Below are 87,036 nucleotides of genomic sequence, written 5' to 3'. Positions count from 1 at the left end.
CGTAGAACCGGAAGTCCTCGATCGAGATGATCGCCGTCTTCATCACATCGGCGATCTGATCCAGCTTGACGGCCTCGCGGTACTCCTCGTAGAACTGCGCGATCTCCTCGCCGTCGGCGTCCAGAACCCGCGACACCTCCGGCGGCGGCGGCTCCTTCAGCTCCGTGGGTTTGAGGTTCAGCTCGTCGGTGGCCGTAATGACCCCGAAGCCCACTCCGCCGACCGCCGGCAGCGCGATGCCCGCGACGAGTACGCCCGCCGCGGCCCCGATGCCCGCGAGGCGCAAGATCTTCGACCCCAGCCCGGACTGATCCTCTCCCCGTTCTTGCATAAAACCCAGATTATGGGGTTTTCACGGTTCCCTATGCCAGAAAGGACACACGGCCAGGGAACCGTAATCAATTCCTCAGCCACGGTTATGCTCGGCGGCATGCCGAGAGCGACCGTCCGCCCCTCCGCCCGTGTCCTGCTCGTGGACGGCCGGGACCGCCTCCTGCTCTACCGCGGGCTCGGGGTGGGCGCCGGCTCGGGGGCCGCCTGGTTCACGCCCGGCGGCGGGGTCGAGCGCGGGGAGGCCGTCGCCGAGGCCGCGGTGCGGGAGCTGCGCGAGGAGACCGGGCTCGCGGTCGCGCCCGCCGAGCTGGGACCGGTGGTGGCCACCAGCGAGGGCCACTGGCGCAGCCGCCGGGGCAGGCTGTACTACTCCGTGGACTCCTTCTTCTTCGTCCGGGTGCCGGAGTGGGAGGTGGACGAGTCCGGCTGGCAGGAGTACGAGCGGAAGATGATCACCGCGGTCCGGTGGTGGTCGCTGCCCGAGCTGGCCGAGACCTCCGAGCAGGTGATCCCGTGGGAGCTGGTCCCGCTGATGCGGCGGCTGCTCGCGGGCGACATACCCGGCACGCCGGTGGTCCTGCCCTGGCATCACGCCGACCCGGTGTGACTCCGCCGCCGAACCGGGTAGCGAGCCCGCATGGACCCGGGATTGTGGTGCAGCGGCGCGCGGGTGACGGTGGTGGTGGCGACCAGGAACCGGTGGCCGGACCTGGAGCGGTCGCTGCCACGGCACGAGGGGCCCGTGATCCTGGTGGACAACGGCTCCACGGACGGCACGCCGGCGCGCGTGCGCGAGCGGTTCCCGCAGGTCGAGGTGGTCGCGCTGGGCCGCAACCTGGGGGCCACGGCGCGCAACGAGGGGGTGCGGCTGGCCCGCACGCCGTACGTGGCCTTCGCCGATGACGACTCCTGGTGGGCGCCGGGCGCGCTGGAGCGCGCCGCCGGGCTGTTCGACGCCCACCCGCGCCTCGGCCTGCTGGCCGGGCGGGTGCTGACCGGGCCGGACGAGCGGCCCGACCCGATCTGCGCCGCGCTGGCCGCGGCCCCGCTCGGCACCGCGCCCGACCTGCCGGGCCCGAGCGTGCTGGGCTTCCTGGCCTGCGGCGCCGTCGTACGCCGCGACGCCTACCTCGGCGCGGGCGGCTTCGACGAGGTCGTGTTCTTCTTCGGCGAGGAGGAGCGCCTGGCGGCCGATCTCGCCGCGGCGGGCTGGGGGCTGGCGTACGCGCCGCATGTCGTCGCGCACCACCATCCCTCGCCCGCCTCGCGGGACCACGGCGGGCGGCGGGCCCTCGCCGCGCGCAACGCCGTGCTGACCGCGGTGCTGCGCCGCCGGTGGCGCGTGGTGGCGCGGCGGGCGCTGGCGGCTGCGCGCGGCGGCGGGCCGGAGTGGCGCGGGCTGTGGCAGGCGGTACGCCGGCTGCCCCGGGCGGTGGCGCGCAGGCGGGCGCTCCCGGCGGCCGTGGAGGCGGCCTTCACCAGGCTGGAGGGCGCGACGGCGGCGTTTGAAGCCGTCCGCGCCGGTAACGGGGCGAAGTGAGCCGTTACCAGACGCCGAGGAGGCTCACCGTGCTGCTGCTCACGGACAAGGCCGTCGAGGCCATACGGGACCTGATGGTCGGAGAGGATCTCCCTCGCGAGGCGGGGCTGCGCATCGCCGCGAAACCGGGCGACCAGACGGCGCTTGAGCTGTCGCTGGCGAGCACGCCCGACCCGGGCGACCAGGTGATCGAGAAGGAGGACGTGCGGGTGTTCGTGGAGCCCCGGGCCGCGGCGCTGCTCGATGACCGCATGCTGGACGCGGAGGTCTCGCCGAGCGGGCGCAACCCGTCCTTCCACGTGGTCAGGCAGCAGGGACATGGCGCGTAAGGACGAGGCGCTGGTCGAGACGCTGCTCGACCGCTACGGCGGCAAGACGTACGCCGAGGCCGCCGGCATCCGCCTGGCCGACCGGCCGCAGCCGCTGTACCAACTGCTCGTGCTGGCCACGCTGCTGAGCGCGCGCATCTCCGCCGACATCGCGGTGGCGGCGGCCAGGGAGCTGTTCGCCGCCGGTTACCGCTCGCCGGGGGCGATGCTGAAGGCGAGCTGGCAGGACCGCGTGGACGCGCTGGGCCGGGGCCACTACCGCCGCTACGACGAGCGCACCGCCACCATGCTCGGCGACGGGGCGAAGCTGCTGCTGGACCGGTGGCGCGGCGACCTGCGCAGGCTGCGCGACGAGGCGGGCGGCGACCGGGGGCGGCTGGAGGAGCTGCTGATGGAGTTCCCGGGGATCGGGCCCGCGGGCGCGGCCATCTTCCTCCGCGAGGCGCAGGCGGTCTGGCCGCAGGTGGCGCCGTACCTGGATGACCGGGTGCTGGACGGCGCGCGCCGCGTGGGCCTGCCCGACCGCCCCGGTACGCTGGCCGGCCTCGCGGGCTCGGAGCAGCGGCTGGCCCGGCTGTCGGCGGCGCTGATCCGGATGGGGCGCGGCAAGAAGGCGGCGGACGCGGTGAAGTCCGCCGCCCGCCGCTGACCCCCCGTGACGCCGGTCAGGCGTCTTCGCGGTCGGGGTTCTCCAGCCGGAAGAAGTTGCTGTCCTTGCCGCTCTTGAGGTGCTCCTGGTAGATGAAGCGCAGGTTGCGCTGGTCGAAGGTGGTGAACCACTCCTCCCAGGAGATGTGCTTGAGGTCCTGGCCCCCGTAGCCCGGGAAGTCGAAGCGCAGCACGCCCGGCCGTCCCTCGTGCTCGGTGCCCGGCACGGTGGCGGGCTGGGCGTCGCGCGACTCGGCCCACTGCTTGATCACGTCATGGTTCCTGGTGACCAGCGTCTCGCCGGGCCGGTCCTCGTGCTCGGAGGTCGAGTTGATCTCGTGGACCTGGCTCTTGGCCATCGCGTTTCTCCCTTCGTCATCCCTTCCGTCTTCGCCTGCCCACCGCATCCCGCCGATAACTACTTAGACGCCTAAAGACTTGATGGCTGAAGAACAGACGGCTAATGTTCCCGCGTGAGATTCGATCCGAAGGTCTACTACGGCGACGAGGGCCCGATCGAGGAGTGGCCCATCCCCCGCCTGTTCGGCCTGGCCGTGCGCATGGCCACGCTGACCGTCGCGGGCCGCACCGAGGAGACCGGCATGAGCACGGCCGCGTTCATGCTGCTGTCCGTCCTGGAACAGCGCGACGGCGCCAAGGTGAGCGAGGTCGCCGAGTCGCTGATGGTCACCGCGGCCACGGCCACGTCCGTGGCCGACACTCTTGAGCGCGCCGGCCTGGTGGAGCGCCGCCGCGACGACCGCGACCGGCGGGTGGTGCGGCTGCACCTCACCGGCGCGGGCCGGGACCGGCTGGCGGAGACCAAGCTCGCCCGCCGCGACCGCTGGCGGGCCCTGTTCGGCGAGGTCCCGCCCGAGGACGAGCCCGCCGTGCGCCGCTTCCTGCTCGGCGCCATCCACAAGCTGAAGGAGGCGGCCGAATGAGCGCGGCCATCAGGACCGTCGGCCTGCGCAAGACCTACCGCTCGGCCCGGGGCGAGGTGGAGGCGGTGCGCGGGCTCGACCTGGAGGTGGCGCCGGGCGGGTTCTTCGGCCTGCTCGGGCCCAACGGCGCCGGAAAATCCACCACCATCGGGATGCTCACCACGCTGGTCCGTCCCACCGGCGGCCGGGCCTGGGTGGCGGGGGCCGAGGTGAGCCGCGACCCCATCGGGGTCAAGCGGCGCATCGGCGCGGCCACGCAGCGCAGCACGCTGGACCAGGCGCTGGACGTCACCGAGAACCTGGAGTTCCGGGGGCGGTTCTTCGGCATGTCCGGGCGCGACGCCCGCAGCCGCGCCCGGGAGCTGATCGAGCTGTTCGGCCTGGGCGACCGGCGTACGGCGATGCCCCGCGAGCTGTCCGGCGGCCAGGCACGGCGGGTCATGATCGGGCGGGCGCTGATGCACCGGCCCGAGGTGCTGTTCCTGGACGAGCCGACCGCCGCGCTCGACCCGCAGACGCGGGTCGCCCTGTGGGAGATCCTGCGCGCCCTGCACGCCGACGGCCAGACCATCCTGCTGACCACCCACTACCTGGAGGAGGCCGAGGCCCTGTGCGGGCGGATCGCCATCGTGGACCACGGCCGGCTGCTCGCGGAGGGGACGGTGGCGGAGCTGAAGGCGTCGGTGCCGGCGGACGAGCCGCCCAGCCTGGAGGCCGTCTTCCTGACGCTGACCGGAAGGGGGCGCCGAGAATGACGCGCGTCGGCGTGGCGCACACGTTCCTGGCCATGATGGCGCGCGATTTGCGGGTCATGCGGCGCGGCTTCGTCTCCACGTTCCTGCGGGTGTTCATCCAGCCCGCGCTGATCGTGTTCACCTTCGCCTACGTCATGCCGAAGATCGGCACCGCCCCGGCCGTGGCCGGCGCCGCGGGGCCGGCGGCGACGTTCTCCACCGTGCTCGTGCCCGGGATCATCGGCATGTCGATGCTCACCCAGGGCCTGATGGCGGTGACGTTCCCGCTGCTGCGCGAGCTGGGCTGGGAACGCTCGATCGAGGACCGGGTGCTCGCGCCGGCCCCGGTGTGGCTGCTCGGGCTGCAGAAGATCGCGGCGGGCGCGGTGCAGGGCCTGATCGCCGGGCTGCTGGTCTTCCCCGTGGTGACGCTGCTGCACGCCGAGGGGCAGGGCCCGGCCATCGCCTGGGAGCGCTGGCCGCTGTTCCTGGCGATCATGGTCTGCGGGGCGCTGCTCGCGGCGTCGCTGGGCCTGTGGCTGGGCACGGTGATCGACGCGGCGCAGGTGCAGGCGATGATCGCGGTGGTGCTGCTGCCGATCACCATGCTGGGCTGCCTGTACTACCCGTGGGCGGCGCTGTCGGAGGTGCGCTGGGTGCAGGTCGCGGTGCTGGCCAACCCGCTGGTGTACCTGAACGAGGCACTGCGGGCCACGATCACGCCCGGCATCCCGCACATGCCGGTCTGGGCGTTCCTCGGCGTGCTGCTGCTCGGCACCGCCGCGTTGGCCTGGCTGGGCACGCGGTCCTTCACCCGGCGAGTGCTCGCCTGAGCCTCCCACCTGCCGGCATTACCGAGAAATGACCGAATGGGGCGAGAAGATAGGCACCGGCGGAAGTACCGGTAATGCTGGGCGCATGGCGACTTTACCCATCAGCCCCATGTGCTGCTTCATCGCACCCCCCGACCTGCTCGACGCGGTCTTGGAGAGCGGGAACGAGGACGAGCAGGCCGCCGCCCGGCGTACGCGCCAGGCGGCCGAGACCGCCCGCGCGCAGCGGGTGTCCGTCACCGGCGCGCTGCGCCAGCTCGCCCTGACCATCGCCGACGTCGCCCCCGCGCCCGGCAGGGTGCGCACGGTGTACGACGCCGGCAACCGCGGCTACTACGCCCTTCCGGGGCGCCGGGTGCGCGGGGAGGGCGACCCGGCGGTTCCGGACGAGGCGGTCAACGACGCCTACGACGGCTCGGGCCTGACCTACGACTTCTACCGGGAGGTGTTCGGCCGCGACAGCATCGACGGCCGCGGCCTGGAGATCGTCTCCTCGGTGCACTACGAGCGCGACCACGACAACGCGGCCTGGACCGGGTTCCAGATGATCTACGGCGACGGCTCCGGCAGGGTGTTCCGCAAGGGCGCCCTGACCAAGGCGATCGACGTCATCGGGCACGAGCTGACGCACGGCGTCACCCAGTTCACCGCCCAGCTCGTCTACAGCAAGCAGTCGGGGGCGCTGAACGAGTCGTTCTCCGACGTGTTCGGCTCGCTGGTGAAGCAGTACAGCCGGGGCCAGAGCGCCGAGGAGGCCGACTGGCTGATCGGCGAGGGCATCCTGGGCACCGCGCTCCAGGGGGTCGCGCTGCGTTCGATGAAGGCCCCGGGCACCGCGTGGACGACCGCCGCCGGCGGCGGGGACCGCCAGCCCGCGCACATGCGCGACTACGTGGACCTGCCCGACGACGGCGACCCGGCCAACGACAACGGCGGCGTGCACATCAACTCGGGCATCCCCAACCACGCCTTCTACCTGGCCGCGACGGCGATGGGCGGCAACGCCTGGGAGCGGGCCGGGCGGATCTGGTACGTGACGCTGACCGAGCGGCTGCGGGCCAGGTCGGACTTCAGGGAGGCCGCCGAGGCCACGGTCGCGGTCGCGGGCGAGCTGTTCGGCGCCGACGGCACGGAGCACAAGTGCGTGCGCGACGCCTGGCGGCAGGTCGGGGTCCTCGACGGCTGACGGCCTAGGATGAAGTCATGAAGGTGTCGGTCGTACGCGGCGGCGGCTTCGCCGGCCTCGTCACGACCACCACGGCCGACACGGCGTCACTCGATCCGGGTGACGCCGAGGCGCTGCGCGCCAAGGTCGGCCGGGTGGACCTCACCGCCCCGCCCCCCGCCGAGCGGGGAGCGGGCCCGGCCGACGTGCCCGCGTACAAGGTGACGGTCGAGGACGACGGCCGGGTGCAGGAGCTCCGGGTGAGCGAGAGCGGGCTGACCCCCGCCCTGCGCGACCTGATCTCCTACGTCGGCTCGGTGCCGGGCCACGAGGAGCGCGTCGAGTAGCCGGAGCGTCCTGGCGGCTCAGTACGGCAGGGCGTACTTGGCGTACGCGCGCGCCGCGAACGGCGACTTGAACTTCGGGTACGCCACGGTGGTCACATCGCCGTCGGAGGTGTACCGCTTGTCCGGGTTCTGCTTCAGCCAGTCCAGCCACGCGACCGAGCAGAACCGGACGCAGTCGCCCTTCTTCTCGAACGAGCGGATGCGCGGGATGCCCAGCGGGTCGAAGTCCTTGGCGAACGGGCTCGGGGCCGGGGTGTAGCCGGCCAGCATGACGCCGCCGTAGTCGTAGCTCACCCCGCCGCTCGACCCGCGCCTGGCCCAGGACTTGGTGGAGGGCTGGTTGCCGTACGGCACCGCGATGGTGGCGGGCGGGGTCCTGATCACGTCGATGATCAGCCTGTGCCCGGCGACGATTTCCTTGAACACCTCGTTCTTGGGCCTGCCCCGCAGGTTGATGTGGTTGTGGGTGTGGTTGCCGATGTCGAAGCCCTTGTCCTGCAGCCACATCAGGTACTCGGCCCGCTCCTCGGGGGTGTGCCTGCCGAACATGTCGCGCGTGACGTACATGGTGGCGACCGGCCGGAACCCGGGGTGGCGCTTGGCGACGTCGATCAGGATGCCGAGCGCGGTGTTCGGCATCGCGTTGCCCTCGCCGTCCAGGGCGAGCTGGGCGGGCGAGGAGTCGTCGAAGGTGAGCACCACCGGGTGCTTGCCCGCCGGGACGTCGATCCGGCCCGTGACGTACTCGCGGGCGGTGATCGGCACGTACCCCTCCCTGGCCAGCCGTTCCAGCTCCGCGCGGAACTGCTGGTAGGTCAGGTCGTCCGGCGCCTCCACCTTCTCCACCACCCGGTGGTACATCAGCACCGGGATCTGGCCCAGCTCGTTGGCCTTCACCCTGGCCGCCGCGGCGACCTTGGCCTGCTGTGCCGCCGCCTTCTCCGCCGCCAGCGCCTGGGCCTTCACCCCAGGCGCCACCTTCTGCTTCGCGGCGTCATCGTCGTCCCAGGGCATGCAGCCGGCCAGTGCCAGCAGGCCGATCCCCGCGATCCCGATGCGCCAAGCGTCGTCGCGCCCCATGAGTCCCCCCGCTCCGGCCGCTCGATACAGTCTGCTTCTACCCGTCTGACCTGCGGCTCGATACCCGATCGAGGGCAAAGGACTACTCTAGGAACGCGCCGTGTCACGTACTGTCGCGCGACTTTGGTCGTAGTGCCCACCGCCCCTGGACCGATGTCCCGGCGCCCGCCCGGCCCCTACCGTCGGGGCCATGACGCAGACGGTGGCTCCCGTATCGAGGCGCGTCCACGAGATCGACGCGGTGCGCGGTTTCGCGCTGGGCGGCATCCTGGTCGCCAACATCGGCCTGTTCGCCGACCCGGGGTACTCGGCGGGCGGCGGCGTCCTGCCGATCACCGCGGGCCCGGTGGCGCTGGTGATCAACACACTGGTGCTCACCAAGTTCTACGTGATCTTCTCGTTCCTGTTCGGCTACTCCTTCACGCTGCAGATGCGCTCGTGGGGCGAGGCGGTCAGGCCGCGCATGCTCCGCCGCTGCCTGGGCCTGTTCGTCCTGGGGGTGGCGCAGGGGTTCCTGATCTGGGTCGGCGACATCCTCACCCTGTACGCCGCGCTGGGCCTGATCCTGCTGGCGGTGCGCCGCATCCGGCCCCGTACCGCGGTCAAGGCGGGCTGCTGGATCATCGGCGTCTGGTCGGCCCTGTGGCTGGCGCTGGCCGGGCTCACCCTGCTCGACCCCGGCTCCGGCGCCGTCCCGCCCCTGGACACCGCCGCCGCGGCGCGGGCGGAGGCGCTGTTCACCGGCGGCCCGCTGGACGTCCTGCGGTTCCAGGCGGAGACCTATCCGACGATCGCGATGTTCGTGTGGGCCTTCCAGGGGCCGATGGCGATGGCGATGTTCCTGTTCGGCCTGGCGGCCGGCAAGTCGCGGCTGCTGGAGGAGCCGGAGCGGTGGGCCCGGCTCGCGCCGCGCGTCCTGTGGCTCGGCTACGGCGTGGGCCTGCCCGCCGCGGTGTTCTTCACCTGGTCCACGCTGACGGGAGGCTCGGCCCAGCTACTGGGGATGGCGCTGAACAACCTCACCTCGCCGCTGCTGTCGGCCGCGTACGTGGTGACGCTGCTGATGGTGGTCCGGCGGGCGCCCGCGGTGGCCCGTGCGCTGGCGCCCGCCGGACGTGCCTCGGCGTCCAACTACATCGGCCAGTCGGTGCTGGCCTGCCTGATCTTCAGCGGGTACGGCCTGGCGCTGGCGGGCGAGCTGGCGCCGATCGCGGTGATGGGCGTGGTCGCCGTGATGTACGCGACCCTGCTGGCGCTGAGCGCCTGGTGGCTGCGGCGGCACCGTCAGGGCCCGGTGGAGTGGGCCCTGCGGCGCTTCACCCTGCTCGGGGCGTCGCCGCGCTGATCAGACCGTGATCACGATCTTGCCCCGGCCGTGGCCGCGCTCCATGTCGCGGTGGGCGTCGGCGGCGCGGTCGAGCGGGTACGCCGCGCGGAGCAGGAAGCGCAGCTCGCCGGCGGCGTACAGGCGGGCGTACTCGGCGAGCCTGGCGGCGCTGCGCTCGCCGGTGACGATTCGGATGCCCAGCTCGGGGGCCTTGGCGTGCTCGACGATCGTGACGATCCGGTCGCGGTCCTTGACCAGTTCCAGCGTGGCGTCCAGGGCCGCGCCGCCCGCCCCGTCGAGCGCGGCGTCCACACCGCCGGGGGCCAGCGCGCGTACCCGCTCCACCACGCCCCCGTCCTCGTACGCCACCGGCGTCGCGCCGAGCGAGCGCAGGTACTCGTGGTTGTCCTCGCGGGCCACCCCGATCACCCTGGCGCCCCGCCTGCGCGCGATCTGCACCGCCATGCCGCCCACCGATCCGGCCGCGCCCTGGATCAGCACGGTGTCGCCCTCGCCGACGCGCATCCCGTCCAGCGCCAGGTGGGCGGTCTGCACGCCCGCGGTCAGCCCGCCCGCGACCTCCCACGGCACGCCCTCCGGCTTGGGGGTGACCTGGTCCTCGGGCACCACGACGTACTCGGCGTAGCAGCCGAGCCGGGTGAAGCCGAGCACCTCGTCCCCCGGCGCGACCCCGGTCACGCCCTCGCCCACCTCGTCCACGATCCCGGCGAACTCGTTGCCCGGGATGCGCGGGAACGGCGGCAGGCCCGGGAAGTCCCAGCCCGACCTGATCGCGGTGTCGTAGGGCTGCACGCCCGCGGCCTTGACCCGCACGCGCACCTGGCCGGCGCCCGCACGCGGCGTCTCGACCTCCATCACCCGCAGCACCTCCGGCGGCCCGAACTCGGTGAACGCCGCTGCCCTCATCGTCTTTCCCCTTTCGCCGGACTCCAGCCTGCAACCTCAACCGCGGTTGAGGTCAAACCGGAAAACCCGTTGCGGGGACGGGAGCGTCTGCCCCACCATGATGGCCATGTTCCGGCACGCCCTGATCGCCGCGCCCGCCACCGCGGGCGCCGTCCGGCGTGCCCCGATGCCCGCGGCAGCGCCGCTCGACGGCGCGGAGCGCTGACCCTTTCCCGGTCGTCCCTGGTGACCCCGCGGGAAAGGGTCGCCGGTTCGCGCGGGGTCGCCGAGCAGAGGGCATCGATCAGGGAAGGAACATGGGCAAGCAGGCCTACGTGCGGTCCAAGCCGCACCTCAACATCGGCACGATGGGGCACGTCGACCACGGCAAGACCACGCTGACCGCGGCCATCACCAAGGTGCTCAGCGAGCGCGGCGGCGCGAAGTACGTGCCGTTCGCGCGGATCGACCGGGCGCCGGAGGAGGCCGCGCGGGGCATCACCATCAACATCGCGCACGTCGAGTACGAGACGGCCGGGCGGCACTACGCCCACGTGGACATGCCGGGCCACGCCGACTACGTGAAGAACATGATCACGGGGGCGGCGCAGCTCGACGGGGCGATCCTGGTGGTCTCCGCGCAGGACGGGATCATGCCGCAGACGCGCGAGCACGTGCTGCTCGCGCGCCGGGTCGGCGTGGAGCACGTCGTCGTCGCGCTGAACAAGGCCGACGGGGCCGACCCCGAGCTGACCGACCTGGTGGAGCTGGAGCTGCGCGAGCTGCTGGCCGAGCACGGGTACCAGGACGTCGCCATGGTCCGGGTCTCCGGGCTGCGCGCGCTGGAGGGCGACCCGGAGTGGGTCGCCTCGATCGAGGCGCTGCTCCAGGCCGTGGACGACAACATCCCCGTCCCGGAGCGCTACCTGGACGCGCCGTTCCTGATGCCGGTGGAGAACGTGCTCACCGTCACCGGGCGCGGCACGGTCGTCACCGGGGCCATCGAGCGCGGCACGATCCGGGTCGGCGAGACGGTCGAGGTCGTCGGGCACGGCGAGGGCTTCACCGCCGTCGTCACCGGCGTCGAGACCTTCGGCAAGACGATGGAGCGGGGCGAGGCTGGCGACAACGCGGCGCTGCTGCTGCGCGGCGTGCGCCGGGAGCAGGTGCGGCGCGGCCAGGTGCTCGCCGCCCCGGGCACCGCGAGCGCGCACCGGCGCATCGCCGCCCGGATCTACCTGCTCACCGCGGCCGAGGGCGGCCGGAGCACGGCCGTGACGACCGGCTACCGGCCCCAGTTCTACCTGCGCACGACCGACGTGCCGGGCCGGGTGGACCTCGGCGACGCCGCGCTCGCCCTGCCGGGCGAGACCGTCGAGGCCACGGTGGAGCTGGGCCGGCCGGTCGCGGTCGAGACCGGGCTCACCTTCGCCGTGCGCGAGGGCGGCCTGACGGTGGGCGCCGGCACGGTGACCGCCGTCCTGGAGTAGAGGCCGTCCTGGAGTAGCAGAGATGGGCCGGCGCGCCGTGGCGGCGCGCCGGCCCATCTTCTGGTGTACGGACCCCCGCTAGCGCAGCGGCCCGCGGCCGGCGAGGACGGCGCGGGCCATGCCCGGGTCGTCGGAGAAGACGCCGTCGATGCCGAGGTCGTACAGCTTGCCGAGCCAGCCCATCACGTCGCCGTACGCCTGCGCGTACACGGGGCTGGCCGGGTCGCCGCGCCGGAAGTCCACCGGGAGCTGGGAGTTCTCGCCGCGCACGGTCCAGGTGTGCACCAGCAGGCCCCGCCGGTGCGCGTCGCCGACCAGGGTGGTGGGCGCGAGCAGGCGGCCGTCGGGACCGACCGGCACCAGGCGGGAGGTGGCCGCGCCGATGCCGTCGGCGTACGACGCGATGTCCTTCAGCCCGGCCGGGGTGACCATCTGGTCGTAGGTCAGCGGGTCGCCCGCGGCCACCCGGTCGTACGGCGCGCCGCTCCCGTTGATGAGCTGGACGAGCCGCAGCTTGGTCTTGCGGCGCAGGTCGCGCAGGTTGGCCGTCTCGAAGGACTGGATGAACACCGGGTCGCGCCCGCTCCGCCAGCCGTGCGCGGCCAGGCGGTCGAGCAGCGGCTCCTCCATCGACAGCCCGATGGAGTCGAAGTAGGTGGGGTGCTTGGTCTCGGGGTAGATGCCCACGCCGTGCCGCTGGGCCAGTTCGATGACCTCGTCGAAGGTCGGGATCTGGACCTGCCCGTCGAACGCGGTGTTGCGCGGGCGCAGGTCGGGCACCCGCTCCTCGGCCCGCAGCGTACGCAGCTCGGCCAGCGTGAAGTCCTCGGTGAACCACCCGGTCACGGCCACGCCGTCGATCGTCTTGGTGGTGCGCCGGGAGGCGAACTCGGGGTGCTTCTCCACGTCGGTGGTGCCGGAGATCTCGTTCTCGTGACGCGCCACGAGGACGCCGTCCTTGGTGGAGACCAGGTCGGGCTCGATGTAGTCGGCGCCCATCGCGATGGCCGCCTCGTAGGCGAGCAGCGTGTGCTCGGGCCGGTACGCGCTCGCGCCCCGGTGGGCGATCACGATCGGGTCGTCGCGGCGGCCGTCGGCGGTGGCGTTGTCGGGTTGCAGCAGCACGACAGCGACCGTACCGCCCGCGGCGACGGCCAGCGCGGCGGCCAGGATTCTGCGGATCACGCTCATGCGCGGGACCCTAGGAGCGGTACGCGTCGGCGGCGTGACGCCGAGGTGCCCGGCCGACGACGCCCAGCCGACCGCCCGGGGGACCTATCGCAGTGCCTGCTCCAGCGCCTGCTCCAGGGGCTACTCCAGCGCCGAGTCCAGGGTGGGCTCCCCCGAATCGCCGACCCGCAGCGCGATCATGGCGATGTCGTCCTTGCCGTTGCTGGCGAGCTGGGCGAGCAGTTCGTCGCAGAAGGTGTCCAGCGGCTCGCGGGCCAGCTCCCCCGCCAGCCGGCGCAGCCGCTCCAGGCCCTCGTCCAGGTGCTCGCCGGGCAGTTCGACCAGGCCGTCGGTGTAGAGCAGCACGGTGCTGTCGGGGGGCAGCGGCTCGATCGCGCTCGTCCGCGGCACGTCGGCGAGCACGCCGAGCAGCAGGTTGCGCGCGCCGTCCAGGAAGCGGGCCCCGCCCTCGGAGGTGACCAGCAGCGGCGGCGGGTGGCCCGCCACCGAGTAGTGGAACTGCCAGCCCCGGTCCTCGCGCCCCTCGATCCGGGCCAGGATGCACGTCGCGGTGTCCTCCACGCACAGGGCCTCCATGGCGATGTTCAGGCGGCGCAGGATGTCGCCCGGCGGCTCCTGGCGGTCCACCGCGAGCCCGCGCAGCATGTTGCGCAACTGGCTCATGGTGACCGCGGCGGGCAGGTCGTGGCCCACCACGTCGCCGATGGTGAGCACGGGTGCGCCGTCGCGCAGCACGAACGAGTCGTACCAGTCGCCGCCGACCTCGGCCGCCGCCGGGCTGGGCCGGTAGCGGGCCGCGATCCGCAGGCCGGGCACCGCGGGCGCCTCGGCCAGCAGGCTGCGCTGCAGGGCCAGCGCCACCCGCTGCGTGCGGCGGAACTCGATCGCGTGCGCCAGCGGGACGTCCGCGTGCTCCAGCATCCGCGCCATCAGCGCCACGTCGGACGCGCTGATCGGCGCGCGGTCGCCGGTCACCAGCGCGGACAGCACCGCGGCGACGGTGCCATCGACGATCAGCGGCAGCAGCACCACGCTGTTCACCCTGGACTCGATCATCCACCTCTCGGTGCTCCCCGAGACCATGCCGAGGGTGGGCTCCCCCGGGGGAAAGGTGTGGTGCACCGGACGGCGGCGGCGGATGGCCTGGGCGAAGACGCTGTGCGGGGCGAAGCGCACCTGGCGGTGCGCCGCCAGCACCGGCATCCCCTCCCGGGTGGCCGCGGCGACGCGGTCCACGACGTACGGGGTCTCCTCGTCGAGCTCGGGCGCCTCGGGCAGGTCGGGCAGCAGGTAGACGGCGCAGGCGTCGGCGAGCTCGGGCACGATCACGTGACACAGCGCGGCCAGCATGTCCTCAAGGCGGCCGACGCCGGTGGTCGCCGCGGCGGCCCGGTCGAGCAGGGCCTGCCGCCTGGCCTCCTGCACCTGGCGCTCCACGTCGGTGCAGGTGCCGACCCACTCGATCACGACCTCGCCCTCGCGCACCGGCACCGCCCGCACCCGGAAGTGCCGGTACGTGCCGTCGGCCGTGCGCAGCCGGTGGGTGTGCTCCCACAGCGAGGCCGGGCCCGCGACCGCGCGCTTCCACGAGGCCATGGCCTCCTCGCGGTCGTCGGGATGCACGGCCTCCAGCCAGCCGTCGCCGCGGAACTCCTCCCAGGTCTGCCCGGTCACCTTCTCCCAGCTGTCGCTGGCCTCGATGATCCCGCCGTGCGGGTCGGTGACCCAGACGATCTGCGCGCCGACGCGGACCAGGCTCTCGAAGCGCTGGAGGGCCCGGCGGCGTTCCTCCGACATCTCGTTGATCCGCTGCGTGGCGGTCACCTGCTCGGTGACCTCGACCCCCACGGTCAGCACGCCGCGGTCGTGCTCCGGGTCGGGGCCGAAGTCGACGGGCGACAGGCTGAAGGTGAAGATCCTCTTGTCGGGCAGAGACGGGAAGACGCCCACGAGGGGCGCCTCGGTGATCCGCACCGGTTTGCGGGTGGCGTACACCTTGTCGTACGTCCAGGAGAAGTTCGGGTACGAGGACAGCTCGTGGAACGCCCGCAGCAGCGGCTCGCCCAGGGGCCGCCTGCCGAAGATCGCGTCATGGACGGCGTTGGTGTAGACGAGCTTGTGGTCGGGTCCACGGGTGACGGACACGATGACCGGAGCCGGGTCGAACACCTCCAGCCCCAGCCCGCACGGTTGTTCCTCCCGGGCAACTCTCATCGTCGTCCAAACCCCCGCGTGCTCCCCCGTCAGGTTCCTATGCCCCTGCACGCCGGATATATGTGCTCACGCTACCCCTCGACCAGCGACAACGTCTCTGATGAAGTCCGGGGATTCTTGGCACACTTTTCCCCATGAAATGGACAATCACCGACCGGCTCGACGCGTTTCCCGAGCGCGCGGAGGACTTTCTGCGCCGTGATCCGGTGCTCTCCACGGTCCCGCTGACCGTGCTCGCCCGCGCCCGCGCCGGCGTGTGGCCGGAGGTGTTGCTGGCCTGGCTGGAGGACGGCGAGGAGATCCACGGCGTGGCCGTGCAGACGACGGCGTACCCGCTGCTGCTGGCCACCCCGTCCCCCGGCTCGGCCGCCGCCCTGGCCCAGGCCCTCGCCGGGCGCGAGATCCCCGGGGTCAACGGGCCGGTCGCCCAGGCCGAGGAGTTCGCCGCCGCCTGGCCCCGCCCCGAGCACGACCGCATGGCCATGCGCCTGTACGCCCTGGGCACCCTGACCCCGCCGTCCCCGCGGCCCGCCGGGACGGCGCGTCCGGCCGAACTGCGGGACCTGGACCTCTGCGTGGCCTGGTACCGGGCGTTCCTGGCCGAGGCGGAGCCCTCCAACACCGACCCCGACCCCACCGACCAGGTGCGCGCCCGGATCGTCGCCGGCGAGCTGGTCCTGTGGGAGGACGGCGGCGCGCCCGTGTCGCTGGCGTGCTACTCGACCCCCATCGTCGAGATGTCGCGGATCGGCCCGGTCTACACGCCCCCCGAGGCACGCCGCAAGGGCTACGGCGCCGCCGCCACGCACGCCGCCAGCGAGACGGCGCAGCGGGCCGGCGCCACGCGGCTGCTGCTGTTCACGGACCTGTCGAACCCGACGTCCAACTCCATCTACCAGGCCCTCGGCTACCGCCCGGTCATGGACTTCGCCGGCGTCCACTTCGGGTAGCCGACGACGCGTCCTTATCCCGGCTTTCGGTCTCGCTTACGAAGTTTTGCGGCCGTGACTGCTCCCATGGAGTGAGCCCCGGGCGGCGGGATGGTGTGCCCCGCGCCGCCCGGGGTCCTCAGCCGGAACATTCACCGACGGAAGGACGTACGTATGGTACCCAGGTGGAAGATCGCAGCGGGAGCGGCCACTCTGGCCGCCGGCGCGCTTCTCGCCACCGGCGGCGTCGCCCTGGCGGCCGGCGCCCCCACCCCCGCGGAGCCGACCACCCCGGCGCAGCCGTCCACTCCCCCGTCTCCGGAGAGCACGCCTCCGGAGAACCCGTCTCCGGAGAACACCTGGTCACCGGAGGACTGCCCGGAGAAGTCGGGCGCCGCGGAGGACACGACCCCCGCGGCCGTCTAGGGCCCGCGGACCCGCCGGCAGCGTGCCTTCCCCGATCGCGGGGAGGCACGCTGCGTGCTTTTCACAGAGAAAACCGGGAACGTGTGATTGCCACAAGACAGAACGCATTTTACCGTCGCAAGTGATATAGATCACAGCGAGGTGGTTCCATGGCCCTCGACGAGGCGACGACGGCGTTCCTGGCGCAGATGGCCGAGAGCGATGCCAAGCCGCTCCACGAGATGAGCCCGGAGGAGGCGCGCGGGCTGACCGCGATGCTCGCGGGCATGTACGGCCCCGGCCCGGAGATGGCGCGGGTCGAGGACCACGATCTGGGCAGGTTCCGGGTCAGGGTGCTGACGCCGGAGGGCGCGCCCCGGGCGGTGATCGTGTACTACCACGGCGGGGGCTGGGTCATCGGGAACATCGACGAGTACGACACGCTGGGCCGGATTCTCGCCCGGCGCACCGGCGCGGCCGTGGTCATGGCCGACTACCGCAAGGCGCCCGAGCACCGCTTCCCGGCGGCCGTGGAGGACTCCTGGACCGCGCTGCGCTGGGCCGGGGAGCGGGTCGAGGAGATCGCGGGGGCGCGGGTGCCGCTGATCGTGGCCGGCGACAGCGCCGGGGGCAACCTGTCGGCGGTCATGACCCTGCGGGCCCGCGACGCGGGCGGGCCGCGGATCGCGATGCAGGTGCTGGTCTACCCCGTCACCGACCACGACATGGACAACGGCTCGTACAAGGACCCGGCCAACCAGGTCATGCTGACCCGCGAGACCATGGCCTGGTTCTGGGACCACTACGCGCCCGACCCGGCCGACCGGGCGCGGCCCGACGCGTCGCCGCTGCGGGCGGGCGACCTGAGCGGGCTGCCGCCCGCGGTGGTGCTCACCGCCGAGCACGACGTGCTGCGCGACGAGGGCGAGGCGTACGCCGCCCGGCTGCGCGAGGCCGGGGTGAGCGTGGACCTGCGCCGGTTCCCCGGCCAGATGCACGGGTTCTTCAGCATGGTCGGCCTGCTGCCCGGCCACACCGAGGGGCTGGACCACGTCGTACGCGCGATACAGGCCCACCTGGACTCCCCCGAGGGGGTGTGAACGATGCGGCGGGAGTTCGACGCCATCGTGGTCGGAGCCGGGATCGCGGGGCTGTACATGCTGCACCGGCTGCGCGGCCTGGGCCTGAGCGCCAGGGTGTACGAGGCCGGCGACGGCGTCGGCGGCACCTGGTACTGGAACCGCTACCCCGGCGCCCGGTGCGATGTGGAGAGCCTGGACTACTCCTACTCCTTCTCCCCCGAGCTGGAGCAGGAGTGGCAGTGGACCGAGCGCTTCCCGGCGCAGCCGGAGATCCTGCGCTACCTGGAGCACGTGGCCGACCGGTTCGACCTGCGGCGCGACATCACGTTCGGGACCAAGGTGACGCGGGCGGCGTACGACGAGGCGGCGGGGCGGTGGGAGGTGCGCACCGCCACCGGCGAGGAGGCGTCGGCGCGGTTCCTGGTGATGGCGACCGGGTGCCTGTCGGTGTCGAAGCGGCCCGAGGTGCCGGGCCTGGAGCGGTTCCGCGGCGCCTGGTACCACACCGGGCACTGGCCGCACGAGGGCGTGGACTTCACCGGGCAGCGGGTCGGCGTGATCGGCACCGGCTCCTCGGGCATCCAGGCGATCCCGGTCATCGCCGAGCAGGCGGCCTCGCTGACGGTGTTCCAGCGCACGCCCAACTTCAGCCTCCCCGCCCACAACGGGCCGCTGGACCCCGAGACGCAGCGGGCGCGCAAGGCGAACTACCCGGAGTACCGGCGGCGGGCCCGGGAGTCGGGGTTCGGCATCCCGGTCGAGCCCGCCACCGCGTCGGCGCTGGAGACGGACGAGGAGGCACGGCGGCGGGCGTACGAGGAGCGGTGGCGGCGCGGCAGCCTCACCGCCATCCTCACGGCGTACACCGACCTGCTGGTGAACCGGGAGGCCAACGAGACGGCGGCGGAGTTCGTCCGGGGCAAGATCCGCGAGATCGTGCGCGATCCCGAGGTGGCCGAGACCCTCTCGCCACGCGACCACCCGTTCGGCACCAAGCGGCCGTGCCTCGACTCCGGCTACTACGCCACCTTCAACAGGGACACCGTCACGCTGGTGGACCTGCGCAAGACCCCGCTCGTGGAGATCACCGCCGACGGGGTCAGGACCACCGGACGCGAGTACGCCTTCGACAGCATCGTGTTCGCGACCGGGTTCGACGCGATGACCGGCGCGCTGACGGCGATCGACATCCGCGGCCGGGGCGGCGTCTCGCTGCGCGAGGAGTGGGCGCAGGGGCCGCGGACGTACCTGGGGCTGGGGGTGGCGGGCTTCCCCAACCTGTTCACCGTCACCGGGCCGGGCAGCCCGTCGGTGCTGAGCAACATGATGGTCTCGATCGAGCAGCACGTGGACTGGATCGCCGGCTGCCTGGCGTACCTGCGCGAGCGCGGGCTCACCGCGATCGAGCCGACCGCCGAGGCCCAGGACGCGTGGGTCCGGCACGTGCGCGAGGTGGGCGACCTGACGCTGTATCCCATGGCCGACTCGTGGTACATGGGGGCGAACGTGCCCGGCAAGCCGCGCGTCTTCATGCCGTACATCGGAGGAGTTTCGACCTACCGCCAGATATGCGATGACATAGCGGCGAAGGACTACACCGGGTTCACGCTCTCCGCATGACGCACCCGGTCCGCCGCGCCCTATTCCGCTGGGCCTGCGGGCACGCCGATCCAGGTCGCCCGCGCGGCGGCCACGAGCCGGCCGTCGGGGCGGTAGATCGCCGAGGACGAGTACAGCTTGCGGCCGTCGCGGCCCTCGCGCCGCGCCACGACGACGTACGTCTGACCGATGAACACCGTGCGGTGCACGCGCGCGGCCAGCCTGCCGAGCAGCGCGGCCCCGCCGTCGCCCTGCATGTGCGCCCAGCCGCCGACGCAGTCGAGCGCGCCCCACACGTGGGTCAGCGGCAGCGACTCCGACCAGTCGCCGAGCAGCGGGTGCGCGTACCAGGTGGCGGCCACCATCCCCGCGGCCTCGCCCGGCGCCGGGGCCGTCCCCAGGGCCTGCGCGGGCACCGGGCCGGGGTGGATGCGCAGGCCGTCGCCCGGCTCGCGCTCGCCGCAGGCGAAGCAGCCCGGGAACGGGTGCACCGCCGTGCCGGGGAAGTCGCGCTCGGCCTTCTCGGCCACGTCCAGCGGCACGAACGGGGGCGCCTCCGGCTCCGGGCCGCCGGGCCGCGCCTCCACCAGCACCGTGCCGTCCCGGCCGAGCACCACGCCGCCGTCGTCCGTACGCGTGACGCGCAGGCTCTCGCCCAGCGGCGTCGGCGCGCGTAACGTCACCTCCACGACCCCGTTCTGCGGCAGGTGACTGGCCAGCATGCCGGAGATCCAGCCGCCGTTGGCCATCCCCTCCGGGCCGCGGTACCGCTCCGGTACGACCAGCTCTCGCGCTTCCATCCCCATCGCTCCTCATCGACGCCTTCCAGGTGCGATGTCCACAGTGACGGGTCCGGCTTGCAACCGGCTGTCACCCGAAGGTCAGCCGAATGACAGGCCGTACGGGCCCTTCGCATGGGGCAGGGAGAGAGTGAACACGGTGCCGCCCGGCTACCGCGCCCCGGGCGCCCCGGCCGGGCCCCCGCCCCCGGCCGCGTACGGGAGTCGTCGCCGCGGGCGAAGCGGCCGAACACGTGCGGCAGGACGTGCGCGCGAGTCGAAGGTGATCGACTCGCCGGTGGCCGGCCGGTGACCCGCGAAGGCCGGCACACCAGCCAAGCGCCGGCCTCGCCGGCCATGGCCGGGCCGGCCCGGCCGTGCCGGCACACGGCCCAAGCCCAACCCTCCACCGCTTCGTGCACTCCCACCCAGGGGGTATCCGCGTTCGGAGGAGGGGGCGCGAAGGCGACGCACGCGCCGCCTCGCACCCCCCACCCCAGGAAGCGCCCGCGTTCGCACACTCCCACCCCAGGGGGGTGTGTGCGTTCGGAGGAGGCGGCGGGAGGGCAGCGGGTTGGCACGGGGTCCGGCGGGCGTCCCGTCCCACATCCCGGTGGATCCATCGGTGCCGGGACGCTCCCCAACCGCGCGGTGCGACGCGATGCGATGGGCCCGTTACGCGAACGTTACGGGCACGGCCGTGCCGTTTTCTCGCCCGCAACCGCTTGACCTGCGATTTCGCATTCCGGGGTCCATCCACAGGCCCGGCGGGGGATTTCTTCCGGGTTATTGACGAAATTTGCGCGACTTCGGCAGACTCTCCGCATGCGGCTACAGGGCGGCCCTTTCACTCGGCTTCGGCGAGGGCGCAAGGCGCTCGTCCTCGGCCTGTCACGCACGATCGGGACGCTCATCAGGGGCGCGCCCGGCAGGCGCCGATGTGGGAGGACGTGAGTGATGACTGGTTCCGACAACGGGGTGCACCTCGGCCGGCGGTCTCTGCTGGCAGGTGCCGCCGGGTTGCTGGGAGCGGCGGCACTGCCCGCGACCGCCGCGCGCGCCGCGTCCGCCGAAAGTCCCGCGCACGTGGCGCCGGCGGAGAGCGCGGCGAAGCGGCGATACCCGGCGAACTGGCCCGACCTGGAGCCCTACGGCCTCGCCGACACCCGGCCGGACCTGTGGCCTCGTGAGGACAACTCCTTCATCCTCCCGCTCGAACTGCGTCCCCGTGACGAAGGGCTCGGCCGGGTCTGGATGCGCGACACCTACGTCAACTGCTTCGTCGTCGACGGCCGTCCGATCTACGTCGCCACGGGCACCACCCGGGTCCCCGGGCTCGACACCGCCGCGCCCTGGAACGACGGCATCTTCGTGTGGGTGTCCCCGTCGCTGCGGGGGCCGTGGCGGCTGGCCGACACCACCGGCATCCGGCCCGGCGCCGAGAAGGGCAAGGTGTGGTCACCCGAGTTCGCCGGCGAGAACCGGCCCGGACGCACGGTCGTCGCTCCGTGGCAGGAGTACTGGTACGACGACCGGTTCGGCAAGCGGGGCCAGGCGTGGGCCCCGGAGGTGCACTACTTCCGCGGCAAGTGGTACATCGTCGCGTGCATGGGCGACCACTCCCGGAAGGTCGGCTCGTTCATGCTCGTGAGTGAGGGCGGGATCGAGGGCCCGTACCGGCTCGTCGAGGGCAACCTCGGCAAGCCCTTCGGCGACTCCTTCATCGGGGGGCCCAACTTCATCGCGCCCGGCGCCTACCACCACATCGACGGCAGCCTCTACACCGAGGGCGACGACGCGTGGCTGGTGCTGCACAACCACCTGTACGCGAAGTTCCGGGACGACATGGAGGACATCGTCCCGGCGACGAACCTCCCGAGGTTCCAGCAGATGCCCTATGCCCCCGAGCCGTACCTCGAAGGCGCGTACGTGTTCAAGCACGGCGGCAAGTACTTCCTCCTCCACGCCGCGTGGAACCGGTCATCGGCCAACCCCGACGGCAGCACCCGGTACGCCTACGACCCGGCCGGCCCCGGCCGGGTGCAGTACCAGTACGACGCGGTGGTCGCCGTCGCGGACAGTTTCGAGGGGCCGTATTCCAGGCGGTGGACCGCGGGTGTCGGCGCCGGCCACAACAACTTCTTCGTCGATCGCAGCGGCCAGGTGTGGGCGACGTTCTTCCGCAACCCCAACTTCGGCTACTGGTCCGACCCGTCGCGCATCGCCGACGCCGCCGTGCCCGGCGTCGTACGGGTGGAGTGGACCGGACCGGAGGACAATCGCCTGTACGTCCAGCGCCGGAACCACGGGCACGCGATCAAGGACTGACGCCCGGCCTCCGGCTCCGGTGAGATCACTGGTCTGATTCGCGCCGGTGCCGGGACGGGGGCCGCCGCGAGGATTGCCGCATGGACGACATCACGCTGGACATGCGGCTTGACGGCAAGGTGGCCCTGGTCACGGGCGGTTCCCGGGGGATCGGGGCGGCGGTCGCGGTGCGGCTGGCGCGGGAGGGGGCCGATGTGGCCGTCACCTACCAGCGGTCGCAGGAGCAGGCGGCCGAGGTGGTCGCGCGGATCAAGGAAGCAGGGCGGCGCGGGATGGCCGTGCGGGCCGACGCCGGGGACGGCGAGGCGGTGCGCACGGCCGTCCGCGAGGTCGCCGGGGAGTTCGGCCGGCTGGACATCCTGGTGAACAACGCCGGAGCCGGGGTGCTGGGGCCCGTCGAGGGCCTCACGCTCGACGACGTGGACCGGGTGCTCGCCGTCAACGTGCGCGGCGCCTTCGTCGCCGCGCAGGCGGCGCTCGCGTACATGGAGGACGGCGGGCGGATCGTCACGATCGGGAGCTGCCTGGCCGAGCGGGTGGCCTTCCCCGGCGCCACCCTGTACGCCACCAGCAAGAGCGCGCTCACCGGGCTGACCCGCGCCCTCGCCCGGGAGCTCGGCCCCCGGGGCATCACGGCGAACCTGATCAACCCGGGACCCATCGACACCGACATGAACCCGGCCGACGGGCCGGGGGCCGAGGCGCAGGCGGCGCTGACGGCGGTGGGCTCGTACGGGCGGGCCGCCGACATCGCGGCCACCGTCGCGCACCTGGCGGGCGAGTCGGGGCGGTACATCACCGGGGCGGCCATCGCGGTGGACGGCGGCACCAACGCCTGACGGCGCGGTGGCCCCCGGCGCCGCGCGCACCGGAGGCCACCGCATGATCATGGAGACGACGGAAGTGGTGGAAGTCCGCGTCCGTTTCCTGTTGTGATCTTCCGCCGATTCGGCAGGGGGATTCGAGGAAAGGGCATCACCTCGCTCAGCCGGGCGGGGCCGGCGTCATCGACACGCGGTGGTCGGAGAGATGGAGCTCTCCGCCGATCTTGGTTTTGAGCCTGTCGAGCACCTCGCGGGTGGCGAGGGCCGTCCACAGGTTCCCGACCAGGTGCGGGCTGTACTCGGGGGCGGTGTCCATCCAGTCGTCCTTGCCCTTCTGGGTGGCGAAGGTGGACAGGAAGAACTTGCCGATGGAGTTGTCGCAGTATCCGGTGCGCATTTCCGCCGAGTCCACCTGGATCTCGGGCTTGCAGTCGAGCTTGGCGGCGAGCTCTTCGACGGTGGGCGGCGGCCCCGTCTCGGCGGCGGCGACGTTGCCGGCCGCGGGCTGGGCGGGCTGCTCGCCCCCCGTGTTCCCCGCACTACACGCGACCGCGAAAACCATGGTGAGACCAAGGACGGCGGTCGCCTGGACGCGGCTGGCGACTCTGGACTCGCGCGTATATGTCAACACTTACAAGGTACGGCGCGGCGGTGCCGCCGGTTCAACGCCTTTCACTCCCGTCACTTGACCTCTAGCCCACTTGAGGTTGCATCCTCGGAGAAGAGGAGGGGTCGTGGAGATCGGGGTGATCCTGCCGGGCGTCGCGTCCGGCCTGGACGTGCGGGTCGCGGCGAGGCACGCGGAGCAGGCCGGGCTGGACGGCGTGTGGCTGGGCGACCACCTGGCCACGGGCGCGCCGACGCTCGACATCACGGTGGGCCTCGCCACCGCGGCGGCGGTCACCGAGCGGGTGACGATCGGGGCGAGCGTGTTCGTCCCCGCGATCCGCCCGGTGGCGTGGGCGGCCAAACAGGTGGCGAGCCTGCAGTACGTCTCGGGCGGGCGGCTGGTGCTCGGCGTCGGGTCCGGGGGCGGCGAGGAGCAGTGGGCGGCGGCGGGCGTGCCGTACAAGCAGCGCGGACGGCGTACGGACACCGCGCTGGAGCTGCTGCCCCGGCTGCTGGCGGGCGAGGCGGTGCGGCTGGCCGACGAGCCGGGCCGCCCCGTGGTGACCCTGGCCCCGGCCGTGCCGGTGCCGCCGATCTGGGTGGGCAACGCCTCCCCGCCCGCGATCCGGCGCGCGGCCCGCTTCGGCGACGGCTGGTTCCCCTCGCTGATCCCGCCCGGCGAGCTGGCGTCGGGCGCGGCCACGCTCGCCGAACTGGCCGACGGCTACGGCCGCCCGGCACCCGCCATCACCATCGGCGCCACGGGCGCTCTGGGCAAGGCCGCCCCGGGCCGTGAGGAGATCGCGGCGGCGATCGGCGGCTCATACGGCATGGCGCACGAGCGGGCCCTGACCCTCCCGATCACCGGCACCCCCCAGGAGGCGGCCGAACGGCTGGCGGCGTATCGGGAGGCGGGGGCCCGATGCGTGGTGCTCGGATTCGCGGGAGGCGACTGGCGCGAGCAGTGCGACCTACTGGCGGAGGTCCGCGCTCTGCTGCGCTGATCGCCGCGCGCCGAGTCCAGGCGCGGCAGGTCGGGGGGATCGTGGCCCCGCGGGGTCTCTCCCGGCCGCGCAACGGCCGAGATCATACTCGGGGGCGCCCAGCTCGGCCAGTACGGCGAACGCCTCGCGCTTGGCGATCAGGCCGCCGCCGCGCAGGGTGACGGCGGCGCGGGCGAGGGTGAGCAGGCCGGCTCGTCCGGTTCGGTCTCGGGGACGGCGATCAGGTCGAGGTCGCTGCGGCCGGGCCGGTAGTCGCCGAGGGCGAGCGATCCGTGCACCCACATGGCGGTCAGGGGTACGGCTTCGCGGGCCTCGCGGAGGAAGCGGTCCAGCAGTGGGGCCACGGTCTCGTGCACGGGCATGGCCCGATCGTGGGGGGCCGGGTGGGATCGGGGCGACTAGAACGGTATTCTAGGATTTGCTGCGATCCGAGCGAGAGGAGCCCCGCACGTGGAATCAGCTTCGGAGCTGGAGGCGATCGGCGCGGTCTTCGACCATACGGCCGTGGCGGCGCCGCGGATCAGGGATCTGCTGCCGATCTACCGGGACCTGCTCGGCGGGACGTACCTGGGCGGGGGCGACAACACGCGCAGCGGCTACCGCACGTTGCAGCTGGAGTATCCCGGGGGTAACAAGGTCGAGCTGATGGAGCCCCTGGCCGGATCGACCTTCTTCGACTCGTTCTTCGAGCTCACGCGGGGGCGGGGCGGGGTGCACCATCTGAACTTCCACGTGCCCGACATCGACGCCGCCGTGGCGGCGCTGCGGGCGCGCGGGTATCGGCTGCACGGGCTGAACCTGGGCGATCCGCGCTGGCGGGAGGTGTTCCTGCACCCCAAGGAGGCGCACGGGGTGCTGATCCAGCTCGCGCAGCGGGGCTACCCGCATCCCGATCCGGCGCCGTCGCTGGAGGACCTGCTGGCGGGGCACGGGCGGCGCGGCAACGGCGTACCGAGCCCGTAGCGCGAACCGCGTACGCTGATGCCGCCGAGGAAACATCCGGCCGAGAAAGCGACAGACACCCTGCCGAGAGCACCCGGAAGGACGCCCATGGCACGCAATCCCGGCGGCAGAAGCGGCTCCTGGGAGTGGAGCCGCACCGCCCAGACGCGCACCGGCATGCTCCGGGCCGCCCGCGAGGTGTTCGTCGAGCACGGGTTCGCCGAGGCGAGCGTGGCCGACGTGGTCGAGCGGGCCGGGTCGAGCGTCGGCAGCCTGTACCACCACTTCGGCGGCAAGACCGAGCTGTTCCTCACCCTGTGGGAGGAGCACCAGGTGGCGCAGGAGCAGGCGGCGGCGTCCTCGGTGGCCAAGGCCAAGCAGGAGGGCGTGACCTCGCCGGTCGAGCTGTTCATCGCCGGCGCCCGCGCGTTCCTGGAGGGGTCGTGGGAGCGGCGCGACCTGGTCCGGCTGTTCATGGACGGCGACGGCCCGCCCGGCTTCGAGCTGATGCGGCGCACCCGCGGGCGCGAGTGGGTGCGGCAGAACGCGGTCCTGCTCGGCATGGGGGACCAGCCGCTGGACCGGCTGACCGTCGCCGTGCTGACCACGGTGATCGGCGAGGCGGGCCGCGAGGTCGCCACGTGCGAGACCGAGGAGGAGGCGCGGGAGGTCATGGACGCCGCCATCGGCATCATCCGCCGCTTCGACCCGCTGCAGGGCGCCGAGGAGCGGTAACGCTCTTACCACTTGGGCGCTTGACACGCGGTTACCCGCGAGTAAACATCGGCTCACGGCGCCGTCCTCATCTCTCCCGACACTTCACCGGAGGGCGGCCACATGGGCTTACGGGTGCGCGTGAGCGTTGCCACCTTTGCGATCGTGATCCTGTCCGTGTTCGGCGCGGGCGCGCAGCCGGCCGGCGCGGCGACCTCGGGGGACGTGCTGACGGCACAACCGGTCAGCGTCTACCTGGCGCCGGGACGGCTGCTTGAGGTCCCGGTCGACGCCTGGAAGATCCTCTACCGATCCACCTCGGCCACCGGCGCCGCGAACCAGGTCTCCGGCCTGCTCCTGGTGCCGAAGGGGAGCCATCACGGCACCCGTCCGATCATCGCGTACGCGATCGGCACGCACGGCCTGGGCGACCAGTGCGCTCCGTCCCACCAGATGCAGCGGGGCACGGACGCCGAGCTGGCCCTGATCAGCTTGCTGCTCGCGCGCGGCTGGGCGGTCGCGGTGACCGACTACGAGGGGCTGGGCACACCCGGCACGCACACCTACATGGCCGGGATCTCGCAGGGGCACGCCGTGCTGGACTCGATCCGGGCCGCGGCACGGGTGCCGGGCGCGGGCCTGTCGGCGTCGGCCCCGGTCGGGATCGTCGGCTACTCGCAGGGCGGCGCGTCGGCCGCGTGGGCGGCGCAGCTCGCCCCCACGTACGCCCCCGAGCTGCGGATACGCGGCGTCGCGGCGGGCGGTGTGCCCGCCGACCTGCGCCGGGTGGCCGAGAACCTGGACGGCACCGCCGACTTCGGCCTCGCCGCGGCGGCCGGCGTGGGCCTGGACGCGGCCTACCCCGAGCTGAACCTGGCCGGCTACCTGACCCCCGAGGGCCGGACCCTGCTGGACGCCGCCAAGGACGACTGCCTGGAGGACATCAAGCGGGCGCTGGCGGGGCGCAGGCTGGCCGACCTGACCACCGCCGACGTGCTCGCCCTGCCCGCCTGGCAGGCCCGGCTCGCCGAGACCCGCGCCGGCGCCGTCGCGCCCAAGGTGCCGGTGTTCCTCTACCACGCCGACGGCGACGAGATCATCCCGCTCTCGGTCGGACGCACGCTGCGCGCCGACTGGTGCGCCCGGGGCGCGAAGGTGCTGTGGACGTCCCTTCCCGCCCCCAGCCACGTGCTCGGCGCGGTGGCGGGCGCTCCCCTCGCCGTCCAGTGGCTGGACAACCGGATGCGCAACCTCCCCACCCTGACCAACTGCTGACCGCGCGGTCGGTGAGCCGCCGTACCCGTCCTAGGATGTGAGCATCGAGCGATATCAGTCCCACCTTCGCAGCGGCCGATGACCGTCGAGAGCCTGGACGACCTGCTGGCCCGCGCCCGCGCTCTCGCCGAGGGCGGGCGCCGGGCCCTGCTGGGCATCACCGGCAGCCCCGGATCGGGCAAGAGCACGCTCGCGGTGACGCTCACCCGGCTGCTCCGCCAGGCGCCGCCGCCCGGACGCACGGCCGAGTGGGTGGCGTACGTCCCGATGGACGGCTTCCATCTGGCGGACGTCGAGCTGGACCGGCTCGGCCGGCGCGACCGCAAGGGCGCCCCCGACACCTTCGACGCCGCCGGCTACGCCGCCCTGCTGCGCCGCCTGCGCGAGGACGAGGAGGAGATGGTCTACGCGCCGGGGTTCGAGCGCGACCTGGAGCAGCCGATCGCGGGCAGCATCCCGGTGCCCCGGGCCGCGCGCCTGATCATCACCGAGGGCAACTACATCCTGCTCGACGAGGGCGACTGGGCCCGGGTGCGGCCCTGGCTGGACGAGGTCTGGTACTGCGAGCTGGACCCGGCCGAGCGCCTCCAGCGCCTGATCAGACGGCACGTCCGGTTCGGCAAGCCGCAGGAGCTCGCGGTGAGCTGGGTGGAGGAGGTGGACCAGCGCAACGCCGCGCTCATCGCCGCCACCAAACCCCGGGCCGACCTGGTGGTGCCCGACGCCCTCCTGCAGTCGATCGAGCACCCCGGCGGGATGTGACGATCAGTCCGGGTTCAGCGCGGCGCTTTCACAGTGGCGTTCACAGCAGCGCCTTGGCCAGCAGGCGCCACTGCTCGCGGGGCATCGGGCCGCGCAGGTCGCCGGCCGCGACGTGCAGGGCCACGTGGTCGGCGCCGACGGCCAGGTGCTCCCGTGCCCGTGCCACCGCGGCCTGGACGTCGCCGCAGGCGAAGGTGGCCTCGATCAGCCGGTCGCTGCCGCCGTCACGCAGATCGTCCTCGGTGAACCCCAGGCGCAGCAGGTTGTTGACGTAGTTCGGCCGGTCGAGGAACCGGCTCAGGTGGCGGCGGGCGACCGCGCGGGCGGCGTCCCGATCGGGGTCGAGGACCACCTTGACCTCGGGGGCCAGCAGCGGCCCCTCGCCCAGGACCTCCCGGGCGCGCCGGGTGTGCTCGACGCTGACCAGGAACGGATGGCAGCCGGCCGCGCGCTCGGCGGCGAGCCGGAGCATGCGCGGCCCCAGCGCGGCCAGCACCCGGCGCTCCCGCGGCACCGCCGGGTCCAGTTCCTCCAGGTATCGACGCATGGCGCTGTACGGGCGCAGGTAGCCCCGGTCGGCGACGTGCTCGGCGTGGCTGACCCCCAGTCCCAGCAGGAAGCGGCCCGGATGGCGGGCCTCCAGGTCGGCGAACCCCGCGGCGGTGGCCGCGGGCTCGTGCAGCCAGATGTTGAGGATTCCGGTGGCCACCGTCAGCCGGGTGCTCGCCGACAGCGCCGCCCCGGCGTTGACGAAGTCGTCGGCGGCGGCGTGGCCGGGCAGCCAGAGGGCGGAGTAGCCGAGTTCGTCGAGTTCCGCGACGGCGTCCTCGATCTCGCCGCGGTCCCCCGGCCCGGTGACCCGCAGGTAGTGGCTCCAGATGCCGACCTTACCGAGCTTCACGTGATCTCCCAGGTGTGCGGCGGCCAGGGTCGGCCGGGCGCTCAGACTAAATATCAGACTTCCACGCGGTCAAGGCCGAACGGCTGTTGACAGCGAGCGAACGGCGAGTGCCATGATGAAGTCTGAATGTCAGACTTTTCGCCGACATCGGACGAGGAGACGATGTGGCCACGGTTCGCCGGGAGCGCGGGCTGTACTTCGAGGACTTCGAGGTCGGCCGTCGCTTCGACCACCATTGGGGCCGTACGCTCACGGCCCAGGACGGGATCGCGTTCAGCACCGTCACCATGAACTTCAACCCCCTGTACTTCGACGCCGAGTACGCCCGCCGCCTCGGCCATGAGGACGTGGTCATCAACCCGCTGCTGGTGTACGCCGTCGTGCTCGGGCTGTCCGTCGAGGACCTGTCCGAGGCCGGCGGGCCCTTCCTTGGCCTGGACGACCTGTGCTTCCCCGCCGAGGCGCACCCGGGCGACACCATCCGCGCCCGGTCGGTCGTGCTGGACCGGCGCACGTCGAAGTCCCGTCCGGGGTGGGGCGTCGTCGAGTGGCGCACCACCGGTTACGACCAGCGCGGCCGGGTGGTCTGCGAGTACCGCCGCCGCAACCTGTCCCGCCTGCGCCACCACGAGGAGTCACGATGACCGTGCTCAGCCCCGACCATCTCGCCCTGCGGAAGGCCACCCGCGAGTTCGCCGAGAACGAGGTCGCGCCCATCGCCGCCCGGCTGGATCTGCAGGACGAGACCATCCCCGAGGACCTGCTGGCCAAGATGGCCGATCTCGGCCTGTTCGGCGTCACGCTGCCCGCCGAGTACGGCGGCCTCGGGTCCGACATCGTCGCCCTCGGCGTGGTGACCGAGGAGCTCACCCGGGTCAGCCTGTCCGTGGGCAGCCTGATCCAGCGCAACATCGGCTGCGGGCACATCCTCAACCGCTTCGGCACCGAGGAGCAGAAGGCGCGGTATCTGGAGGGCATCGCGACCGGCCGCCTGCTCACCGCCTCGGCGGGGACCGAGCCCGACGCCGGGTCCGACGCCGCCAACATCAAGACCATGGCGGTGCGGGCCAGGGGGATCGACGGCGGCGAGGTCTACCGGGTGACCGGGACCAAGCAGTGGTGCACGTTCGCCGACCGGGCCGACCTGATCTTCACGCTGTGCCGCACCGGCGAGGACAAGCACGGCGGCATCAGCTCGCTGATCGTGGAGAAGCCGGCCGGCGGCTTCGACCCGCCCCGCCTGACCGGGACCCGCATTCCCACGGCCGGGTACCACGGCATGTACTCCTACACCCTGCACTTCGACGAGCTGGAGGTGCCCGCCGCCAACCTGGTCGGCGGCGAGGAGGGCCAGGGGTTCCGGCAGCTCATGGGCGGCTACGAGATCGCCCGGATCGGATTCGCGTTCCGGTGCATCGGGCTGGCGCGCGGCGCGTACGAGGCGGCGCTGGACTACGTACGGCAGCGGCGGCAGTTCGACCGGCCGATCGCGGAGTTCCAGGCGGTGCGGTTCCGGCTGGCCGACATGCGGACCCAGATCGACGCCGCCCGCGCGCTGGCGTACAACGCGGCGGTCAAGGCGTCGCAGGGCGTACGCGCCGACCTGGAGGCGGGCGAGGCCAAGCTGTTCGCCTCGGAGATGGCGCGCAAGGTCGCCTGGGAGGCGCTGTACCTGCACGGCGGCAACGGGTACGCGGTGGACTCGCCGGTCAACCGCTACTGGCGCGACTCGGGACTGCTGCCCATCGGCGAGGGCACCAGCGACATCCAGCGCGAGATCATCGCCCGCCGCATCCTGGCCGACGCGTAGGGGGACGACATGCCGTACACGAGCCCGGACAACTACTTCGAGCACTTCACCGCCGGCGACCGGTACGAGCACGTACGCGGGCGCACGGTCTCCAACGTGGACAACCTCTGGCTGACCCTCACCACGCTCAACACCGCGCAGGGCCACTTCAACCTGGACTACATCCACCGGGCCTCCGGCGGCCTGTTCACCGAGCGGCTGGTGATGGGCGGCGCGACCCTGGCCATCGTCATCGGCCTGACCGCCGAGGACATGAGCGAGAACGCGCTCGCCGACCTGGGGCTCACCGGGGTGCGGCTGCCCGCCCCGGTGTACCGGGGCGACACCCTCTACGCCCACAGCGAGGTCGTGGAGCTGAGCGACGCCGGCGACCGGCCGGACGCCGGGGTCATGACCTACCGCTTCACCGGCCGGAAGGGCGACGGCACGGTGGTCGTCGAGGGCACCCGGCGGGTGCTGCTCAAGCGGTTCTCGCACTGGGCCGAGCGCGACGGCCACGTGGCGGAGCCGGAGGAGACGGCATGACGACCCCGCATGGAACCGAGCACGGAACCGGGCACGGCACCGGGCACGGAACCGGGCACTCGACCGGGCACAGGACCGCGCTGGGCGGCGTCACGGTCATCGACCTGAGCCAGGGCGTGGCCGGGCCGGTGTGCACCAAGAACCTGGCGCAGATGGGCGCGCGGGTCATCAAGATCGAACGGCCGGGCGTCGGCGACCTGATCCGGGGCTGGGACGACATCGTGCACGGGATGTCCTCCGGGCACGCCTGGGTCAACCCCGGCAAGCAGAGCGTGGCCGTGGACCTCTCGACGCCCGCCGGCGCCGAGATCCTGCTCAAGCTGGTCGCCCGCGCGGACGTGCTGGTGGAGAACTTCGTCCCCGGCACGCTGGAGCGCTGGGGGCTGACGCCGGAGCGGCTGCGCGCCGCACGCCCCGACCTGGTGCTGTGCCGGATCTCCGGATTCGGCCAGGAGGGTCCGGACCGCGACCGGATGGCACTGGACCTGATCATCCAGGGCGAGACCGGGCTGATCAACACCAACGGCACCCCCGAGTCCCCGGCCAAGATCTCGCTGTCGGTCGCCGACATCTCGGGCGCGATGTACGCGACCACCGCCGTGCTCCAGGCGCTCTACCACCGCGAGCGCACCGGCGAGGGCGGCGACATCGACGTCGCCCTGTTCGACTCGGTGATGACCTGGACCGGGTACTTCCCCTACCTGTGGTGGTACGCCGGGCGCCGGCCGGGGCGGGTGGGCCTGCACCACCACACGATGTTCCCGTACGGCGTGTACCGCACCGCCGAGGGCCGGGGCGTGATCCTGGCGGCGGGCGCGGGGAGCCGGGTGCACTGGAAGCGGTTCTGCGACGCCATCGACCGGCCCGAGCTGGTGGACGACCCCCGGTACGCCGGCAATGGCCTGCGACTGGCGAACCGGGAGGAGCTTGAGAAGATCGTCAGCGACGCGATCGGCGCCCGCCCGCTGGAGTACTGGCTGGCCAGGTTCCACGAGGCGGGCATCCCGGCCGGGGCGTTCAACGAGTTCGACGAGGGGCTGGCCCACTCGCGGATGCGGTCGCGCGGGCTGGTGAAGGAGGTCTCCAGCGCGGTCGGGCCGGTGAAGGTGTTCGACTACCCGCCCCGGTTCTCCGCCTTCGACAACGTCAACGAGCTGGGCCCGCCGGAGCTGGGCGAGCACACCGAGCAGGTGCTCGCCGAGTTCGGCGTCACGGCGGCGGAGCTGGCCGAATACCGCGCGAGCGGGGCCGTCGGGTGAGCGCCCCCGACCCCTTCCCCACCTCCGTCCGCGCGGTGCGGCTGCGCCGCAGCGTGCTCGCGACGCCGGGCTCGAACCCGGCCATGCTGGCCAAGGCGGCGGCGAGCGCGGCGGACGTCGCGTTGCTGGACCTGGAGGACGGCGTCGCGCCCGACCGCAAGGACGACGCGCGGCGGGCCGTGGCGGAGGCCCTGGCCACGCTGGACTGGAGCGGCAAGACCACCGCCGTCCGGATCAACGCCGTGGACACCGCCGCCGCCCACGCCGACATCCTGGCGGTCCTGCCGGCCCGGCCGGACCTGATCGTCGTGCCGAAGGTCCGGCATCCCCGCGACGTGTGGTTCGTCGAGACGCTGCTCGACGCCCTGGAGGACCCGGCCGGCCAGGCCCCGCCGATCGGGATCGAGGCGCTGATCGAGGACGTGGCGGGCCTGACCCGGGCCGAGGAGGTCGCCCGGTGCAGCCCGCGCCTGGAGGCCCTGATCTTCGGGCCCGGCGACATGGCCGCCTCCCAGGGCGTGCCCCCGTCGGCCGCGCTCGACCCGCGGGTGTGGGCGTACGCGCGGTCCCGGATCGTGGTGGCGGCGCGGGCCGCCGGGATCGAGGCGATCGACGGCCCGTTCCCCGACTACCGGGACGAGGCCGGGCTGCTGCGGGAGGCGGCCGAGGCCGCCGACCAGGGCTACTCCGGCAAGTGGGCGATCCACCCGGGCCAGCTCACGCCGATCAACCGGGTGTTCGCGCCGTCCGCCGAGGACGTGGCGTGGGCCCGGCATCTGGCCGGCGTGCACGAGGAGGCGCTGCGGCGGCGGCAGGGCGCCACCGGCGTGGACGGCCGGATGCTCGACGCCGCCACCCTGCGCGTGGTGCAGGGCATACTCGCCAAGGCCGAGCTCATCGGCCCCGACCAGGAGGGGGACTCGTGCCGAACGACTCCATCGACCCCGCCGAGCGGGGCGGCGTGACCGCCCCGGCCGGCCTGCTGAGCCCGTACTCGGCGGGCCGCCTGTCCCTGCCCAACCGCGTCGCGTTCACCGCGACCATCAACAATCTCGGCCGCAACCGCGACATCACGCCGGAGCAGATCGCCTTCTACGAGGCGCGTGCGCGCGGCGGGGCCGGTCTGATCATCACCGAGGGCCTGTCGGTGCATCCGACCTCGATCCCCGGCTACTCGGTCCCGCTGGCCTACGAGCCGGACAACATCCCGCGGTTCCGCCGGCTCGCCGAGGCGGTGCACCGGCACGGCACGCCGATCCTGGGCCAGCTCTGGCACATCGGCCGCCAGGCGTTGCACACCCCGCTGCTCAAGCCCTGGTCGGCGTCGGGGACCCGCGACCCGTACAGCGGGATGACCCCGCACGCCATGGACGAGGAGGAGATCCACGAGCTGATCGACGGGTTCGCGCGCTCCGCGGCCCACCTGGCCGAGGCCGGTTTCGACGGCGTGGAGATCCACGGCGCGCACGGCTACGTCATCACCCAGTTCCTCTCGCCCTCCAGCAACTTCCGCGACGACCGGTGGGGCGGCAGCACCGAGAACCGCAGCCGGTTCGTGATGGAGGTGCTGCGGGCGATCCGGGACCGCTGCGGCGAGGACTTCGTGGTGGGCCTGAAGATCTCCGCGCACGAGTACGTGGACGGCGGCCTGGACCTGGCGGAGTCGCAGCGCATCGTCGCGCTGCTGGCCCGCGAGGCCCGGCCCGACTTTCTGGCGGTCAGCCAGGCCAACGCCAGCCCGAGCCTGGAGTACCACGTGCCCGACCTCGCGTTCGGCCCGGCGCCGTTCGCGCATCTGGCGGCGGGCGTCCGCGAGGTCGCCGACGGCATCCCGGTGATGGCCCTGGCGAAGGTGCCGGACCTGGAGACCGGGCAGCGGCTGGTGGACGAGGGCGTCGCCGACCTGATCGGCATGTCCCGCGCGTGGCTGGCCGAGCCTGACCTGGTCGCCAAGCGCCGGGCCGGGCAGACCCCGCGCCCCTGCACGTACTGCAACGTGTGCTGGGAGTTCATCCACACCGCGCGGGAGATCGTGTGCATCTACGCGCCCGGTACCGGCCGGGAGGCCGCGCACCGCGAGCCGGTGCGGGCCGCCGTGCCGCGGACGGTGCGGGTGGTCGGCGGCGGGCTGGCCGGGCTGGAGGCCGCGCGCTCGGCCGCGGCCGGTGGTCACACCGTGCACCTGTACGAGCGGGACGAGCGGCTCGGCGGCCGGATCGGCTGGGAGGCCACGGTCACCGGCCGGGAGGAGATGGCGCTGGCGCCCGGCTGGCTGACCGACGAGGTGACCAAGGCGGGGGTGGAGATCCACCTCGGCACCGAGGTGACCGAGGAGGTCGTCGCGGGCTGGCACCCGCACGACGTGGTGGTCCTGGCGACCGGCGCCAGGCCGGTGGTCCAGCAGGTCCCCGGCGTGGCGGCGACCCTGTCCATGGCGGACGCGTGGCGGCTGCGGGCGACCCTGTCGGGCCCCATCGTGGTGGTGGACGACGCGCAGGAGGAGCCGCTGTACGCGCTGACCACGGCCCTGGCCGCCGACGGGCATGAGGTGCACCTGCTCACCTCGGGCGAGATGATCGCGCGCCGCGTCGCCTTCGTGAGCCGGATCGGCGTGCTGCGCCGGCTGGACGAGGCGGGCGTGACCGTGCACACCGGCGTGGTCCCGGTCGGGGTGGTGGACGGCTCGCTGCGGATCGCGCACGTGCTGTCCCGCCGGCTGCGCGAGCTGGGCCCGGTGGCCACGGTGGTGCGCGGTGGCCCGCTGGAGGCGCCGCCGCTGCTGGACACGGGCGGGCGGCAGACCCTGGTGATCGGCGACGCGTCCGCGCCGCGCAGCTACGTCGCCTCGGGCCGGGAGGGGTACGACGCCGGCCTGGCGATCACGGAGCTGCCGTTGCCCGCTTGAAAACACGAGCGTTCGCTCGTATTCTAGAGATGTTTCCCCCGCGAGCCGCGACACCCTGCTCAGGGTGCCGCGGCTCCGCCGTTCCGGGGCCCGGAGAAGGAGCGAGCATGAGATTCGACGGCAAGACGGCCGTGGTGACCGGCGGGGCGAGCGGCATCGGACTGGCGGCGGCGCGCCGATTCGCCGCCGAGGGCGCCCGCGTCGCCATCCTGGACCTCGACGGCACCGGCGGCGACGCCGAGGCCGCGCGGCTCGCCGGCGAGGGCCACGAGGCCCGGTTCTACGCCTGCGACGTGACCGACGGCGCCAGCGTGACCGAGACCTTCGCCCGCGTGGCCGCCGACCTCGGCGGCCTGGACGTCCTGCACGCCAACGCCGGCATCCAGCGGCTCAGCCCGTTCCCCGAGACCACCCGCGAGGAGTGGGACGCGACCCTCGCCGCCAACCTCACCTCGGTGTTCCTGTGCGGGCAGGCCGCCGCCCGCATCATGATCCGGCAGGGGCGCGGCGGGGCGATCGTGACCACCTCCTCGATCGGCGCCCTGCTGTCGGCGGGCGAGAACGCCGCCTACAGCGCGTCCAAGGCGGGCGTCAACGCGCTCACCCGTTCCATGGCGCTGAGCCTGGCGCCCCACGGCATCCGGGTGAACGCCGTCGGCCCCGGCACGACGGTCACCGGGATGACCGGAGGGCTGCTGGAGCACCAGCAGGTGCGGGACTACGTGCTGTCCCGCACGCCCCTGCGGCGGCTGGCCGACCCGGACGACATCGCCGGCGTGGTCCTCTTCCTGGCCGGCGAGGACGCCCGCTACATCACCGCCCAGACCGTCTACGCCGACGGCGGGCGGCTGGCCCTCAACTTCACGGTCTGAGCCCGGGGCCCGGCACGACCGGCGGCCCGGCCCGTGGTACGGGCCGGGCCGCCGGCATGTCACGGCTTGTCACGTGATGTAGGCAAGAGCGGTCAGCCGCCCACCGGCGTCGCGCTCCGGCCGGCGCGCCGCATGAGGCGAGTGAAGATCATCGCACCGGTGAACGCCACGACCGTGTATATCGCCGCCGGGCTCGCCATCTCGGTGTTCCCGAGCAGGTCCGGGCTGATCGCGATGGTGATGGCGAGGGCGGTGTTGTGCACGCTGATCTCCATGGCCGAGGCGATGGCCTGGCGCCGTCCGGCCCTGGCCAGCCGGGGCGCGCCGTAGCCGACGGTGAAGCTGAGCAGACCGAACAGCGCGGTGGCCAGGCCGACCGAGGCCACGTAGTCCAGCAGGTGCTCCCGCTCCTGGAAGATGGCGCCGAGCACCACCAGCAGCAGGAACACCCCGGACACGATCCGGCCCGGCCGGTCCATGCGGTCGGCGAACTCCCGGTACCGGCGGCGGACCAGCATGCCGAGCGCGACCGGGACCAGGACGACGGCGAAGACCTGGGCCAGCTCCCCGAAGCCGAGGCCGATGTCCTCACCCGACCCGATGAAGTGCGCCATCGCGAGGTTGACCACGATCGGCATGGTGAACGGGGCCAGCACCGAGTTGACCGCCGTCAGCGTGATGTTCAGCGCGACGTCGCCGCCGGCCAGATGGCTGTACAGGTTGGCCACCGTCCCGCCGGGCGAGGCGGCCAGCAGCATCATGCCGACCGCCAGCGGCGCCGCCAGGTCGAGCACGGTGACCAGCGCGAAGCACAGCGCCGGCAGGACGAGGATCTGGCAGCCCAGGGCGACCAGGGCCACCCGGGGCTGACGGGTGATACGGGTGAAGTCGGCGGTGGTCAGGCTGAGGCCGAGCCCGAACATGATCAGGGCCAGCGACGACAGCAGCACCGCGTGCAGCAAGGGAGAGTCGTCCACCGTAGGGTCTCCTCTTCGGAATGCCGGGGGATCCGAACGCGCGCTGCGATCGACGGCATGCGCAAAACGCTAAAACTCAGATTTCTACGGTGTCAACGCTCGGAGACGTCCAGGTTTCCAGAATGGTGCGATGACGTCCGCTTCACCGTGGCCTTGAGGACGGATGTCCGAGGATCAGACTTCATTTGACAGGGGTGTGCGGCCGTCCTAGCCTGCAATCATGTCCCCACGCCATCCGGGCCGGCCCGCCGTCCAGCCGCGGCCAGTGCGTCGCGCGTACGAGCAGGTCGCCGACCAGATGCGGCAGTGGATCCTCACTGGCGCGCTCACCGCCGGCGAGCAGCTTCCCGTCGAGGCCGAGCTGGCCGAGCAGTTCGGCACCAGCCGCAGCACGATCCGTGAGGCGCTGCGGCTGCTGGCCGCCGACAACCTCGTCGTCACCAGAGCGGGCGCCGGCGGCGGCACCTCGGTGGCGCGCCCGGTCCCCGACCGGATCTCCCACCTGCTCGACTCGAACCTGTCCCTGCTGGTGTGGTCCGACGAGCTGACCCCCGAGGACGTCATCGCGACCCGCGAGATCCTGGAGATCCCGGTCGCCTCGCTGGCCGCGGCCAACCGCGACGAGGATCAGCTCGACCGGCTGCGCAAGCTGCTGCCCGAACGGCCGGGCGAGATGGACCCCGACGCCCTCCACCAGATCGACCGCGAGTTCCACAACGTCCTGTTCGAGGCGTCGGGCAACCGGCTGCTGCCCCTGCTCTGCGCCCCCCTGTCGGGCGTCCTGGAGCGGGGCTTCCAGCGGTCCCGCATGGCCCCCGACTTCTGGGAGGCCGTGGTGCAGGAGCACCGCGCCATCGCGGCGGCGGTCGAAGCCCGCGACACCGAGGGCGCCGCCGACCGCATGCGCGACCACCTGCGCTCGGTGCGCGAGGGCTACCGCCTGATGGACGTCGCGCACCGCCGCGACCAGCCCACCGGCTGACACGGGCCCGGTCAGCAGGGCCCCTGCCAGGGCCCGGTCAGCCGGCCCGGGTCCCCGCTAGCCGCAGCCCTCGAACTGGGGCACGGTGGTGGTCAGGTTCAGCCCGGTGGGGCCGAACCACTTGTGCAGCAGCTTCTCGGCGGTGCCGTCCTGGTACATCTCGGTGATGGCCTTGTTGACCGCCTCGCAGCCGTCGATGTCGCCCTTCTTGATGCCCACCCCGTAGCGCTCGTCCGTGAACGGCGCGTTGATGATCTTCACCGAGCGGGTCTCCGCGCCCGCGAACCCGGCCAGGATGAGGTCGTCGGTGGAGACCGCGTCCACCTCGCCCGACTTCAGCTTGGCGATGCAGTCGCTGTACGACGGCGCCTCGACCAGGTTGACCGCGACCTTGCGCTCCTCCTTCACCCGGCGCCAGGAGTTGGAGCCGGTCACCTGGCACAGGTTGCGGCCCTTGAGGTCGCGCACGTTGTCGATGACCGCCGCGTCGGACGCCCGGACCAGGGTGTCCTGGTGGGCCACGTAGTACGGGCCGGAGAAGTCCACCTTGGTCTTGCGCTCCGGGGTGATCGAGTACGTGGCGAAGATCAGATCGACCTGGCCCTCCTGGAGCATCTTCTCCCGCTGCGCCGACGGGGCCGGGATGAAGGTGACGTTCTCGAAGCCGAGCTTGCGGGTGACGTACTTGGCGACGTCCACGTCGAAGCCCTCGTACTCGCCGCCCTTCCTCAGGCCGAGGCCCGGCTGGTCCGGTTTGACCCCGACGACCAGGACCTCCTTGTCCAGGATCGACTGCTGGTCGCCGCCGCCGAGCCCGCAGCCCGCCGCGGCCAGGATCAGCGCCGCCCCCGCCACGGCGGCCCTCACGCGCCTTGTTCTCATTGGCACCCCTACCGATACTCGGACAGCCGCGGGACGATGCCGGCGAAGATGAGCAGCGCGGCCAGCACCGCCGCGCCGGGCACGATGACGTTCCAGCCGCCGAGGTCGTCATCGCCGGACCTGATGGCGCCGTCGAACGCGCCGCGGTGCAACGCGATCAGGTCCACCAGCGCCTTGTCGTAGCTCTCGAAGCTCTGCGCCAGGGTCCCCATCCGCAGCGCGATGGCCTGCCGGGCCTGCCCGGCCACGGCCAGCCTGCGCATCTGCCGGTCCTGCTGCTGGAACTTCTCGTACGCCGTGAGCACCGCGCCCACCGCCGGCCGCTGGTCGCGCAGCGTGAGGTTCCTGGCCTCCGCGCCGTGGAAGCCGAGGAAGTCCACCTTCTCCGGCCACTCGCCGACGACCTTGTCCACCCCGGCGTAGTACTTGTCCAGGCTGCCGCCGGGCGTGTAGAGCACCGACTGCGACTTGTCGAGGTAGACCTGCTCGTAGGTGTCGGCGCGCTGCGGGTCGAGCAGGTAGCGGCTCTGGTCGCCGTGCATGGTGTTGCCGATCGCGCGGGCCCGCGACAGCGCCAGCACCGAGTTGAACCCGTCGTCCTTGGCCATCCGCAGGTTCTCGGCCTCGCGGCCGAGCAGCAGCATCCCCGACAGCGTGAACACCGCGATGATCAACGTGGCCAGCAGCAGCGCCGGGTTCAGCACCCGGCGGAACCTGCGCGCGAGGAAGATCTGCAGCCCGATCAGCAGCGCCAGCGTGAGCAGCCCGGCCGCGCCGACCAGGAACCGGCCGGTGAGCACGGCCGCGCTCTCGTCCTCGTACGTTTCGCGCACGATCGTGCCACTGTCCAGGGTCAGGTTGTACGCCTTGGGCAGCAGGTCCAGCCGCATCAGGTCGGTCGCCTGCCGGTACAGCTCGATCACCCGGTCGGGCGGCGGCCCGGCGGCGTGCTGCGACTGCTGGTCGAGCAGGATCGCCTGCGCGGCCAGCCGCTCGTACCGGCCCAGGCCGTCGAGCACCTGGCGTACGGTCTGCTGCTCGGTCGGGTCGCCGAGCGCCAGCTCGGCCGCCTGGAGCACCGCCCGGCTGGCCTCGGCCCGGCGCTGGTCGTAGCGGTCCAGGGCCTGCTGCCTGCCCTTGCCGAGGCTGGTCTCCCTGCCGATCAGCAGCACGTTGGCGACCTGGGCGTCCATGTCGCTCAGCGCGAAGTACAGGTCGGCGGTGGCCACCACCTGCGGGCCGGCGTCATGGCCGATGACCTGAAGGCCCTCCCTGGCGTTGCCGATCGACAGTGCGGTCGCGCCGAACAGCAGCGCCGCGGCCACCAGGCTCGCGCCGGTGAGGGTCCAGATCCGGGCGGGCACCGTGCGGCGGCGTCCGCGCCCGGTGGCCGGCGCGGGCGGCGTGGGCGCCGGGGGCGGGCCCGGCGGCTGCCCCGCGGGAGCGGCGGGCGGGGCCGGCGCCTGCTGGGAGATGGTCATGGGGGTGGTCACGGCGGGTCACCCTTTCCGCAGCGTGATGACGGTCCACGCGCCGAGCTGGATCCGGTCGCCGTCGCCGACCGGCACCGGCACGTTCGGTTCGAGCGGTTCGGACGCGCCGTTCACGGTCGTGCCGTTGGCCGAGCCCGGATCGACGAGCAGCCACGACCCGTCGGGCTGGGCGAGCAGCACCGCGTGCAGATGCGACACGCCCGGGTCCTGAGGCGGCCCGCTGAGGTCGATCTCCGGGGTCAGGCCGCGGGAGCGGCTGGCCCGCCCGATGCGCACCTGCTGGCCCTGCACCGGGAACCGGCGCTCCGGGCAGTACGGCGGGAAGGCGACGCTGGCCGCGTCGGGCCCGCCCTGCGCGATCACGGAGTCGTAGTAGGCGCGGTCGGCGGTCACGATCGCCTCCCACGTGCCCGGCGCGGGCGACGGCACCGGCCCGGTCGGCATCGGCCCGGTCGGCTGCTGGTACGGCGGCTGCGGCGCGTACTGGGGCGAGGAGGGGTACTGGGCGGCCGACGGGTACGTCGCGGTCGGCGGGAGCGTGCCGCCCGGCACCTGGCGCGCCGACATCGAGGAGGCGCCGCTGGTACCCGGGATCGGCCGCGACCACGCGGCGGGCCGCTGCACCTGGGCCGACGCCGACTGCTGCGCGGCCATGCGCACCGCGCCGGAGACCTCGATCGCGAAGTCGTAGCCGCACTCCTCGCAGAAGCGGCCGGTGCGCGGCGCCTGGCAGTCGGGGCAGCTCGTACGCCCCTCACCGCCGGTTCCCGGGCCGGAGGAGGGCGCCGAGGCGGAGGCGGACGCGGCGGCCGGCGCCGCCGAGCCGGACATCATGGTCCCGCAGACGTCGCAGTAGTCGGTCGCGCCCGACTCGTGCCCATCGGGGCAGGTGGCCATCGCAGCGTTCCTCCTCGCCTTTCCCTGGTGCCGGTGTCGTGCGGCCCGGCTACGCCTCTGATTCCTTGCGCATGCGCACCGTACGCACCGAGCGGGTGTCCAGCGCGATCTCGGCGGCCTTCTCCACGTTGGGCTTGAGCCGGGCGGTGCCGGTCTCGGGGTCGAAGTCGATCACCTTGTCCAGCAGCCTCGCGGTCTCGCCGTTGCCGGCCTGCTCCGCCAGGCCGCGGGCCCGCCCCAGGCGGGCGGTGGCCAGCTCGAGATCGCCCTCCTTGCGGGCCTGGAGGCCGTCCTGGATCAGCGCCGCCAGCTCGGCCTGCCCGGTGTAGTGGGCGACCTTGGGGTTGATCCGGGTGGACTGGGCGTAGTCGTCGCTCCACTGCGCCAGCACGTTGCCCGCCGCGAGCTGCTCGCCGGTCTCCGGCACGACCAGCTTCACCCAGGCGGCGCGCATCTCCTGGCCGACCACCCCCGGCGGCACCTGGACGCAGATGTGGTACTCGCGGGTCTCGCTGCCCCACGAGCCGGTCGGGTAGTCGCGCGCCTGCGGCCCGGACGGGGTGCCGCGCGCGGTCAGGTCCTCCAGCGCGGGCGAGACCTGCTTGATGTAGGTCATGGTGGCGTTCTGCGGGGTCCAGATCCGCAGCGCCACGTCGGCCACCGCCTTGCCCATGGCCGCCTGGGTCATGGCCCGGAAGTCGGCCTCCAGGTCCTTGGGGTCGGCGATGTCCATCACGCTGCCCAGCAGGGTCGAGCCGACCTTGCGCAGTTCGGCCACCACCCAGGCGTCGCCGACGCCGCGGCAGTCGCAGACGAACTTGCCGGTGCAGTAGGCCAGGTCGGCGTCGAACTCCTCGGCGCTCTGGTGCTCGTTCTTGCCGTCGGTGAGCAGGATCGCGTGCTTGATCGCCCCGGGCACGGTCTCGAACAGGTCGGCCGCGAGGCGCAGCCACCGGCCCATGGCGGTGCCGCCGTCGGCCTGGAGCCGGCCGATCGCCTCCTTGGCGGCCTGGCGGGTCTGCGGGTTGGAGGGCAGCAGCCGACGGTCGGGCGGGTAGACCATGTGCGCGTTGGCGGTGCCCGCCACGATCGCGAAGTGCACGCCGTCGCGCAGCGTGTCCACCGCGGCCTGGGCCGCCTTGCGCGCCTCGGCGATCTTGCCGTACGACATCGAGCCCGAGGTGTCCACGATGATCACCTCGGCGGCCTGCGTGGTGGGCGCGGCCACCGCGGGCCCCTTGGCCTCGACCGTGAGGATCGCGTGCACCTCGGTGTGGCCGACGGCGAGGTACTTGTTCTGGTCCACGCTGATCGTGAACTGGGGCTGCTCGGTCACTGGATAGCGCTCCCTCTCCCGTATGGGATCACCAGCACGGTGATGTTGTCGCGTCCTCCCGACTCCAGCGCGTGCCGTACCAGCGCCTGGGCGGTGGCCAGGGGCGCGGTGGCGGCGCCGGGGGCCGCGGCGGCCATCTCCTCGGCGGTCGGCAGGTAGTTCCACAGGCCGTCGCTGCACACCAGCACGACGCCCGGGGTGTCGGGCTCGAAGGTGCTGACCTGCGGGATCACCTCGCCCGCGTCGGCCCCGAGCCAGGCGGTCAGCATGCCGGTCTCGGTGGCGTCGTCGCTGGTCAGCCGTACCGGGCGGGGCCCCAGCCAGTACGCGCGGCTGTCGCCGACCCAGCCGATCGTCACCCGGCCGGGCGCCACGATCGCCGAGACGTACGTGCACGCGGGGGCGTCCTCGTAGGTGCCCAGGGCCGCGATGGCCTCGGCGGCGCGCGCCACGGCCGCCCGGGTGGCCTCGACGTGGCCCGCGCCCGCGCGCAGCTCCTTGACCAGCGTGGCCGCGCCGGTCTCGGCCGCCGCCTGCGACCCGTTGTCGGGCCGGGGCGAGGACGACACCCCGTCGCACACCACGCCCACCGTGACGTACTCGTCCACCTCCATCAACGCCATGGAGTCCTCGTTGCGGCTGTGCCGCAGCCCGCGGTCGCTGACGCCCGCGGCCGAGCCCGTCTCGACCTCCAGGTGGTCCCGCGGCGCGGGCTGGCGCACCCCGCACCGGCCGCAGTAGCCGTCGGCCCCGACCTCGGACGCCCCCGCGCCGCAGCTCGCACACGCGCCGGGGGTGCCCGCGTGGATCGCGCGCCCGCACTCCTCGCAGAAGGTCTCGTCCTGGAGCACCGGATAGGCGCAGTGGGGGCAGGTGGCCGTCATCTCCGCCGTCATCTCAGGCCCACGTCCTCGGTCGCACCTCGTTGGCCTTGTCCACGAACGCGTGCCGGTCGGCCCGCACCTGCGACGCGCGGGCCAGGGCCCGGTAGACGCGCTCCAGCTCGCGGCGCACGCCGCGCTCGGTGAGCGGCTGGCCGAGCAGCGTCGCCGGTCCCGGCGGCCGGCCGCCGGCCTCCATCCACCGCAGCGCCGCCTCCAGCACCTCGGCGGCCAGCCGGTTGCGGCGTACGGCGTCGAGGCCGATGTCGTTGAGCCGCTGCCCGGCCCCGGCCAGCTCCGGCGGGGTCAGCGAGCGCGGGTCGCGCCCGCGCACCGCGATGGCCACCGCGGCCATCTGCGCGGCGACGTAGTGGCTGGCGGTCGTGGGCACCTCGTCCAGCACCCGGGTGGCCCCCACCCGGTCCTCCTCCGCCAGGCGCACCCTGGCCAGGCCGAACGCGGCGCTGACGTAGGACCGGTCGGTACGCCAGATGGTGGCGTACAGGCGTCCCGCCTCGCGCGGGTCGCCCGCGCACTCCTTGCTGAACGCCAGGGCCAGCCGGGGCGCGATCTCGCCCGGCATCCGGAAGTACAGCTCGTCGAAGATCCGCGCGGCGTCGGCGATGTTGCCCCAGGCCAGGTCGCGCAGGCCGTGGTACCACAGCACCCGCCAGTCCCACGGCGTCTCCCTGGCCGCCTGCTCCAGCTCCTCGCCGACGCGCGGGTTGCGCTGCTCGATCAGCGCCCGGATCAGCGCGAGCCGGGTCTCCACGGAGGACACCGGGGCGTCCTCGATCATGCGGACCAGGTCGTCCAGGGTGCGCGCGGTGATGCCGGCCAGGAAGCCCGCCGCCGGGTCGGCCGGATCGACCAGCGGCGTGGGCAGCGCCCCGACCGCCGCCACCGGGTCGAGCGGGACCAGCACCGCCTCCCGCCCCGAGCCGTTCGGCGACGCCGCGGCCCCGTTCGCGCCGTTGACGCTATTGACGCCGTTTGTGCCGTTTGTTCCGTTCGCGCCGCCCGCCGGGAGTGCCGGGAGCGCGGCGGCGAGGTCGGCGGGCACGGAACTCGCCGGAAGCGTGGCGCTGGGCGCGAGCGCCGTGCCGGCCGCGACCCGCTCCGGCCCGAACAGGCCCGACGGCGCGGGGTACGGGATGCCGTCCTCGGCCGCGCGGATCTCGCGCAGCACGCCGGTGAGCTGCTCGGCCATGTCGGCCGCGCTGGGGAACCTGCGCGCCGGGTTGGGGTCGGTCGCCCGGTGCAGGAACCGCAGGAACGACTCGTACCTCGCCAGCAGCGGCACCGCGCTGGGCGAGGGCAGCGGCGTCGGCTGTCCGTTGGTGACCGGGCTGAACGGGAAGCTGAGCACGGCCAGCATCCGCCCGACCGTGTACAGGTCGGAGGCCACCGACGGGCCCTCGGTGGCGATCTCGGGCGCCTGGTAGCCGATGGTGCCGTAGATGGAGCTGTCGTGGTCGTCGGCGTGCCGCACCGCGCCCAGGTCGATCAGCTTGAGCTGGTCCTCGACCTGGATCACGTTCGCCGGCTTGAGGTCGCAGTAGAGCAGGTTGCGGTCGTGCAGGTACTCGAAGGCGCGCAGCACCTCCAGCACGTACGCGATGGCCTGACCGATCGGCAGGGCCTCGCGGTTGTTGCTGGCGCGCAGCCTGGCCCGCAGCATCTCCTGCAGCGGCTGGCCGCCGACGTACTCCATGACGATGTAGCCGACCATCGTCATGGTGGTGGGGTCGGGGTGCTGCACGAAGTTGAAGATCTTGACGATGTTGGCGTGGTCTACGCCGGTCAGGAAGCGGCGCTCGGCCTCGGCCGCCATCAGCGCCTCGGCGTCGCCGGTGTCGAGCAGGCCCTTGAGCACCACCCAGCGGCCGTCCAGGTTGAGGTCCGCGGCGAGGTAGATCCAGCCCAGGCCGCCGTGGGCCAGGCAGCCCTTGACCTCGTACTGCCCGGCGACCAGGTCGCCCGGCTGCAGTTTGGGGGTGAAGGAGAAGCGGGTGCCGCAGTGCGGGCAGAACCCCTCCGAACGGCCGGGACGCCCGCCCTTGGCCCGGCCCACCGGCTTGCCGCAGGAGGCGTTGCTGCAAAAGCGCTTGTCCTCGGGCACCTCGGGGTTGCGCAGCACCACCTCGGCCGGGTCGCGGTACGGCACCGGCGGCACCGACACCAGGCCCGCGCCCAGCAGCGACCGGCGCGAACGGCCGCTGGACGACGTGCGTCCGCTCACCGGCCCGGTGCTCGGCGCCGTGCCGGGATCGGCCGCGACCGGCTGCGCCCGCCACCCGGACACCGGCGCCGACGGGGTCGCCCGCCACGCGGACGGCTGCGACGCCCCCGGCTGCGGCGCGGACGGGTGCGGCGCCGAGGGGTGCGGCGCCGACGGATGCGGCGCCGACGGGTATTGGGCACCGGGCTGCGGCGCCGACGGATGCGGCGGCGCCGGCCGGCCCGGGAAGGCGGGCGCGGACGCGCCGGGCTGCGAGGGATACGCCGGAGCGCCCGGCTGCGAGCCGTACCCGGCCGGCTGGGACGGGTATCCGGCCGGCTGGGACCCGTAGCCGCCCTGCCCCGGGTAGCCGGCGGCGGGCGGGTACGCCGGCGGGGCCGCCGCCGCGGGCGCGGCCGGAGCCGCCGCCGGGGCCAGGCCGCAGGTGTCGCAGTAGCCGTCCTGCACGGTGCCCGTGCAGCCGGGATGGGTGCACTGACTCATCCGCCCGCTCCAGTCTGTGAGATCGCCCGCTGGTAGCCCGCCACCGCGACCGTGGACTGGCGCAGGTCGCACGGGGCCGTCCAGAGCAGATCATGGGCTCGCCGGTACAGGTAGCCGAGCTCGGCGTCCTCCGCCCGGCCCAGGCGCACCGCCTTGGCCTTGAACGCCTCCAGCCGGCCGCGCAGCTCGTCGCGCCGGGCGATCAGGCCGGTCACCGCCTCGGCCGTGGCCCGCGCCTGGGCGAGCGCCTCGTCGGCCGCGCGTTCCAGCTCGGTCATCCGGCGGGCGAGGTCGGTCCAGTCGCCGGCGCCGCGCAGCCCGTCGAGCGCGTCGAGCCGGTCGCGCAGCGTACGCGCCTGGTCGGGCATGGCGGGCAGCACCGGGTTCGCGATCTTGATCAGCACCAGGTCGCGGGCCTCGACCACGGCCAGTTCGGCCCGCTCGACCTCGTCGAGCCGCGCCGCCAGCGCCGCCACCCGCTCCGCGTAGCCCGCCTTGATCCGCACCGCCTGCTCCAGCAGGCCCCGCCGGTCGGCCAGCTCGGCCGCGAACCGGTCCATCTCGGCCAGCTCGCGCGGGTCGCCGGTGGCGTAGGTGAGCGGGTCGGACCTGGCCGCGTCGCGCAGCGCCACCAGCGCCTCGCCGAGGCGCACCAACTCGGGGTCGGGCTCGCCCAGCTCCTCGGCCAGCCTGCGCGCGGAGTCCCACACCGCCTCGGCCGCGTTGACCCGCGGCGCCAGCACCGTCCAGGCGGAATCGACCGCCGCGATGGTCTGGGCGCTCTCGCGGTAGGCGTCGTCCATGCGGCGCAGCACCTGGTCCAGGGTCAGCCACTCGGCGGCGGCGCGCACCAGGGAGCGGCGCTCCACCGGCACGTCCTCGACCTTCATCTCCACCGAGGGCCCGGTGAGCAGCGCGGTCAGCTCGGCCAGCTCGGCGGCGCCCGGCCGCGGGCGGCGCGCCCTGACCTCCTCCGCCTTCTCCAGCGTGCGCCGGAACGCGTCGAACAGCCACCACAGCGTGGCGATGCCGGCCTCGGCCCGCTCCCAGCGGCGCTTGGTCTCGCCGGTCAGCTCCGCGCCCTTGAGCAGCAGGTAGCCGGAGTGGGACTCCAGGTCCAGCAGGTCGCCCGACAGGCGCTCGAACTCCGCCCGCCGCTGCCGGAGGGCATGCTCGACGCCTTCCGCGCTCATCGGCGGCCCGCTCGTGCTCACCACTCCCCCGCCACTGCTTCGACTGCGGCCTGGACCCCGGTCGGTCAAGTCTGCCTATTTACTCAATCTTTGTACATGCCGGCACCGTACGCGCACGTGCGCGCAACCGATTCGACGCCAGGCCGGGCCCGTTGGTTCGGCCGATCGAGCACAAGCGGGAAAAGGGGGAGCCCCCCGGCTCCGTGGGCGGGTGAGGAAGGCGCCGGGGGGCGGTCTGGGGGAACTGTGCGGGGGCTATCCCTCCTCTATGCGCAGCGCCAGGGCCGGGCACATCTCGATCGCCTTACGCGCCTGTGGCAGGAGCGAGTTGGACACGGGAGAGTCGGAGATCACCGGGTAGCCGTGCGCGTCCAGGTTCACCCGGTCGGGGAACAGCTTCGCGCACAGGCCGTGCCCCTGGCAGCGGGTCCAGTCCACCACCAGGCGCAGCTTGGAGTCGTCGTCCGCGGGGATCGGCAGCAGGCCGTACACCGGACGGCCGCAGGTGCCGTTCATCAGATGCTGGGAGATGTCGTCCTTGAAGGTGTCCAGGGCGGACAGCACGAAGCGCGAGGTCCCGTCGGGGTGCGAGCACGCGCCCCGGCCGCGCGTCCCGACGGCGGCCCACCGCACCGCCTCGATCGACCCGTTCCCGTCGGACAGGTCCTTCAGCAGGTACGCCACGTCGGGCAGCCCGAGCCGGCACGGGCCGCACTGACCCGCCGACTGCGCCGCCAGATAGGAGGTCACCCGCACCGTCTCGCCCAGGGGGCAGGTCTCCCCGCCCAGGGGCACGATGATGCCGGCGCCGAGCACGCCGCCGACGTCGGCCAGGCTCTTGCGCGAGACCGGCACCGAGGCCGCGTCCACCGGGGTCAGCCACCGCCCGTGGTAGCCGCCGACCAGCACCCCGTCCCCCACCACCGCGCCGCAGATGTCCAGCACGGTGGCCAGCGGCACGCCGGTCGGCGTCTCCACCACGGCCGGCCGCATCGCCGACCCGCCGATGGTCAGCAGCACGGTCCCGGGCTCGTCCGGCGCCCCGGCCTCGGCGTAGCCGTCCGGCCCGTACTGCGACAGGATGGCGAGCTGGGAGTAGGTCTCGGCATTGGACAACAGGGTCGGCAGGCTGCGCACACCGCTGTCGCTGGTACGCCCGCCGCGCCCGCGCGGCACGGCCTCCCGCCCCATGATCCCGTTCACGACGGAGCCGCCCTCACCGGTCACGAACCGCTCGGGCAACCCGACCACCCGCACGTACCCGTCGAGCTTGCGCTCCTCCACCGCCGCGATGATCGAGTTCTGCGCCATGTGCCCCTCGGCCACCCCGATCACGACCTCCACCGCGTTCAGCGCGTCGGCCGCGATCAGCGCCCCGTCGATGATCAGGTGCGGCTTGCGCAGCAGCAGCATCTTGTCCTTCGTACTGGCCGGCTCCCCCTCCGTACCGTTCACCACCACGACGACCTCGGCGTTCTTCCGCCGAGCCGCCGCCACCACCGCGGAGAACTTCCGCGCGAACGGAAAGGCCGCCCCACCCCGCCCCCGCAGATCCACGGCCTCCGCCATGGCCACGATCTCCTCGACCGTGTGACGCGGCGGCTCAGGGTGGAACTCCCGATGCGTCTCGTAGTCGAGCCGCCGATGCCGATCCAGCCCCGCGGTCAACCGAGCCTCTCCCACATGCCGAACATCAGGCACTTTGTGCAGAATCATGCGCGCTCCGTGCTCATGGCCCGTGCTCCGCACGGGCAGGCTCGGGCGCCCCACAGGGTCATGCCTTCCCTCGTCACTCCGGTCGCTACGCTCCCTGCGCTCCTCAGTCCAGGCACGACCCGCGCCCGAGCCGCCACAACCCGTCGTCGCAATGAAGTCATCGCACCCACCTGGCCACTCACGGTCTCCCACTCACACACGTTGAGATCGCACCCGCCCGCGTCGCCGTCATCGCCCGCCCTCGCCATGCGGGGCCCTCCGCTCATCGCACCCACGCTGTGCCTGCACGCCGTCTGCACCGCTTCACCGGCGCGTCGCCTCTCCCTGCCGGGCCCCGTCCGCCGTCCCGAGGGTGTGTCCCCGTCCGGGAAGAGGTGGGGGAGTGTCCGGGCAACGGTGGATCTTGCGCCCGACGGGATGAGGGTGGATTCCGGAACTTGCGGAAACGCGACACCCTCCGGCCGCCTCCTCCCGAACGGTGACACACTCGGAGGTGGCGCCTTGCGGAAGATCCACCCGGTGCCCGGACACTTCCCGTCCCCCGAAGGGGTGCCCGGGTTCGGGAGGAGGTGGGAGGGCGACACACCTGGGGTTCCCACTCGGGTCGGGTCAGCCGGTCTTGCGGCGTTGGAGGTCGTCCACCGAGCGGAGGGTGAACACGCGGGCCACCGGCTCGGCGGGTCTCTTGGCGACCTCGATCCGCGGTGTCTCCGCGGTCTCGCGGGTGCCGGCCGTGCTGATCAGGCGGATGGCCAGGGCGATGCCGACGGCGACGAGGGAGAGCGCGTAGCACCACACCACCCAGTTGGCGGGGGGCCGTCCGGCGAGCAGGCCGTGCAGGATGGAGACGGGCCAGGCCAGGTAGGCCACGTCGTGAAGGGCCCGCCACACCCAGGGCTTGGTGGAGCGGGCGAACCTGCCGCGGATGATGCCGGTGACGAAGACCAGCAGCATGAGGTCTCCGGCTATCGCGCCGACGCTCGCCCAGAGGCCGACGCCGCCCGCGAACGGGATGACGGCGCCGGCGGCGCCGATGCGCCCGCCGTCCACCTTGAGCAGGATGTGGGTCAGGAGGAAGCCGATGCCCAGGGTCGCGACGGCCCGGTGCACCCGCTGGGCGAGAATCCGATGCTCGATCTTGAGGATCATGCGCTCGGTCGCCGCGACGCCGAGCACGCACGTGAGGGTGAAGCTGACCAGGGCGAAGACGCCGACGTAGAACTCTAGGAAGGCCCGCGCCGAGGCGACGGCCTGGGCGCCCCAGCCCGTGAGCAGGGACACGATGGCGAACGTCAGCGCCCCGGTGAGGATCACCCCCATGGCGATGAGCCACAGGTTCGTATTGGGGCGGCGCTTGTAGCTGGGGGCGCGCCTGCTTTTCATGGACTCTCCTGGTTGGGGGCAGCCCACCGGCGCCCGGACCGCGCTCCGGAGTGCCGGTGGGCCGGATCAAGGGGGATCAGCAGCGACGTCCGCGGTTGATGCAGTTGACCACGAAGTTCATGAGGTTGTTCGGCATCACGTTCACGAAGTCGTTGTGATCGGTGATCGGGTTGTGAAGCTGCTCCGGGAAACTGTCCAGCGCGAACGCCGGCCCCGGCGGCACGCGGTAGGTCAGGGTGATCCGGAGCTGGGGGATGGCCCGGGTGCCCGAGGGGCAGGCGCCGGTCGCCGGGTCCGGGAACACCACGTGGGTGCGGTGGTTGGCGCTGTCGGTGTTCTGGCCGTCCCAGCAGCTCGGGAAGTCCGAGATCCGGACGACCTGGCTGCCGCGCGGGCACAGCGGGTACTGCGTGGTGATCCGGTTGGTGAAGCCGGTGCAGGTCCACTGGGCCCTGGCGTTGGCCCCGCCGTTGGTGGCGGCGCGGGCGTCACCGGTGATGATCCGGATGAACCTCGGCATCGCCACGACCCGGGAGACCGGGTTGCCGCGGAACTGGATCGTCACCGAGGTCGGGCGCAGCACCGTGCCCACGTTGCCGTCCGCGGAGCCGCCCGGCTCGCCGCTGCTGGTGGCCGTCGGCGTCGGGTTGGCCTGGGTGGGGGTGGGCGTGGGGGTGTTCTGGTTGTTGTCGCCCCTGCCTCTGCGTCTGCGGTTATCGTCGTTGTTGTTGTTCCGCGCGGACAGGGCCGCGACGTCCTGCTGGTCCTGCTGGCCTTGCTGGTCCTGCTGGTCCTGCTGGTTCTGTGGGTCCTGCTGGTTCTGTGGGTCCTGTTGCTGCGCGTCGGGCACCGCCGTGGCCGGGTCCTGGGCCGCGGCGGTGTCCGTTGCCGCCGGGTCCGCGGCGGGGTCCTGGGCCGCCGCGCCGGTGTCCTCAGGAGCCGGGGTATTCTGCGCGTCCTGCTGCTGACCCTGCTGGTCCTGCTGCTGGTCCTGTTGCTGGCCCTGCTGGTCCTGCTGGTCCTGTTGCCGGCCCTGCTGACCCTGCTGGTCCTGCTGGTCCTGGGCCTCGGCGGTCGGGGTCGCGCTCGCGTTGCGCTCCTCCTCCTGCCCGACCGGGGTGATCGCGCGGAGGACCGGCCAGAAGTAGGTGGACTTGTCGCCGAGGCGGCAGGTCGTACCGGCCGCGGCCAGGCTCTCGTCCGTGGAGAACGCGTCGGTGGACAGGTTGCCCACGTAGTCGTGCAGGTGGTGGGCGCCGTTGGTCACGCCGGGCGCGACGATGAAGTTGTCGGAGTTGAAGTGGCCGTTCTCGTTCCTGCCGCAGCGGGAGATGAACGACCCGCGCGATCCGCCGCGCTGGAAGCGGGGCGGTGGGGAGACCGGCTGCACCTGGCGGATGTCGATGAAGTCCTCCGAGAAGGGCCCCTGCTCACCGGCGCACGCCTCGGGATTGGCGGCCTTCTCCTCGGCGGTGCAGTGGTCGGCGGAGGCTCTGAAGTCACCGACGACGCTGAGTGACACCGAGCTGACGGCGACCGCGAGGCCCGCCAGTACCACGGTGAATGGTCTTCGCTGCAAAGTGGACTCCTTATGTGGTGGGCGGGTCGGGAGGCTGCGGAAGGGCGGTGTAGTCCACCAGCCCCGTGCTCTCCAGCAGGGTCATGTGCTTCATGACCACGTTGACCGCCCTCTGGGCGAAGTTGCGGATGTGGTCGTTTCTGGTGCCGGCGCGCACAGTGGCGACGACCGTGAAGACCTTGCCGTGGGCCGCGCGCAGCAGTTGGGCGAACGCCAGGTCGTACTCCTGGCCGAACTTGCCGGACAGCTCCGCCATCCAGCGCTGCTGGTCGGCACTCGGCTGGCTCGGCAGCAGTACGCCGAGCTGCGCCGCCAGCTCTCGCACCTCCTTGTCGAGTTGGGTGTGGTCCTCGACCAGGTGCCGGCCGACCTCCTTGACCCGCGCGCTGCTGCCGCGCTGCCCGGCCTGCTGGCCGGTCGGGATCTCCCACAGCCCGGCCTGGCGGACCTTCACCAGCAGATCGATGTCGGCCTTGGTGATCGGGCCGAGCTTCGTCGAGGTTGCGGTCGATACGAAATTGGCGGTTTGGGCGCCGGATGCCGGGGTGCTGTTGGGCACCGTCATGAGGATCGCGATCGATCCCGCCAGCAGGAAGAGGACCAGGACGAGCAGCTCACCGCGCCCGAACGGCCACTTGAGGATGCCGCGCATCTGCCGTCTCCGGATGATCAGTTCGTGGTGTCGCCGGGCGCGCTCGGGGCCTTCAGGCCGCTGGGCGTCACGGCGTACCACTCGCCGCCCAGGCCGTGGCCGTTGATGTCACCCGGATTGGTGTCCCCGCGGTACCGGTAGAGGGGGTGGCCGGCCAGCGTGGCCTGCCAGGAGCCGTCGGGGCGCCGTACCTTGCCGACCAGCTCCGGGTGCACGCCGTGCCCGTGCATGTGGCGGTCCGCGAGCAGCGGCTGCCACTTGTCGGTGCACCGGTCGGTGCAGCGGGTGGCGGGGGGTATGGCCGTGTCCTTGTCGTAGCGATACAGCGTGAATCCCTTGACGTCCGTGACGATCGCGCCCACAGTCGGGCTGTCCGTCGCGTTGAGGAGATGAGGGACCGCATGGTGGTGACCGTCTCCGGCGTGCTCGCCGAGGTGCGCGCCGGCCGCGGCTCGCGGCGTCTCGGCCTCAGCCGCTCCGCAGCCGCAGGTCAGCGCGGCCATACCCAGCAAGAGCGCGGCGGCGCGACGTCGTCGGCTGGTCATGCCATCGTCCTTCCGGTCGGCTCCAGGGGCCCATCTCGGAGACAGGTACGGCGGCCGGTGTGGAAGGGTTCATCAGAAGTGACGAGATAGCCGGAAATGACGGAAGTTACAAAAGTTACCCACTAGTTGCTCAATCGCTGCAAGTATGTGCCCGTGTCGCGGAAGCCCAGCCCGGAGTCCGCAGCTTTGGACCCCGATGGCATCAACGAGCGGGACGAGCGGATGATCCACGCCCTCTACGAGGCGTTCGGGTCCCGTCTCCTCCATCATGTCCGCCGGGCCACCGGCAACGACCATCACTGGGCAGAGGACGTAGTCCAGGAGACTCTGGTCCGAGCCTGGCGCCACGCCGGGAAGCTCAACAAGGAGCCCGGCATGCTGTGGGCGTGGTTGCTGACCGTCGCCCGCCGAATCATCATCGATGGCCGGCGTCGCCGCCGGGCCCGGCCGGAGGAGGTCGAGGACACGGGTCTCGAAACTGTATCGGTGCCGGACGAATCCGAGCAGACCATCGCCGCGATGGTCGTCGCCGACGCGCTGGAGCGCCTGTCGGCCGAGCACCGGGAGGTGATCGAGGAAACGTATCTCAAGGACCGTACGATTAACGAGGCAGCCGAGGTCTTACGCATACCACCGGGTACTGTGAAGTCACGGCTCTACTACGCCATCCGAGCCCTGCGTAAGGATCTGAAGGAGAAAGGGGTGACCTGATGTCGCCGCCACCTCACCACGAGGTGGCCGCCTATGCACTCGGGTTGCTCGATCCCGAAGATCACGAAGCCTTCGAAAGCCACCTGGTCGAGTGCGTGGACTGCCAAGCGGAACTTCGCGAGCTGGCCGACGTGCCCGCGCTTCTCGACGAGATCAGGCGCAGGCGGTCGCCCCTGGAGGGGCGGCAGGGCTGAGCACGCGCTTCCGTCGTGGGGCGGCGGAAGCGCCGGATCGCCGCGCCCCGCGCCCGCCGCGCGCCGCCGAATAGGAGGGCGTGAGCCGGGAAGGGTTCCCCCATACGGAGAAACCGCAGCTCATATGGGGGAACGATCATGCTGCAGGGTAAGACGGTCGCGTTCCTGGTGGCCCCGGAAGGCGTCGAGCAAGTCGAGCTCACCGAGCCCTGGACGGCGGTGGAGCAGGCGGGTGGCGCGCCGCGCCTGATCTCCACCAAGCCGGGCCGGGTCCAGGCGTTCCACCACCTCGACAAGGGCGACACCTTCGAGGTGGACGCCACCGTGGACCAGGTCTCGGTCAGCGACTTCGACGGGCTCGTGCTGCCCGGCGGCGTCGCCAATCCCGACTTCCTGCGTACGGTCCCGGCCGCGGTCCGCTTCGCCGGGGACTTCTTCTCCGCGGGCAAGCCGGTGGCCGTGATCTGCCACGGCCCCTGGACGCTGATCGAGGCCGACGTCGTACGCGGCCGGACGATCACGTCCTGGCCCAGCCTGCAGACCGACCTGCGCAACGCCGGCGCCAACTGGGTGGACCAGGAGGTCGTGACCTGCACCGAAGGCCCGAACACGCTGGTCAGCAGCCGCAAGCCGGACGACCTGAAGGCGTTCTGCCAGGCCGCCGTGGACGCGATCGGCGGATGAGACCGGCGGATGAGTCAATCAGCGAGCGGTGCAGCCGAGCGGTGCGGACGAGCGGTTTGGACACGCCGTGTTGACGATCGGTGTAGACGAGCGGTGGGGATGAGCGGTGTAATCGGCTCGTGATCCGGAAAGACCCTGGATCGGAATGGACTCGTAACACCTGGCGCCCAGGATGGGATCAATGGTCTAAAGCCAGGCCAAAAGGAGCTCCTGGATGCTGGATGCGATCCCCGGTGCGCCACTCGACCCCGTCGATCTCGTCACGGCCTGGGCAGGCCGGGCGGTCACGGCCACCGAGATCAAGGGCGGGCTGAGCCACAGGATCGCCCGCATCGACTCCGGAGACGGTGAGACCTGGCTGCTGCGGGTTCTCGATCCGCGGGTCTCCGAGGCCGGGCTCGGCATCCCCCTCGCCCAGGAGATCGCCAACACCGAACTGGCGGCCCGTACCGGCGTCGGCGCGCGGGTCGTACACGAGTTCGCGGAGCCGCCGGCGCTGCTGCTGGAGTACATCCACGGCCGCACGCTGGACGCGGCGGCGGTCCGCGATCCCGCGATGATCCCGCGGATCGCCGCCGCCTGCCGGAGGCTGCACGTGGGCCCGGCCTTCGGCAACGACTTCTCGATCTTCCGGAAGCTGGACGAGCTGCTGGGGCTGTGCCGCGCGCACGGGCTGTCGGTGCCCTCCGGCTACGAGGACCGGCTGCCCGCGGTGGCCGAGATCGAGCGCGCCCTCGCGGCCCGCCCGCTGCCGCCCGCGCCCTGCCACAACGACCTGCTGCCCGAGAACCTGATCGCGGCCCGCGACGGCGCGGTGCGCATCGTGGACTACCAGCTCTCCGGCAACAACGACCCGGCCTTCGAGCTGGGCGACATCGCCGCCGAGGCCGAGTACGACCCCGACCTGTGCGAGCGGCTGGCGCGGGCGTACTTCGGCGGGCCCGACCCGCGGCTGACGGCCCGGGTGCGGCTCTACCTGATCATGTCCAACATCACCTGGACCCTGTGGTTCTCCGTGCACCACGGGCTGCTCAAGGAGCAGGCGGCGGCGGCCGACTTCGACTACGCCGCCGAGGCCGCCGCGAAGTTCCGGCGGGCCGCACGGGACCTGGACGATCCCGGCTTCGGCCGGCTGATCGACGACGTCCGGGGCCTGCCCCCGGCTTCACCCCCCGCAACGCCAAGGAGGCTTGATGACCAAGCCGGAGACCCTCGATGAGGACGCCCGCCGTCTGGCCGAGCTCGGTTACAAGCAGGAACTCGCGCGCACCTGGAGCGGGTTCTCCAACTTCGCGATCTCCTTCTCCATCATCTCGATCCTGGCCGGCTGCTTCACCACCTTCGGGCAGGCGTGGAACAACGGCGGCCCCGTCGCCATCTCCTGGGGCTGGCCGCTGATCTCCATCTTCATCCTGATCATCGGCTTGTGCATGTCGGAGCTGGTCTCCGCCTACCCGACCGCGGGCGGCATCTACTGGTGGGCCGCCAAACTGGGCAAACCGGTGCACGGCTGGTTCACCGGCTGGCTCAACCTCATCGGCCTGGTCGCGGTCACCGCCTCGGTGGACTACGGCTGCGCGACCTTCCTGAACATCACGATCAGCCGGCTGTCCGGCGGCGCCTGGGAGGGAACCCTCCCGCAGGCGTTCCTGCTGTTCGTGATCATCCTGGCGCTGCACGCGCTGATCAACATCTACAGCCACCGGCTCATCTCACTGCTGCAGAACGTCTCGGTGTGGTGGCACGTCGCGGGAGCGGCGATCGTGGTGGCCATCCTGATCTTCGCGCCCAGTGACCACCAGACGCTCGGCTTCGTCTTCACCGAGACCATCAACAACTCCGGCTTCGGCGACGGCGAGAGCGGCCTGACCTTCTGGCTGTACGTGCTGCCGCTGGGCTTCCTGCTCACCCAGTACACGATCACCGGGTTCGACGCGTGCGCGCACGTGTCGGAGGAGACCCAGGGCGCCGCCCGCGCCGCGGCCAAGGGCCTGTGGCAGTCGATCTTCTACTCGGCGATCGGCGGCTGGATCCTGCTGCTGTCGTTCCTGTTCGCCGCCACGGACGTGGACGCGATCAACGAGGAGGCGGGCTTCGTCGGCGCGATCTTCACCTCCGCGCTGTCCTCGCCGCTCGCCACCGCCGTGTTCGCCATCTCCACCATCGGCCAGTTCTTCTGCGGGATGAGCTGCGTGACCTCGATGTCGCGCATGACGTACGCGTTCTCCCGCGACGGCGCGGTGCCCGGCTGGCGGCTGTGGTCGCGGGTGGACCGCAACAGGACCCCGGTCAACGCCATCATCGCCGGCTGCGTCGTGGCCGCCCTGCTCACCCTGCCCGCGCTGTACGCCCCCGCCGGGACCAGCACCCCGGTCGCGTTCTACGCCGTCGTCTCGATCGCGGTCATCGGGCTCTACCTGGCCTTCCTGATCCCGATCTGGCTGCGGCTGCGCATGGGCGACGCGTTCCAGCCCGGCCCGTGGACGCTCGGCCGCAAGTACAAGGTGATGGGCTGGATCGCGGTGGTGGAGATCGCGATCATCTCGGTGTACTTCGTGCTGCCGTTCTCGCCCGCGGGCGTGCCGTGGAACGCGGACTTCACCTGGACGGCGGTGAACTACGCGCCCATCGCCGTGGGCACGGTGCTCATCGGCATCGCGCTGTGGTGGCTGCTGTCGGCCCGCCACTGGTTCGCCGGCCCCCGGCGCAACGTGGACGAGGAGCCCTCGCCCAAGGAGCCGATCGGCTGACCCTCAGGCGGGGCTCGCCTCGAAGGCGGCGGCGACCGCGGCGCGCACGTCGTCCATGGTCGCCGCCAGGCCCTCGCGCGAGGTGGAGGTCATGTCGACGTCGGGCATGCCGCACGCGACCGCCCAGTTCCACGGCATCAGGTCGCCGTCGACGTTGAGGGCGAACCCGTGGCTGGTCACCCCCCGGCTCTGCCGCATGCCGATCGAGGCGATCTTGCGCCCCGTGGCGGTGGTCCACACGCCGGTCAGCAGCTCGGAGCCGGGCGGGGTGTCGCGCCGCTCGGCCGCGAGGCCCAGCGCGTCCAGCGCCTTGACCAGGCGCAGCTCCACCTCGCGCACGTAGTCGACGATCCCCTCGTCCTCGCGCAGCTTGACGATCAGGTAGCCGACGAGCTGCCCGGGACCGTGGTAGGTGAGCTGCCCGCCCCTGCCCGTCTGCACCACGGCGATGCCGTGGGAGGGGTCGGGCAGGTGCTCGGCGGGGGTGCGGCGGCCGATCGTGTAGACCGAGGGGTGGCTGAGCAGCCAGAGGGTGTCGGGGCGCTCGTCGCGCTGCCTCTGGCCGACCAGCTCGGCCATGCGCTCCATGGCCTTCTCGTACTCCACCAGGTCGTCCTGGATCATGGACAGCGGACGTTCCCTCATGGAGAACAGCTTAAGCACTCAGTGGCGTGCGTACGCGCCGGTGTGGTGCGAGCTGGGCGCCTTGGGCAGCGCGATCCACATGATCAGGTAGATCACGAACTGCGGCCCCGGCAGGATGCAGGACAGCAGGAACAGCAGCCGTACGACGGTGGGCGACCAGCCGTATCGCTCGGCGATCCCGCCGCACACGCCGGCGATCATCTTGTGCCTGGTCGATCTGTACACGTTTCCCTCCCGATGAATGGCTTTCACCAGATTCAACGAGGAGGCGTCTACCCGGCGTTCCGACTCGGAACCCTGACAAAACCCTGACGGGGTCAACCCTGACGCGCGCTCAGCCACTCCCGCGCGCCGGCCAGGTCGGCCTCCGTCAGCCCCGCGCGGGCGTCCACGCGGACCAGCAGGAACTCCCCGATCCCCGGCCGGTCACGCAGGTACGCCTCGTCCGGCTCCCAGGTGTGGTCGTCGAACCAGACGAACGGCCGCCCCCCGACGTACGCGGCCACGTGCGGGGTCTTGAACATCTCGCCGTACCCGCTCGGCGGCGGCCCGCCGGGCAGGCCGGGCAGCGGCATCTCGATCACCGGCAGCTCGGGCAGCCCGATCCTGGGACCGATCCACTCGTTCGCCGCGTGCTCCCAGGTGGTCGCCCACACCAGTTCGGCCCCGGTCTCCTCGGCCAGCCTCAGCAGCGCCGGGCCGTGGGCGGTGTTGAGCTGCACGCGGTACACCTGCCCGTCCACCACGCACTCGTGCGGGGTGAAGCCGGGCAGCGACGCCCCCAGGGGGTTGAGCACCCCGTCCACGTCCACAAGCAACAACGGGCGCTCGATCATGGCCGGTATCGTCACGGACCCCGCCCCCCGGTGTCCAGCGGTTCCGGACGAGACATACACCACCACGGGAACTGAACGGCACGACCGAAAGGACGATCGGGCACCGTCCGCACGACCGACCACGCGCGGTCCCGGTCTCCGCTAGCCTCGCCTAGTGCGGTTACCCGTGGCGGCCACCGCACACGTCGTCATGCAGATTTCTCGGGGCCGCCCGGCGCCACTCGCCGCGGCCTCCGCTTTGGAAGGTGCTCTTTCGTTGATCGGCTGGTTTGAGGCATTAGTGCTGGGTGTGTTGCAGGGGCTCACCGAGTTCCTGCCGATCTCCTCCAGCGCGCACATTCGCGTCGTCTCCGCCCTGTTCGGCTGGGAGGACCCCGGCGCCGCGTTCACCGCCGTCATCCAGCTCGGCACCGAGACCGCGGTGCTGATCTACTTCCGCAAGCGCATCTGGGACATCATCTCGACCTGGACCCGCTCGCTGTGGACGCCGCACCTGCGCCAGCACCAGGCCGCCCGCATGGGCTGGTTCGTCATCCTGGGCAGCATCCCGATCGGCCTGCTCGGCATCACCTTCAAGGACCAGATCGAGACCACCCTGCGCGACCTGCGCCTGGTGGGCACGTGCCTGATCACCTTCGGCCTGCTGCTGGCCCTGGCCGACCACCTGGCCCGCAACGAGCTGACCCTGGACAAGCACCTCAACGCCCCGCACGCGCTCACGTACGGCTTCGCCCAGGCCCTGGCCCTCATCCCCGGCGTCTCCCGCTCCGGCGGCACCACCGGCGCCGGCCTGCTCCTCGGCTACCGCCGCGAGGAGGCCGCCGAGTACTCCTTCCTCCTGGCGATCCCCGCCGTCCTGATGTCCGGCGTCCTGGAGCTGTTCGAGATCGGCGGCGAGAACGGCACCCCCGACTGGGGCCCCACCATCCTGGCCACCATCGTCTCCTTCGCCGTCGGCTACGCCGCCATCGCCTGGTTCCTGCGCTACATCAGCACCCACCGCTTCACCGGCTTCGTCATCTACCGCGTGGCCCTGGGCATCCTCGTGATCGCCCTGGTCAGCTTCGGCGTGATCCCGGCCCTAGGTTGAGCACGCGCCAGAGGCGGGCGCCGAGGGTCAGGCAGGCGATGAACAGGACGACCTCGGCGATGAGGAGGAGGCGTTCCGGGGTGAGGCCGGCCGGGAGGACGGTGGCGCCGAGGTAGCCGAGGAGGGTCGCGGCGGCGGCCCAGCCGGCGTCGATGGCCAGTTCCGTGGCCGCGAACCTGCGCCGGGAGTACGCCAGGCGGCCCGCGGCGAGGGTGGCCGCGGTCCGGCCGCCGGGGACGAGACGGGCCGCGAACAGGACCAGACCGCCGTGCCGCTGGAAGCGCTCCGGCCACCCCGTGGTCAGGCCGGGCACGGCGCCGCCCAACCGGGCCAGCAGGGCGGCGCCCGGCCGGGGGCGGGGGCGGCCCGGGCGGAAGCGATCCGGGCGGAAGCGATCCGGGCGGAAGCGGCCCAGGCGGGAGCCGCCCGCGCGGGGGCGTGGGCGGTCCGCGCGGCGGCGCAGGCGGCGGCCCACCTGGTACGAGGCGAGGTCTCCGGCCAGTGCGCCGAGCGCCCCCGCCAGGATCACCAGCGGGATCTCCAGGTCGCCGGTGACCGTGAGCGCCCCCGCGGCCATCAGGGTGCCCTCGCCCGGCAGCACCGGGAAGAAGACGTCGAACGCGGTCAGGGCACATATGGCCAGGTAGGCCAGGGCCGCGGCCGACGGCAGGTCGATGCCGTGCACCGTCGCCTCCTCATCGGGCGGGTACGCCGCCCGTCGTAGGGACGGGCGGGTACGCGCCCGCTGTTAGTCCGGGCGGGTTGTACACCGCCCGCTTCCAGCCCGGGCGGGGTACGCCGCCCGTCGTGGGCGCGGGCGGCCCCCCGTGTCATCGGGCCGCCCGCACGTCTCGCGAAGCAGATGGTCACCTGAGTGATCAGGGCCGGGCGATTGCCGGATCGCGCAATCTGACCGGCCGCTGATTTCCGGAAGTGCGGAGTCAGCCGACCGGGACCGGGTCGATGCGCTCGGCGGGGGGCTCGGGGGTGGGGCGGCGTCCGGGGAGGGCCAGCAGCGCGATCCCGACCAGGGCCCAGGCGCCCAGCACCAGCAGCGGAGTCGTGAGCGCCGCCCCGTCGAAGAACACCACGTTGCGGATCGCCTCGGCCCCGTGCCCGACCGGCAGGGCCCGCCCCACGGCGGCGTACCACTCGGGGATGAAGTACGCGCCGATCGGCCCGCCGCTCGCGGGCACGCCGACCACGACGAACAGCAGCCCGGTCAATCCCGCTCCCGCGGTGCCGAGGAAGCGGGTCAGGCCGGCCGCCACCGCCGCGACCGTCAGCACGAGCGCGGCCGAGACCGCCCACAGCCCGGGGTACGCCCCGGGCAGCGCGCCGAACACCTGGTCGACCAGCCAGGCGTCACCCGCCGCGATCACCGCGGCCCCGGCGAGGAGCCATCCGATCCGGCCCGCCGCGCCCGGGACCAGCGCCGGCAGGGCCACGCCGAGCGCGAGGCCCGGGATGACCAGGCTGATCACGTAGAACATGCCGGAGATGCCGCCGCTGTCGCCGGGCGGCAGCGGGGCCGCGTCCTCCACGGCCAGGGGCCGTCCCTGGGCCTGGGCCGCCGCCTGGAACGCTCCGGTGATCGCCGCCGCCCCCGTACGCCCGCCGGCTCCGGCCACCACGAGCCTGCCCGCCTGGGGCACCAGCACCGCCTGGACCTCACGGTCCAGCAGGGCGGCCCGCGCCGCGGCCTCGTCCTCGTATCGCCGCAGCTCGAACGCGTCCGGGGCCCTGCGTGCGAGCGCTCCGCCGAGCTGCCCGGCCACCTCCTGCGGGCCGACGACGGCGATCGGCACGCCGTGCGGCTCCGGCTGGTGGAACGAGCCGATGAACGACAGCGCGAACACCATGCCGATGAGGGTCGTGCCCACGATGGCACCGATGATCTTGCGCATGATTTCACCACCTGATGACTTCATCGCTGTTGAATTCAACATAGATGAATTCTGGGTGGTTGAATAGGGCTGTGACCGAGATCGCAGAGCAGCGGCCCCGGGCCGCACGGACGTCCGGACGGCGCACGGGCTCCCCGCAGACCCGCGCGGCGATCCTCGACGCGGCCATGCGCTCCTTCGCCGACAAGGGCTACCCGGGCACCACGATCCGCGCCGTCGCCCGCGCCGCCGGGGTCGATCCGGCCCTGGTCATGCACTTCTTCGGCAGCAAGGACGGCCTGTTCGTGGAGGCCATCAGGACCGGGCTGCCGGTGCGCGAGATGCACGGGGCCATCGACGGCGACCCGGCCGGTCTCGGCGAGCGGCTGGTTCGGCGCTACCTGGGGCTGTGGGAGGACCCGGCCACCGGCTGGCGGATGTACGCCCTGCTGCACTCCGCGGCCTCGGCCCCGCCCGCCGCCGACCTGATCAGGAACTTCATGGTCGCCGAGATGCTGATCCCGATGACCCGGTACCTGCGATGCGACCACGCCGAGACCCGCGCCCTGCTGGCCGCCTCCCAGCTCGTCGGCCTGGGCATGGTCCGCTACGCGCTCAAGATCGAACCGCTGTCCGCCCTGCCGCGGGAGCAGCTCATCGCCTGCGTGGCGCCGACCCTCCAGCGGTACCTGACCGGCGACCTCCCCCTGACCGGCTGACCACCCCGCGCCGAGGTGCGATCACGGGTTGCCCACAATCCGGTAAGGGCCCCTTCCCCCTGCGGCGGCACCGGAGAACACTTCGGACATGTCGTGGGTTGGACGCAGCGCCGTCGAGATAGCGCGGGCCGTACGACGGGGGGACACGACCGCGGTCGCGGTCGTGCGCGAGCACCTGGACGCCATCGCCGCGCGGAATCCGGAGATCGGCGCATTCCGGATCATCCGCACCGAACAGGCGGTGGCCGAGGCACAGGCCGTACAGGAGCGGGAGGACCTGACCCGGCTCCCGCTTGCCGGCGTGCCGGTGGCAGTTAAGGACAACATCCCGGTCGCCGGCGAGGCGACCCGCAACGGATCGGCGGCCACCTCCTCCGAGCCCGCCGCCGCCGACCATCCCGTCGTCGCCCGGCTGCGCGCCGCCGGGGCGGTGGTGGTCGGGATCACGAACGTGCCCGAGCTGTGCCTGGTCGCGTTCGGCGACAGCGTGTACGGCACCGCCCGCAACCCGTGGCGGCGCGACCGCACCCCCGGCGGCTCCTCCAGCGGGAGCGCGGCGGCGGTGGCCGCCGGGCTGGTGCCGCTGGCCACCGGCAGCGACGGCCTCGGCTCGCTGCGCATCCCCGCCGCGTGCTGCGGGGTCCTCGCCATCAAACCGGGCCCCGGCCTGGTGCCCCCGCCCGGAGAGGACTGGTTCGGCCTGACCGAGAACGGCCCCCTGGCCACGACCGCGGCCGACCTCGCGCTCGCGCTCGCGATCATGTCCGACGACATGGCACTGGCGACGGCGTACAAGACGGGCGAGCGCGCCCGCGTGGCCTGGGAGCCCCAGAGCGGCGTCTCCGGGGCCGTCCCGGTGCCGTCGCCGCGCGCGTGGCGCAGCGAACCCTTCGAACTGCGCATCGCCATCGCCCCGCGCCCGCTGCCGCCCGCGCTGGGCGTGAAGGTGGACCCGGAGTTCGTCCGCGCCGTGGCCGAGGCGGGCGAGACCCTGCGGGTGGCCGGGCACACGGTGGTCGAGCAGGAGCCCAAGCTGCCGGCCCGGCTCGGCTTCGCCACCGTGCTCACCTGGCTGCGGTGCGCGGCCCACGACGCGCGCGGGCTCGACCGGCGCCGGCTCGAACGCCGTACGCGGGCGCTGGCGCGGGCCGGGCGGGCGCTCGGCGCGGTGGGCCTGCACGGGCGCGAGGAGTTCGAGCGATGGCGGGCCCACGGCGCCGACCAGTGGTTCGGCGACGCCGACGTGCTGATCACGCCCACGCTGGCCGCCCCGCCGCCGCCCGCGGCCCGGTGGGGGGCGCGCGGGCTGGCGCGTACGGTGGCGGTCAACGTCGGCTACGCCCCGATGACCGGCGTGTGGAACCTGGCGGGCTGGCCGGCGATGTCGGTGCCCTTCGGCACCCACGCCACCGGCCTGCCCATCGGCGTGCAGCTCATCGCCCCGCCCGGCGGCGAGCCGCACCTGCTGGCCCTGGCCGCGCAGCTCGAAGCCGCCCACCCCTGGCCCAGGCACGCGCCCCGGCGCGAGCCCGCCCGCACGGCCTGAGGACCGCTATATCCCGACCGGATGCCAGACGGTCTTGGTCTCCAGGAACGCCCGCAGCCGGGCCGTGCCCGGGGTCGCGAGCCAGTCCTCCCCGGGATCGGGCCGGAACACCCGCTTGAGGTTCTCGGCGGCGTCGCGCTCGCACGCCACCGCCAGCTCCTCCGGGCACCCGGTCAGGTCGATGCCGTTGACGTCCATGTGCCCGGCCAGCCACGGCGCCAGCTCCGCGGCCCGCCCGGTCAGGATGTTCACCACCCCGCCCGGCAGGTCGGAGGTGGCCAGCACCTCGGCCAGCGTGATCGCGGGCAGCGGCGCCCGCTCACTGGCCACCACCACGCACGTGTTGCCCGACACGATCACCGGGGCGATCACCGAGACCAGCCCCAGCAGCGGCCCCATCGGAGGCGCCACCACCGCGACGACCCCGCTCGGCTCGGGCGTGGACAGGTTGAAGTACGGCCCGGCGACCGGGTTGGCCGACCCGTGCACCGCCGCGATCTTGTCCGACCAGCCCGCGTACCACACCAGCCGGTCCACCGCGGCGTCCACCAGCTCGCCCGCCTTGCGCGCGGACACCCCGTCGGCGTCCACCAGCTCGGCGGCGAACTGCGCCCGCCGCCCCTCCAGCATCTCGGCCACCCGGTAGAGGATCTGCCCCCGGTTGTACGCCGTGGCCCCCGACCACCCGGGGAACGCCTTGCGCGCCGCCACCACGGCATCACGCGCGTCCTTGCGCGAGGCCAGCGCCGCGTTGGCCAGGAAGACCCCCTTCGCCGAGCGCACGGCGTACGACCGGCCGCTCTCCGAACGCGGAAACGCCCCACCGACGAACAACTTGTACGTCTTCCGCACGGCCAGCCGCCCGTTGTTCTCACTCATCGATCCCGCCGCTCCTCAGTCCAGATCATGGCCGCGACAGCACCCATTGCGCCCGCTCCGCGGGCGCGGCTCGGGCGCCCCTCAGGCCACGATCTTCCCTCGTCGCTCTGGTCGCTACGCTCCCGCCGCTCCTCAGTCCAGATCATGGCCGCGCCCTCGCATGGGCTCGTCGTGGTGGTGGAGGCGTTCCGGGGCCTGGGTGCAGCAGGTGACGCCGGCTCTGTGGGCGAACCAGCCGCGGCGGTGGGCGGGGCGGCCGGCGCGGGCGAAGGCGTGGCCCTTGGTCATCTGCGCCCGGCGGTCGCGCCGCCGGGAGGTGCGGTGCTCACACATCGAGGTACGCCTCCAGCCCGTGCCGCCCGCCTTCGCGCCCGTATCCGGACTCCTTGTAGCCGCCGAACGGCGAGGCCGGGTCGAAGCGGTTGAAGGTGTTGGCCCACACGACGCCGGCGCGGAGCCGGTCGGCCAGCCACAGGATGCGTGAGCCCTTCTCGGTCCACACGCCCGCGGACAGGCCGTACGGGGTGTTGTTGGCCTTCTCGACCGCCTCGGCCGGGGTGCGGAAGGTGAGCACCGACAGGACCGGGCCGAAGATCTCCTCGCGGGCGATCCGGTGCGACTGGGCCACGCCGGTGAAGACGGTCGGCGGGAACCAGTAGCCGCGCTCGGGGATCGCGCAGGCGGGCGACCAGCGCTCGGCGCCCTCGCGCTCCCCCGCGTCGGCCAGCTCGCGGATCTTGGCGAGCTGGGCCGCGGAGTTGATCGCGCCGATGTCGGTGTTCTTGTCCAGCGGGTCGCCCAGGCGCAGCGTGCCCAGCCTGCGCTTGAGCGCGTCGAGCAGCTCGTCGCGGATCGACTCCTGCACCAGCAGCCGGGAGCCCGCGCAGCAGACGTGGCCCTGGTTGAAGAAGATGCCGTTGACGATGCCCTCGACGGCCTGGTCGAGCGGGGCGTCCTCGAAGACGATGTTGGCCGCCTTGCCACCCAGCTCCAGGGTGAGCTTCTTGCCGGTGCCGGCGAGGGAGCGGGCGATGAGCCTGCCGACCTCGGTGGAGCCGGTGAAGGCCACCTTGTTCACATCGGCGTGGTTCACCACGGCCGCGCCGGTTTCGCCCGCGCCGGTGACGATGTTGACCACGCCGGCCGGCAGCCCGGCCTGCACGCAGATGTCGGCGAAGGCGAGCGCTGTCAGCGGCGTGGTCTCGGCCGGCTTGAGCACCACGGTGTTGCCGCAGGCCAGCGCGGGGGCGATCTTCCAGGCCAGCATCAGCAGCGGGAAGTTCCAGGGGATGACCTGCCCGGCGACGCCGAGCGGGCGCGGCGCGGGGCCGAACCCGGCGTACTCCAGCTTGTCGGCCCAGCCGGCGTAGTAGAAGAAGTGCGCGGCCACGAGCGGCAGGTCCACGTCGCGCGACTCGCGGATCGGCTTGCCGTTGTCCAGGGTCTCCAGCACGGCCAGCTCGCGGGCGCGTTCCTGGATGATCCGGGCGATCCGGAACAGGTACTTGGCGCGCTCGGCGCCGGGCAGCGCGCTCCACACGCCGAACGCCTTGCGCGCCGCCTGCACGGCGCGATCCACGTCGGCCTCGTCGGCGCAGGCGACCTCGGCCAAGGCCTGCTCGTCGGCCGGGTTGACGGTCTTGAACGGGGTGCCGCCGCCCTCGACGAACTCGCCGTTGATGAACAGCCCGTACGACGGCTTGATTTCCACGACGTCACGGGACTCGGGCGCCGGTGCGTACTCAAGTCTCATCGGCGTCAGTCCAGGGTGAAGTAGTCGGGGCCCGCGTAGCGGCCGGTGGCCAGCTTCTGCCGCTGCATCAGCAGGTCGTTCAGCAGCGAGGACGCGCCCAGCCTGAACCAGGCCGGGTCGAGCCAGTCCTCGCCGGCCGTCTCGTTGACCAGCACGAGGTACTTGATGGCGTCCTTGGCGGTGCGGATGCCCCCGGCCGGCTTGACGCCGACCATGCGGCCGGTGCGCGCGCGGAAGTCGCGTACGGCCTCCAGCATGATCAGGGTGACCGGGAGGGTCGCGGCGGGCGACACCTTGCCGGTCGAGGTCTTGATGAAGTCGGCGCCGGCCAGCATGGCCAGCCACGAGGCCCGCCGCACGTTGTCGTAGGTGGCCAGCTCGCCCGTCTCCAGGATCACCTTCAGGTGCGCCTCGCCGGCGGCGGCCTTCACCGCGGCGATCTCCTCGTACACCTTCAGGTAGCGCCCGGACAGGAAGGCCCCCCGGTCGATGACCATGTCGATCTCGTCGGCGCCCGCCGCGACGGCGAGCGCGGTGTCGGCCACCTTCACCTCAAGCGACGTACGCCCGCTGGGGAACGCGGTCGCCACGCTCGCCACCTTCACCCCGGTCCCGGCGACGGCCGCGGCCGCCTCCGCCACCAGGTCGGGGTAGACGCACACCGCGGCCACCCGCGGCGCCGAGGGGTCGGACGGATCGGGGTGGACGGCCTTCGCGCACATCGCCCGGACCTTGCCCGGGGTGTCGGCGCCCTCCAGGGTGGTCAGATCGACCATGGAGATGGCCAGATCGATGGCCTGTGCCTTCGCGGTCGTCTTGATCGATCGGGTGCCGAGCACCGCGGCTCGCTGGTCGGCGCCCACCCGGTCGACCCCGGGCAGGCCGTGCAGAAAGGCTCGCAGCGTGGCATCGGACGACGCCACCTCCGCGAGCGAGGTAGTCAGTATCGACACCCCCCCAGCATCGCCGACCGGCCTCGGTGATTCCAAATAAAAGTCCAGCACGTTACCCCGGCCGGGTGGCGCGGATACGCCGCGTCAGTAGGAGCCCGCGTGCCCGTCCGCCAGCCGTCCGGCAGCCCGCGGGCGCGGCGCCGATGGCGAGCGGCGCGACGCTGATACGACCGGCGTGGCGCGCGGTCTTCCCGGCCAGGTGGACGGGTGTCACGGCATTGTCTAGGTATGGGGTGCGCGGCGTAGGTAGTCCTACGTCCGGTGGCGTGCGGTCGTAGGGAGGGAGATAGGGCATCCGCCCGATGTGCCGGGTGGGGCCTTAGGACGAACCTTGAAGTGTCAGGAAATAGCGGCACAACAAGGAGATCCCCCCATGGGACCGGAACTGCACTATCAAATGATCATCAACCGGGTGGCGGAGTTGCACGAGGAGGCGGCGACCCACCGGCAGGTGCGGGAGGCCGAGAAGGGCAGGAAGTCCGGGGAGCGGCGTCACCGCGCCGCCTTCGGCAAGCTGCGCGCGTCATGACCGTCCACAGAGAGCCCGGCCGAAACCTCCCTCTCGGCCGGGCCTCACAGCCTCCTTGACCTGCGGGGGCGGTCACGGGCGGCGGCGTACGCCGGGAGAAAAATGGGGCGAAAGCCCGCTAAGGGGCATGCCATGCTGGACGACATGGTGGGTCGGGCGGTGAGCCCCGTCTTCGTGGGGCGCGAGACGGAACTCGATATCCTCACGGAGGCGTTCGAACAGTCACGCAAGCGGGCGGCCTCGGCCGTGCTCCTCGGCGGCGAGGCGGGCGTGGGGAAGACCCGGCTCGTCGGCGCGTTCACCGAGCGCGCGGCGCGCGAGGACGCCCACGTGCTCGTGGGCGGGTGCGTGGAGCTGTCCGTCGAGGGCCTGGCGTACGCCCCCTTCACCGCCGCGCTGCGCCAGCTCGTCCGCGAGATGGGCACCGGCGCCGTCGAGGCGCTGCTGCCCGACGGAGCCGGGCGCGACCTGGCCCGGCTGCTGCCCGAGTTCGGCGAGCCCGACAGCGACCGCGAGACCGAGACCGCGCGGGCCCGCCTGTTCGAGCAGATCCTCACGCTGCTCGAACGCCTCGCCGAGCGCCGCGCGGTCATCCTGGTCATCGAGGACATCCACTGGGCCGACCGGTCCAGCCGCGACCTGATCGCCTTCCTGAGCCGCAACCTGCGCACCGCGCCGATCCTGATGCTGCTCACCTACCGCTCCGACGAGCTGCACCGCCAGCATCCGCTGCGCCCGGTGCTGGCCGAGCTGAGCCGCGTGGACGGCGTGACCCGCCTCGAACTGCCCCGCCTCACCCGCGACGAGGTCGCCGCCCAGGTGGCCGGCATCCTCGGCAAGACCCCCGAATACCGCCTGGTCAGCACGGTCTACGAGCGCAGCGAGGGCATCCCGCTGTTCGTGGAGGCCCTGGTCGAGGCCGGGGAGGACTGCGTCTTCCCCGAGTCGCTGCACGACCTCATCATCGGCTCGGTGGAGAAGCTGCCCGAGGAGACCCAGCGCGTGCTGCGCGTTGCGGCGGCCGGGGGCATCCGGGTGGGCCACGGGCTGCTGTCGGCGGTGAGCGGCCTGTCCGACATCGACCTGGAGAACGCGCTGCGCCCGGCCATCGCCGCCAACGTGATCCAGGTCGCCGACGGCCGCGCGTACGTCTTCAGGCACGCGCTGATCCGCGAGGCCGTGCACGACGAGCTGCTGCCCGGCGAGCACGTCCGTCTGCACGCCCGCTTCGCCGAGGAGATCGAGCGCGACCGCAGGCTGGTGCCCCCCGGCCGCGCGGCGGTGGAGATCGCGCATCACTGGTACTCCGCGCGCAACGACCTGTGGGCGCTCATCTCGGCCTGGGAGGCGGCGGGCAAGGCGGCCACGGCGTTCGCGTACACCGAGCAGATGCAGCTCCTTGAGCGGGTGCTCGGGCTGTGGGACCACGTGCCCGACGCCGCCGAGCGCATCGGCGCCGACCACACCACGATCCTGGAGCTCGCCTCGGCCGCCGCCCAGGCCAGCGGCGAGGTGGACCGGGGCATCAAGTTCGTCAAGGCCGCGCTGGACGAGCTGGACGAGGAGACCGAGCCCGAGCGGGTGGCGGAGCTGGTGGTGCGGCTGGCGTCCTTCCAGAAGGAGAAGCGCAAGCCGGGCGCGCTGGAGAACCTCAGGTACGCCGCCCGCCTCGTGCCCGATCCGGGCCCGGCCCGCGCGCACGTGCTGTCGCGGCTGGGCGCGCACCTGATGTTCATCGGCGAGACCGACGAGGGCACCGCGCTCACCGAGGAGGCCCTGCGCATCGCCCGCGACCTGGGCGACGAGTGCGAGGAGGCCGAGCTGCTGCTCAACCTGGCGCTCGGCCACTCCATCACCGGGCACCACTTCGACACCATCTCCACCAACGACCGGGCCAAGGCGATCGGGCTGCGGCTGGGCTCGGGCAAGCTGGCGCTGCGGGCCATCGGCAACAACATCGACGCGCTGAACAACCTCGGCCGTTCCGAGGAGGCCGTCGCGCTGGCCGTGGAGGGCGAGGCCCTGGCCCGGCAGTACGGCCGCTACCGGGTCTCGGGGGTGTTCATCGCCAACAACCGGGCCGAGGCCCTGGAGGCGCTGGGCCGCTGGGACGAGGCCATCGAGGTCATCGAGGCCGGGCTGGCCCGCGACCCGGTGGTGCGCACCCGCCACCACCTGCTGCGCGTGCGCGCCGACATCGCCGCCTCCCGCGGCGAGACCGCCCTCCTGGAGGACATCCTCTCCGAACTGGAGGTCTTCAGCGGGCGCAAGGAGGAGACCCTCCAGGAGCTGATCGTCAACCACCGGCTCCTGATCCACCTGCACCAGCTCCGCGGCGAGCCCGAGGAGGCCCTGCGGGTCGCCGAGAGCGCGCTGGCCGACGGCCCGCCGCTCAGCAAGGCGCTGCTGGGCTGGCGGCTGATGCCCCAGGTGTACGCCGCGTGCGACGGCGCCGCGGTGGTGCGGCCCGAGTGGGCGGCGGCCGTACGGAAGCGGGCCGATGAACTGCTGGCCCAGATGCAGACCGACGGGCCCGTCGCCGAGGGCTACCGGCTGATGTGCGAGCGGCGCTGGGACGAGGCCGCGAAGTGGTGGGTGCCGCTCGGCCGGCTCTACCACCGGGCCAAGGCGCTGTTCCACGCGGCTACCGACGCCGCCCGCCAGGGCGACCGCGACGGCGCCGCCGAGCGGCTGCGGGTGGCCTACCCGCTGGCCGCCGAGCTGCGGGCCGCGCCGCTGACCGAGGAGATCGGGCTGCTGGCCCGCCGCGTCGGGCTCGCGCTCACCGAGGACGAGGCCGGCGTCGGCGCCGGGTCCTCGGCCGCCGAGCTGCTGACGCCGCGCGAGCTGGAGGTGCTGCGCCTGGTGGCCGAGGGCCGCTCCAACCGCGACATCGCGGCGGAGCTGTTCATCAGCGCCAAGACCGTGAGCGTGCACGTGTCGAACATCCTGGCCAAGCTGAACGTGAGCAGCCGGGGCGAGGCCACGGCCATCGCGCACCGGCTGTCACTGCTCGGGGCCTCCTGACGCGGCCCGGCGTCACTACTGCATCAGCCCCTCGGCGATCAGGACGATGCCGAAGAGGGTGAACATGGCCGCGGCGCCGTACCGGATGATCTTTTCGGGCAGGTGCTTGCCGAGCATCCGCCCGACCATGATGGCCAGCGCGTCGGCCGCGACCATGCCCACCGTCGAGCCGATCCAGGTGCCGAACCAGCCGTTCTGCGTGGCCAGCGTGATCGTGGCCAGCATGGTCTTGTCGCCCAGCTCGCTGAGGAAGAACGCGATGGTCACCGCGATGAGCGCCGACCGCGTGACGCGGGACGCCTTGCTCGACTCCTCCTCGCTCAGCTCGTCGCCGCGCAGCGTCCACACGGCGAAGCCGAGGAAGGCCAGACCGGCGATGACCGCGATGGCGGAGGTGGGCAGCAGGTCGCCGACCAGCCCGCCCAGCGCCACGCTGAACAGGTGCACGACCGTGGTCGCGATGGTGATGCCGGCCAGCACCGGCAACGGCCGGAACCTGGTGGCGAACGTCATCGCCATGAGCTGGCTCTTGTCGCCGAGTTCGGCGGCGAAGATGACGGCGAGACTGATCCAGAACGCTTCCACCCGGGGGGACGCCCTTCTCTTCCGCGCGGCCGGGCGAAGCCACCGCCCGGGGACGCGGGCACGCTTCGGCCCGGCAGCGACGATTGCGTACGACTGCCAGGCCGAAGGTCTCGTCCGCCCGCGGAATCAGGCCCGCGTGACCGGGCGCGAGGGCGCCAGTATGTCGATCACGCGATTGGGACTACTCCCCTTCGGTGTTGATAAGAGTAACGGCAGGGCCGCGGAGGATTGTTCCCGGGGCTACAGATCCACTCCGACCAGCACCGGCTCGTTGACCAGCATGACGCCGAACTTCTCGGCCACGCCGTCGCGGACCTCCCTGGCCAGCGCGATCAGGTCGGCGGCGGTGCCCGAGCCGTCGGGGTTGGTCAGCGCGAGCGTGTGCTTGGTGGAGATGCGCACCGGACCCCGGGCGTAGCCCTTGGGGAAGCCCGCCTGCTCGATCAGCCACGCGGCCGGGACCTTCACCGAGCCGTCGGGCATGGGCCAGCGCGGGAACCCGGCCGCGCGCAGCTCCAGGTCGGCGGCCTGCGCCGGGGTCAGGATCGGGTTGGTGAAGAACGAGCCGGCGCTGCGGGTGTCGGGGTCGGCCGGGTCGAGCACCATGCCCTTGCCCGCGCGCAGGGCCAGCACGGCGGCGCGGGCCTCGGCGAGCGGCACGCGGTCGCCCAGCTCGACGCCGAGGCGCACGGCCAGCTCCTTGTAGCCGATCGGCCCCGACAGCGGCGAGCGGGCCAGCGCGTACGTCACCGCCAGCACCAGGTGGCGGCCCAGCTCGGCCTTGAACGCGCTGTGCCGGTAGGCGAAGCCGCACTCCCCGGCGCCGAAATCGCGCTCCTCACCGGTCACGCGGTCCAGCACCCGCACCCGTACGATCGTCTGCGCGACCTCCTGCCCGTACGCGCCCACGTTCTGGATCGGGGTCGAGCCGACCAGGCCCGGGATGCCCGACAGGCACTCGATCCCCGACCACCCCTCGGCGACGCTGCGCGCCACCAGCGCGTCCCAGTCCTCGCCGCTCTGCGCCGTGACCAGCACCCGGTCTCCGTCGGGCACGACCTCCAGGCCGCGCGAGGCGACGCGTACGACGAGACCGTCGAAGCCCGAGTCGGCGATCACCAGGTTGCTGCCGCCGCCCAGCACCAGCACCGGCTCCCCGGCGCGGTCGGCCGAGGTGACGACGGCGGCCAGCTCGCCGGCCGTACCCGCCTCGGCGAACGCGCGGGCGGTGCCGCCGAGTCCCAACGTCGTGTACGGCCCCAGCCGCACCCCTGCCAACCGCTCAGTCATGCACTTTCCCCCACACGCCGGGACGGACCCGACCAGCCTACGGCGTGGGGGCCTTCCGGGTCTCGCGCAGGAGCCTCAGGACACGCTCGTACGTACGGCGCGACTCGCGCTCGCGGTAGCCCGGATCGACGTCGTCGTGGGCGCGGTGCCGCTCCTGGTGCACCGGCAGCCCCTCGTCCACCACGACCTTCTCGCCCGGGAGCGTCAGGCAGAACTCCAGGTCGGCGTGGCGATGGTACTGCGCGCGCTCCGGGAACCCGCCCGCTTCCAGCGCGGCCGTGCGGCGTACGGCCATCAGGTGGCCGTACAGGGCCCGCACCGGCCCCGGACCCGCCTCCGCCCACTCCTCGCCGTCGGGGGTGGGGTTCGCGCCGCGCCATCCCGCCGCCACCGCGCCGTCGTCCAGCGCCCGGACCAGCGGGGTGATCGCGTCGCCGTCGAGCACCGTGGCCGTCTCCATGACGACGTGCACGTCCGACTCGTCCAGGAACAGCAGCTTGGTACGCGCGGCGCCCCAGCCCGCCGAGCCGCCACGCCAGTGCGGCGGCTCCGCCACGTGCAGTTCCCGGATGCGCTCGGGATGGGCGGCGGCCAGCTCGTGCAGCACGACGCCCGCGCCGTCCACGTCGCCGAGGTCCAGCGCGAGAATCCGGGCGTCGGTGTAGGCGAGCAGCGCGTCCACGCACTTGCGCACGTCCGCCGGCCGGCCGTCCACCAGCAACGCCACCGTCACCGTGGACGACGCCGCGGCCGGGTGGGTGACGGTCTCGGCGGCGCCCGTGATCGCCTCGTCCATCCGGTTGACGGCCAGGGTGGAGTCCCACAGCACCTGTGAGGCGATCATCTCCTCGGTGCCCGGGGTGTGCCCCGCGCCGCCCTCGGCCTCCTGCGGCGGCGGCCGGTCCGCAGCGGCCCGCGCGGACGCCCGATCCGCAACCGCCCGATCCCCGGCCGGCCGATCCGCGCTTGGCCGATCCGCCGTCGCCCGATCCCCGGACGGCCGATCCGCGACCGCCGGGACGGGCAGTGACGCGACCGTGGGCCAGACCTCGAAGGGCGGCTTGGGGGTCAGCTCGAACCCGTCATCGGTGTCGCGTACCAGCCAGCCGGCCTCCTCGATCTCGCCGCGCAGCACGTCGGCCGCCGCGAAGTCGCGGTTGCGCCGGGCCGTGGCCCGCTGCTCGGCGAGCCCGATGACATGACGTGGTGCCTGCCTCGCTTCGCTCATCACCCCGGTCTCGCTACCCAGGGGACGGCCCGCTACCCAGGGGAGCGGCGGGATGTCAGGCGAGCCGGACGACCGCCCTGGCCTTGGACAGCACCCGCGAGTCGCCCGACTTGGCGGTCAGCACCACCACGACCTTGTTGTCGTCGAGCTTCTGCTCCACCACGCCGCTGACCCTGATCGTGGCGCCCTGGTCGTCGTCGGGCACGACCACCATGGAGGAGAACCGCACGCCGTAGTCGACGACCGCGCCCGGGTCGCCGGCCCAGTCGGTGACGTAGCGCCCGCCCTGGGCCATCGTGTACATGCCGTGCGCGATCACGTCGGGCAGGCCGACCGTCTTGGCGAAGCGCTCGTTCCAGTGGATGGGGTTGTAGTCGCCGGACGCGCCCGCGTACATCACCAGGTCCACCCGGCGCACGTTGTACTCGGCGGGCTCGATCTGCTGGCCGACCTCGACCTCGTCGTACTTGATCGTCGCGGTCATCGCTACGCCGCCCCTCCGCGCTCGACGATGGTGTTGTAGGTGGTGCAGACCGCCTCGCCCTCGACGGTCGTCACGTCGCTGCGCACGGTCAGCATCTCGTTGCGGCCCACGCTGCGGATCTCGGTGATCGTGGACGCGCACACCAGCTCGTCGCCGGCGCGGATCGGCCGGACGTACTCGAAGCGCTGCTCGCCGTGCACCACCATGGCGTAGTTGAGCCCCAGGTCGGGATCGGACAGCGCCTCGCCCGCGCCGGTCAGGGTGAACACGATGGGGAACGTCGGGGGCGCGATCACGTCGGGGTGCCCCGCGGCCTTCGCGGCCTCGCGGTCGCGGTAGATCGGGTTCGGGTCGCCGATCGCGGCGGCGAACTCCCTGATCTTCACGCGGCTGACCTCGTATGTGCTCGGCGAGACGTACGTACGGCCGACGAAATCACGGTTCAGGGCCATCGTGCGGGGGACTCCTTCACGGGTCTCTACGGCGTGCCCGTCACCAAGGGGCACACGCTCAACGCCGACGGTAACAGCACTGCCCGGCGCCAACACCACAACCCGCCCACCGGGTCCCCCCAAAGGCGCCGGTGCGGCGGGTCAGAGTCGTACGATCTGGACGATCGTCAGCGGGTCTCGCGGTGCGGCTGGTGCGTCTTGCAGTTGGGGCAGTACTTCTTCAGCTCAAGCCGGTCGGGGTCGTTACGCCGGTTCTTCCGCGTGATGTAGTTGCGGTGCTTGCACTCCTGGCAGGCCAGCGTGATCTTCGGCCTAACGTCGGTGGCAGCCACGTGGGAGTGCCTTTCTACGTTCGGGACTGATGGACGACCCCCGCCAGGTCACCCCTAGGCGGGGGACCCGGGAGGGTAGTAGCGGAGGCCGGACTTGAACCGGCGACACAGCGATTATGAGCCGCTTGCTCTGCCTGACTGAGCTACTCCGCCTTGTGACCGTCGTTAGCACATCCGGCGTGGGCCAGGATACCCGACTGCTCGGGCACCGAACGCACGGCGGCTCTGGGGCGGCCAGGCGAGGCCACCCAAGCCAAAAGCCCCAACCGCGGGTCAGGGCTAGTGGATGGTCGAGCCCCGTTACGGAATCGAACCGTAGACCTTCTCCTTACCATGGAGACGCTCTGCCGACTGAGCTAACGGGGCGGTTCTCGCTGCGCTCTGGCCTCTGGCCTCGTCGCTGCGGACAGGTGTAACCATACACGCCAGTCTCGGCTGACGCGAATCGGAATCACCGCGCCCCCGCGGCGCCGGGCACTCCCGCGCCAGACGGCCGCTCACCCGCCCGGCACAGACGTACCGGTGACCTCATCGCCCGCCGCGCCCGCACCCGGGACGCCCTCAACGCGGGGCCGCAGCGGGATCACCTCGCACAGATCGGCGAGATCGACCAGCCGCGCCACCTGCTCGACGGAGACGCAGTCGGCGACCAACCGCCCATACCTGCGCACACGCAACACCTCGCGCCCGGCACGCACGGCCGGCAGCACCTCGTACCCATCGGGCCCGACCCACCGCCTGTCCATGACCGGACAGAGTAGGCCCCAGCCCCGACAGTTTCTCTAGATGACACCCGCCCCATTTGGTACGGCTTAGAAAGCCGCGTTGAGCCGAAAATATCCGGCGAAGTCCTTCACCGCGGTGACGTCGTCCACCCGGACCGTCGTCCCGGTGCGCAACGCGTTGACCATCTTGCCGTTGCCGACGTACACGCCGACATGGTGCGTACGGACGCGTTTCGGGGTGATCGTCCCGTAGTAGACCAGGTCGCCGGGCCGTACGGCCTCGGGCGGGACCGGGCGCAGCTTGCGCAGGTGGTCATCGGTGTTGCCGCTGCCGAGCACGTCCCGCCCGAACGCCAGGTGGTAGACCCAGCGCGCCAGGCCGGAACAGTCGAGCCCCACCGTCTTGCGCGCCGGGCAGGGCCGGATCGAGCCGTGATAACCCACGCAGGTGCCGCGCGAGGGGCCGGGCTCCCGCGCGTGCCCGCCGCCCCACGAGTACGGGATGGGCCCGTCACGCCACCCCGGAAGGCCACGCCCTTCCCGCACGGCGTACGCGATGGCGGCCACCATGCCCAGCTCCGAGCTGGTACGGGGCACCGCCGCGACCGCGCACGTCAGAAGGGCGAGCGCGACGAGCGCCACCCGGATGGCTCTGTCCACACTGCGGATTGTGCCGAAATATCCGTCCTCCCGAGCAGCCCGCCGCCGCGCCGTCACCGCACCGATGCCCACCCCGCCCTCACGCCACCGCGCCGTCACCGCACCGATGCCCACCCCGCCCTCGCGGCGCCGCGCCGTCACCGCACCGATGCCCACCCCGCCCTCACGCCACCTCCCCGCCGCCGTTCGTTGATCGCGGCTAGAATCGCAGCATTGTGAGCGAGCGCGGGGCTGTGATCCGCCGGCTCCTGTGGCGCCGTGGCCGCCGGGTGCCCGGCCCGCCCCCGGCTGCGCTCACGACCGCGATCGGCGTCGCCGTCGCCGCCTGCGGCCTCGCCGTCGTCGATCTCACCCCCGCCTGGGCCGCCACGCTCATCGTCACCGCCGCGGCGGCCCTGATCTGGTGGTGCACCACCCCGCTGACCGAAGACCTGCCCAGGCTCGCCAGGATCGGCGACATGCCGGTCATCCTGGTCCTGGCCTGGTCCGGCTGGCTGGCCGTGCCGTGGGGCGCGGGCGGCGCGGCGCAGGCGCGCACCGTCGCCGCCGAGCCGGCGGCCCCGCACCACGACGTCGCCCCGCTGCACACCGGCCGGCTGCACGCCCCGCAGGCGGTCCTGAACGAGCGCCGCCGCCTCGCCGCCGAGGTGCACGACGCGGCCGGCCACGGCCTGGCCACGATCGCCATGCAGGCGGGCGTGGCGCTGCTGCTGTTCGACGAGCAGCCCGAGCAGGCCCGCGAGTCGCTGCGGGCCATCCAGGCCACCAGCACCCGCGCCCTGGCCGAGCTCCGCGCCGCCCTGGACCGCATGCACCCGCTGGAGACCGCCCCACCCTCCGTACGCGACCTACGCCCTCTCGTCGAGGGCGTACGCGCGGCGGGCCTGCCGGTCGAGCTGCACATCGGCGAGCCAGGCCCGGCGATCCCGGCCCACATCGACGCCGCCGTCTACCGCGTCGTCCGCGAGTCGCTCACCAACGTGCTCCGGCACGCGGGCCCGACCACCGCCGTCGTACGCGTCGCGCACGCGCCCCCGCACCTGGTCGTCGAGGTCACCGACCGCGGCCGCGCCACGCCCGCCGCCCCCCACACCGAGGGCCGGGGCCTCACCGGCATGCGCGCCCGGGTCGAGGCCGCGGGCGGCACCTTCACCGCGTCCCCCCGCGAGGGCGGCGGCTTCCGCGTCCTGGCCCGCTTCCCCGTCCCCCCGACGGCATGACCGGCCGCACGACGGACCACATGACCGAGCCGACCACATGACCGACCATGTGCCCAACCAGGTGCCCAACCAGGTGCCCGACCATGTGCCCGACGCCCCCGCCGGGCCGCCGATCAGGGTCGCCCTGGCCGACGACGAGGCCGTCGTCCGCATGGGCCTGCGCGTGCTCGTCGAACGCGAGCCCGACATGGAACTGGTCGGCGAGGCCACCGACGGCCCCCAGACCCTGGACCTCGTCCGCCGCACCCGCCCCGACGTACTGCTCCTCGACATGCGCATGCCCGGCATGGACGGCGTCGCCACCCTCCGCGCCATCACCGCCGACCCCGCCCTGCGCGCCACGAAGGTCGTCGTGGTCACCACGTTCGAGATCGACGAGTACGTCTTCGACTCACTGCAGGCCGGAGCCAGCGGCTTCATCCTGAAGGAGAACGCCCCGGCCGAACTCGTCCGCGCGATCCGGGTCGTCGCGGCGGGCGAGGCCCTGCTGTCCCCCTCGATCACCCGCCGCGTCCTCGGCCTGTTCGGCCGCCACCTGGCCGACGGCACGCCCCCACCCGCCGGCCTGGACGAGCTGACCCCTAGGGAGCGCGAAATGGTCGCCTGGGCCGCCACCGGCCGCTCCAACGAGGAGATCGCCAAAGAACTGACCCTCAGCCCCGACACCGTCCGCACCCACATCAGCCGGGCCATGGTCAAACTGCACGCCCGCGACCGAGCCCAACTGGTCGTCTTCGCCGTACGCGCCGGCCTGACCTTCCCCACCACCTGATCCGCCTACCCCTCCCGCACACCGCCACCCCCGCCCCGTCCTCCCACGCACCGCCGCCCCCGCCCCGTCCTCCCACGCACCGCCGCCCCCGCCCGTCCTCCCAAGCACCGTCACCCCCCGCCCCGTCCTCCCGCACACCGCCACCCCCGCCCCGTCCTCCCACGCACCCCCATCCCCGCCCCGGTCCCCTGGCAGGCCGATCCGCCCCACCCCCCGGAGCCCTCGGCCCTCACCCCGCTACCCCGCACCAGAACCCCCCTCCCCCACCTGCCGCCCCACGTTCCCGCACACACCTGGGGACCGAACCGACGCTCCCCAAGACCGAGCGGCGAGCGCAGTGGCACGGCGACGCGCCTCCCTCCCGCCTGCCTACCGCAGGAACCCCTCGTAGTTGCGCTGCTGCAACTGGCTCTCGATCTGCTTGACCGTTTCCAGCCCCACCCCCACCATGATCAGGATCGTCGCCCCGCCGAACGGGAAGTTCTGCTGCGTGCCCGGGTCGCGCAGCAGCACGAACGCGATGATCGGGATCAGCGAGAGCACGCCGAGGTAGACGGCGCCGGGCGCGGTCAGCCGGTTGAGCACGTAGTGCAGGTACTCGGCGGTGGGCCGTCCGGGCCGGATGCCGGGGACGAAACCGCCGTATCGCCGCATGTTGTCCGCGACCTCCACCGGGTTGAACGTGATCGACACGTAGAAGAACGTGAACACCACGACGAGCAGGAAGTAGGTGACGACGTACACGGGGTGGTCCCCGGAGACCAGGTAGCGCTGGATCCAGTCGATCAGCGCGTTGGACGTGTTGCCGGCGAGCATCACCGCGAGCTGCGGCACGTACAGCAGGGAGGTGGTGAAGATGACAGGGATGATCCCCGCCTGGTTGACCTTGAGCGGAATGTAGGTGCTGGTCCCGCCATAGACCCGGCGGCCGACCATGCGCTTGGCGTACTGCACCGGGACACGGCGCTGCGCCTGCTCCACGAACACGACCCCCGCCACCAGGAACGCGCCCAGCACCAGCATGGTCGCGAACGCGACCGGGCTCTGCCGCAGGATGTTGCCCAGGTACGCCGGGAACACCGCGACGACCTGCGCGAAGATGAGGATCGACATGCCGTTGCCGATCCCGCGATCCGTGATCAGCTCGCCGAGCCACATGACGACCGCGGTCCCGGCGGTGATGGTGACGACGACGGTCAGCACGGTGACCAGGTCGTCGTTCACCAGCAGGACGTGCCGGCAGGAGAAGATCTGCCGCCCACGTGCCAGCGCCAGCAGCGCGGTCGCGTTGAGCACCGCGAGGGCCACGGTCAGGTAGCGCGTGTACTGCGTGATCTTCGCGCTGCCCGCCTGCCCCTCCTTCCTGAGCTGCTCAAGACGGGGCACCACCACCGCAAGGAGCTGCAACACGATGCTCGCGGTGACGTACGGGATGACGCCCAGCGCGAACACCGACAGCTTGAGCATCCCGCCGCCGCTGAACAACTGGATCATCGACAGCAGCCCGGCGGAGTCGCCGGCCTGTGCCTCGGTGAGGCACTTCTCGACGTTGGCGACATGCACCCCCGGCGCAGGCAGGATCTGCCCGAACCGAAACAACACCACCACGCCCAGCGTGAACAGCAGCTTCTTCCGCAGATCGGGCGTACGGAACGCACGGGCGAACACGCTCAACATGCGCGCCCCACAAAAGGCCAGGTCACAGCCGCGATTCTGCCGACGGCGGCCGTACCTGCCATCCGCGAGAACGCGTGACCTCACCTACGCGAATCCGCGTAGCCCCACCCCCGACCGGCCGACCGCCCTCTCCCCCGAACACCCCCACAAACCGAAAAGACCGGAGAAACCAGAGGGGCCGACAATAACTGAAGAAGCCGGAGAAACCGCTGGAGGCTACCCCACCCCCTCCGAGGTCGGGCAGGGGTCCTCGTCCTCTGACGAGGAATCGATCAGCTCCTCCTCCATGATGAGGATCTCCCGCCCGCGGGCGTAACTCACCACCCGCCGTCCGAGCAGCTCCCCCACGCGGCGCGCCACCTCCTGGAACAGGCGGCGATTCTCCGGCCTGTCGACCCACACCCGCACCGACCCCTTGGCGACCAGTTCCTGGCTCACCCATTCCGACATGGTGATCAGGAACCGCGTCTCCGCATCCTGATGGAGCGGCGCGTGCCGCGCCCCGCTCATGTCCGCGTCCACAGTCCTCCGCCCACCGTCACCCGCGTTGCCACCACGACCAGCCCCTCCCGACGCCACCACCACACACAGGCGCCACCGCCGAAGCGCACGAGCAGCGTCAAAACCACCACAACCGCGACAGCCGCGCCAGTCAGCGGCGTCCCCGCGTCCCCGACCGAGATCAGCCGGCTCCCCCGGCCGACCACGTGTCGAACTCGGCCTGCACCCGAACCAGACCTTCCGCCCGCATCAACACGTACGCCGCATCGCGTACGCTCGCGCGCCCGTGCCCGTCGCCGCGCAGCCGGGTCACGAACTCCTCCGGAGTACGCCCGCACAGCCGCGCCAGGGCGCTGGAGCGGCGCAGCAGCCACGCGATCACCGCCGCCTGGGAGCCCAGCAGGACCGGCGTCCCGCACTCCCGCTCCGCCAGGTGCCCGTGCCGCCCGGCGTAGCAGTGGCAGTTCCGCACCCCCACCCCGGACTCAAGGGTGACCGCGCCCTCGGGAACCAGGCGCCGCACGTAGTTGGGCTCGGTGACGTCGAGCACGCCGAGCTGCTCCCGATCGAACCACCCCACGAACAGCCGCGACCGGAAGTCGCCCACGACCGGCGTCGCGGGGACGTACCCGTGTCTGTTGACATGTCCGGACACTCCGGCCGCGATCCCGCGCACCGTGGCCATGGTCATGGGCAGTACGAGCCGGGCTCCCAGCGCGGCGAACTTCCGCCGTAACTGCGCCGGAGCCGCGTTGGACCCCACGGCGACGACGGGCACCCGCTCGCGTACGGGCGCGACCCCGGCCGAGGCCAGGAAGTCCGCCAGCCGTACGCCCGCCTCCGGCACGCCCCACTCGCCCAGAGGCGCGCCCTCCCACACGTCGAGGGCCAGAAAGCGATCTCCCACCACGACCCCGGAGGCGTCGGGCAGCCGCCCGGGATAGGACAGCGGCGAATCCACCGGACAGACATCACCCGCCATCACGGCCCCGTAAGCCGCCGTTCTCCCTCCGTGGTCAGCACGAACACCTGCCACGCGTAATAGGCATAGTAATTCCGGGGATCCCGTTTTATCTGCCCGGCATGCAACAGAATGGCGTCGACATAAGCCTGCGAGGGATTGTAGGCATGCAACGCCCGCTGATAGTTCTGCGGCGCCCCGGTGGCCCGCAGATAATTCGCCGCGCCCATTATGGCGTCCTGCGGATCCTGGATGTCCCCGCCCATTCCATAGGCGCGCCACGTGGCCGGCATGAACTGCATCGGCCCCTGGGCTCCGGCGTAACTGTTGGACTTCACCCGCCCGAACTTGGTCTCGGCGAACATCACCGCGGCCAGGACCTCCCACTCCACGCCGAACCGCCGCTCGGCCTTCTTGAAGTAGCCCAGCAGCCGCCCGGCCGGCAGCGGGTCCTGCACCTTGAACACCTGTGACGGTTTGACCGGCCGGGCCAGCGCCAGCAGCCCCCGGATGGCCTTCACATTGTCCTTCGCGGCCCGCGCCGATTCCGGCGGCAGCCGCTTGAAAGCCCGCTCGGCGACTCCCGCATTACGGGCCGCGAACCGATAGATCCGCTGCTCGTACAAGGCCCGCAGCACGACCTCTTCCGGCGGTTCTCCGCGCGACGGATCCCCGTCCTTCACCCAAGCGTCAATGGCCTTCCGCAAGGCCGCGGAATTCTCCGCCAGCGCCCGCGCCAGCTTGGCGGCATCACGCGGCACCGCCGCATCCGCCCCGGGCACATCATTCCTCTCACGATCCCGCTCACGAGGAGAGGAAGGCACAGATGGAGACACTTCAGCAGAAGGAGAAGAAGAGGGAGAAGAGGAGGATGAAGCAGCGGAACCACCACATCCCCCGACCGCGACAAGCGCGGCCAGCAACATCCCCAACCCCCCGCGCAGACTCCGATACGATCGCTCCGCACCGGCAGCCGTCCCCCACAACGCTCTCACATCAATCCAACCTACCGCGCCCACCCGCCCGCCTTCCCGCAAACCAGAAAACCGGATGATCCCGTGGACACCGACATCCTCCTGCTCCTGCTGTACGAGGCAGGAGTGAGCATCGCCATTCTGGCCGCCCTCATCGTGGTCCTGTCGCTAGCGCTCCTGCTCATGATGACCGTGATAGCGGCCGCGATATCCGCCCTGATTAAGAAAAAGCCGAAGTCAACCGAAAAATCCCCCATAAGCACCTTGCTCCACTAACCCTCCCCGATAATCCCAGCCCCCCGACAACCCACACCAAAAACCCCAAGCGAGCCGTACCAAACCACGCCCCCGAAGCCCCATCAAGATCCACCCCCTCCCCCACGACCACCGCACACCCTCCGAGCGCCCCCGGCAGACTCCCGCGAGGGAACCGCAAGCCAAGAGTTCGCCATCAGAGGGCGAAGAGCAGGGCGGCGTCGAGCAGGGCGACCACGGCGGTCGCGTAGTGGACACCGAACGCGGCCGCCTTGATGTCGCCGTTGCGCAGCACGATCAGCGTGTCGCCCGGCGGCAGGAGGGCGACGATCAGCATGAACCAGGCCTCAGCGCGCGCACCGGCGAAGGCCGGCAGCGCCAGCCCCACGAGGCCGTAGGTCCCGTCGCGCGCAACGGTGGGGCGTTCAGCGCGACCACGCGACCTACGCCTCGGTGGAAGCGAAGCGAGATCCGTGGCTCATGATCGCCGCAGGAACTCAACTCGCCGACGCCGAGCCCAAGTCACCACCCGATCACCCATCATGAAGCGCATGACCACGCCGAGCCTCCCCACCCGCCGCGTTTCTGCCCCGCCTCCGAGGAGGTCGAGTGTCCCCGCCATAGCGGGTTCGACGTGTGTCACGACAGCCGGCCTGCCCACATCCCAGTCCGGACGCACACGCCTACCACTTGATCATGCCACCCGCCGTCCTCCCGAATGAAAGCAGCCAAGGCCACATGCCCGCTGCGAATCGCCCTACCGAACGAACGGCCTGACCGTTGATCCGCCGCCGAGTACGGCACCGGAGAGGATGGGCGTCTCCTCCGAGCGGGCGCCTCGACGGGGTACACGGAGGTGAGGCAGGAAGCTCGGAAACCGGCATTCCCCCCACAGCAGGCGGCCCCACCGCCGGCCCCCGCCTGCCCTACGACCCAAGGCACGTCACGCGGGTTACGTGTCCCCCTCAGGGACGAACACCTCTTCGAATTGCGGATCGTAGACGACAAGACCATGCAGCGCCGCCAACTCCATGATTTTTTCGAGTGCGGGCCTGCTCCGCTCCGAGTAGCTCAGGTGCATGATCACATGGTCGATGCCAACAGATAGGGGCATCGACATCCAGGGACTCTCCGAATCATCGGAAGGCGGGTCGTCGGGGAAGTGCGCACGCAGCTCCTCATAGAAGGCGACGATTCGCTGATCAAGTTCGCCTTCGGCATGGTGTGCGGAGCCACAACGATCGAACATCCGACGAGCTGCCTCGACATCGGCAGGCCCGCTCATGCCGAGGACGGCGAGGTCATAGCTCATGGACCGATCATCACACTCTTGATCTATGCCACATCGGCGGAGCGTGCCTTGCAGTGCGTCATCTCACTGGTGTTCGTCACCTCGGAACCTCATCGTGTGACGGCACCTGGTTGCCATCTATCAAGGCTCGTTCAGCATCACTTAGACCGGCCGCGGCGAGGATCGCCTGCACCATCGCGTTCTTCCCTCGGCCGTAGTCACCGATGTCGGCGGCCGTCGCGGCAACGCGTTTCTTCACTGCAGCGTACTGGTCACGAAGTTCCGGGTCGATTCGCAGAACATCCCTGACCGCGAGGTGATTTCGCAACGACAGCGACCCCTTAACGATGACGTAGGTGTTGGTCCCGGCGAGTCGTGCGGGCTCCTTGAATGCCCCTCACTGCGGGATTCCCAGCTCGCCCAACGGCGAGAAACCCAGGCCGATCAGGACGTCCGTGGCGGCCTCGACATGCTCGGCTACGACAATGTCGCAGTCGATGACGGGTTTGGCGGCCAGCCCGGGAACCGAGGTGCTACCGACGTGTTCGATGGAAATCGCCGGCACACACCCGGCCTCCAATGCCTGGGCGTAATCCTTTCGCAGCGCCTCAAACCGATCAGGCCACGCGGGGTCGTAATCGACTATCCTGATCATGGTTGCAGCCCTTGTCCCGGAGCAAACGCGGCGGGGTCGTCGCCTCCACGGCGTACACCGAGGTGTGGCAGGAAGCCCGGACGCTGGCGCTACCCCCAGCCCAGGTCGCCTCTCCCCTGGCCCGCCGGCCGTACGACCTGAGGCACGCGGCCGTGTCCCTCTGGCTCCACGGCGGCGTTCCGGCCCCGGAGGTCGCCGTGCGGGCGGGGCATGGCACGTGGATGTCCTGCTGCGGGTCTACGCCAAAACCTGGTCCAAGAGATGGCGAAAAGCCCCGGATGATCTCCGGGGCTCTCCGTCGTTCTGGGGCTCGTCTCACTCCGGATCATGGGCGCCGCCCCGGGAGAACACCTCATGGTCCATGCCGGACATGTTTCGAGACCGGTGACAGACGGCGGCTCTCGGCTGCCCCTGACTACATGGCCCCGGAAACCAGAAGAGGCCCCGTAGGGCCTCTGAGCTGGGGTTCTGCTGGTGGCAGGTCCAGGGTTCGAACCTGGGTAGGCTGAGCCGACGGTTTTACAGGGCATCGCAGTTCCGACTACCCAAAGCGCCCTGGCCTGCGAGTGAGCCGTACCAGGAGTTCATGCGGCGCCGGCCAGTTCCGGGTATTTTCCGGATCTAGAGGTCTCGCCTTCCTCAAAGATCCATCGTTGAACCCTAGCGAACGAGACAGCGCTCCAAGATCTTGCCCCTCTGTCCTCGGATTACCGGTAGACAATTTGATCAAGCCCTGCGCCCCTGACCCAATGTGGCCGTGGCTGTACGACTAGGGCGCTGATGCCGGTAGGCATGATGCGGACGATAACCCAGGCGATCACAACTCTGAGCAGTGAGCACTTTTCATCCTGAGTAGCGACCTTCTTCGATGAGCTGCAGGACGAGGATGGCCTGCACGATCGTGGTGGCGCGGTGCGGGCAGCAGC

At 72.1% G+C, this 87,036-nt stretch carries 87 protein-coding genes, 2 tRNA genes and 4 pseudogenes; 43 read left to right on the top strand and 50 right to left on the bottom strand.

Annotation, left to right across the window (positions count from 1 at the left end; translation table 11 throughout):
* Positions 1-331 (bottom strand): annotated as a pseudogene (locus HNP84_RS48600) (transglycosylase domain-containing protein); the annotation flags it as partial.
* 99 nt (positions 332-430) lie between these two features.
* Between HNP84_RS48600 and HNP84_RS48595 the strand changes: the two are divergent.
* From HNP84_RS48595 to HNP84_RS48580, 4 genes are read left to right on the top strand one after another with little or no spacing between them, the layout of a single operon-like run.
* On the top strand, positions 431-940 hold the full coding sequence (locus HNP84_RS48595) for an NUDIX hydrolase (protein WP_185056937.1): 510 nt from the start codon (positions 431-433) through the stop codon (positions 938-940).
* A 30-nt stretch (positions 941-970) separates the two neighbouring features.
* Positions 971-1,873 (top strand): glycosyltransferase family 2 protein, encoded by a 903-nt coding sequence (locus HNP84_RS48590; protein ID WP_185056936.1) that lies wholly within the window; start codon positions 971-973, stop codon positions 1,871-1,873.
* Positions 1,874-1,902: 29 nt separating this feature from the next.
* On the top strand, positions 1,903-2,202 hold the full coding sequence (locus tag HNP84_RS48585) for a HesB/IscA family protein (RefSeq protein ID WP_185056935.1): 300 nt from the start codon (positions 1,903-1,905) through the stop codon (positions 2,200-2,202).
* On the top strand, positions 2,192-2,851 hold the full coding sequence (locus tag HNP84_RS48580; RefSeq protein WP_185056934.1) for a hypothetical protein: 660 nt from the start codon (positions 2,192-2,194) through the stop codon (positions 2,849-2,851). Before HNP84_RS48585 ends, HNP84_RS48580 begins: the two co-directional genes overlap by 11 nt.
* A 16-nt stretch (positions 2,852-2,867) precedes the next feature.
* Here the strand turns inward: HNP84_RS48580 and HNP84_RS48575 are convergent, their stop codons facing one another.
* On the bottom strand, positions 2,868-3,209 hold the full coding sequence (locus HNP84_RS48575; RefSeq protein WP_185056933.1) for a hypothetical protein: 342 nt from the start codon (positions 3,207-3,209) through the stop codon (positions 2,868-2,870).
* Positions 3,210-3,323: 114 nt separating this feature from the next.
* Between HNP84_RS48575 and HNP84_RS48570 the strand changes: the two genes are divergently transcribed.
* From HNP84_RS48570 to HNP84_RS48550, 5 genes are all read left to right on the top strand, one after another.
* Entirely contained in the window at positions 3,324-3,794 is a 471-nt protein-coding gene (locus tag HNP84_RS48570; protein WP_312927345.1) for a MarR family winged helix-turn-helix transcriptional regulator, read from the top strand.
* Positions 3,791-4,549, top strand: a complete 759-nt coding sequence (locus HNP84_RS48565; protein WP_185056932.1) for an ABC transporter ATP-binding protein — start codon at positions 3,791-3,793, stop codon at positions 4,547-4,549. Before HNP84_RS48570 ends, HNP84_RS48565 begins: the two co-directional genes overlap by 4 nt.
* Entirely contained in the window at positions 4,546-5,361 is an 816-nt protein-coding gene (locus HNP84_RS48560; RefSeq protein WP_185056931.1) for an ABC transporter permease, read from the top strand. The genes HNP84_RS48565 and HNP84_RS48560 overlap by 4 nt, the downstream gene beginning before the upstream one ends.
* Positions 5,362-5,446: 85 nt before the next feature.
* A complete protein-coding gene (locus HNP84_RS48555) occupies positions 5,447-6,547 on the top strand; it encodes a M4 family metallopeptidase (protein WP_185056930.1) in 1,101 nt (366 codons plus the stop codon).
* A 17-nt stretch (positions 6,548-6,564) separates the two neighbouring features.
* Complete coding sequence (locus HNP84_RS48550) at positions 6,565-6,873, top strand: protealysin inhibitor emfourin (protein ID WP_185056929.1); 309 nt, start codon at positions 6,565-6,567, stop codon at positions 6,871-6,873.
* Between the two features lie 18 nt (positions 6,874-6,891).
* On the opposite strand, the gene HNP84_RS48545 is transcribed toward HNP84_RS48550, so the two are convergent.
* On the bottom strand, positions 6,892-7,953 hold the full coding sequence (locus tag HNP84_RS48545; protein ID WP_185056928.1) for a polysaccharide deacetylase family protein: 1,062 nt from the start codon (positions 7,951-7,953) through the stop codon (positions 6,892-6,894).
* A gap of 190 nt (positions 7,954-8,143) precedes the next feature.
* Between HNP84_RS48545 and HNP84_RS48540 the strand changes: the two genes are divergently transcribed.
* Positions 8,144-9,298 (top strand): DUF418 domain-containing protein, encoded by a 1,155-nt coding sequence (locus HNP84_RS48540; RefSeq protein WP_185056927.1) that lies wholly within the window; start codon positions 8,144-8,146, stop codon positions 9,296-9,298.
* On the opposite strand, the gene HNP84_RS48535 is transcribed toward HNP84_RS48540, so the two are convergent.
* Positions 9,299-10,207: an NADP-dependent oxidoreductase gene (locus HNP84_RS48535; RefSeq protein ID WP_185056926.1), complete on the bottom strand. Its 909-nt coding sequence runs from the start codon at positions 10,205-10,207 to the stop codon at positions 9,299-9,301. It abuts the gene before it with no gap.
* 296 nt (positions 10,208-10,503) lie between these two features.
* Between HNP84_RS48535 and tuf the strand changes: the two genes are divergently transcribed.
* On the top strand, positions 10,504-11,676 hold the full coding sequence (tuf, locus tag HNP84_RS48530; protein WP_185056925.1) for an elongation factor Tu: 1,173 nt from the start codon (positions 10,504-10,506) through the stop codon (positions 11,674-11,676).
* A gap of 78 nt (positions 11,677-11,754) precedes the next feature.
* Here the strand turns inward: tuf and HNP84_RS48525 are convergent, their stop codons facing one another.
* A complete protein-coding gene (locus tag HNP84_RS48525; protein WP_185056924.1) occupies positions 11,755-12,867 on the bottom strand; it encodes a glycerophosphodiester phosphodiesterase in 1,113 nt (370 codons plus the stop codon).
* Between the two features lie 120 nt (positions 12,868-12,987).
* On the bottom strand, positions 12,988-15,081 hold the full coding sequence (locus HNP84_RS48520; RefSeq protein WP_185056923.1) for a SpoIIE family protein phosphatase: 2,094 nt from the start codon (positions 15,079-15,081) through the stop codon (positions 12,988-12,990).
* 134 nt (positions 15,082-15,215) lie between these two features.
* Between HNP84_RS48520 and HNP84_RS48515 the strand changes: the two genes are divergently transcribed.
* The 4 genes from HNP84_RS48515 to HNP84_RS48500 all read left to right on the top strand — a co-directional run bounded on the left by HNP84_RS48515 (position 15,216) and on the right by HNP84_RS48500 (position 19,117).
* Positions 15,216-16,031: a GNAT family N-acetyltransferase gene (locus HNP84_RS48515; protein ID WP_185056922.1), complete on the top strand. Its 816-nt coding sequence runs from the start codon at positions 15,216-15,218 to the stop codon at positions 16,029-16,031.
* Positions 16,032-16,184: 153 nt separating this feature from the next.
* Positions 16,185-16,436: a hypothetical protein gene (locus HNP84_RS48510; RefSeq protein WP_185056921.1), complete on the top strand. Its 252-nt coding sequence runs from the start codon at positions 16,185-16,187 to the stop codon at positions 16,434-16,436.
* A 149-nt stretch (positions 16,437-16,585) separates the two neighbouring features.
* Entirely contained in the window at positions 16,586-17,515 is a 930-nt protein-coding gene (locus HNP84_RS48505) for an alpha/beta hydrolase (RefSeq protein WP_185056920.1), read from the top strand.
* Positions 17,516-17,518: 3 nt separating this feature from the next.
* Positions 17,519-19,117 (top strand): flavin-containing monooxygenase, encoded by a 1,599-nt coding sequence (locus HNP84_RS48500; protein WP_185056919.1) that lies wholly within the window; start codon positions 17,519-17,521, stop codon positions 19,115-19,117.
* A 20-nt stretch (positions 19,118-19,137) separates the two neighbouring features.
* On the opposite strand, the gene HNP84_RS48495 is transcribed toward HNP84_RS48500, so the two are convergent.
* Entirely contained in the window at positions 19,138-19,896 is a 759-nt protein-coding gene (locus HNP84_RS48495) for a hotdog fold domain-containing protein (protein ID WP_246519577.1), read from the bottom strand.
* 936 nt (positions 19,897-20,832) lie between these two features.
* On the opposite strand from HNP84_RS48495, the gene HNP84_RS48490 reads away from it, so the two are divergent.
* Positions 20,833-22,203, top strand: coding sequence for a family 43 glycosylhydrolase (locus HNP84_RS48490; protein WP_185056917.1), 1,371 nt, complete (start codon positions 20,833-20,835; stop codon positions 22,201-22,203).
* Positions 22,204-22,283: 80 nt separating this feature from the next.
* On the top strand, positions 22,284-23,042 hold the full coding sequence (locus HNP84_RS48485) for an SDR family NAD(P)-dependent oxidoreductase (protein WP_221337689.1): 759 nt from the start codon (positions 22,284-22,286) through the stop codon (positions 23,040-23,042).
* 145 nt (positions 23,043-23,187) lie between these two features.
* Here the strand turns inward: HNP84_RS48485 and HNP84_RS48480 are convergent, their stop codons facing one another.
* Positions 23,188-23,655 (bottom strand): hypothetical protein, encoded by a 468-nt coding sequence (locus tag HNP84_RS48480; RefSeq protein ID WP_221337688.1) that lies wholly within the window; start codon positions 23,653-23,655, stop codon positions 23,188-23,190.
* 106 nt (positions 23,656-23,761) lie between these two features.
* Between HNP84_RS48480 and HNP84_RS48475 the strand changes: the two genes are divergently transcribed.
* Positions 23,762-24,640: an LLM class flavin-dependent oxidoreductase gene (locus tag HNP84_RS48475; protein ID WP_185056915.1), complete on the top strand. Its 879-nt coding sequence runs from the start codon at positions 23,762-23,764 to the stop codon at positions 24,638-24,640.
* Positions 24,641-24,777: 137 nt separating this feature from the next.
* On the opposite strand, the gene HNP84_RS48470 is transcribed toward HNP84_RS48475, so the two are convergent.
* Complete coding sequence (locus tag HNP84_RS48470; protein ID WP_185056914.1) at positions 24,778-25,002, bottom strand: nucleotidyltransferase domain-containing protein; 225 nt, start codon at positions 25,000-25,002, stop codon at positions 24,778-24,780.
* An 88-nt stretch (positions 25,003-25,090) separates the two neighbouring features.
* Between HNP84_RS48470 and HNP84_RS48465 the strand changes: the two genes are divergently transcribed.
* From HNP84_RS48465 to HNP84_RS48450, 4 genes are all read left to right on the top strand, one after another.
* The gene (locus tag HNP84_RS48465; protein ID WP_185056913.1) at positions 25,091-25,603 is read left to right on the top strand and encodes a VOC family protein; all 513 of its coding nucleotides are present in this window, start codon (positions 25,091-25,093) and stop codon (positions 25,601-25,603) included.
* Positions 25,604-25,690: 87 nt separating this feature from the next.
* The gene (locus HNP84_RS48460; protein WP_185056912.1) at positions 25,691-26,317 is read left to right on the top strand and encodes a TetR/AcrR family transcriptional regulator; all 627 of its coding nucleotides are present in this window, start codon (positions 25,691-25,693) and stop codon (positions 26,315-26,317) included.
* Between the two features lie 144 nt (positions 26,318-26,461).
* Positions 26,462-27,571, top strand: coding sequence for a lipase family protein (locus HNP84_RS48455; protein WP_185056911.1), 1,110 nt, complete (start codon positions 26,462-26,464; stop codon positions 27,569-27,571).
* A 51-nt stretch (positions 27,572-27,622) separates the two neighbouring features.
* On the top strand, positions 27,623-28,333 hold the full coding sequence (locus tag HNP84_RS48450; protein ID WP_312927348.1) for a nucleoside/nucleotide kinase family protein: 711 nt from the start codon (positions 27,623-27,625) through the stop codon (positions 28,331-28,333).
* A 40-nt stretch (positions 28,334-28,373) separates the two neighbouring features.
* On the opposite strand, the gene HNP84_RS48445 is transcribed toward HNP84_RS48450, so the two are convergent.
* On the bottom strand, positions 28,374-29,234 hold the full coding sequence (locus HNP84_RS48445; protein ID WP_185056909.1) for an LLM class F420-dependent oxidoreductase: 861 nt from the start codon (positions 29,232-29,234) through the stop codon (positions 28,374-28,376).
* Positions 29,235-29,398: 164 nt separating this feature from the next.
* Between HNP84_RS48445 and HNP84_RS48440 the strand changes: the two genes are divergently transcribed.
* The 7 genes from HNP84_RS48440 (at position 29,399) to HNP84_RS48410 (ending at position 36,605) form a co-directional block, all read left to right on the top strand.
* Positions 29,399-29,878, top strand: a complete 480-nt coding sequence (locus HNP84_RS48440; RefSeq protein ID WP_221337687.1) for a MaoC family dehydratase — start codon at positions 29,399-29,401, stop codon at positions 29,876-29,878.
* Entirely contained in the window at positions 29,875-31,044 is a 1,170-nt protein-coding gene (locus HNP84_RS48435) for an acyl-CoA dehydrogenase family protein (RefSeq protein ID WP_185056908.1), read from the top strand. The genes HNP84_RS48440 and HNP84_RS48435 overlap by 4 nt, the downstream gene beginning before the upstream one ends.
* Positions 31,045-31,053: 9 nt before the next feature.
* Positions 31,054-31,569, top strand: a complete 516-nt coding sequence (locus HNP84_RS48430) for a MaoC family dehydratase (protein ID WP_185056907.1) — start codon at positions 31,054-31,056, stop codon at positions 31,567-31,569.
* Positions 31,566-32,828: a CaiB/BaiF CoA transferase family protein gene (locus HNP84_RS48425; RefSeq protein ID WP_185056906.1), complete on the top strand. Its 1,263-nt coding sequence runs from the start codon at positions 31,566-31,568 to the stop codon at positions 32,826-32,828. The genes HNP84_RS48430 and HNP84_RS48425 overlap by 4 nt, the downstream gene beginning before the upstream one ends.
* Positions 32,825-33,793, top strand: coding sequence for an HpcH/HpaI aldolase/citrate lyase family protein (locus tag HNP84_RS48420; protein ID WP_221337686.1), 969 nt, complete (start codon positions 32,825-32,827; stop codon positions 33,791-33,793). Before HNP84_RS48425 ends, HNP84_RS48420 begins: the two co-directional genes overlap by 4 nt.
* A complete protein-coding gene (locus tag HNP84_RS48415; RefSeq protein WP_185056905.1) occupies positions 33,751-35,733 on the top strand; it encodes an oxidoreductase in 1,983 nt (660 codons plus the stop codon). The genes HNP84_RS48420 and HNP84_RS48415 overlap by 43 nt, the downstream gene beginning before the upstream one ends.
* A 107-nt stretch (positions 35,734-35,840) precedes the next feature.
* On the top strand, positions 35,841-36,605 hold the full coding sequence (locus HNP84_RS48410; RefSeq protein ID WP_185056904.1) for an SDR family NAD(P)-dependent oxidoreductase: 765 nt from the start codon (positions 35,841-35,843) through the stop codon (positions 36,603-36,605).
* A 92-nt stretch (positions 36,606-36,697) separates the two neighbouring features.
* Here the strand turns inward: HNP84_RS48410 and HNP84_RS48405 are convergent, their stop codons facing one another.
* The gene (locus tag HNP84_RS48405) at positions 36,698-37,582 is read right to left on the bottom strand and encodes a bile acid:sodium symporter family protein (protein WP_221337685.1); all 885 of its coding nucleotides are present in this window, start codon (positions 37,580-37,582) and stop codon (positions 36,698-36,700) included.
* A 220-nt stretch (positions 37,583-37,802) separates the two neighbouring features.
* Here HNP84_RS48405 and HNP84_RS48400 point away from each other — a divergent pair, with 220 nt between their 5' ends.
* Entirely contained in the window at positions 37,803-38,564 is a 762-nt protein-coding gene (locus HNP84_RS48400) for a FadR/GntR family transcriptional regulator (protein ID WP_185056903.1), read from the top strand.
* 57 nt (positions 38,565-38,621) lie between these two features.
* Here HNP84_RS48400 and HNP84_RS48395 read toward each other — a convergent pair whose 3' ends face one another.
* The 12 genes from HNP84_RS48395 to HNP84_RS48335 all read right to left on the bottom strand — a co-directional run bounded on the left by HNP84_RS48395 (position 38,622) and on the right by HNP84_RS48335 (position 53,846).
* Positions 38,622-39,446: a glutamate ABC transporter substrate-binding protein gene (locus HNP84_RS48395; RefSeq protein ID WP_185056902.1), complete on the bottom strand. Its 825-nt coding sequence runs from the start codon at positions 39,444-39,446 to the stop codon at positions 38,622-38,624.
* 8 nt (positions 39,447-39,454) lie between these two features.
* Positions 39,455-40,939 carry a GlnX family signal transduction membrane protein gene (locus tag HNP84_RS48390; protein WP_312927335.1) on the bottom strand — a complete coding sequence of 495 codons (1,485 nt, stop codon included), beginning with the start codon at positions 40,937-40,939 and terminating at the stop codon, positions 39,455-39,457.
* 6 nt (positions 40,940-40,945) lie between these two features.
* Positions 40,946-41,836, bottom strand: coding sequence for an FHA domain-containing protein (locus HNP84_RS54490; RefSeq protein ID WP_246519576.1), 891 nt, complete (start codon positions 41,834-41,836; stop codon positions 40,946-40,948).
* A 49-nt stretch (positions 41,837-41,885) separates the two neighbouring features.
* Positions 41,886-43,172, bottom strand: coding sequence for a VWA domain-containing protein (locus HNP84_RS48380; protein ID WP_185056901.1), 1,287 nt, complete (start codon positions 43,170-43,172; stop codon positions 41,886-41,888).
* Positions 43,169-44,068 (bottom strand): PP2C family protein-serine/threonine phosphatase, encoded by a 900-nt coding sequence (locus tag HNP84_RS48375; RefSeq protein ID WP_185056900.1) that lies wholly within the window; start codon positions 44,066-44,068, stop codon positions 43,169-43,171. The genes HNP84_RS48380 and HNP84_RS48375 overlap by 4 nt, the downstream gene beginning before the upstream one ends.
* Position 44,069: 1 nt before the next feature.
* On the bottom strand, positions 44,070-46,778 hold the full coding sequence (locus HNP84_RS48370; protein WP_185056899.1) for a serine/threonine-protein kinase: 2,709 nt from the start codon (positions 46,776-46,778) through the stop codon (positions 44,070-44,072).
* Positions 46,775-47,971: a hypothetical protein gene (locus HNP84_RS48365; protein WP_221337684.1), complete on the bottom strand. Its 1,197-nt coding sequence runs from the start codon at positions 47,969-47,971 to the stop codon at positions 46,775-46,777. Before HNP84_RS48365 ends, HNP84_RS48370 begins: the two co-directional genes overlap by 4 nt.
* Positions 47,972-48,226: 255 nt before the next feature.
* Positions 48,227-49,639, bottom strand: a complete 1,413-nt coding sequence (locus HNP84_RS48360; protein WP_246519575.1) for an NADH-ubiquinone oxidoreductase-F iron-sulfur binding region domain-containing protein — start codon at positions 49,637-49,639, stop codon at positions 48,227-48,229.
* A gap of 657 nt (positions 49,640-50,296) precedes the next feature.
* A complete protein-coding gene (locus tag HNP84_RS48355; protein WP_185056896.1) occupies positions 50,297-51,070 on the bottom strand; it encodes a hypothetical protein in 774 nt (257 codons plus the stop codon).
* Positions 51,071-51,146: 76 nt separating this feature from the next.
* A complete protein-coding gene (locus tag HNP84_RS55715; RefSeq protein ID WP_281396523.1) occupies positions 51,147-52,649 on the bottom strand; it encodes a DUF1996 domain-containing protein in 1,503 nt (500 codons plus the stop codon).
* A gap of 10 nt (positions 52,650-52,659) precedes the next feature.
* Positions 52,660-53,301, bottom strand: a complete 642-nt coding sequence (locus HNP84_RS48340) for a DUF4142 domain-containing protein (RefSeq protein ID WP_185056895.1) — start codon at positions 53,299-53,301, stop codon at positions 52,660-52,662.
* Positions 53,302-53,318: 17 nt separating this feature from the next.
* Positions 53,319-53,846, bottom strand: coding sequence for a hypothetical protein (locus HNP84_RS48335; protein ID WP_185056894.1), 528 nt, complete (start codon positions 53,844-53,846; stop codon positions 53,319-53,321).
* A gap of 153 nt (positions 53,847-53,999) precedes the next feature.
* Between HNP84_RS48335 and HNP84_RS48330 the strand changes: the two genes are divergently transcribed.
* From HNP84_RS48330 to HNP84_RS48310, 5 genes are all read left to right on the top strand, one after another.
* Positions 54,000-54,557: a sigma-70 family RNA polymerase sigma factor gene (locus HNP84_RS48330; protein ID WP_312927330.1), complete on the top strand. Its 558-nt coding sequence runs from the start codon at positions 54,000-54,002 to the stop codon at positions 54,555-54,557.
* Complete coding sequence (locus HNP84_RS48325) at positions 54,557-54,751, top strand: zf-HC2 domain-containing protein (protein ID WP_185056893.1); 195 nt, start codon at positions 54,557-54,559, stop codon at positions 54,749-54,751. Before HNP84_RS48330 ends, HNP84_RS48325 begins: the two co-directional genes overlap by 1 nt.
* 138 nt (positions 54,752-54,889) lie before the next feature.
* Complete coding sequence (locus HNP84_RS48320) at positions 54,890-55,435, top strand: type 1 glutamine amidotransferase domain-containing protein (protein ID WP_185056892.1); 546 nt, start codon at positions 54,890-54,892, stop codon at positions 55,433-55,435.
* 214 nt (positions 55,436-55,649) lie between these two features.
* Positions 55,650-56,654, top strand: coding sequence for a phosphotransferase (locus HNP84_RS48315; protein WP_185056891.1), 1,005 nt, complete (start codon positions 55,650-55,652; stop codon positions 56,652-56,654).
* Positions 56,629-58,185, top strand: a complete 1,557-nt coding sequence (locus HNP84_RS48310; RefSeq protein ID WP_185056890.1) for an amino acid permease — start codon at positions 56,629-56,631, stop codon at positions 58,183-58,185. Before HNP84_RS48315 ends, HNP84_RS48310 begins: the two co-directional genes overlap by 26 nt.
* Before the next feature lie 3 nt (positions 58,186-58,188).
* On the opposite strand, the gene lipB is transcribed toward HNP84_RS48310, so the two are convergent.
* The 3 genes from lipB to HNP84_RS48295 all read right to left on the bottom strand — a co-directional run bounded on the left by lipB (position 58,189) and on the right by HNP84_RS48295 (position 59,666).
* On the bottom strand, positions 58,189-58,830 hold the full coding sequence (lipB, locus tag HNP84_RS48305) for a lipoyl(octanoyl) transferase LipB (protein WP_185056889.1): 642 nt from the start codon (positions 58,828-58,830) through the stop codon (positions 58,189-58,191).
* 18 nt (positions 58,831-58,848) lie between these two features.
* Positions 58,849-59,055: a PspC domain-containing protein gene (locus HNP84_RS48300; protein WP_185056888.1), complete on the bottom strand. Its 207-nt coding sequence runs from the start codon at positions 59,053-59,055 to the stop codon at positions 58,849-58,851.
* Positions 59,056-59,147: 92 nt separating this feature from the next.
* Positions 59,148-59,666: an HAD domain-containing protein gene (locus HNP84_RS48295; RefSeq protein WP_185056887.1), complete on the bottom strand. Its 519-nt coding sequence runs from the start codon at positions 59,664-59,666 to the stop codon at positions 59,148-59,150.
* A 256-nt stretch (positions 59,667-59,922) separates the two neighbouring features.
* Between HNP84_RS48295 and HNP84_RS48290 the strand changes: the two genes are divergently transcribed.
* Positions 59,923-60,756 (top strand): undecaprenyl-diphosphate phosphatase, encoded by an 834-nt coding sequence (locus tag HNP84_RS48290; RefSeq protein ID WP_246519574.1) that lies wholly within the window; start codon positions 59,923-59,925, stop codon positions 60,754-60,756.
* On the opposite strand, the gene HNP84_RS48285 is transcribed toward HNP84_RS48290, so the two are convergent.
* Together HNP84_RS48285 and HNP84_RS48280 are read right to left on the bottom strand one after the other, a co-directional pair.
* A complete protein-coding gene (locus HNP84_RS48285) occupies positions 60,725-61,441 on the bottom strand; it encodes a DedA family protein (protein ID WP_185056886.1) in 717 nt (238 codons plus the stop codon). The two genes, HNP84_RS48290 and HNP84_RS48285, sit on opposite strands and share 32 nt — an antisense overlap.
* Before the next feature lie 256 nt (positions 61,442-61,697).
* Positions 61,698-62,663, bottom strand: a complete 966-nt coding sequence (locus tag HNP84_RS48280) for a hypothetical protein (protein ID WP_185056885.1) — start codon at positions 62,661-62,663, stop codon at positions 61,698-61,700.
* A 71-nt stretch (positions 62,664-62,734) separates the two neighbouring features.
* Between HNP84_RS48280 and HNP84_RS48275 the strand changes: the two genes are divergently transcribed.
* Together HNP84_RS48275 and HNP84_RS48270 are read left to right on the top strand one after the other, a co-directional pair.
* On the top strand, positions 62,735-63,361 hold the full coding sequence (locus HNP84_RS48275) for a TetR/AcrR family transcriptional regulator (protein ID WP_221337683.1): 627 nt from the start codon (positions 62,735-62,737) through the stop codon (positions 63,359-63,361).
* Between the two features lie 88 nt (positions 63,362-63,449).
* Positions 63,450-64,907 carry an amidase gene (locus HNP84_RS48270; protein ID WP_185056883.1) on the top strand — a complete coding sequence of 486 codons (1,458 nt, stop codon included), beginning with the start codon at positions 63,450-63,452 and terminating at the stop codon, positions 64,905-64,907.
* A gap of 6 nt (positions 64,908-64,913) precedes the next feature.
* Here the strand turns inward: HNP84_RS48270 and HNP84_RS48265 are convergent, their stop codons facing one another.
* The 4 genes from HNP84_RS48265 to deoC all read right to left on the bottom strand — a co-directional run bounded on the left by HNP84_RS48265 (position 64,914) and on the right by deoC (position 68,483).
* Complete coding sequence (locus HNP84_RS48265; protein ID WP_185056882.1) at positions 64,914-65,786, bottom strand: aldehyde dehydrogenase family protein; 873 nt, start codon at positions 65,784-65,786, stop codon at positions 64,914-64,916.
* A 132-nt stretch (positions 65,787-65,918) separates the two neighbouring features.
* Positions 65,919-66,119 carry a hypothetical protein gene (locus HNP84_RS48260; RefSeq protein ID WP_185056881.1) on the bottom strand — a complete coding sequence of 67 codons (201 nt, stop codon included), beginning with the start codon at positions 66,117-66,119 and terminating at the stop codon, positions 65,919-65,921.
* Complete coding sequence (locus tag HNP84_RS48255) at positions 66,112-67,539, bottom strand: aldehyde dehydrogenase family protein (RefSeq protein ID WP_185056880.1); 1,428 nt, start codon at positions 67,537-67,539, stop codon at positions 66,112-66,114. Before HNP84_RS48255 ends, HNP84_RS48260 begins: the two co-directional genes overlap by 8 nt.
* Before the next feature lie 5 nt (positions 67,540-67,544).
* Positions 67,545-68,483: a deoxyribose-phosphate aldolase gene (deoC, locus tag HNP84_RS48250; protein ID WP_185056940.1), complete on the bottom strand. Its 939-nt coding sequence runs from the start codon at positions 68,481-68,483 to the stop codon at positions 67,545-67,547.
* A 382-nt stretch (positions 68,484-68,865) separates the two neighbouring features.
* Here deoC and HNP84_RS48245 point away from each other — a divergent pair, with 382 nt between their 5' ends.
* On the top strand, positions 68,866-69,021 hold the full coding sequence (locus HNP84_RS48245; protein WP_185056879.1) for a hypothetical protein: 156 nt from the start codon (positions 68,866-68,868) through the stop codon (positions 69,019-69,021).
* Between the two features lie 132 nt (positions 69,022-69,153).
* Positions 69,154-72,048, top strand: a complete 2,895-nt coding sequence (locus tag HNP84_RS48240) for an ATP-binding protein (protein ID WP_185056878.1) — start codon at positions 69,154-69,156, stop codon at positions 72,046-72,048.
* 15 nt (positions 72,049-72,063) lie between these two features.
* Here HNP84_RS48240 and HNP84_RS48235 read toward each other — a convergent pair whose 3' ends face one another.
* The 10 genes from HNP84_RS48235 to HNP84_RS48190 form a co-directional block, all read right to left on the bottom strand.
* Positions 72,064-72,633 carry a TMEM165/GDT1 family protein gene (locus tag HNP84_RS48235; protein WP_185056877.1) on the bottom strand — a complete coding sequence of 190 codons (570 nt, stop codon included), beginning with the start codon at positions 72,631-72,633 and terminating at the stop codon, positions 72,064-72,066.
* Between the two features lie 240 nt (positions 72,634-72,873).
* A complete protein-coding gene (locus HNP84_RS48230) occupies positions 72,874-73,923 on the bottom strand; it encodes a UDP-N-acetylmuramate dehydrogenase (RefSeq protein WP_185056876.1) in 1,050 nt (349 codons plus the stop codon).
* 37 nt (positions 73,924-73,960) lie between these two features.
* On the bottom strand, positions 73,961-75,151 hold the full coding sequence (locus HNP84_RS48225) for a glycosyltransferase family 2 protein (protein WP_185056875.1): 1,191 nt from the start codon (positions 75,149-75,151) through the stop codon (positions 73,961-73,963).
* A gap of 55 nt (positions 75,152-75,206) precedes the next feature.
* Positions 75,207-75,635 (bottom strand): MaoC family dehydratase, encoded by a 429-nt coding sequence (locus HNP84_RS48220; protein WP_185056874.1) that lies wholly within the window; start codon positions 75,633-75,635, stop codon positions 75,207-75,209.
* 2 nt (positions 75,636-75,637) lie between these two features.
* On the bottom strand, positions 75,638-76,087 hold the full coding sequence (locus HNP84_RS48215; RefSeq protein WP_185056873.1) for a MaoC family dehydratase N-terminal domain-containing protein: 450 nt from the start codon (positions 76,085-76,087) through the stop codon (positions 75,638-75,640).
* 167 nt (positions 76,088-76,254) lie between these two features.
* Positions 76,255-76,419, bottom strand: coding sequence for a 50S ribosomal protein L33 (rpmG, locus tag HNP84_RS48210; RefSeq protein WP_093169131.1), 165 nt, complete (start codon positions 76,417-76,419; stop codon positions 76,255-76,257).
* A gap of 79 nt (positions 76,420-76,498) precedes the next feature.
* A tRNA-Met gene (locus tag HNP84_RS48205) sits at positions 76,499-76,572 on the bottom strand.
* A gap of 140 nt (positions 76,573-76,712) precedes the next feature.
* Positions 76,713-76,785: transfer RNA gene (locus HNP84_RS48200), tRNA-Thr, on the bottom strand.
* A 131-nt stretch (positions 76,786-76,916) separates the two neighbouring features.
* Positions 76,917-77,165, bottom strand: coding sequence for a transposase (locus tag HNP84_RS48195; RefSeq protein ID WP_246519573.1), 249 nt, complete (start codon positions 77,163-77,165; stop codon positions 76,917-76,919).
* Between the two features lie 66 nt (positions 77,166-77,231).
* Entirely contained in the window at positions 77,232-77,804 is a 573-nt protein-coding gene (locus HNP84_RS48190; RefSeq protein WP_312927321.1) for a C40 family peptidase, read from the bottom strand.
* A 215-nt stretch (positions 77,805-78,019) separates the two neighbouring features.
* Here HNP84_RS48190 and HNP84_RS48185 point away from each other — a divergent pair, with 215 nt between their 5' ends.
* Positions 78,020-79,024: a sensor histidine kinase gene (locus HNP84_RS48185; protein WP_185056872.1), complete on the top strand. Its 1,005-nt coding sequence runs from the start codon at positions 78,020-78,022 to the stop codon at positions 79,022-79,024.
* Positions 79,025-79,061: 37 nt separating this feature from the next.
* Positions 79,062-79,796, top strand: a complete 735-nt coding sequence (locus tag HNP84_RS48180; protein ID WP_185056871.1) for a response regulator — start codon at positions 79,062-79,064, stop codon at positions 79,794-79,796.
* Between the two features lie 369 nt (positions 79,797-80,165).
* On the opposite strand, the gene secY is transcribed toward HNP84_RS48180, so the two are convergent.
* From secY to HNP84_RS55710, 4 genes are all read right to left on the bottom strand, one after another.
* A complete protein-coding gene (gene secY / locus HNP84_RS48175) occupies positions 80,166-81,473 on the bottom strand; it encodes a preprotein translocase subunit SecY (RefSeq protein WP_185056870.1) in 1,308 nt (435 codons plus the stop codon).
* 216 nt (positions 81,474-81,689) lie between these two features.
* Positions 81,690-81,995: a hypothetical protein gene (locus tag HNP84_RS48170; protein WP_185056869.1), complete on the bottom strand. Its 306-nt coding sequence runs from the start codon at positions 81,993-81,995 to the stop codon at positions 81,690-81,692.
* A 160-nt stretch (positions 81,996-82,155) separates the two neighbouring features.
* Positions 82,156-82,935, bottom strand: coding sequence for a hypothetical protein (locus tag HNP84_RS48165; RefSeq protein WP_185056868.1), 780 nt, complete (start codon positions 82,933-82,935; stop codon positions 82,156-82,158).
* Positions 82,936-82,955: 20 nt separating this feature from the next.
* Entirely contained in the window at positions 82,956-83,717 is a 762-nt protein-coding gene (locus tag HNP84_RS55710; RefSeq protein ID WP_185056867.1) for a lytic transglycosylase domain-containing protein, read from the bottom strand.
* A gap of 276 nt (positions 83,718-83,993) precedes the next feature.
* On the opposite strand from HNP84_RS55710, the gene HNP84_RS48155 reads away from it, so the two are divergent.
* Entirely contained in the window at positions 83,994-84,185 is a 192-nt protein-coding gene (locus tag HNP84_RS48155; protein ID WP_185056866.1) for a hypothetical protein, read from the top strand.
* A 175-nt stretch (positions 84,186-84,360) separates the two neighbouring features.
* Here the strand turns inward: HNP84_RS48155 and HNP84_RS48150 are convergent.
* From HNP84_RS48150 to HNP84_RS48135, 4 genes and pseudogenes are all read right to left on the bottom strand, one after another.
* Positions 84,361-84,564, bottom strand: a pseudogene (locus HNP84_RS48150) (DUF4267 domain-containing protein); the annotation flags it as partial.
* Positions 84,565-85,116: 552 nt separating this feature from the next.
* Positions 85,117-85,476, bottom strand: coding sequence for a hypothetical protein (locus HNP84_RS48145; protein WP_185056864.1), 360 nt, complete (start codon positions 85,474-85,476; stop codon positions 85,117-85,119).
* A 76-nt stretch (positions 85,477-85,552) separates the two neighbouring features.
* Positions 85,553-86,110: pseudogene (locus HNP84_RS54480) on the bottom strand (GrpB family protein).
* Positions 86,111-86,953: 843 nt separating this feature from the next.
* Positions 86,954-87,036: pseudogene (locus HNP84_RS48135) on the bottom strand (IS5/IS1182 family transposase); the annotation flags it as partial.

The organism is Thermocatellispora tengchongensis (assembly GCF_014202315.1).
Lineage (GTDB): Bacteria > Actinomycetota > Actinomycetes > Streptosporangiales > Streptosporangiaceae > Thermocatellispora > Thermocatellispora tengchongensis.
This window is presented reverse-complemented; position numbering and strand designations above follow the sequence as displayed.

What these genes read in the sequence shown, in the direction of transcription:
- HNP84_RS48550 (WP_185056929.1), top strand. Translation starts at nt 6,565, where the DNA reads ATGAAGGTGTCGGTCGTACGCGGCGGCGGCTTCGCCGGCCTCGTCACG.
- HNP84_RS48565 (WP_185056932.1), top strand. Translation starts at nt 3,791, where the DNA reads ATGAGCGCGGCCATCAGGACCGTCGGCCTGCGCAAGACCTACCGCTCG.
- HNP84_RS48525 (WP_185056924.1), bottom strand. Translation starts at nt 12,867, where the DNA reads ATGAGCGTGATCCGCAGAATCCTGGCCGCCGCGCTGGCCGTCGCCGCG.
- HNP84_RS48540 (WP_185056927.1), top strand. Translation starts at nt 8,144, where the DNA reads ATGACGCAGACGGTGGCTCCCGTATCGAGGCGCGTCCACGAGATCGAC.
- HNP84_RS48520 (WP_185056923.1), bottom strand. Translation starts at nt 15,081, where the DNA reads ATGAGAGTTGCCCGGGAGGAACAACCGTGCGGGCTGGGGCTGGAGGTG.
- HNP84_RS48435 (WP_185056908.1), top strand. Translation starts at nt 29,875, where the DNA reads ATGACCGTGCTCAGCCCCGACCATCTCGCCCTGCGGAAGGCCACCCGC.
- HNP84_RS48265 (WP_185056882.1), bottom strand. Translation starts at nt 65,786, where the DNA reads ATGAGTGAGAACAACGGGCGGCTGGCCGTGCGGAAGACGTACAAGTTG.
- HNP84_RS48260 (WP_185056881.1), bottom strand. Translation starts at nt 66,119, where the DNA reads ATGTGTGAGCACCGCACCTCCCGGCGGCGCGACCGCCGGGCGCAGATG.
- HNP84_RS48495 (WP_246519577.1), bottom strand. Translation starts at nt 19,896, where the DNA reads ATGGAAGCGCGAGAGCTGGTCGTACCGGAGCGGTACCGCGGCCCGGAG.
- HNP84_RS48590 (WP_185056936.1), top strand. Translation starts at nt 971, where the DNA reads ATGGACCCGGGATTGTGGTGCAGCGGCGCGCGGGTGACGGTGGTGGTG.
- HNP84_RS48425 (WP_185056906.1), top strand. Translation starts at nt 31,566, where the DNA reads ATGACGACCCCGCATGGAACCGAGCACGGAACCGGGCACGGCACCGGG.
- HNP84_RS48485 (WP_221337689.1), top strand. Translation starts at nt 22,284, where the DNA reads ATGGACGACATCACGCTGGACATGCGGCTTGACGGCAAGGTGGCCCTG.
- HNP84_RS48580 (WP_185056934.1), top strand. Translation starts at nt 2,192, where the DNA reads ATGGCGCGTAAGGACGAGGCGCTGGTCGAGACGCTGCTCGACCGCTAC.
- HNP84_RS48365 (WP_221337684.1), bottom strand. Translation starts at nt 47,971, where the DNA reads ATGAGCGCGGAAGGCGTCGAGCATGCCCTCCGGCAGCGGCGGGCGGAG.
- HNP84_RS48295 (WP_185056887.1), bottom strand. Translation starts at nt 59,666, where the DNA reads ATGATCGAGCGCCCGTTGTTGCTTGTGGACGTGGACGGGGTGCTCAAC.
- HNP84_RS48490 (WP_185056917.1), top strand. Translation starts at nt 20,833, where the DNA reads ATGACTGGTTCCGACAACGGGGTGCACCTCGGCCGGCGGTCTCTGCTG.
- HNP84_RS48430 (WP_185056907.1), top strand. Translation starts at nt 31,054, where the DNA reads ATGCCGTACACGAGCCCGGACAACTACTTCGAGCACTTCACCGCCGGC.
- HNP84_RS48515 (WP_185056922.1), top strand. Translation starts at nt 15,216, where the DNA reads ATGAAATGGACAATCACCGACCGGCTCGACGCGTTTCCCGAGCGCGCG.
- HNP84_RS48560 (WP_185056931.1), top strand. Translation starts at nt 4,546, where the DNA reads ATGACGCGCGTCGGCGTGGCGCACACGTTCCTGGCCATGATGGCGCGC.
- HNP84_RS48325 (WP_185056893.1), top strand. Translation starts at nt 54,557, where the DNA reads ATGTCGCCGCCACCTCACCACGAGGTGGCCGCCTATGCACTCGGGTTG.
- tuf (WP_185056925.1), top strand. Translation starts at nt 10,504, where the DNA reads ATGGGCAAGCAGGCCTACGTGCGGTCCAAGCCGCACCTCAACATCGGC.
- HNP84_RS48535 (WP_185056926.1), bottom strand. Translation starts at nt 10,207, where the DNA reads ATGAGGGCAGCGGCGTTCACCGAGTTCGGGCCGCCGGAGGTGCTGCGG.
- secY (WP_185056870.1), bottom strand. Translation starts at nt 81,473, where the DNA reads ATGTTGAGCGTGTTCGCCCGTGCGTTCCGTACGCCCGATCTGCGGAAG.
- HNP84_RS48270 (WP_185056883.1), top strand. Translation starts at nt 63,450, where the DNA reads ATGTCGTGGGTTGGACGCAGCGCCGTCGAGATAGCGCGGGCCGTACGA.
- HNP84_RS48575 (WP_185056933.1), bottom strand. Translation starts at nt 3,209, where the DNA reads ATGGCCAAGAGCCAGGTCCACGAGATCAACTCGACCTCCGAGCACGAG.
- HNP84_RS54490 (WP_246519576.1), bottom strand. Translation starts at nt 41,836, where the DNA reads ATGGCCACCTGCCCCGATGGGCACGAGTCGGGCGCGACCGACTACTGC.
- HNP84_RS48460 (WP_185056912.1), top strand. Translation starts at nt 25,691, where the DNA reads ATGGCACGCAATCCCGGCGGCAGAAGCGGCTCCTGGGAGTGGAGCCGC.
- HNP84_RS48335 (WP_185056894.1), bottom strand. Translation starts at nt 53,846, where the DNA reads ATGACCAGCCGACGACGTCGCGCCGCCGCGCTCTTGCTGGGTATGGCC.
- HNP84_RS48145 (WP_185056864.1), bottom strand. Translation starts at nt 85,476, where the DNA reads ATGAGCTATGACCTCGCCGTCCTCGGCATGAGCGGGCCTGCCGATGTC.
- HNP84_RS48400 (WP_185056903.1), top strand. Translation starts at nt 37,803, where the DNA reads ATGTCCCCACGCCATCCGGGCCGGCCCGCCGTCCAGCCGCGGCCAGTG.
- HNP84_RS48410 (WP_185056904.1), top strand. Translation starts at nt 35,841, where the DNA reads ATGAGATTCGACGGCAAGACGGCCGTGGTGACCGGCGGGGCGAGCGGC.
- HNP84_RS48320 (WP_185056892.1), top strand. Translation starts at nt 54,890, where the DNA reads ATGCTGCAGGGTAAGACGGTCGCGTTCCTGGTGGCCCCGGAAGGCGTC.
- HNP84_RS48280 (WP_185056885.1), bottom strand. Translation starts at nt 62,663, where the DNA reads ATGCGCAAGATCATCGGTGCCATCGTGGGCACGACCCTCATCGGCATG.
- HNP84_RS48195 (WP_246519573.1), bottom strand. Translation starts at nt 77,165, where the DNA reads ATGGACAGGCGGTGGGTCGGGCCCGATGGGTACGAGGTGCTGCCGGCC.
- HNP84_RS48595 (WP_185056937.1), top strand. Translation starts at nt 431, where the DNA reads ATGCCGAGAGCGACCGTCCGCCCCTCCGCCCGTGTCCTGCTCGTGGAC.
- HNP84_RS48215 (WP_185056873.1), bottom strand. Translation starts at nt 76,087, where the DNA reads ATGGCCCTGAACCGTGATTTCGTCGGCCGTACGTACGTCTCGCCGAGC.
- HNP84_RS48510 (WP_185056921.1), top strand. Translation starts at nt 16,185, where the DNA reads ATGGTACCCAGGTGGAAGATCGCAGCGGGAGCGGCCACTCTGGCCGCC.
- HNP84_RS48225 (WP_185056875.1), bottom strand. Translation starts at nt 75,151, where the DNA reads ATGAGCGAAGCGAGGCAGGCACCACGTCATGTCATCGGGCTCGCCGAG.
- HNP84_RS48310 (WP_185056890.1), top strand. Translation starts at nt 56,629, where the DNA reads ATGACCAAGCCGGAGACCCTCGATGAGGACGCCCGCCGTCTGGCCGAG.
- HNP84_RS48340 (WP_185056895.1), bottom strand. Translation starts at nt 53,301, where the DNA reads ATGCGCGGCATCCTCAAGTGGCCGTTCGGGCGCGGTGAGCTGCTCGTC.
- HNP84_RS48505 (WP_185056920.1), top strand. Translation starts at nt 16,586, where the DNA reads ATGGCCCTCGACGAGGCGACGACGGCGTTCCTGGCGCAGATGGCCGAG.
- HNP84_RS48255 (WP_185056880.1), bottom strand. Translation starts at nt 67,539, where the DNA reads ATGAGACTTGAGTACGCACCGGCGCCCGAGTCCCGTGACGTCGTGGAA.
- HNP84_RS48245 (WP_185056879.1), top strand. Translation starts at nt 68,866, where the DNA reads ATGGGACCGGAACTGCACTATCAAATGATCATCAACCGGGTGGCGGAG.
- HNP84_RS48180 (WP_185056871.1), top strand. Translation starts at nt 79,062, where the DNA reads ATGACCGACCATGTGCCCAACCAGGTGCCCAACCAGGTGCCCGACCAT.
- HNP84_RS48500 (WP_185056919.1), top strand. Translation starts at nt 17,519, where the DNA reads ATGCGGCGGGAGTTCGACGCCATCGTGGTCGGAGCCGGGATCGCGGGG.
- HNP84_RS48545 (WP_185056928.1), bottom strand. Translation starts at nt 7,953, where the DNA reads ATGGGGCGCGACGACGCTTGGCGCATCGGGATCGCGGGGATCGGCCTG.
- HNP84_RS48395 (WP_185056902.1), bottom strand. Translation starts at nt 39,446, where the DNA reads ATGAGAACAAGGCGCGTGAGGGCCGCCGTGGCGGGGGCGGCGCTGATC.
- HNP84_RS48555 (WP_185056930.1), top strand. Translation starts at nt 5,447, where the DNA reads ATGGCGACTTTACCCATCAGCCCCATGTGCTGCTTCATCGCACCCCCC.
- lipB (WP_185056889.1), bottom strand. Translation starts at nt 58,830, where the DNA reads ATGAGGGAACGTCCGCTGTCCATGATCCAGGACGACCTGGTGGAGTAC.
- HNP84_RS48230 (WP_185056876.1), bottom strand. Translation starts at nt 73,923, where the DNA reads ATGACTGAGCGGTTGGCAGGGGTGCGGCTGGGGCCGTACACGACGTTG.
- HNP84_RS48355 (WP_185056896.1), bottom strand. Translation starts at nt 51,070, where the DNA reads ATGAAAAGCAGGCGCGCCCCCAGCTACAAGCGCCGCCCCAATACGAAC.
- HNP84_RS48315 (WP_185056891.1), top strand. Translation starts at nt 55,650, where the DNA reads ATGCTGGATGCGATCCCCGGTGCGCCACTCGACCCCGTCGATCTCGTC.
- HNP84_RS48375 (WP_185056900.1), bottom strand. Translation starts at nt 44,068, where the DNA reads ATGACGGCGGAGATGACGGCCACCTGCCCCCACTGCGCCTATCCGGTG.
- HNP84_RS48370 (WP_185056899.1), bottom strand. Translation starts at nt 46,778, where the DNA reads ATGAGTCAGTGCACCCATCCCGGCTGCACGGGCACCGTGCAGGACGGC.
- HNP84_RS48240 (WP_185056878.1), top strand. Translation starts at nt 69,154, where the DNA reads ATGCTGGACGACATGGTGGGTCGGGCGGTGAGCCCCGTCTTCGTGGGG.
- HNP84_RS48220 (WP_185056874.1), bottom strand. Translation starts at nt 75,635, where the DNA reads ATGACCGCGACGATCAAGTACGACGAGGTCGAGGTCGGCCAGCAGATC.
- HNP84_RS48470 (WP_185056914.1), bottom strand. Translation starts at nt 25,002, where the DNA reads ATGCCCGTGCACGAGACCGTGGCCCCACTGCTGGACCGCTTCCTCCGC.